Raw genomic sequence first — 112,973 nt, forward strand, 5'->3', positions numbered from 1 at the left:
AAAGTGAGTGATAATTAGCCGGTTTTGCCAAAACTAGAACTGTTCAAAGCAGGGACTACATGGACTACAAGTGGAGAGTTCGACAGGCGGCACTGGCAGTCATGGTGCTGTTCGGGGGGACCGAGGCCGGTTGCGCGCAGGCGCTGCCGCAAGACGCTGGGGTGACCACCCAGCCGGCGGTCCAGGCGGCGCCCGCTGCAACGGAGGCGTTGCCGGCAACGGCCGCTTCTGAACCGGCGGCCCAAAGCCAAACGATTGCGCTGACGCCGGAAGAGGCGCAGCAGAACGCGGCGGGCAATGTGGCCGAGCTGCAGCAGATGATCCGCGGGTCGGATCTGAACGAGCTGCGCACGACCTACAACGGCACGTACGGCGCGAGTCTGCTGTTTTACGGCAAGGAGATGATCTACTACGTCGCGCTGTTCCAGAACAAGACGTTCTGGCGCGTCATCAAGACCAGTGACGAGACGCGCGCCGAGGCCATTTACCGCGACTTCGCGCAAAAGTCCCAGCAGCTCGCCGAAGTGGAGATCCGCCGGATCCGGCTCTCGGCGCAAAAGGCCTTCACCGACCGCATGATCGCGCTGACTCAGGATCACGCGAACCGTCTCCAGGCGGATCTCGCGATTGCGCGTCAGCAACAGGCGGTCGTGTCCGACCAGCAGAAGCAGACGCGCGACCAGGCGAATGCGCTGCAGGTCGAGAAGGCGGCGGCTCAGGACCAGTTGCGGGCCGCGCAGCGTCAGGTTCGCGAGCTGCAGCGTCAGGTTGAGGGCGGCTTGCCGGTCCAGTGAGCAGAATGCCGCCCTCGCAAGCGGCATGATGTTGGAGCGGGGCGGAAAATCCGGGCTGGCATGCTGGCCCGGTATGCCGCTTATCCCGGCTTTCCGCACTTTCGCTCGCGCAGTGTCTTCAATGCGGCGCCCCACCACGGGGCGCCGTTTTCATTCGTGCCGGTGTTCCGGCTTTGCGCAGGCCGCGGTCTAAGGCACGCTCAGCCGGTGTTCCTCTGCGCCGCTGCGGCGCGACACGCTTTCCCAGATCGCCACGACGATCATCACGCCGGTCGTCAGCGCGCCGGCCATCAGCAGGTCGGTGTGCAGCGCGAGCGGTGCCGCCAACGCAAAGAGTGCGAGTCCGATCCAGTGCGAGAGCGGGAACCAGCCGTAGACCACGCGCTTGTAGAACCCGTTGCCGATTACATAGAGCGCGGGACCGCCGATCAGTAGCGCCGCCTCGGTCATGCCGACGCGCGTTGCCGGATGCAGTATGACGAGATCGTCGCCGGCGGCGGCTGCGATCATGCCGGCAATCAGCACGGCGTGGACATAATGGAACGCCGCAGCCATCAGGCCCGGCTCTTCCGCTTCCTCGATCGCCCGGCTGCCCGCGCGGCTGCTCGTGTCGAAGTACACCCACCACATGGCGATGCTGCCCGCGAAGCAGACCGCGAACGCGATCGCGACAGGAACGCTCCATTGCGCGATGTCGGAGAAGGTGGCGCCCGTGACCACCACCGATTCGCCCAGCGCGAGGATCACGAAGCCCTGGCAGCGCTCGGCGATATGGCCGCCCGCGGCGGTGCGCCAGTCGGCGCCGGTCGAGCGGCCGAGCAGGGGGAGCGGGAAGCCGAACATCGGCGAGACGTATTCGCACAGCACGGCCGCGCTCCACCAGACGAGGCGCGCATAGCCGTCGGCGAAACCGCCCGCGATCCAGAGGCAGCCCGAGATGGCGAGCCAGCTCGCGATGCGGCGGAAGTTCGCGGTGAGCGCATGGCGCGGGCCGAGGAACACCAGCACGACGAGACTGCGCCCCAGTTGCAGCACGACATAGCTTGCGGCGAACATCAGGCCGCGCGAGCCGAACGCGAGCGGCAGGCTCGCGGCCAGCACCATGCCGACGAGCATCGCCGCGAAGAGCAGCAGCCGCACCGGGATGCGATCGGGGTCGAACCAGTTCGTGACCCAGCACGTGTACTGCCAGCCCAGCCAGACGGCGAACCAGAGCACGAGCGTTTGCACGGCGCCGACGACCGAAAGATCGTGGACGAGCCGGTGCGAGAGCTGTGTGACGGCGAAGGCGTAAATGAGGTCGAAGAACAGCTCGACGTAGGTCACGGCGGCATGGGCGCCGTCGCGCTCGCGCAGGAAATGGGCGTTACGGGTCGCGCTCATGCGGGCAGGGGAGAAAGGGTCACCAAAATACGCACAAGGGATGCACGAAAGGGCGCACAGACGCCTCACGCCCGCGCGATGCTTGCGCTTCGTCCGGGCTCAGTGCTTGCCGCCGTGGTGGCCGCCGCTGTGGTGCTTTTTCTTGCCGTCCCCGTCGTCCTTGCCGGACTCGCGGTTGCCGCGCTCGGGCTCCACGGCGATAGGATCGCTGGCCGGAAAAGTTTCTTCGAGCGCTTCGTCGAGCGGATCTTCCGGCGCGGGTGCAGGGGTTTTCGGCTTCGATGCGCTCATGACGTTCTCCGTGGAGGGATCATGCGCACCAGCATATCGCAACCGATAAAACCATGAACGCGAGCGGGTTGCGGCCAGCCACGGCAATGCCTGCCTGATGGGGGCCGCGGGGCAGGCGTACGCCTGCCCCGCGCGAGCAGAAGGGATCAGGTGTTGCCCGAGCCGTCGCCGCCGTTGTTGTTGCCGCCGTTATTGACGGTGCCGTAGAGGCGGCGGCGGCGCGTAACGACGACCGGGCCGTCCTGCGGTGCACGCTCGCCGCCCGCGGGGGTGGGTGCGGACCACGATTCGCGCGGTTCGCGCGGCTCTCTGGGTTCGCGCGGCTCGCGTGATTCACGCGGGCCGTGGCCCCCATGGCTGCCGTGCGGGCCGCGGCTCGTATGTTCGCCGCCGTGTGCGGGGCGCGCCGGACGCGGACCGGGGCGCGTGCCCGTATCGAGCTGGATCGTGGAGATGGCTCGCTTGTAAATGCCTTGCAGGCCGACGGGCGTGCGCAGCATCACCAGATACTGATCGAACGACTCGATGCAGCCGGTCAGGCGAATGCCGTTGACCAGATAGATTTCGACGCGCTTTCGTTCCTTGCGCGCGGCGTTCATGAAGTCGTTTTGCGGATGCGATTCTGCGGAAGCCATGGACGAATTTTGACCTGGCGGCTCGATGCCGCATTCAGTTGGAAACGTTTGCTCGCCGGGATTCTACCCTGTGTCGACGAGACGCGCGAAAGTGAACATACATTACTGCAGCACTATACCGGCTTGGAACCGGCTTCGCAGATCGGTTTCGGGTGGGCATTGTTGTGTCCCCTGTGGTCGAGCGGGCGGCCGCCGCGCGCCGTAACCTCGCCTCACGATGCACGACACTCACGCCTACACTGTAGCAGTACGCTGTGACAGTACGCCGCATTTACCGCGCGCGTCCTCACAGGGTAGGGCAAAGCGGCCGTGCACGCGCGACTTGTATCGGACTCGATTGTCGCGTTGCGTACCTCATTTCTTCCGTGCGCCGGCTCACACGTGGCGAGCTCTCGCCGCACAGGGGCATGGCAAGGTATCCCAGGCAAACCGGCCGGGCGTGTTTCGTGAAGGAGGCGACGATGAGACGGTGGTGCACATTGCTTGCGTGGCTGATGCTGGCCACGATTTCCGCCACAGGGCTTGCCGCATGCAGTGGCATGGGATCGAGCAGCGGTTCGTCGGGAAGCTCGGGCAGCAGTTCGAGCAGCAGCTACTGACGGGCCGGCGTCGGCAGCCGGGATTTCAGGCGGTGGACGAGCCCGCCGCCTGTTTCCTGATTTCTTCGTCGCGCAATTCGCGCCGCAGGATCTTGCCGATGTTCGACTGCGGGAGCGTTTCGCGGAACTCGACGAGGCGCGGCACCTTGTAGCCCGTGAGTTGCTGGCGGCAGAACTGGATCAGCGCCTCTTCGGTGAGCGCTGGGTCGCGCTTCACGACGAACACCTTGATGCGTTCGCCCTGCACGGGGTCGGGCACGCCGATCGCCGCGACCTCGCGCACGCCCGGATGGGCGGCCAGCACGTCTTCGATCTCGTTCGGATACACGTTGAAGCCGGAGACGAGGATCATGTCCTTCTTGCGGTCGATGAGACGCACGTAGCCTTGCACGTCCATCACACCGATGTCGCCCGTGGCGAGCCAACCCTCCTCGTCGAGCACTTTGGCCGTTTCGTCGGGACGGTTCCAGTAGCCCCGCATCACCTGCGGACCCTTTACGCACAGCTCGCCGGCTTCGCCGACGTTCGCCCAGTTGCCGTCGTCGCGGCGAAAGCGCACGAGCGTCGAGGGCGCCGGCAGGCCCACCAGTCCTTCGAAGTCCTGCATATGTTCGATATCGACGGGAGTCATCGTCACGATCGGCGAGCATTCGGTCAGGCCGTAGCCCTCGACGATCGGCTTGCCCGTCACGGTCTTGAAGCGCTCGGCCACGGCCTTCTGCGTGGCCATGCCGCCCGCCATCGCGAGCTTGAGGCCCGAGAAGTCGCGCTGGCGGAACGCCTCGTTGTCGAGCAGCGCGTTGTAAAGCGTGTTGACCGCCGACATGCAACTGAAGGTCTCGTGGCGGATCGTCTTCACGACGCGCTGGATATCGCGCGGATTCGCAATAAGGATGTTGCGGCCGCCGAGCGCCATGAAGATCATCGCGTTCACGGTGAGCGAATAGATGTGATAAAGCGGCAGTGGTGTAAGGACGGTTTCCTGGTGGTTCGCGCTGGCGTCGAACTGGCCGCCGGTCCACGCTTTGGCCTGCAGCAGGTTGGCGATCATGTTGCCGTGCGTGAGCATCGCGCCTTTGGCGACGCCCGTGGTGCCCCCCGTGTATTGCAGGAAGGCAAGATCGTCGAACTCGACGTTCACGGGCGCCACAGGGCGGCGTGCGCCCTGTGCGAGCACTTCGAGAAGCGGCATGGCCTGCGGCAGACGATACGACGGGACCATCTTCTTCACGTGCCGCAGCATGAAGTTGATGAAGCGGCCCTTGAGGTTGAAGCCTTCGCCGAGCAGGTCGCCGAGTCCCGTCACGACAATGCGCTTCACGCGCGTGCCGGGCAGCGCCTCTTCGAGAACCCTGGCGAAGTTTTCGAACACGACGATGGTTTCGGCACCGCTGTCCTTGAGCTGATGGGCGAGTTCGCGTGCCGTGTAGAGCGGGTTCACGTTGACCACGACGGCGCCGGCCTTGAGCGTGCCGAAGAGCGCCACCGGGTACTGCAGCGTGTTGGGCAGCATGATGGCGACGCGCTCGCCGGGCTTTACCCCCTGGCCTTGCAGCCACGAGGCGAATGCGGTGGCGCGGCGCGCGAGCGCGGCATAGGTCATCGGCGAGCCGGCGCTCACGTAGGCCACGCGATCGCCGAAGCGCGCCGTGCAGTGGTCGAAGAACTGCGCGAGCGAGCGGTATTGATGCACGTCCACGTCGCGCGGCACATCGGCCGGATATGACGCGTACCAGGTGCCGTCCGTGTCGGGTGCGTTGGGTGCCCCTGTCTGCCCCTTGGTCTGCGGCGCGGCGATTGGGGCCGAGGTGGCGTCGGTGGCCGTGGGCGTGCGGGGCGTGTCGGTCATGAGGTCTCTCCGGGCGGCGTGTCATAGTGGAAGCACGCCGCGTAGACGGCGGCGGCGATCTTGCGCGGCTCATCGTGCGGCGGCGGGTCTGGCGGCTTGTTCTCGATGTTTGTTCGCGAGCGTCGGGCCAGTCGTCAGCTCGAATCGTGCCACGGCATGGCGCGGCGCGAAAGCGCGCGGCGTGCCCTCGGTGTGCCTGCAGCGTGCCGATACGCAAAAACAAAAGCCGCGCGGGGCAAACCCGGCGCGGCTTCGGATTGCCGGGCAGCAGGGGAAACGCTGCGCCCGCGCACGAAGGTCAGGCGCTCGACACCTCTTTGGCCGACTGCGTCATGTCGATGCCTCGGCGCTCGCGCCCGAACAGGATCATCACGGCGATCAGCACGGCCACGGTGCCGGCCACGGCGGCCATCGCCATGCCGTAGTTGTTGTCGTGGGTCGAGGCGAACGATGCCTGCATCGTAGCGTTGACCGAGGCGAGCAGGTTGCCGAGCTGGTAGACGAGACCCGGGAACGTCGCGCGGATTTCGTCGGGCGAGATCTCGTTCAGGTGCACGGGAATCACGCCCCATGCGCCCTGCACGGAAATCTGCATGAGGAACGCGCCGAGCGCGAGCAGCAGCGGCCCGCTCGAAAAGGCCCACAGCGGCAGCACCGGCAGCGCGATCAGCGCGGCGATGCAGATTGCCTTGCGGCGGCCGATCCGCTCGGAGATCGACCCGAAGAACAGGCCGCCCACGATCGCGCCGATGTTCAGCACGATCGTGATGAGCGAGACCGTGTGCGGATCGAAGTGATGCTGTTCGCGCAGGAAGGTCGGATAGAGATCCTGGGTGCCGTGCGAGAAGAAGTTGAAGCAGGTCATCAGCACGATCGCATAGATCGACAGCGCGAAGTTGTGCTTGAGGGTGGCGAGCAGGCTCGGGCGAGTGCGCTTTTCCATGACCTGGAACGCAGGCGACTCGGGCACGTGGGCGCGCACGTAGAGCACGAGCAGCGCCGGCAGCACGCCAACGAAGAACATGCCGCGCCAGCCGATGAATTGATAGAGGACGCCGAACACGACCGAGGCGAGCAGATAGCCGCTCGGATAACCGGCCTGCAGGAGGCCCGAGACCCAGCCGCGCGCCTTGGGCGGAATGGTTTCCATCGTCAGCGCCGAGCCCACGCCCCATTCGCCGCCCATCGCGATGCCGAAGAGCGCGCGCAGCACGAGGAAGGTGGTGAGATTCGGCGAGAAGCCGGTGAGCAGTTCGAGCAGGGAGTAGCACGCGATATTGATCATCAGCGTGGGGCGACGGCCGAACTTGTCGGCAAGCCGGCCGAAGATCAGCGCGCCGAGCGGGCGCATGGCCAGCGTGAGCGTGAGCGCGAATGCGACTGCGGGGATCTTGGTGTTGAATTCGGTGGCAATGTCTTTCAGAACGAAAACCGTCAGAAAGAAATCGAACGCGTCGAGTGTCCAGCCCAGGTAGGCGGCAATCGTCACGTTTCTCTGTTCCCGCGTCCAGCTCATTGATTGTTCTCCTGATATGCCTTTACGGCGCCGTCTGCAGCGGCGGTGTCTCCTGCGGTCCGCGACACCCCCCGGCGGCGGACTTGCCGCGAGTGTACGCCCGGCATTAAACATTTGCATGGTTGCGGGCGCCAACCTCGGGCTAATCCCTGGAGTCATTCGTTATGAATCGTTGCCCAATGGTTTTGTCGATGGCTTGCGTGTAATAAAAATGAAAGATTGAGGGTGCGGCTGTACGAGAGCGCGTGCGCTCTTGCGGTCCGCGCAATAGATTCTTTAATGAACGACCGTGCTTTTCCTGATTTACCGCGCCGGATTGCCTCGCTAGAATCGTCCGTCAGTTCATGAGGGCCGCGTGGCGGAGTGCTTGCGGCCCGGAAACATCAAGGAGACGAAGACATGCAGGTCAGGGACATGTTCGAGCTGGGCGGGCAGGTCGCCCTCGTCACCGGCGGCTCGCGCGGCCTCGGGTTGCAGATGGCGCAGGCGCTGGGCGAGATGGGCTGCCGCGTGGTCATCACCGCGCGCAAGGCCGACGAGCTGGCCGAGGCGCAGCGGCACCTGCAGGGGCTTGGGATCGAAGTGACGACGGTGGTGAGCGATCTGCAGCACGCGGCGAGCGTCGCGCCGCTCGTGGACGAGGCGCTGGCTGCCTGCGGCAGGATCGACATTCTCGTGAACAACGCGGGCGCCACCTGGGGCGCGCCGGCCGAGGATTATCCCGACGAGGCCTGGCACAAGGTCATGAACCTGAACGTCAACGCGCCATTCTTTCTCGCGCGCGAAGTGGGCAAGCGCTGCATGATTCCCCGCAAGAGCGGGAAGATCATCAACATCGCGTCGATCGCGGGGCTCAAGGGCGCGCTCGGCTCCATGCAGGCCATCGCGTACAACACGTCCAAGGCGGCGGCCATCAACTTCACGCGCGCACTGGCCGCCGAGTGGGGCAAGTACGGCATCAACGTGAATGCGATCTGCCCAGGTTTCTTCCCCTCGAAGATGTCGGCAGGACTGCTCGACAAACTTGGCCAGACCGTTATCGATCACACGCCGCTGCATCGCCTGGGCGACGACGACGACCTCAAGGGCGCCGTCGTGTTCCTCGCGAGCGCCGCGGCGCGTCACATCACGGGACAGTATCTGGCCGTCGACGGCGGCGCCAGCGTTGTCTGATGTTCCTCCCCCGTTCGCGCGCGAGGGTCCGCGCGCGAACCGCTTGCACGATCGGCGCGCCGCGCTCGTGGCGCGCCTTCAACGAGACGGAATGGTCCATGTCCTCATCAGCCTCGCCGCAGTCCGCATCCCGGTCGTCGACTTCCGTCGAACGGGCACAAGCCGAGCCGCAACAAGCAGGATCGCACCTGCCGTCGCCGTTCTGGCCGCCGCATCTTTCGCCGCATCTGACGATTCCGGCTACGAACCTGTTCTATAACGCCGAGGTTTCGGCGGCACGCTATCCCGACAAGCCTTTTATCGTCTTCTACGACACGCCCGTAACCTTCGCGCAGTTCAGGGACGAGGCCGAGCGCGTGGCCGGCTGGTTGCAGCAGCGCTGCGGCGTGAAGGCGGGCGACCGTGTGCTGCTCTACATGCAGAACAGCCCGCAGTGGGTGCTCGCGTACTACGGCATCCTGCGCGCGAACGCGGTAGTCGTGCCGGTCAATCCGATGAATCTGACCGACGAACTCACGCATTACGTGGAGGACAGCGGTGCGACCACGGCTTTCGTCTCGCAGGAACTCCATGCGCGCATCGCGCCGCACGTGAGCGAGGGCGACGGGCCGGGGCTGCGTCACCTGATCGTCGCGACCTATTCCGACTACGTGAAGGGCGAGCCTTCGTCGCCGCCGCCCGAGTTCGTGAGCGCGCCGCGCCACGTCGAGGGGCCCGGCGTGACGCATTGGGCCGATGTGCTGGAGGCGCGCTGCGCGCCGGGCCCGCTGACGGCCGGCGCGGACGATCTCTGCGTGATGCCCTATACGTCGGGCACGACCGGCAAGCCCAAGGGGTGCATGCACACGCATCGTAGCGTGATGAGCACGGCCGTGGGCGGCTGCAACTGGTTCGGCAGCAATCAGGATGCCGTACAACTTTCGGTGCTGCCGTTCTTTCACGTCACCGGCATGCAGGGCGGCATGAACAGCCCGATCTACAACGGTTCGACGATCGTGATTCTGCCGCGCTGGGATCGCGACGCCGCGGCGCGCGCGATCGAGCACTACCGCATCAACGGCTGGCAGGCGATCTCGACGATGGTGGTCGATTTCATTTCGAACCCGCGCATCGGCGAATACGATCTGTCGAGTCTCTCCTGGATGCGCGGCGGCGGCGCGACGATGCCCGATGCCGTTGTCAAGAAGCTGCGCGACCTCACGGGGCTCGAGTTCGTCGAAGGCTATGGCATGTCCGAAACCATGGCGGGCACGCACATCAATCCGCCGCAGCGCCCGAAGCGGCAATGCCTCGGCATTCCGGTCTTCGACGTGGAGTCGCGCGTGATCGACCCGATCACGCTGGAGGAAGTGCCGGACGGCGAGTCGGGCGAGCTGATCATGCACGCGCCGCAGGTGATGCAGGGCTACTGGCGCAATCCGGAGGCGACGCGCGAGGCCTTCATCGAGCGCGACGGCAAACGCTTTCTGCGCACAGGCGATCTGGTGCGCCGCGACGAGGAGGGCTATTACTTCATTACCGACCGCCTGAAACGCATGATCAATGCCTCGGGTTTCAAGGTATGGCCGGCCGAAGTCGAGGCGCTGATGTACCGCCATCCCGCGATCAAGGAGGTATGCATCATCGGCACGCAGGACGAGCGGCGCGGCGAGACGGTCAAGGCTTATGTCGTGCTCGACCCGAAGCAGGTGGGCGCCGTGAGCGCGGACGACATCATTGCCTGGGCGCACGACAACATGGCGGCCTACAAGGCGCCGCGCGTCGTCCAGTTCGTCGAGACGCTGCCCAAGTCGGGCAGCGGCAAGATCCTGTGGCGCAAGCTGCAGGAGGACGAGGCGAACGCGGCGCGTTAGCCTGGCGGCATCCTTCGCGCGCCGCTCAGGTGCCACTCAGTCAGGTGCCGGCCAGCGCAGGCAAGCCTGCGCCCGCCTCGCCCCAGCCATACTCCGCGCCGGCCTCTTTGGCCGGCGTTTCTTTTGTCACGCCCTGTAGCACCACGCGCCCCGCGAGCCATTCGCCGGGCGCCCGCGCGTGCTTGGGCGCGAGGATGGCGTCGCTCAGGAAATCGATGCTGTAAGCACGCAGAAGATGGGGATGATGCGCGCCAATATAGGCGGCAAGGCGTGCGCGCTCGCCCTCGATTGCCGCAAGCGCGCGGAGCGTTTGCGCATCCCAGCGAAAGCGCAGGCCCAGTTCGGCAAACGCGGAATTGAACGCGCTCAGGTGCGCGTGCAATTGGGTGTCGTGTTCGGCGGCGGGCCGGTTGAGGAATGGTTGGCTCATGACAGTCTCCTTCCTGAATGTTCATTGGCATGAACGGAAGGGTAGGAGCGCCGATGAATAGACGACAGTTAAAGATTTTTCTGATTTGTATTCGCTCTTGCTTATCGACTGGTGAGCCTGCCGGGCCGGGCAGGCCGCGATTTCTGCCCGATATCGCATGAAACGCGTGCGTCGATAAGTTTCCGGTCTGAATCGCAACGCGCCGAAGCGGAGGAATCGATATGGACTCCGTAACGTATGCGGCGTCGCGCCACCCGTGTAATGGGCTGGCAGGGCCGTGGTGCAAGGGTCCGGCGTTCTTCGCAGCGCGCCCCCCTTTGAACGGGCAAAAAGCCGCTTGACTAATGTGGTGTGTGAAATATTGTATATCACAGCTCACCCCACGCCCCGCCCAAGAGGAGACGTCATGGCAGAAGCAGGCATCAACGAGGCGCAGACGGCCGCTGTGCCACCCGCGCAGGAAATGACCGATGGCTTTCATCTCGTCATCGAAGCGCTGAAACTCAACGATATCGACACGATCTTCGGGCTCGTCGGCATTCCCATCACCGATCTCGCCCGTCTCGCCCAGGCCGAGGGCATGCGTTTCATCGGCTTTCGTCACGAGCAGAACGCGGGCAACGCCGCCGCTGTCGCGGGCTATATAACGAAAAAGCCCGGCGTTTGCCTCACCGTCTCCGCGCCCGGCTTCCTCAATGGCCTTACGGCGCTAGCCAATGCCACGACCAATTGCTTTCCGATGATCCTCATCAGTGGTTCGAGCGAGCGCGAGATCGTCGATCTGCAGCAGGGCGACTACGAGGAGATGGATCAGTTGAATGCCGCGAAGCCCTATGCGAAGGCGGCTTATCGCGTGCTACATGCCGAGGACATTGGGATTGGCATCGCGCGCGCAATCCGCGCGGCGGTGTCGGGCCGCCCCGGCGGCGTCTACCTCGATCTGCCTGCCAAACTACTGGCGCAGACCATCGGGGCCACGAAGGGCAGGCAGTCGCTCGTGAAGGTCGTAGATGCCGCGCCTCGCCAGATTCCCGCCCCGGACACGGTGAAGCGGGCGCTCGATGTATTGAGAACTGCGAAACGTCCGTTGATCCTGCTCGGCAAGGGGGCAGCCTACGCGCAGGTCGACGCGCCGATCCGCGCGCTGATCGAAAAGACCGGCATTCCGTACCTGCCGATGTCGATGGCCAAGGGGCTGTTGCCCGACACGCATGAACAGTCGGCTTCGGCGGCGCGCTCGTTCGTGCTTGCCGAGTCCGACGCCGTGCTGCTGATTGGCGCGCGCCTGAACTGGCTGCTTTCGCACGGCAAGGGCAAGACCTGGGGCGCGCCCATGCGCAAGCGTTTCGTCCAGATCGACATCGCGCCCACCGAGATCGACAGCAACGTCGCGATCGAAGCGCCTGTGATCGGCGATATCGGCTCATGCGTCGAGGCGCTGCTCGAAGGTCTCGGTCACGATTTCCCGAAGCCGCCGGCCGAATGGCTCGACGCCGTCGCCCAGCGCAAGACGCAGAACCTCGCGAAGATGGCCGCGACGCTGGCGAAGAATCCGACGCCGATGAACTTTCACAGCGCGCTGCGCGCCATTCGCGACGTGCTGAAGACGCGGCCCGAAATCAACGTCGTCAACGAAGGCGCGAACACGCTCGACTACGCGCGCAGCATCATCGACATGGTTCAGCCGCGCAAGCGCTTCGACTCGGGCACGTGGGGAATCATGGGTATCGGCATGGGCTTCGCCATCGGCGCGGCCGTGACGAGCGGCACTCAAGTGGTCGCTATCGAGGGCGACAGCGCATTCGGCTTCAGCGGCATGGAACTGGAAACCATCTGCCGCTACGACTTGCCGGTCTGCACGATCGTCTTCAACAACAACGGCGTCTATCGCGGCACCGACGTCAATCCCACGGGCGGGCCCGACGTGGCGCCCACCGTCTTCGTCAAGAACGCGCGCTACGACCGGATGATGGAAGCGTTCGGCGGTGTGGGCCACCACGCCACCACGCCCGGGCAGCTTGCGGCAGCGCTTGTCGAGGCGATTGCCTCGGGTAAGCCGACGCTCATCAATGCCGTCATCGACGAGTCGGCCGGCACGGAAAGCGGGCGCCTCACGAATCTGAATCCGCAGAGCGCGGCTGCGAAGCAATGAGTTCAACCGAACAAAACGCATCGGTCCAGGAACCAGGAGATAAGGCAATGAGCAAACCCCTCGACGGCATCAAGATCATCGACTTCACGCACGTGCAGGCGGGTCCCGCCTGCACGCAGATGCTTGCGTGGTTCGGTGCGGACGTGATCAAGGTGGAGCGTCCGGGTGCGGGCGACGTCACGCGCAGCCAGTTGCGCGACATTCCGGACGTCGATGCGCTGTACTTCACGATGCTCAACAGCAACAAGCGTTCGCTGACGCTCGACACCAAGAAGCCCGAAGGCAAGGAGGTGCTGGAGAAGCTGATTCGCGAATCGGACGTGATGGTGGAGAACTTCGGTCCCGGTGCGCTCGATCGCATGGGATTCACCTGGGAGCGCATCAAGGAACTCAATCCGAAGATGATCGTCGCCTCGGTGAAGGGTTTCAGCGAGGGGCATCACTACGATGACCTAAAGGTCTACGAGAACGTGGCGCAATGCGCGGGCGGCGCCGCTTCGACAACGGGCTTCTGGGACGGCCCCCCGACGGTGAGCGCCGCCGCGCTGGGCGACAGCAACACGGGTATGCATCTCGCCATCGGCATCCTTACGGCGCTGATTGGCCGCGACAAGACGGGCCGGGGGCAGAAGGTGGCCGTTTCGATGCAGGACAGCGTGATCAACCTCTGCCGCGTGAAATTGCGCGACCAGCAGCGCCTCGATCGCGTGGGCTACCTCGAAGAGTATCCGCAGTATCCGCACGGCAGCTTCAGCGATGTCGTGCCGCGCGGCGGCAATGCGGGCGGCGGCGGCCAGCCGGGTTGGGTGCTCAAGTGCAAGGGCTGGGAAACCGACCCGAACGCGTACATCTACTTCACGATCCAGGGGCATGCGTGGGAACCGATCTGTCACGCACTCGGCAAGCCGGAGTGGATCGACGACCCCGGCTACAGCACGCCGAAAGCACGTCAACCGCACATCTTCGAGATCTTCAATACGATCGAGGCGTGGCTGGCCGACAAGACGAAGTTCGAGGCCATCGACATCCTGCGCAAATACGACATCCCTTGTGCGCCGGTTTTGAGCATGAAGGAAATCGCGAACGATCCCTCGTTGCGCGAGAGCGGCACCATCGTCGAAGTGCCGCACAAGGAGCGCGGCACCTACCTGACGGTTGGGAGTCCGATCAAATTCTCGGGGCTCAAACCGGAGATCAAGGGGTCGCCGCTGCTTGGCGAGCATACCGACGAGGTGCTGGCGGATCTGGGCTACACGCCCCAGCAGATCGCCGCGCTGCACGAGGTTCGCGCGGTATGAGGGCAGCCGGCACGGCAGCAAGCGCCGCCGTGCCGGCGGATAGCGCTACCGCAGGCAGGGCGGCGTGCCGCGGCTGCTCAGAGGCGGCGTCCCCACGATACACGGCGATATGCCGTTCACCGATCGAACTTTTGCCATGCAATCTGCCATCGATTTCGCGCAGCTCGCCGACGCTATCGGCGACGCCATCGTCATTTCCGACGCAACTGGCGACATCACGTACTGGAACCGCGCTGCGACCCGCATGTTCGGCTACACCGAGGCCGAGGCGATGGGCCGCACGCTCGACCTGATCATCCCGGAACGTTTGCGCGGGCGGCACTGGGAGGGCTATCACAAGACGATGAAAAGCGGACAGACGCGCTACGGCAACGATGTGCTCCGGGTACCCGCCGTGGACAAGGCCGGCCGCGCGCTATCGATTGCCTTTACGGTCGCGCTGCTGCGTGCACCCAGCGGCGCGGTGACGGGCGTTGTCGCCGTGATTCGCGACGAGACGGCGCGCTTCCAGGAGGAGCGCGGCCTGCGCAAACGGCTCGCGGAACTGGAGGCGCAAGTGCAGCAGGGCTGATTGGGCGAGGCAGAGACAGAAACGGAGAGAGACAACGTGGCACATACTGATCGCATGGCAGCCGGTTATACCGCGCGGCGGCACAACCGCTGGGTGCAGCTCGTTGCGGGTATCGTCTGCATGGGGCTCGTCGCAAACCTGCAGTACGCGTGGACACTCTTCGTTGTCCCGATGGATGCCCGCCACCATTGGGGCCAGGCGGCGATTCAACTGGCGTTTTCGATATTCATCGTTACCGAAACGTGGCTCGTGCCCGTGGAGGGCTGGCTCGTCGACCGGTTCGGCCCGCGTCCCGTCGTGATGGGCGGCGCTTGCTGCGTCGCGCTGGGCTGGGTGCTCGACGCCTGGGCGCCGGTGCTGCCCGTGCTTTACGTTGCCGCGGTGATATCGGGCATCGGAGCGGGCTGCGTCTACGGCACATGCGTGGGGACGGCGCTCAAATGGTTCCCGGACCGGCGCGGTCTCGCGGCGGGCATGACGGCTGCGGGTTTCGGCGCGGGCGCCGCGCTCACCGTGATCCCGATCTCGAACATGATTCAGCATGCGGGCTACGAGCGCGCGTTCGTATTCTTCGGAGTCCTTCAGGGGGTGTGCATCCTGGCGCTCGCAACCCTGATGGTCAGGCCGAAGCCGCCGGCCCACGCGGCAGGGAAGAAGCGTGTCGTGGCCACCAAAACCGACTATACGACGCGAGAGATGGTGCGCGCGCCGCTGTTCTGGGTGATGTATGCGATGTTCGTGTGCGTGGCGTCGGGCGGTATCATCGCGACCGCGCAGATCGGGCCGATCGCGAAGGCCTACGGTTTCGCGGCGATGCCGGTCACGTTCGCGAGCGTCACGCTGCCGCTGCTCACGATGACGCTGTCGATCAACAATCTCTGCAACGGCTTCACGCGGCCGCTGTGCGGTTTCATTTCGGACCGTATCGGCCGGGAAAATACCATGTTCATGACGTTCATTGGCGAAGGACTGGCCTTGTTCGGCTTGCGCTGCTTCGGTCACGATCCGTGGCTCTTCATGCTGTTCTCGGGGCTCGTTTTCCTGTTCTACGGTGACATCTTCTCGAACTTCCCCGCAACCTGTGCCGACACGTTCGGCGCGCGATACGCGGCCGCCAATGCCGGCACGCTTTATACGGCGAAGGGCACGGCAGCGCTGCTGGTGCCCGTGGCGACCTTGCTCGCGCTGCACGGCGGCTGGAACGCCGTGTTCGAGTTCGGAGCCTGCGTGGCGATGGCGGCGGGCGTGTGCGCGAAGCTCGTCCTGCAGCCGATGCGGCGGCGCTGGATCTTCCGTTCGGCAGCGCCGGCCACCGTATCCGAAGGCGTATTCGCGGCGCCGGCGCTGGGGTCCCAGGAGTAGCGGTTCGCTTGACGTCCACTTCATTCACGCGGTGGCCTGCCGCATTCGGGCGATAGCGTCGATTGCGTAGACGATCGCACCGGGGTCGTCGCGCTGGACGAAGTGTTCGCTCGACGGCAGACGCACCAGCGTCGCGCGAGACGACAGGCGCAGAAAAGTTTGCTGCAACCGCTCCCACTCGGACTGCAGCGCGTTGCGCCGTTCAGGCGGGAAGAGCCGGGAATTCCGATACGACCCGGCCACGAGGACCACCAGCGGCAGGTCTCCGAGCGATCCCGTCGCCCGGACTTCCCGAAAGCTCGCCGGAAAATCGATTCGTTCTACCGTCGATTGCGGATCGCGCCATGCGCCGCGCCAGAGCGTCTTCATTTGCGTCAATGCGGGCGGATCCGCTTCCGTGGGTTTGGAAAAGGCGTCGGAGAAGACGTCGAACTGATCCTCGTGCATGGCCTCGACCAGTACGAGACCCTGCACCTCCGTCCGATAACGATGCGCGAAAATCCGCATCAGCAATCCGCCGAACGAGTGGCCGACAAGCAGCCAGGGAGGCGGCAGGCCGCTCGCGCGGAGCAGGCGGGCGAGTCGATCGGCCATGACGGATGCATCCTGGGGCCCGGTCGCCGGACCACTCGCGCCTCGCCCGACGCGATCGTAGCGGAACACGCGAAAGCGGTCTTCGATTTGCGACTGCACGCCTTGCCACTCGGCGCTTTCGGCGCCCAGACCCGTCTCCAGCACCACCGTGGGCGTACCTGTCCCGGACGACCACCATGCGAGACGATGGCCGTCGATGTCGGCAAATTGCGCGCGCGGCAGTGAGATCATGCAGCCTCCTGTGTCGATGCGGCGGGTCTCCCGTTGACCCGGCAAAGAAGGTTATTTTCCTCCCGAACGGGATCGACCGGCCGTTGGTCCGCTACTGCGGGCTGTCGCGGTGCGACTGGCGTGCTGTTTGCCATTTCGCTCGTCATTTTTTTGTAATGATCGGGTAACGGCCCTGTTCGGCCGCTCTTTTTAGACTGCCATCACGTCCTGCCCAGGCGCCGTGTCACGATGCCGATCGAGGCGCATCATTAACGCAGGGCTCGATCGGATCCGCAGGAAGGCGCGGCTCCAGGCGTGAAATAGCGAAGGGGCGGCGCAGCAGGACGGCCGCCGTCATGCAGAGGGAAGTTCGGAGATTGGATAACATGAGAATTCTGGTCATCGAAGACGAAGCCAAAACGGGCGAATACCTGCAGAGCGGATTGACGGAGGCCGGCTACGTGGTGGATGTGGCCACGAACGGCATCGACGGACTGCACCTTGCGCAGGAGATGCGCTACGACCTGATCTTGCTCGACGTGATGATGCCGGAAATGGATGGCTGGACCGTCATGAAGAAGCTCGGTGACCGCACGCATACGCCGGTGCTGTTTCTGAGCGCGCGCGGCACGCTCGAGGACAGGCTGAAGGGACTTGACCTTGGCGCCGACGATTACCTCGTCAAGCCTTTTTCATTCGCCGAACTGCTGGCGCGCGTGCGCATCATCTTGCGTCGCGGCCAGCCCCAGAAGCAGGAGGAAGAGGTTTTCGAAGTGGGGGATCTGCGTGTCGATGTTCCGAGGCGGCGGGTCGAGCGGGGCGGTATTCGCGTCACGCTGACCAACAAGGAATTCAACCTGCTGCAGTTCTTCGTGCAGCATCAGGGACAGGTGCTGTCCCGTACCGTGATCGCCTCGCGCGTGTGGGACATGAATTTCGACAGCGACAGCAACGTCGTCGATGTCGCGGTGCGCCGCCTGCGGCAGAAGATCGACGATCCTTTCCCCGTTCGCCTGATCCACACGGTACACGGCGTGGGGTACCGGTTCGAGCACGAAGCATGAAGCGCCTCTCGCTCACGACGCGGCTTGCAGTGCTGTACGCCCTGATCGCGTTTGCCGCGATGGAACTGTTCGGTGCGTTCCTGTATCGAGCGTTGGAGCAGCAATTGATGGTACGCGACGACGGCGCACTGGTGACGAGAGTCGACCAGATCCGCACGCTGATGAACGACGTCGACGTGCGCGAGCTGATTCGCGACAAGCCGCACCTGTTCGCCAACATGCTCGGCAACACGGAATCGCTGCTGGTCGTGCGTTCGCCGGGCGAGACACCGCTCATCACGGTGAATCCGGGCCACAGGGCGGTGCCCGATACGACGCCGGTGCCGGCGGATGCCCCGCTCACGCTCGGCGCCGTCCAGCATACGCGCGCGGCGGACGGAACGCCGTTCATCTACGTGGCCGCCGCCGTGCACGATATCGCCGAGCCCCACGACCTGCAGATCATCTCAGGACGGATGCTGACCGAACGCACGCGGCTGTTGCAGGAGTACCGGAACCAGATTCTGCTATGGGCCTCGACGGTGGCGTTCATGGTTGCCTTGCTCGCCTTCGTTGTCGCACGTCGCAACCTGCACCCATTGCGCCTTCTCGCGGCGCAAACGGGAGCAATCGGCATCGACACGCTCTCGACCCGTATCGGGCAGCACTCGGCACCGCCCGAGCTCGACGCGCTGATTGCGGCATTCAACGGTATGCTCGATCGCCTCGAACGCGGGTTCACGCAGTTGAAGCAGGTGTCCGCGGATATGGCGCACGACCTGCGCACGCCTATCGGCAACCTGCTGGGGCAGACCGAAGTCGGCTTGAGCCAGACGCGTGACATTGCGTATTACCAGCGGCTGCTCGGCTCGAACTTCGAGGAACTGCAGCGGCTTTCGAAGATGCTGGACAACATGCTGTTTCTCGCGCGGACCGAGCATGCGGACAATGCCATCGAGCGCAGCGACCTGCTGCTCGCCGACGAGTTCGAACGCATGCAGGAGTATTTCGAAGGCCTCGCGGACGAGCGCAACGTCGGCCTGGAGTGGCGCGGCGACGGGTACGTGTCGGCGGATCCGCTGATGCTGCGTCGCGCGCTGGGAAATCTGCTGGCGAATGCCTTGCGGTATGCGGAACCGGGCACGGCGATCACGACCGTGGCGGAGCAGGGCGTCGATCGAACGACGATCCACGTCGAAAATCATGGCCCGACGATCGAGCCGCATCACCTCGAACGGATCTTCGATCGCTTCTATCGAGCAGATCCCTCGCGGCAGCGGTCGTCGGAATCGAGCGGGCTTGGACTCTCGATCGTGCGCGGCATCATGTCGTTGCACGGCGGGACGTGCCATGCAACGAGCGGCAACGGCGTGACGCGCTTTACGCTTGTGTTCCCACGGTCCTGAGACACGGTTGATTGCTTCATGACAGGTGCCACTCGTGCTTTGCAGGTTTCCACATGTTTAGTTATACGAATCAATAGAGATGATTTACCCCGCACGTGGCGGATTACCCCGGGTGCTCTCGTGTTTGCCGGAATGCAACCGAACCTTTTATGTCCTTCCAGGAGATTCAAATGAACTTTCGACTGTCTTGCGCTGCGCTGGCCGCTCTTTCCTTCACGTTGGCAAGTCATGCGGCGTGGGCCCAAACCGACGCGGCGGCGACGCCCACTCCGGTACACAATGTCGTGCTCGTCCATGGCCTGTACGCCGACGGTTCGAGCTGGGGGAAAGTGATCCCGCTGTTGCAGGCCAAAGGCCTGCATGTGACGGCGGTCCAGAATCCGACGACGTCGTTCGACGCGGACGTCGATGCCGTCAAACGGGCGCTCGCCCAGCAGGATGGCCCCACGCTGCTGGTAGCGCACTCGTATGGCGGCATGGTGATCAGCCAGGCCGGCGACGATCCCAAGGTTACCGGCCTTGTGTACATTGCGGCGCGGGCGCCCGACGCCGGCGAGGACTATCCCGCGCTGGCCCGCAAGTTCCCGGCCGCCCCGGCATCGGCCGGCGTGCACTGGTCTTCGGACGGCTACGGCGCACTCTCCGAGAGCGCGTTCGTGAAGGACTTCGCGGGCGATCTGCCGGTTTCGGAAGCCGAAGCCTACTATGCGGTGCAGCAGCCGATGGGCAAGGCGATCACGTCGGCGAAGACGACGGTCGCCGCCTGGCACGACAAGCCCACGTGGTACGCGGTGTCGACCGAAGACCGCACCATCAACCCCGATTTCGAGCGCTTCATGGCTAACCGGATGAAAGCCCATACGATCGAGATCGACTCCAGTCACGTTTCATTGATCTCTCATCCGCAGGAGGTTGCTAACCTGATTCTGGAGGCAGCGGGGCAGCCGGCGAAGTGAGATCGCCAGCGTGTTGCGGCGGGGGGACGTTACGCCGCAACACTCGCATGCCGGCCTGTACGCGCCGCGGGTGCGGCAAACCGCGCTATGATGACGTGCCTGGCAGTGAGATACCAGTATTTGTTCCAGTCACGAAAGCGATGAAACAACGTACATGGCCCAGAATCACCGCCGCCTGTTCCCCCCTGGCGCTCACGCTGCTTGGGGGGTGTGCCGCCCGCGGCGCACCGTCCTATGTGCTGTTCGGCGCGTACTTTCCTTTCTGGCTTCTGAGCTCCGTGACCGGCATCGCGGGCGCCCTCGTCGCCCATCGCGCATTCGTCGCGACCGGCTGGGTCCGCACAGTGCCTTACCAGCTTTCTGTCTGCACCGCGATTGGCGTTGTCGTCGGGGTGCTCGTCTGGCTATCGGGAACGGGGCAACTCTGATATGAAAATGGCCGGCGCGAATTCAAACTCCGCATGGAAGGGCCGCGCGATCGCTGCGGCAATCGTCCTGCTCGGGGCCGCGGCGCTCTGGTACGCCTACGATCGGTCGTCGCGCTTTCCCTCGACCGATGACGCTTCCATCGACGCAGATGTGGTGCACGTCGCATCGCCCGTCGGCGGCCGGATCGTGCGGGTTGCCGTCGAGGAGAACGAGCGGGTCGCGAAGGGCGACGTGCTGTTCGAAATCGATCCTGTGTCGTACCGGCTGGCCGTCGCGCAGGCGCGGGCCGAAGTCGAGCTGGCACGCGCGGCACTGGCCACGCGCCGCCGCTCGCTGATCGGCGAGACGTCGAACGCATCGATCGCCGCCGACCAGACCCGCCGCGCGACGCATAACTACGATCTCGCCACACGCAGCGTCGAACGGCTGCGGCCGCTCGCGGCACAGGGCTACGTGTCGGCCCAGCAGTTCGACCAGGCGGTGGTTGCGCAGCGGGACGCGAGCGTGTCGCTCACGCAGGCCAGCGAGCAGCAGCGTTCGTCCGCGCAGACGATCGGCGACGACTCCGACGCCATCGCCACGCTGCACGCGCGCGAGGCGGCGCTGGCGATCGCGCAGCACGCGCTCGACGATACGGTTGTGCGCGCACCGTTCGACGGCTACGTGACGGGGCTTTCGATTCTCGCGGGCGAGACGGTCGCGCCGAACCAGTCCATCTTCACGCTGATCCATGCGAACGAATGGTTCGCCGTGGCGAATTTCCGGGAGACGGCCCTCGGGGCAATCGACGTGGGCGATTGCGCGACGGTGTATTCGATGATCGACCGCACGCATCCGATGCGCGGCAAGGTCGTCGGTATCGGCGCGGGGATCCTGGACACCGATCGCGTGGACGTGCCGCACAGCTTGCCTTATGTGCAGCAGTCGGTGAACTGGGTACGAGTTTCGCAGCGCTTCCCGGTGCGGGTGCGGATCGACGCGCCGGCCGCGAAGCTGGTACGGATCGGTGCGAGTGCGATCGTCGAGGTCCGGCATGGCCAAGCTTGCCGGTGACGTCGGCACGCCCGGCCTGCGGGAGATCGCAGGACTGCTCGCGCCGTTTCCGGGGCGCGCTTCGTTCGTCACGCGCATGGCCCTGATGTGCGCCCTGACGACGCTGATCGCGAGTGCGTACGGCACCCCCGAGGCCGCGCTTTCGGCCTATCTCGTGTTCTTCTTCAACAAGCCCGACCGCGTGACGAGCATCGTGACGTCGGTCGCGTTGTTCCTGCTCGTGACCGTGATCATCGGGATCGTGATGGGCTTCGCGATCTTTTCTATCGACGTGCCGGCGCTGCGTGTCGGCTGCATGACGGTGCTTTCGTTCGGACTGCTGTTCGTCACGTCGGCGAGCAAGCTGCGGCCGGTCGGTGCGACTGTCGCCATGATCGTCGGCTATGGTCTGGACGAACTCGGCCTCGCGCCGATCGGCGAGGCCGCCACGCGCGGCCTGCTGTACGCGTGGCTCTTCGTCTCGATTCCGATTGGCGTTTCCATCGTCGTGAACCTGCTGTTTGCACCGTCGCCGCGCCGCCTCGCCAGCGCGCAGCTCGCGAAGCGCCTGAGGCTCGCGGCGCGCCGCCTGACGGGCGCGGCGACCGAGGCCGAGCGTGCCGGATTCGAGGCGTGCCTGCGCGAAGGCGAGCACCAGATCCTGGCGTGGCTCAAGTTCTCGAAGCTCGAAGGTACCTCCACCGCAGCCGACTTTGCGGCGTTGCGCGCCGCGGCCGCGGCGACGACCGCCATTCTGCTCGCGACGGATCTTGCCGCAAGCGAACCCGGCGCGCGGTTGCCTGCGGCCTGCGCGGCGCGGCTGGCACAGACGATGGAGCAGATGGCCGCGATGCTCGATGCCGGCGGTTATCCAGTGGACGTCGTGGTCGATCTGCAAGACCTGCCCGAGGCGACCACGTTGCCGCCGCTCGCCGCGCTCGTGCTCGCCGACCTGCGTGCGGCGCTGGAGGGCTTCGCGGTGCCGGCTTCGAAGGAGGCTCCCGCCCCGGCGCCGGAACCTGCGCGCGGCAGCTTCTTCGACGCGGACGCATTCACGAATCCCGATCACGTCCGCTACGCGTTGAAGACCACGGTGGCGGCGATGTTCTGCTACCTGCTGTACCAGCAGCTCGACTGGCAGGGCATCCATACCTGCTTCCTCACCTGTTACATCGTCTCGCTCGGCACGACGGCCGAATCCGTCGAAAAGCTGACTCTGCGGATTGCCGGCTGCCTCATCGGCGCGGTGGCCGGCACGGCGGCGATCGTGTTCGTGACGCCGGCACTGACTTCGATCGGCGAGCTGATGGCGCTGGTGTTCGTGGGCGCGTGGCTGTCCGCGTGGGTTGCGGTGGGGTCGCCGCGAATCGCGTATATCGGTTTTCAGGTCTCCTTTGCGTTTTTCCTCTGCGTGATCCAGGGCGCGGCCCCCGCGTTCGACCTGACCATCGCACGCGATCGCGCGATCGGCATTCTGATCGGTAATGCCGTGGCTTATCTCGTGTTCACGCGCGTATGGCCGCTTGGCATTGCTAAGCGAATCGACAAGGCGCTGGATGAACTGGTTGCCCAGTGGGGCCGGGTTGCGCGCACAGTCGACGCGGGCGCGCGCCGCACGCTTGCCGCGGGGGCGCTCGCGCAATACGGCGCACTCTACGGGGATCTGGGCTTGATCCACTACGAGCCTTCGTGGGTGCGTCCCGCGCCCGAATGGATCGCGAGCCGGCGGCGTGCGCTTGCCGAGCTCGGCGCGCTGGAGGGGCCGCTCTTTCTGTCGGCCGGCCGCGTGGGCGCTGCGGCCGATGCCCGGTTGAGCGAGGTCGCCGAACGAATGGAGCAGGGCGGAGATGTGAACCGGGAGGTCGGCCGTCGCGACCGCGGCGACCGCGACGTCAACGCGCTTCTGAACGTGATCGACGCGCGCTTCGGCGAGATCGCCGAAGCCGTGCGCAGCCCAACCGAAGGAGACGACGATCGATGCGCGCCCTTGAACCGACGCCCTGGCTGACCGCGCTGGCCAGCGCATTGACCGCCGCCCTGGTAGTCTCGGGGCTCGCGGGATGCGCGACGTCCTCGCTGGATCTTGCGCCTCCCGCGCCTGACCGTCCGTGGCAGCCGCAGACCGACACGGCTGGCAATATCGTGCCGGGGCCGCCGCATAGTGCCGCCGGTTCGATCGACGCAGCGCGCGAGGGCTACACGTTACCGCGCAGCGCCGGGCTGGCGTCGATCGAACCGGCGGCGCTCGACGCCAGCCATCCGTACACGCTGCCCGAGCTGATCGATCTCGCGGAATCGACGAATCCGCTCACGCGGATCGCCTGGAACGACGCGCGCAATGCGGCGCTCGCGGCGGGCATCGCGAAGACCGCTTATCTGCCGCAGCTCACCGCGACGGCGATGGGCGGCTACCAGGCATCGGGCGGTTCATCGTCGACGTTGCTTGGCAACGTGTCGACCAATGCGGACATCCACGGCACGGTGTCGGTGCTTGCGCTGCAATGGCTGCTGTTCGATTTTGGCGGCCGCCGCGCGCGCGTCGATGCGGCCACGCAACTCTCGGTCGCCGCGAACGTCACGTTCACCGCCGTGCATCAGCACGTGATCCACGACGTGAGCGTTGCGTACTACATGTACGAAGCCGCGGGTGAACGCGCGAGCACCGCGCAGCAGTCGCTCGACAACGCGGACGGCATCCTCGCCGCCGCTCGTGCGCGATACGGGCGGGGCGTGGGCACGGTCGTCGAAGTGGCGCAGGCCACGCAGAACCAGGCCCAGGCGAATCTTGTCAAGGTGCAGGCGGACGGCGCCCTGAGCGACAGTTATTTGAGCCTCGTCTCCGCGCTCGGCGTCTCGCCGTTGTCGAAACCGACGATTGCCCCGTTGCCGCCGCGCGCGCTTTCGCCGGCGCTGCACCAGTCGGTGGACCAGATCGTTGCCGACGCGATAGCACGGCGGCCCGACGTGCAGGGGGCGTACGCGCTCGAACAGGCGAACCAGGCGAAGATCCGCGCAGCCGAGGCTTCCTTCATGCCGAAGGTGTTCTTGTCCGCGGCGGCTGCGTACGGCACTGGTTCGACGGCGATCACGGCGATCCCGCCAGTCGGCGATCAGGCGGCAACCGTCAACCTGACCGGCAGCCGCCGCAGCGGCAGTGTGTTCCTCGGCGTGACGATCCCGCTGTACGACGGCGGGTTGCGTTCCGCCGTGCTGATGCAGGCGCGCAATGACGCGGATAGCGCCTCAGAGCAGTTGACCCGGACGAAGGACGAGGCCGTCCGCCAAGTCGTTGCCGCGCAGAACGCGCTTTCCACGAGCCTTGCGTCGAACGCCGCCGCGAAAGCGCTGGTCGCCGCCGCGCAGACGACTTACGACGCGGCGTTCTCCGCGTACCGGCACGGGGTAGGCTCGATCACCGATGCGCTGCTCGCACAGAATCAGTTGCTCGCGGCGCAGAACGCCTATGCGGACAGCTACAGCGCCGCGCTTTCCGCCGCCGCGTCGCTCGCGCTCGCCACGGGGGAGATCGGCACGACTACGCCTGACGGCGAGCCCGCCTGGTAGAGAGGGGTGTGAGTTTCCGGAGAAGCCCGTTTGGAGTGCTTACAGTCCGGTGCTTCTTTTGACGGCTTCTTTTTGCTGCTTCTTGAACCAGAAATGAAAAAAGGCCGGCTATGCCGACCTTTTCCGCAAATTCCTGGTGCCCAGGAGAGGACTCGAACCTCCACAGTGTTGCCACCGCCAGGACCTGAACCTGGTGCGTCTACCAATTCCGCCACCTGGGCACATCTTCAAGCTAGTTCGCAATTATAGCGGCCCGAAGCAAGCTGTCAACGGATGTTTGAAAAAATTTCACCGGAAGGGCCGACGGTCGTGAAATCCTGTTGCGCAATCCGCCCGCCTTGGGGATAGAGATGCGCAAAAGCGCGTCATTCACGCGCTATTTTATTTTCCGGCCAGGAAATGAAAAAGGCCAGCTGGAAGCTGGCCTTTTTTGAATCTGGTGCCCAAGAGAGGACTCGAACCTCCACAGTGTTGCCACCGCCAGGACCTGAACCTGGTGCGTCTACCAATTCCGCCACCTGGGCAAGGTGTCGTTTGCCGTTCGATGTGTCGTGCAGCAAAGACCGCCATTCTAGCGTGCCCGCCGCGCTTGTCAAGTGTTTCCTGAAAAAAGCGCGGTGCGGCGTTTCCGGCTCGCCGCCACGGCGTTTGTCTCCTGTGTTGCCCTCGCGCGCCCGGTCCGCGCGGCGTCTGCCGCGTACGATGCGGGTGTTAGAATGCCTCGCAGCAGTGGCGCCGGTGGGCGCGTGGCCCACGGAAGCTCGCCGGCCGGCACGCTGAATGAAGCACTCGAAGACCGGGGCGCCGCCCGAGTTTCGTCGTTGAATGAAATTTGGGCGACGCGACAGATCCGACATCGACGCAACGAGAACAACCATCGACAAGCCCTTGAGCAAATATCCGTATCCGATTCCCAGCCGCGAAGAGATTCTCGGCGTGCTGCGGACCAGCGAAACGCCCTGCACCGCGAACGATATCGCCGAGGCGCTCGCCATCAAGCGCCAGGAGCGCGAAGGGTTCTTCAGACGGCTCGCCGCGATGGAGCGCGACGGGCAGATCCGGCTCGATTCGCGCGGCCACTATCAACTGGCGCATCCTTCCAGCTTCGTTGCGGGCCGCGTGCAGGGCCATCGCGACGGCTACGGCTTTCTCGTGCGCGACGACGGCCAGGACGACCTGTTCCTGCCGCAGGGCGAAATGCAGAAGGTCATGCACAACGACCGCGTGCTCGCGCGCATCGTCGGCTATGACCGGCGCGGCCGCCCCGAGGGGCATATCGTCGAGGTCACCGACCGCGCGAACACGCGCGTGATCGGGCGGCTGCTGAACGAGAACGGCGCGCTGATCGTCGCACCCGAAGACAAGCGCATCGGCCACGACATTCTGGTGACGCAGAATCCGAAGAAGGCGAAGGTCGGGCAGGTGGTGGTGGTCGAGCTCACCGATTTTCCGAGCCGCCATTCGCAGCCGCTCGGCCGCGTGGTCGAGGTGCTCGGCGACATCGACGATCCCGGCATGGAGATCGAGATCGCCGTGCGCAAGTACGGCGTGCCGCACGAATTCAGCAAGCCCGCGCTCGACGAGGCGGCGAAGCTGCCCGACGCCGTGCGTCCCACGGACATCCGCTATCGCGTGGATCTGCGCGACGTGCCGCTCGTGACGATTGACGGCGAGGACGCGCGCGACTTCGACGACGCCGTCTATTGCGAACCGGTGCAGGTCGGCCGCGGCGAGGGCTTCCGCCTGATCGTCGCGATCGCCGACGTCTCGCACTATGTGCTGCCGGGCAGCGGCCTCGACGTCGACGCGATCGAGCGCAGCACGTCGGTGTACTTCCCGCGCCGCGTGATTCCGATGCTGCCGGAGAAGCTCTCGAACGGGCTCTGCTCGCTCAATCCGCACGTGGATCGCTGCGTGCTGGTGTGCGACCTGGTCATTACCGCGCGCGGCGAGATCAAGGCTTACCAGTTCTATCCGGGCGTGATGCACTCGGCCGCGCGGCTCACCTATACCGAAGTCGCCGCGGTGCTCAAGAACACCAAGGGACCGGAGGCGATGCGGCGCGCGGCCTTGCTGCCGCAACTGCAGAATCTCTACGGCGTGTACAAGGCGCTCTTCGCCGCGCGCCAGAAACGCGGCGCCATCGACTTCGACACGACCGAAACGTATATCGTCTGCAACGCGCAGGGCAAGATCGAGCAGATCGTGCCGCGTCAGCGCAACGACGCGCACAAGCTGATCGAAGAGTGCATGCTCGCGGCCAACGTCTGCGCCGCGGACTTCATGAAGCGCAACAAGCACCCGGGCCTCTACCGCGTGCACGCGGGCCCGAGCGCCGAGAAGCTCGAGAACCTGCGCACCTTCCTGCGCGGCATGGGCCTTTCGCTCGGCGGCGGCGACACGCCCCACGCGAGCGACTACGCGGCGCTGATGGCGCACATCCGCGACCGGCCCGACGCGCAGATGCTGCAGACGATGCTGCTGCGCTCGATGCAGCAGGCCGTCTACAGCCCGGACAACATCGGTCACTTCGGTCTTGCGTACGAGGCCTATGCGCACTTCACGAGCCCGATTCGCCGCTATCCGGATCTGCTCACGCACCGCGCGATCTACGCGATCCTGCAGGGCAAGAAGTATCAGCCTGCCGCGCCCCACGGCGTCGAGCTCAATACGGCGCTGTCGCCGCGCGCCCGCGCGCTCCAGGCCGAGGACGAGGAAAAGCGCGGCAAGCGCGGACGCGGCGGCAATACGGCGATCTGGGAAGAGCTCGGCCTGCACTGCTCGGCCAACGAGCGCCGCGCCGACGAAGCGTCGCGCGACGTCGAGGCCTGGCTCAAGTGCTACTTCATGCGCGACAAGCTCGGCGAGGAGTACGGCGGCATGGTGAGCGGCGTGACGTCGTTCGGCATATTCGTGCAGCTCGACTCGCTCTTCATCGAAGGTCTCGTTCACGTGACGGAACTGGGTTCGGACTACTTCCAGTACGACGAGATCAAGAACGAGCTGCGCGGCGAACGCACGGGTATCCGCTACCGGCTTTCGGACCGCGTGCGCGTGCAGGTGAGCCGCGTCGATCTCGACGCGCGCAAGATCGATTTCCGTCTCGTGCGCGACACGCCCGTCAAACCCGCGGCCGGCCGTACGGCACCGGCGGACAAGGGTATGGGCATGGGCGATGGCGGCCCGCGCGTGCGCGCGCTGCAGGACGGCGACGCACCGCGCCGCAAGAAGGCCGCGAGCGCGCCGAGCGCTTCGGTGAAGGAAGCGCGCGCCGCCCGCGGCGCGGCGAAGACCGCAAAGAAGCGCGCCGCCGCCAAGGCCGCGACGAAGAAGCCGGCACCGCGCAAGAAGCGCTGAGTGCCGCAGGCGCGGCGCTTGCCTCCGGCTCGTATGAGGGGGCGGGCGCCGCGATACCCGGCGCGTGCCGGCGGCCGGAAGAGTTACAGTCGTTCGTCAGGCGCGCGGTGCAGTCCCTGCACGCGCCGCGTGGCGGACCGTTCATCAGGGGTTGTCTCAAGTCATGTCACGTCTCAAGGTTCTTTACGGGTTTCATGCGGTGACCGCGCGTTTGCGGCACGACGCGTCGACGGTCGAGGATGTCTATTACGATCCGACGCGGCGCGACCGCCGCATGCAGGACTTCCTGCATGCCGCAAAGGACGCCGGCGTGCGCGTGATCGCATCCGACGAAACGCGGCTCTGGGGGCTCGCGCATACGGAGCGCCATCAGGGTGTCGTCGCGCGCGTGCACGATCTGCCGCTTGCGCAGAATCTGGCCGAGCTGCTCGACGGCATTGTGGGCGCGCCGCTCCTGCTCGTACTGGACGGCGTGACCGATCCGCACAATCTCGGCGCCTGCCTGCGGGTGGCCGATGCGGCCGGGGCGCATGCCGTCATTGCGCCGCGCGACCGCGCGGTGGGCCTGAACGCCACGGCCGCGAAAGTGGCGAGCGGCGCGGCCGACACGGTGCCCTATATCACCGTGACGAATCTGGCCCGCGCGCTGCGCGAGCTCAAGGAGGCGGGCGTGTGGGTGGTGGGCACGGCCGGCGACGCGAGCGCGAGCCTTTATCAGACGAAGCTCGAAGGCCCGGTTGCGCTCGTGATGGGCGCGGAAGGCGAGGGCATGCGCCGGCTCACGCGCGAGACCTGCGACGAGGTCATGCACATTCCGATGGCGGGCACGGTGGAAAGCCTGAACGTCTCGGTGGCGAGCGGCGTGTGCCTCTTCGAGGCCGTCCGGCAGCGCGGCGTCGCGAGCTGAGCCTTGCATGGGACCGGAGTAAGCGCTAAAGCGCCAACTCTGGTCGACAGCCTTGCATGGGACCGGAATCGGCCGGCTGGTCCTGCCAACTCCGGTAAACTAGGCGCCTCCCGCTTTTTTCCTCTCTCGCGCCGTATTCCCATGACTCAAGACGAACTGAAACAACTGGTCGGCAAGGCCGCCGCCGACTACGTGAACGCGAACGTGCCCGAGGGCGCCGTGATCGGCGTCGGCACCGGCTCGACCGCGAACTGCTTCATCGACGCGCTGGCCGCCAGCAAGGACCGCTACCGCGGCGCGGTGTCGAGCTCCGTGGCAACCACGGCGCGCCTGCAATCGCATGGCTTTCGCGTCTTCGACCTTAACGACATCGAAGGGCTGCCCGTGTATGTCGACGGCGCCGACGAGATCGACGCGCAGGGCGCGATGATCAAGGGCGGCGGCGGCGCGCTCACGCGCGAGAAGATCGTGGCGTCCGTGGCCGAGGTGTTCGTTTGCATCGCCGACGCGAGCAAGCGCGTCGACGTGCTTGGCCAGTTCCCGCTGCCCATCGAGGTGGTGCCGATGGCACGCACGGCCATCGGCCGCCGCGTGAATGTGCTGGGCGGCGTGCCCGTGCTGCGCGTGCAGAAGGACGGCTCGCCTTATCTCACCGACAACGGCAACGAGATCCTCGACGTGAAGGGTCTGAGCATCAGCGACCCGTGCGCATTCGAGGCGCTCGTCAACGCATGGCCCGGTGTCGTGACCGTGGGTCTCTTCGCGGCGCGCGGCGCCGACCTCTGCCTGCTGGGTGCCGCAACGGGCGTCGAGCGCATCGACTACCCGAAGCGCTGAGGCAAAGGCAGCGGGCCGCGCCGGGCGGCCCGCCACAAAGTCCGCGCGGAGCCTGTCCCGCGCGGCGTCCCTCCACTCACGCTCACTCCACCGTTTCCGCCTGGCGCAGACGCGGCAGCAGGCGGTCGAACTCGCGCCGCACGAGCCCGTAGCATTCGCAGGCGCGGGCTTCCAGACCCTCGCGATCCAGCACGCGAATGCGGCCGCGGCTGTGATGGATCAGGCCTTCGTCGTGCAGCTTGCCGGCTGCCTCCGTGATGCCTTCGCGGCGCACGCCGAGCATGTCGGCGATCAACTGCTGCGTGACTGTGAGGTCGTTCGAGGCCACGCGGTCCACTTCGATCAGCAGCCAGCGGCACAACTGCTTGCTGAGAGAATGGTGGCGATTGCACGCGGCCGTCTGGGCCACCTGCGTGAGCAGGGCGTGCATGTAGAGCAGCATCAGGCGGCGCAGGAAGTCCGAGCGGGCGAACTGCTGCTTGAGACTTTGTGCGCTCATGCGATACGCGAAGCCCGCGCATTGCACCTGCACGCGGTTCGGCATCGTTTCGCCGCCCGTCAGGACCGGCACGCCGGTCATGCCTTCGCGGCCGACTGCCGCGATTTCGACCGAGCTGCCGTCTTCCATGGTCGAGAGCATGGAGATGATGGCCGTGGTCGGAAAGTACACGTGATGGATGCGCTGGCCGGAATCGCACAGCAATTGTTCGGTACGCAGATGAACGAGTTCGAGATGGGGGGCGAGCGCCTGCCACTCATGCGACGGCAGGGCGCCAAGCAGGTGGTTGCCGTGCAGGTCGGATTGAAGGGTCAACATGATTGGTCCTCATGCGAGGCTGCTTGCGAGCAAGCGCTGCCTCGTTGTTATTCGTTCCGGCTCGCGAATCCGTAGTTGTGTGCCGTTTCCCGTTCGGCTATCCGTTCGTCGTGCCAGCCCCATAGTCCCGTATGCGTACGCCGGTCTGATCCCGGCGCTTATCGCTAGTGTGGCGACATGTCTTTAGCAGGGTGTGTGCCAGAACGGCATGCATCGCGACCCCACGCGTCTTCGCGGGCATTGCGCCTCGAGCCGTGCCGGAGAAGTCGGCCTTTTTGTTTCACTTCTGCACGATGAATTCCGCCGCCGCACTTCTTGCCGGATGAATTTTGGTTTATCTAACGCCTTGATTTAGTGTGATTATTCGTGGTTCTCCGGGTGTTTCCAAAAATGACTCCAGACTGAAACACGCGCCGTGCGCGGCGAGCGCCACCACCCGGCTACACAGAAAGAGGCCGCCGAAAACGATACAGGGCTGACACATTGGCGCGGCATACGCGAAAGTGTTCGGACCTGAAACATCGTTGCGTAACGTCGTGTCACGTTACGCGGATAAACGGCGTCTTCCCGAAACGGCGAGCGATCAGTGTGTGTATGCGCACAGAGCGGCGCCGCGAGGTTTGTTCCAATCATGATCAGGGCGGGCGCGGCGAGGCTTGGGAGCGCGGCCGGCCATGATCATCCAGGGGGACGGCGCATGAACCAGGTGGTGCCGCACGCCAGCCTGACGGCGATGGCGAACGAAATCGAACCGGTGCTCGTCGTTCAGCCCGTCGTGCTGGCGGGCGGCTCGGGTACGCGCCTGTGGCCGCTCTCGCGCGAGCATTGTCCCAAGCAACTGATCGAACTGCTCGACGGCGAATCGCTGCTCGAGGCAACCGTGCGGCGCTTCGACGGCGTATTCGCACCGGCCGACGGTGCCGGCCCGGCTGCGGTCTGCAAAGCCGCGCCGCTCGTCGTGAGCAGCGAGGAATTGCAGTTCCTGACGGTCGACCGCCTTGCCCGCAGCGGCATGGCCGCGCGCGTGGTGCTCGAACCGGTGGCGCGCAATACGGCGCCTGCGCTGACGGTGGCGGCGCTTGCCGCAAAAGCCGCTCAGCCGCCGACCGTGCCCGCTGCCGCCGATCCCGTGCTGGTCGCCATGCCGGCCGATCATCTGATCGCCGACCGCGTCGCGTTCGCCCGCGCGCTCGAGCGCGCTGTCGAGCATGCGGCGCGCGGCGCGATCGTGACGCTCGGCGTGCCGCCGCAGCGCGCGGAGACCGGCTACGGCTATATCGGCGCGGGCCGGGTGCTCGATGCTCAGGGTGCGCGCATCATCGAACGTTTTGTCGAGAAGCCGGATGCCGAGCTCGCGGCGCGTTATATCGCGTCCGGCGACTTCTGGTGGAACAGCGGCATCTTTGTCGTCCGGGCCTCCGTGTGGCTTGCCGCTATCGCGCTGGCGCGCCCCGCGATCGCCTTGCGCTGCGCCGAGGCCTTCGAGCGCGCGAAACGCGACGCGGATGGCAGCGTGCATCTCGATGCGGCCGCGCTGGCCGCGTGTCCTTCCGATTCGATCGATTACGCGGTCATGGAATCGATCGGCACCGAAGCAGGTCTTGCGGGTGTCGTCGTGCCGCTGGTTGCGGGCTGGTCCGACGTCGGCGCCTGGGACGCGGTCTGGCAGGTCTCGCACAAGGACGCGAGCGGCAATGTCGCGCGCGGGCGCGTGCTGTTCGAAGACGTGAGCGATACCTTCGCGCATTCGGACGGGCGTCTCGTGGCCTGTGTCGGCGTGCGCGGCGTCGTGGTGGTCGAGACCGCGGATGCGGTGCTGGTCGCCGCGAAGGATCGCGTTCAGGACGTGAAAGCAATCGTCGGGAAACTGAAAGCGCAAAGCGGCGACGAAGCCCGGCACCATCGGCGCGTGGAGCGGCCGTGGGGCTGCTACGACTCGCTCGATCGGGGCGAACGCTTTCAGGTCAAGCGGATCGTCGTGAAGCCAGGCGGGCGGCTTTCGCTGCAGATGCATCACCATCGCGCGGAACATTGGGTCGTTGTGCGCGGGACGGCCCGCGTCACGCGCGGCGACGACGTATTTTTGCTGTCCGAGAACGAATCCACCTATATTCCATTGGGCGTGAAGCATCGTCTGGAGAACCCAGGAATCACACCGCTCGAAATCATCGAGGTGCAATCGGGCGGCTATCTGGGCGAAGACGACATCGTGCGTTTCGACGATCAATACGGTCGCGCACCGCTGCAAAACAAGGAGAAGGCGTGATGCCGCACGGCGCGGGATAGGCGCAATGGCGCCGCAGCACTGCATATGCACAGCCGGTGGAAACCGGCCAGGGGTAAATAGGCATTCCATACAGTTGACCGGCCCGCAGGACAACCAGGAAAAATGGCCGGCCCAGGTACCAGGATGAGGCTCGCAGGATGACGTCTCGTGCGGACTGCACATCGGCTTGACCGCAACACGTCAGGAGATATCCTGGGTGGCGGGATATGTGATCCGCATGCAACGTACAACATGGCGTTCTACGACGCATGAGGAGCCCGCAGTGTCTGGCAATGAGGGGTGATAACGCCGAATCGGGGGGGAGTGTCATGGAACTCGGGAACAAGGAACGCTCGCTGGTGAGCAAGGTCATGGATGGCCTGATCGCCGGCATTGTGGAAGAGCGCTACGGTGCGGTGCTGCCGCCGCAGGATGTGCTGTCGAAGGAATTCGACGTGAGCCGCACGGTGATGCGCGAAGCGCTTTCCATGCTGCTTGCGCGACATATGCTGGACGTGCGGCCGAAGATCGGCACACGTATACGGCCCATGCGCGACTGGCGCATGATCGATGAAGACGTCGTGAGCTGGCGTTTTCGCGCGAAGCCGGACAAGACTTTTTTGCGAGACGTGATCGAATTTCGCGCGCTGATCGAGCCCGCCGCGTGCGGTCTTGCGGCGACGCGCGCCACGGCAGCCGACATCGCGGGCATTCGCGACGCGTACGAGGTACTGCGCGAGACGAGTCCGGGCGACAATGGTTGCCAGGCCGCCGACGCGCTTTTGCATACGCGCATACTCGCGGCGAGCGGCAATCAGTTCTACCAGCAGATGGCGGCGATTATCCGCGGTGCGCTTTCGCTCGTGAATCCGATTCTCAACGGGCGCGCGGACGGCTGGGCGAATATCGTGCGCGCGCACGGCAGCATCGTCGAGGCGATCGAGCGGCGTCAGCCGCAAGAGGCCCAGGCTGCCGCGGCGGCGATGATCGAATCGACCGCCGGGGAGCTGCAGCGCGCGCTGGCGTCGGAGGCGTCCGAGGCGCTTGCGCAGCGCTAGACTCGCGCGGTTTTCGTCGACGCCTGGTGTGCGTGTCCGTGCGAAGCGCGGCGGCGCCGTTGCGGCGCGCTGCGCGTTTCGGGTATCGTGCGTGTCTTTGGTCTGCCGCGCCATCGGCGCGGCGCATAGCCGGAGCATGCAGCACATGAGCGGGACGGAAACGATTCGTTGGGGCATTGTCGGCGCGGGCCGCATCGCGCGGCGCTTTGCACAGGGCGTGGCGCACGTGGAGGGCGCGCGCATCGGCGCGGTCTGGTCGAGGCGCGCGGAGCCGTCGGCAGCGCTGGTGCAACAGCATGGTGCGAGCGCATGCGCGAGCTTTGAAGCGCTCCTTGGGAGCGGCGTCGACGCCGTTTATATCGCCACGCTGCAGGACAGCCACGCCGACTACGCTATTGCCGCGTTGGAGGCCGGCTTGCCGGTGCTCTGCGAGAAACCCGCCACCGTGAACGCCGCGCAGCTCGCGCGCGTGATCGAGGCCGCGCGCGGCGCGCAGCGTCTCTTCATGGAGGCGATGAAGCCGCCTTTCTATCCGCTCTACTGCGCGTTGCGCGCTCACCTCGCCGCCGATCCCATCGGCCCGGTGGAGCTCGTGCGCGCGGGGTGCTCGGTGGCGAACGTGAGTGCCGACCATCCTTCGTTCTCCTACGAACATGCGGGCGGCGCGTTGCTCGATATCGGCGTGTACGAGATGTTTCTCGCGGTGGACTGGCTCGGCGCGCCGCTCGACGTACAGACTTTCGGCCGGCTTGGCCCCACCGGCGTGGACACCTTCGCGAGTCTCAACTGCCAGCACGAGCACGGCATCGCGCAGCTCTTCTGCGGTCTCGATCTGCATGGGAAGGGTGATGCGCTGCTCGCGGGGCCGCTTGGCCATGTGACGATCCACGAGAACTGGTGGAACCCTGTACGCGCGACGATCCGCTATGTCGACGGCCGCACGGTGGACCTCGACGAACCGTTCGAAGGCGGCGGCCTCAACTACGAGACCGCGCACTTCTGCGAGCTGCTGCGTACGGGCGCGCTGGAGAGCCCGGTGATGACGCATGCGCACTCGCGCGGCATGATTGCGATGGCCGATGCGGCGCGCGCCGCGCTCGGCCTGCGCTTCGCCTGCGAGTGAGCGGGGCGGCCGGCGGGGCCCGGTGACGCCGGGTGGTGCTTAATGCCGCTCAATGCCGCTTAATGTCGCGAGGGCAGCGCGAGACGCTTTTCGAACCAGTGCTGGACCCACTCCAGCACCTGGCAGAGCACCCAGTAGACCGCCGCGGCGGCGAGATAGAGCGGCAGCGGCTGAAAGGTCGAGGCGATGATTTCCTGCGCGCTGCGCAGCAGCTCCGTCACGGTGATGACCGAGACGAGCGAGGTGTCCTTGATGAGGCTGATGAGGCTGTTCGAGAGGCTCGGCACGGCGATGCGCAGCGCCTGCGGCGCGATCACGTAACGCAGCGTCTGACGCCGCGAGAGCCCAAGACTGTAGGCCGCGAGCCACTGGCCGCGATCGATGCCGAGTATCGCGCCGCGCATGCTTTCGGACAGATAGGCGGCGACGTTGGCGGACAACGCGATCACGCCGGCCGGCGTCGGGTCGAGCGAAATGCCGACGCTCGGGAGTCCGTAGTAGATGACGAAGATCTGCACGAGCAGCGGCGTGCCGCGCATGAGACTCACATAAACCCGCGCGATCTTCGGCAGGACACGATTCGTGCTGATGCCCATCAACGCGAGCACGGCGCCGCCGATGAGGCCGAAGATCATCGAGAACACGGCGAACTTGACCGTCAGCACAGCGCCCTGCGCGAGCACCGGCAGCGACTGGATGAGGAGCGTAGTGATGGGCATGGGCGAAGCGCGGGTTGAGTTCGGGGCGAACTTACTGCGCGATCGGCTTGCTCACGTCGATGCCGAACCACTTCTCCGAGATCTTCGTGAACGTGCCATCGGCTTCGAGTTGCGCCATGGCGTCGTCGATCGCCTTCGCGAACTTCGGATTGCCCTTCTTGAACGGGATGGCCGACGGGTTGCCGTTGCCGACGATCGCACCCGTGCGCAGCGGCAACTGCGAGTTCTTCATCAGGTACGCGAGCATCAGGCGGTCGTTGAGCGCGGCGTCGAGGCGGCCGGCGGCGAGATCGCGCAGATACTCGGGCGCGCCCGGGTAGGTCACCACGTCGATGCCGGGCACCGACTTCGCCATGTCCATGTAGTTGGTGCCGAGACCGACGCCGAGCTTCTTGCCCTTGAGGTCGTCGAGCGACTTGAACTCGCGCGTGTCGTCCTTGCGCTGGATGAGCTGCGCGGCCGAGTAGGTGTACGCCGGCGAGAAGTCGAGCACGGCCTTGCGCTGGTCGGTCACGCCCACCTGGTTGACGATCACGTCGAACTTGCCGGCCTGCAGGCCCGCAATGATGCCGCTCCACTCGGTCGTGACGAACTCGGGCTTCAGGCCGAGCTTCGCGGCGACGGCCTTCGCGATGTCCACGTCGTAGCCGACGAGCTGGCCGTCGGGCGCCTTCGAATCGAACGGCGGGAAGGTGCCTTCGAGGCCGATGCGCAGCGTGCCGCGCGCCTTCACCTGGTCGAGCAGGTCGTCGGCGTGGGCGCTGGCCGAAACGAACGCGGCGCCGATCAGCGTGGCCGCAAGGAGTTTTTTCAGCAGGGCGAGTTTCATCGTTTTCCTCTTGTAATCTTGTAATGGCGCGGGTGACCCATGACTAGCGTGAAACTATAGCGTCAGGCGCGGCGCGCGGCCAGTGCGCGCGCACATTCGGCGACGAGCGCGGGGCCCTGGTAGATGAAGCCGGTGTAGAGCTGCACGAGCGAGGCGCCTGCCTCGATCTTCGCGCGCGCGTCGTCTCCCGAGAAGATGCCGCCCACGCCGATGATCGGCACGTCGGCGCCGAGCTCGGCACGCAGCTTGCGGATCACGGCGTTCGACGCCTCGAATACCGGGCGCCCGGAAAGGCCGCCGGTTTCGTCCGCGTTCGGCTGGCCCTGCACGGCGGCGCGCGAGAGCGTGGTGTTGGTCGCGATCACGCCTTCGAACCGGTGGCGCAGGACGGTGTCGGCGATCTCCTTGATCTGCTCGTCGTCGAGGTCCGGCGCGATCTTCAGCGCGAGCGGCACGAGCTTGCCGTGCAGGTCGGCGAGGCGCTGCTGCTTGTCCTTGAGCGCCGCGAGCAGCGCATCGAGCTCGCCCGCGCCCTGCAACTGGCGCAGGTTCTTCGTGTTCGGCGACGAGATGTTGATCGTCACGTAGCTCGCGAACGGGTAGACGCGCTCGAGACAGAACAGATAGTCGTCGGCGGCGCGCTCGATGGGCGTATCGGCGTTCTTGCCGATGTTCAGGCCGAGGATGCCGCGATAGTGCGCGGCCCGCACGTTCTTCACGAACTGCTCGACGCCTTGATTGTTGAAGCCCATGCGGTTGATGATGCCGCCCGCCTGCGGCAGCCGGAAGATGCGCGGACGCGGATTGCCGGGCTGCGAGCGCGGCGTTACGGTGCCCACTTCGATGAAGCCGAAGCCGAGCGCCGCGAAGCCGTCGATGGCGGCGCCTTCCTTGTCGAGTCCCGCCGCGAGGCCTACCGGATTGCGAAACGTGAGGCCCATCACGGTGCGCGGCGAGTCGGGCGTATGCGAGCCCAGCAGGCCCGCCATGCCGGTGCGGCCGGCGGCGCCGATGGCGCGCAGCGTCAGATGGTGGACGTCTTCGGCGTCGAAGCGAAAGAGCTGGTCGCGCAGAAACGGATAGAAGGAGCTGAACACGGGAGGAGGGCGCGGATGCCGGAAGAATGGGAACCCGCTATTTTACCGGCTTTGCGGGCCCCGGCGAGGGCGCCCCCGGCCTGCGCGGCCTGTCACGCCGCGCTCCGGCCGCCACCTTGGGTAGACGGCGCGCCCTTTATGCGCGGGCGGCGAGTGCCTCGTCGAGCGGCGCCCACACGCCGTCGAAAAGGCCCTCCAGCGGCCGGAAGTGCGCCTTGTAAGCCATCTTCGGGCTTTCGCGGATCCAGTAGCCGAGATATACGTAAGGCAGTTGCAGGCTGCGCGCCTGCTCGATCTGCCACAGGATGTTGTAGGTGCCGTAGCTCGTGTGCGGGGCGTCGGGCTCGAAGAAGGTATAGACCGACGAGAGCCCGTCGCCGAGGATGTCGATCATGCTCACCATGCGCAGCGTGCCGCTGCCTTCGGGGTCCTGCGCATCGCGCTCGCGGAATTCGACGAGGCGCGAATTGATGCGGCTTTGCAGGAGGAACTGCTCGTACTGGTCCCGGCTGTCGCGGTCCATGCCGCCGCCCGCGTGACGGGCCGACTGGTAGCGCATGTAGAGCGCGTAGTGCGCTTCGTCGTAGTGCAGGGGCGCGACCGTCGCGACGAGCTCGCCGTGCTGCTTCCAGGTGCGGCGCTGCGTGCGGCTGGGCGCGAAGCGCGTGACCGGCACGCGCACCGGCACGCACGCGCGGCAGCCGTCGCAGTAAGGGCGGTAGGTGAAGACGCCCGAGCGCCGGAAACCCGCCTTGACCAGTTCGGTGTAGACGTCGGAGTTGATCAGGTGGCTGGGTGTCGCCACCTGCGAGCGCGCAATACGCCCCTCCAGATAGCTGCAGGGGTAGGGCGCCGTTGCATAGAATTGCAGCGCGGAAAGCGGTGAAAGCGGCAGCTCGTTGGGATGCGTCACGTTGGCGGCTCTCGTAGCAGTTCGGATCGTCGCGCGCACGGCGCGCTGGTGGCGCGGCGGCCGCGCGCGACATGTTCTATCTTCAGTCTAACATCGAGCCCGAAGCGGAATCCATCGAATTGCGCGGCACGACGGAAGGCTTGCCGCGCCCGCCGGGCGGCCCGCCCGGGTCTTGCTCAAGCCGCCGGGGCAGTGTCCGGGCGCGTTACGTGGTCGGCGAGAATCGCCTTGTCGAAGCGCCATGGAATGCGTGGCGCATCGACCGTTGCGCGCACGTGTGCGATGAAAACCTTGCGCGCAATCTCGTGCCCGCCGAGCGACGCGAGGTGCGAGGTGTTCTGCTGGCAGTCGATCAAGGCCACGCCGTGGCGCCGCAGATGCGCGACGAGGGCGGCGAGCGCGATCTTTGAGGCGTCGGTGACCGAGGCGAACATCGACTCGCCGAAGAACATCGTGCCGAGCGACACGCCATAGAGGCCGCCCACGCGCTCGCCGTCGTGCCAGGCCTCGATGCTGTGCGCGTCGCCGATGCGGTGCAGGGCCGAGTAGGCGTCGATCACGTCGCCCGTGATCCAGGTGCCGCGCTGGCCGTGGCGCGGCGCGTTCGCGCAGGCGCGCATCACGGCGGCGAAGTCGTCGTCGACGCGAATCTCCCACGCGTCGTCGCGCAGCACGCGCTTGAGCGTTTTCTTCAGCGACGGCGAGACCTTGAACGCGTCGGGCCGCAGGATCATGCGCGGGTCGGGGCTCCACCAGAGCACGGGCTGGCCGTCCGAATACCACGGGAAGATGCCGTGCCGATAGGCGTCGATGAGGCGCGAGGGCAGCAGGTCGGCGCTCGCGGCCAGCAGCCCCGGCGCGCCGCTGCCGGCGCCGAGCGCGCGTTCGACGCTGGGAAACGGGTCTTCGGGCCCGAGCCAGGGAACCATCGGGAGTGGGGGTCAGCCGTCGCGCAGCGAGCGCAACACGTCGCCGGTGTGCAGGCCGTAGCTGCCCGACTGGCGGTCGGCGAAGAAAAAGCGCAGCGTCTGCCCGACCGTGGGAAACGCAATGTCGTCCCAGGGAATTTCGCGCTCTTCGAAAAGGCGCACTTCGAGGCTCTCCTCGCCGGCCGCGACATCGATGTCGAGCAGGCGCGCGAGATAGAACAGGTGGACCTGATGCACGCGCGGCACGTTCAGCAGCGAGAAGAGGTTTTGCACCTCGACGCGCGCGCCGGCTTCCTCGAGCGTTTCGCGCGCCGCGGCCTCGGCGGTGGTTTCTCCCATCTCCATGAAACCGGCGGGCAAGGTCCAGTAACCGTAGCGCGGCTCGATGGCCCGCCGGCACAGCAACACCTTGTCCTCCCAAACGGGGACAGTGCCGACCACGTTACGCGGATTCTGATAGTGCACGGTGCCGCAGGCCGAGCAGACGTAGCGTTCGCGGTTGTCTCCGGGCGGCACGAGCAGGCTGACCGCCTGACCGCAAGTCGAGCAGAATTTCATGGGTGCGATTGGGGGAAGAGTGATGCGAGTGTATCACCGCGGGGCGGGTGGCCGTGAGGGTGGCCGCGGCGGTGGCAGGCTGGTGCCGCGCTGGCCAGACAGGCGCGGAAAACAAAAAAGGGTTACACGCGAATGCGTTGTAACCCTTGCTTGCTGTTCGACGGAGAGTGCTTGGTTGCGGGGGTAGGATTTGAACCTACGACCTTCGGGTTATGAGCCCGACGAGCTGCCAGACTGCTCCACCCCGCGTCCGTCGAAGAAAAGATTATAGCGCGGCTACTTCTGCATTGCAACAGAGATTAACGAATTCCCTTCGAGTCGTTTGCGGGACGCTTGCCGGCGGCCCCAGGCTAGAATCGGGGACCTGTCGAAAGACCCATTCCCGTTCGTATCCATGGATATCGCACACGATCTGCAGTCGATTGCCGCGCAGGAAGCGGCGCTGGTCTTTCCCCGTTTCGACGCGGCCCGCGCGTGGGAGCTCGGCTCCTGCCTGCATGAACTCGCGCGCTCGCGCACGCACGCTCTCGTCATCGACGTGCGCACGTTCGGCCAGCCGCTTTTCTTCAGCGCGCTCGACGGCACGACGCCCGACAACGTCGACTGGGTGCGCCGCAAGTCACGCGTAGTCGAGCATTTCCGCCGCAGTTCCTACGCGATCGGCCTGCGCATGCAGCAGGCGGGCACGACGCTCGCCGAGAAGCACGGCCTGCCCGTTGCCGACTACGCCACGCACGGCGGCGCGTTTCCGCTCGCCGTGGCCGGCGCGGGCGTGATCGGCTCGGTGACGGTGTCGGGGCTGCCGCAGCGCGCCGATCACGAGCTCGTCGTCGAGGCCCTGTGCGCGCTGCTCGGCGCCGATTACGGCCAGCTTGCGCTGGCGAAGGCCTGACGCCATGCGTTTCGGCCCCTGGACCTGGCTCGTCATCGCCATCATTGCGGAAGTGATTGCGACCTCGGCGTTGCGCGCCTCGAACGGCTTTACGCGGCTCGTGCCCTCGGTCATCGTCGTCGCGGGCTATGGGCTCGCGTTTTACGGGCTCTCGCTTACGCTGCGCAACATTCCCGTCGGCATTGTCTATGCCGTGTGGTCGGGCGTGGGCATCGTCCTCATCACGCTCGTCGCCATGGCGCTCTACCGCCAGGTGCCCGATCTGCCCGCCATGCTGGGCCTCGGCCTGATCGTGGCCGGGGTGGTCGTGCTCAACCTGTTCTCGAAGATGCAGGCGCACTGACGCCGCGCCGAGGCACGCGCCGGGCAGCGTGCCCGGCAACGCGCGCGCGAGGGCGGTCTCAGCGCGCCGCGGGCGGCTCGATACGGATGCCTGCGGCCTGAATCGTGGCGCGGCTCTTCTCGCCGTCGAGCGAGGCCGCGTCCTCCCACAGGCTGATCGCCCGCGCGATGTCGATGTCGTGCTTCCGTGCGTAGTCGAACCAGCGATTCGCCGCTTGCGGTTCGGGAATTTCCTGTTCGTTGACGAAGTAGCGGCCGGTGAGTTTCGAGTCCATCGCGTGCGCCGAAGTGAATAGCGAGAATCAGTGCGCAGCGTAACATGTATGGATCAACGCGCCGTCTGCCGGCGCCCGCTCGATCCGGCTACTCCGATTGTTCCGACGAATTGCCCAGCGAGGCTGGAGATGAATATTCGCTTTCTTCCCGATGCGCCGGTCTACCGCGATTCGAATCTGACGGTCGTGTTCGCGGCGCTCGTCGATGGCGCCAGGGTGCCGTGTGCGATTTCCGTGGAGGCGCTCGAGGATCATTTCGGTGCGCCTCCGCTCAGCCGCGACGCTTCCATGCAGGCCTTCGATGCGGGCCGCCCGCGCATTTCGATGTATTTTGAAAACCGTGGCGCGTTTGCATCGCGCCTACCTCTCAATCTCCGGTCACTTCGATTGCCATGTCACAGGATCCCACCGCCTCGTCCGCGAGCGGCGCCGGCCAACAGGTCGTCACCCGCGTGGCGAACCGCATCGGTTTCATCGAACTCGAACGTCCCGAGGCGCTGAACGCGCTCTCGACCGGCATGGTTCGCGCCATGCAGGCCGCGCTCGACCGCTGGCGCGGCGACGTCGGCGTACTAGCCGTCGTGGTGCGCTCCCGCCACGCGCGCGCGTTCTGCGCGGGCGGCGATATCCGCTTTCTCTACGAGTCGTATCGGGCCGGCGACCGGGCCGCGTTGGACACTTTTTTCACCGAAGAGTACCGGCTCAATCACGCGATTTTCACTTACCCCAAGCCCTATATCGCGTTCATGAACGGCGTGGTGATGGGCGGTGGAATGGGGATCTCGCAGGGTGCGCATCGCACGGGCGGCCTGCGCGTGGTGGGGCCGTCCACGCGCCTTGCCATGCCCGAGACGCGCATCGGCCTCTTTCCGGATGTGGGCATGGGCTGGTTTCTGGCGCGTACGCCGGGCGCACTCGGCCGTTACCTGGCGGTGAGCGGTGAAACGATCGACGCGCCGGCGGCGCTTTATGCGGGCCTCGCCGACGCGTACCTGGACGAGGCGGCATGGCCCGCGTTGATCGATGCGCTCGAAACGGAACCGTTCGCGACGGGCGAGGAGATCGTCGCGCGGATCCGGCGCGAAGCGGCCGTGGGCGAGGACGTTCGGCGCGAGGCCGGCGCCAGCGCGCTTGCCGGGGCACGTGCGTGGATCGACCGGCATTTCGGGTTGCCCGACGTGCCGGCCATCGCGGCGTCGCTCGACGCGGTGCAGCGCGAAACGCAGGGGCCCGAGTCCGGTTGGGCCGAGCAGGCGGCGGGCGTGCTGCGCGAGCGCTCGCCGCTATCGATGGCGGTTTCGCTGGAAGTGGTGTCGCGCGCGGAAGGGGCAATGGCGGACGTGCTGCGGCGCGATCTCGATCTCACGCGGTCGACTTTTGCTCAGGGCGACGTGATGGAAGGCATTCGAGCCCGCATCATCGACAAGGACAACCGTCCGGACTGGCGTTTCGAGCGCATCGAGGACGTGCCGCGCGCGCAGGTCGAGCGCATGTTCGAAAGCTCGTGGTCCGAGGCGGACCATCCGTTGCGCGACCTGAAGGGCTGAACCCGCCGCGCGGGGCGACGTCAGTCCTCGACGGTTTCGCTCATGAACGCGCGCATGAACACGAGCGCGCCCCATCCCCATACCGCATTCGAAGCGAAGCCCTGTGCGAGACGCGGCAGCATGTTGCCGCTCGGCCAGATGCCGCGGAGCGGGTCGACCACGAACACCATCGCGGCCGTGAGCACGAGGCCGCCGAACACGAATGCCTGCACCCAGGGCGCGGGCCGCGAAGGCGAGACGCGCAGCAGCCACGCCATGGGCACCGCCCACGCCGCACTCCAGATCGCGTTCACGAGAAACTCGGGCAGGCCGAACGGCACGAACGGCGCGGTCGAAAAGCCGGCTGCGTCGATGACCTGGGCCGCGTGCAACAGCGCGAGCGTGGCCTCGCGAAAGAAGAGCGAGGCGAGAAAGCCGGACAGGAACGGCAGAATCAGTTTTTGCATGTGAACGGCGAGAGTGCGAAGCACCGGCGGCGGGGCGCGCATGGCGGCGCCGGGTGCGGCCTGCCGGGCTTTTTGTTGGCGTGAGCCATTATATCGGCGCGGCGCGCCAAAGCACGAAAGCGGAAAACCTAAGCTTTAAAAAATCGTTCAAAAGCCACACCCCTCTCCCTAGACTGATTCCCCATGACTACGACGGCCTGGCCGTCGGCGGTTCGCCTTGCGCGGGCAGGGCGCACGCCGTGCCCGCCGGTTTTCGTCTCGCGTTTTGGTTTCGCATTTTCGTCCAGTATCCAGCAGGAGCAATGCATGAATGTGTTCTGGTTCATCCCGACCCATGGCGACAGCCGTTATCTGGGCACGACCGAGGGCGCGCGCGCCGCTGACCTCGCGTACTTCCAGCAAGTGGCCACCGCCGCCGATACGCTCGGCTACGAAGGCGTGCTGTTGCCGACGGGCCGGTCGTGCGAAGACGCCTGGGTTGTCGCATCGAGCCTGATCGCAGTCACGCGGCGCCTGAAATTCCTGGTGGCGATCCGCCCGGGGTTGTCTTCGCCGGGGCTCTCGGCGCGCATGGCGGCGACCTTCGACCGGCTCTCGAACGGGCGTCTGCTTATCAACGTGGTGACGGGCGGCGACCAGGCCGAACTCGAAGGCGACGGTTTCTTCGCCGATCACGACACGCGCTACGAAATCACCGACGAATTCCTGCACATCTGGCGCCAACTGCTCGCCGCGTCGCACACCAGCGAAGCGGTCGATTTCATCGGCAAGCATCTGGTCTCGAAGGGCGGCAAGGCGCTTTATCCGCCGGTGCAGCATCCGCATCCGCCGCTCTGGTTCGGGGGCTCGTCGCCGGCCGCGCACACCATTGCGGGCGAGCATATCGACACTTACCTCACGTGGGGCGAACCGCCCGAGGCGGTCGCGAAGAAGATTGCCGACATCCGCAAGCGCGCGGCCGAACGTGGCCGCACGATCCGCTTCGGCATTCGTTTGCACGTGATCGTCCGCGAGACCGAGGAGGAGGCCTGGGCCGACGCCGAACGCCTCATCAGCCGACTCGACGACGACACCGTTGCCCGCGCACAGGCCGCGTTCGGCAAGATGGACTCGGAAGGCCAGCGCCGCATGGCCGCGCTGCACGGCGGCAAGCGCGGCACGCGCAAGGAACTCGAGGTCTATCCGAATCTCTGGGCCGGCGTGGGCCTCGTGCGCGGCGGCGCCGGCACGGCGCTGGTCGGCAATCCGGAGCAGGTGGCGGCGCGCATGAAGGAGTATGCGGATCTCGGCATCGAGACGTTCATTCTTTCCGGCTATCCCCACCTTGAGGAATCCTACCGGTTCGCCGAACTCGTGTTTCCGCTGCTGCCGGGCCGTCAGGCGAAGCGCGCGGACGGTCCGCTTTCGGGGCCGTTCGGCGAAGTGGTGGGCAATCAGTATTTGCCGCGCGCCAGCCAGAGCTGAACGTCAGCGGGATGTCAGCCAGGCATCGTTAACCGGTTCGGAGAGGTTTTCATGAGTCAAACGGCTGTTGCTCCGGTGGTCGCACCCCGTGACCGGCGTTCGCTAAGACCCCTGCTGCGCGCCGCGTTCGCCAGCGCGGCGCCTTGGATCGTGCCGCTCGCGATTCTTGCCGCGTGGGAGCTGGCTGCGCGCAGCGGCGTGCTGTCCTCGCGTGTGCTGCCCGAGCCGCTCGCAGTGCTCAGGGCCGCCTGGGCACTGATCGAGTCCGGGGAGATGTGGCAGGACGTGCGCGTGAGCACCTGGCGCGCGCTGGCAGGCTTTGCGATCGGCGGGGGCTTCGGGCTCGTGCTCGGCCTCGCGACGGGGCTCTTCAAACCCGTCGAAACCGCGCTCGACTCGACCATCCAGATGATCCGCAATATCCCGGCGCTCGCGATGATTCCGCTCGTGATCCTGTGGTTCGGCATCGAGGAAGAGGCCAAGCTCTTTCTCGTCGCGCTGGGCGTGTTCTTTCCCATGTACGTGAACACCTTTCACGGCATCCGCTGCGTCGACGCCAACCTCGTGGAGATGGCGCGCAGCTATGGCCTCAAGGGATTCGCGCTCTATCGGCATGTGATCCTGCCGGGGGCGTTGCCATCGATACTCGTCGGCGTGCGCTTCGCGCTGGGGCTGATGTGGGTGACGCTGATCGTCGCCGAAACGATCTCCGCGCAGTCGGGCATCGGCTACATGACGATGAACGCGCGCGAATTCCTGCAAACCGATGTGGTGGTGGTCGGCATATTGCTCTACGCATTGCTCGGCAAGCTGGCGGACGTGCTGGCCAGGTCGCTCGAGCGTGCCGTGCTGCGCTGGCACCCCGCGTATCAAACCGGGAGCGGTACATGAGCGCGACGATTTTGGCGCCGGGCTATGCCGGCATTGCGGGCCGCGATCTGCAGGCCGAAATCGAGGCGCAGCGGCAGCGCGAGCACGGCGCGGTCGAGCCACCCCCTCGGGCGAAAGGCGACGCGTCGAGGTCGAGGCGGCAGGACGCAGAAGGCGCACCGGGGCTGTTGCGCGGTGGCGCGCCGGCCGCGGATCCGGCGGTGGAATTGCGCGCCGTGGGCAAGCGCTATGGGCAACGCGTGGTGCTCGACGGATTCGATCTGTCGATCGAGCGCGGCAGCTTTGTTTCGATCGTCGGCCGTAGCGGCTGCGGCAAGTCCACGCTGCTGCGCCTCATTGCGGGGCTCGAGACGCCGGATGCGGGGGAACTGCTCCGGCACGGCGAGGCGGGCGCACCGCCCGAGACGCGCATCATGTTCCAGGACGCGCGCCTTCTGCCCTGGAAGACGGTGCTGCAGAACGTGATGCTGGGTCTTGGCCGCGGCGCGCGCGAGGATGCGCGTGCCGTGCTCGACGAAGTGAGGCTCCTGGGGCGGGCGGACGACTGGCCCGCGCGCCTTTCCGGCGGCCAGCGCCAGCGCGTGGCACTCGCGCGCGCGCTCGTGCACCGGCCGAATCTTCTCCTGCTCGACGAACCGCTGGGTGCGCTCGACGCGCTGACGCGTATCGAAATGCACGCGCTGATCGAACGCCTGTGGCGCGAACACCGTTTCACGGCGCTGCTCGTCACGCACGACGTGCAGGAGGCGGTGGCGCTGGGCGAACGCGTCCTGCTCGTGGAGGCGGGGCATATTGCGCTCGACGAACCGGTGCCGCTGGGGCGTCCGCGCCAGCGCGCCAACGCGCGCTTTGCGGCGCTCGAAGCGCGCGTGCTCGATCGCGTGCTGAGCCGTACGCCCGAGAGCCTGTCTTCACGACGTGAAGGCTGCGCGGCATGCCAGGCGTCGTGAATTGCTGCTGACCTTTTGACCATTTCATTCGAATTTTCGAGGCTGATTTTATGGGTATTTCCGCTATCAACGTGCGCAACCAGTTTCGCGGCAAGGTCAAGGAGATCATCCGCGGGCCGGTGGTTTCCGAGGTCGACGTGGATACGCCGTTCGGCGTGGTGACGTCGGTGATCACGACGCGTTCGATCGACGAGCTCGACCTCAAGGTGGGATCGGAAGTGGTGGCGCTCGTGAAGTCGACGGAGGTATCGATCGCGAGGCTTTGACGCGCGCTGAAGTGCTACGATGGTCCGGTCTGCCACGACGGAGAAGCGATCATGGAGCCGAAGGGCCTCGACATGGGCGACTATCAGGAGCGCTACAAGGACTTCGACATCGAAGTGGCGGTCGAGCAGGTGCTAACGGGCGTAAAGGCCCATTTTCGCGTGCTGCGCGGTAATGCGGTGGTGAAGGACTGGCAACTGGTCCATATCGACCGGCTGTGGTCGACCGAGCATGCCGCTGCCGAGGCGGGCTTCGAGGCGGCGCGAGCGTGGGTGGATGGGCAGGGGTAGGGAAGCGGTGGTTGGCGCGCATTCCGGTGCTGCGTCATGCGCCACTGGCACGCGCGCGATCGCGCCAAAACAGCAATAACCAGGCTAGCAATAATCCGATCGCCACGCCCGAGAACTCGCACATTACGCGCAGCCCGATACTGTCCGGATCGTGTACGTCGGCTAGTGCCGCGCTCAGGAACACCGGCGACTGCAGGTCGGCGTAGTTGAAATAGAACAGATTCCACAAATCGCCGCTGGAACTGGGCAGCAGGGACAGCAGATAAGCCACTCCGAGCTCGCGGCCCTGGCTCCAGCGTTGTTTGCGGGTCAGCCAGCGCACCAGCAGCAGCATGAAGAATCCGATTGCAGCCGCAATCGCACCCGCCTGCAGACCCCCGACCATGCCGTAACCCATCCACGATTGGCTATAGAACATGCCAGTGCCTCCCGGTTATCAATAAAGGTAGATTAACTGCGGGTTCCGCTGGCGTATTTCTTTTTTTCATCCTTCGCTGGCCCGGTTATCTATCGCGACTCCCAACGGCATTGTGGGAAACGCGATGGGGTAGGTAATCCGACGAGAAAATTCCTCGTGCGGGCCGCAGAAGCGCTGCGGCGAGAGATGACGTTGCGCAGGCAACGGTCCGGATTTGCCTGCACAGCGCCTACGCGGACCCGCAAAGCAAAAAGCCCAACCGGTTAGGGCTGGGCTTTTTGATTGAATTCTTTGGGGTGGCTGATGGGACTCGAACCCACGACGACAGGAATCACAATCCTGGACTCTACCAACTGAGCTACAGCCACCACTGCACAACTTTGCTCGACCCATGCTGCAACAGACGCAGCCATCAATCGAGAAGCAAGATTATATACACACTCTATTGCGATTGCCTAGCCCTTCATTGAAATATTTCCGCAGACGTTTCCGCTCCGTCCTCGGAGAATGCGGCCGCCCGCAGAGGCTCGCGCGCCTCTTCGAAGATGGCGAGATCGGCTTTCGCAAGCTTGCGGTTGTCCGACAGCACGCGACGCCAGCCGCGCGCGCCGGCCACGCCGCGATAGAGTCCCAGCGCGTGGCGCGTGATCGCGCTCAGATGCGTGCCGCGCGCGATTTCCTGCGCACAGTACTCGATGAGCTTTGCCTCCACTGCCTCGCGCGTGGGCGCGCGCTCCTGCGAACCGTAGAAGCGCGCATCAACCTCGGCCAGCACGTAGGGGTTGTGGTAGGCCTCGCGGCCGAGCATCACGCCGTCCACGTGCTCGAGATGCGTCTCCACCTCGTCGAGCGTCTTGATGCCGCCGTTGATGATGATTTCGAGGTGCGGGAAGTCGCGCTTCAACTGATGCGCGTACTCGTACTTCAGCGGCGGAATCTCGCGGTTTTCCTTCGGGCTGAGCCCCTTGAGAATCGCGTTGCGCGCGTGGACGATAAACACCTCGCAGCCCGCGTCAGCGACGGTGCCAACGAAGTCGCGCACGAATGCATATTCCTCGACCGCATCCACGCCGATACGGTGCTTGACCGTCACCGGCACCGAAACGACGTCGCGCATGGCTTTCACGCAGTCGGCCACGAGTTGCGGTTCGTTCATGAGGCAGGCGCCGAACGCCCCGCGCTGCACGCGCTCGGACGGGCAGCCGCAGTTCAGGTTGATCTCGTCGTAGCCCCATTGTTCGCCGAGCTTCGCCGAACGCGCGAGGTCGTCGGGTTCGCTGCCGCCCAGTTGCAGCGCCACCGGTGCCTCGTGCGGCGTGAACGCCAGATGGCGCGGCACGTCGCCGTGGAGCAGGGCGCCCGTCGTCACCATCTCCGTATAGAGCCACGTGTGCCGGGAGATGAAGCGGTGCAGCGAGCGGCAGTGACGGTCAGTCCAGTCCATCATCGGCGCCACGGAGACGCGGCGGGGGCTGGAGACGGGATTGGCGGACATGAGAGAAGGCGCGAAAACGCAGCGTGCAAGGATCAACCTTGTATTTTAACCCAGATGCCATGTCGCGTTGCGCGCTGCGCAAACCCGATGTGAAGGTCTGCCAGCGTCTGTCAGCAAAAATCTGTCGGCAAAATCGCTTGACCCTATTTTCGACCGGACAAGCCCGCACCTGGCGTCTACGCACGCGCAGGCGCCGCCTCGTCTGGGCGATCCTCTGAAAAATCCGCGCGGGCGTGGTAGTTTCAGCGTCTGACCAACTCACGATGGAATACGCTTCGATGGACTACCGCACACTCGGCGACACGGACGTGAAGGTGAGCCTGATCGGTCTCGGCACGATGACCTGGGGCGAACAGAACACCGAGCGCGACGCGCACGAACAGATCGACTACGCACTCGATCAGGGCGTCACGCTGATCGATGCCGCGGAGATGTATCCCGTGCCGCCGCGGCCCGAGACCCAGGGCCTGACCGAGCGCTATATCGGTACGTGGCTCGCCCAGCATCGCAGCGCGCGCGATCGCATCGTGCTCGCCAGCAAGATTGCCGGGCCGGCGCGCCAGCCGCACAATCCGCGCCATATCCGCGGCGAGGGCAACCAGTTCGACCGCAAGAATCTCACCGAGGCGCTGGAAGGCAGCCTCAAGCGCCTGCAGACCGATTACGTCGATCTCTATCAACTGCACTGGCCCGACCGCAGCACGATGACGTTCGGCCGCAACGTGTATCCGTGGGTCGACGACGCCTATACGGTGCCCATCGAGGAGACCTTGTCCGTGCTGGCCGAGTTCGTGAAGGCAGGCAAGGTGCGTCACATCGGCGTGTCGAACGAGACGCCGTGGGGCGTCGCGCAATTCCTGCGCGCGTCCGAAAAGCTGGGCCTGCCGCGCATCGTCAGCATCCAGAATCCCTATAGCCTCGTGAACCGCACCTTCGAAAGCGGGCTTTCCGAGTTCACGCATCGCGCGGGCATCGGTCTGCTCGCGTATTCGCCGATGGCGTTCGGCTGGCTCTCCGGCAAGTACGAGGGCGGCGCGCGCCCCGAAGGCGCGCGCATCACGAAGTTCGAGCGCTTCCAGCGCTACAGCAAGCCGCAAGCCGTCGCGGCCACGTCCCGTTACGTCGCGCTCGCGAAGGAGCACGGCTTCACGCCCGCACAGTTCGCGCTCGCCTTCGTCAACAGCCGGCCGTTCGTCACGAGCAATCTGATCGGCGCGACGTCAATGACGCAGTTGAAGGAGAACATCGCCAGCGTCGACGTGAAGCTCTCGCCCGAGGTGCTCGCGCAGATCGACGCGCTCCACGAACAGCAGCCCAACCCCGCACCCTGACCGCCGCCCGGAAGCCGTGAAGCGTCGCGCGCCCGGCAGGTCCGGGTAGTTGCGCGACCCGCGCCACGCGCCGCCGCCCGCGAGGTGCGTGTATCCTTGCGCTCGCCGCGCCGGCGGCGGCGTAGTGCCGACAGCGTTCGACATGCCGCGAAAGCCGTTTGGCGATTCGCGCGCCATACACTACGATCCAGCTTGCGCTGTCGGGGCCGTATCGCACGATACGGCCCCGACTGCTTCCCCCTTTTCCCGGAGAACGTTCACGATGACGAGCGCCCGCGACGCGCAACCGACGCCCTCGTATGGCTGGCCCATTTTTTTTCTGCTGGCGGTGGCCGGTCTTTTCTACGTGAAGTGGTTCCCGTATTACCACCGTGCCTTTACGGCCGAGGCAACGCATTCGATCGGCAAATCCATTCTGATGGGGGCCGACGCCAGCGCGCCGGCGCCGTCGGTGTCCGCCGCGCTCGATTATGCGTGGGCTTATGGCAAGGCGATCTGGCAGGCGATGGTTCTCGGCCTGCTGCTGGGGTCGGCGGTTCAGGCGCTGCTGCCGGTCCAGTGGGTCGCGCGCGTGCTCGGGCGCCACGGCTTCGGCAGCGTCGCGGCGGGTGGTCTTCTCGCCGTGCCGGGCATGATGTGCACCTGTTGCGCGGCGCCCGTGGTGGCCGGGCTGCGCGCGCGCAATGCCTCGGCGGGCGGGGCGATTGCGTTCTGGCTCGGCAATTCCGTGCTCAATCCCGCTACGCTCGTCTTCATGGGCTTCGTGCTCGGCTGGCAGTGGAGCGCGCTGCGTCTGGTCCTGGGCGTGCTGATGGTCTTCGGCCTCGGCTGGCTCGCGAACCGGCTCGTCACACCGCAGGAGGCGCACGCCGCCGACGACCGCCTCGCCCAGCTCGCGCAGCAGCAGGCGGACGGCGGCAGCATGTTCGTGCGCTGGCTGACACTCTTCGTGCGCATGGCCGTGCGCCTCATTCCCGAGTACGTCGTGCTCGTGCTGCTGCTCGGCGCGGCGCGCGCGTGGCTGTTTCCGCATATCGGGCCCGAAGTGACGAGCAGTCTCGGCTGGATCGTCGCGTTCGCGGTGGCGGGCATGCTGTTCGTGATCCCGACGGCCGGCGAGGTGCCGATCATCCAGGCGATGCTCGCGCTCGGCATGGGCGTTGGCCCGGCCGGCGCGCTTCTCATGACGCTGCCGCCCGTGAGCGTGCCGTCGTTCGCGATGCTGACGGGCTCGTTCCGTGCGCGCACGCTGGCCTTGGTGGCTGCGGTGGTCGTGTTGTTCGGTGTGGTTTCGGGTCTTGCCGTAGTGGCATTCGGCTTCTAGCGGCGTGTGGCGGGGCGGGGGTGGCGCGTCCGCACGGCGCTTTGGTGCGGCCCTCGTTCGCGATGCTACGATGGAGTGCGAAGGGAATCAGGCATTGATGTCATGCATAAGCGGGGCGGGCGGCAAGCCATGGGCAAGCCGTTCGACGGTTTTGCGTGGGACAGGAGAAAGGGGCTTCAGCCCGGGAATGAGCATGGCACAGCAGAAAACGAATCCGAAACTCGAACAGGCGCTCACACGCGGCGACCTCGCCATTCGCCAGGCCAATTCGGCACGCGCGACGGCCGTGCTGCGCGCGCTCGGAAAAATGGTCGTGGAGGCCTCGGCGACGATAGGCGTCGAGGCGCACGTCGCGATTCCCGACGGCGACCGTATCTACGATCCCGCCGACGGTGTATGGCCGCAGCAGTTGCTGGTCTCGCTCGACGGTCCGGTGGAGGACTCCGACCCCGAGGAGATCCGCATCGTGCGGCTACTCGCGCAAACGCCGGCAACCACCTTCCGCATTGAATGGCATCGCGCCGACGGCAAGCTCGGCCGCGAGGAAGGCGGCCCGTTCGCGACGGTGGCCTTTATTTCGGACGTCGATATTCCCTGGGGCGACGACGAGGATTGATCCGTCGTCACGCCTTGTCGGCGCGAGGCGGCGCATATCGCGGCCGCGCGCGCTTTCAGCGCATCATCCGCCTGCGGAACAGCACGGTCGCGATTGCGAACGGCACCAGCACGTACACGGCCAGCACGAACACATGCGTTGCCGCGTTCTCAACGGGGCGCCCCAGCATGGCTGGACGGATCAGTTCGACGGCATGCGCGAGCGGCAGCATCAGCGTGATGTGTTGCGCGGCCGACGGCAGCTGCGTGATCGGAAAGAACACGCCCGAAAGCAGCAGCATGGGCGTGAGCACGAGCGTCTGGTAGAACATGAAGAAGTCGTACGACGGCGCAAGCGCTGTCACGATCATCGCGCAGCTCGCGAATGCGAGCCCGGCGAGTGCGATCACGGGTAGCGCAAGCAGCATCGACGGAAAGCTCGCGTAGCCGAGCACGCCCGCCACGAGCATGATGGCGGCGCCCGACAGCATCGACTTGCTCGCGGCCCAGACGATCTCGCCCAGCACGATGTCGCCGAGCGAGAGCGGCGTGTGCATGATGGCTTCCCACGTACGCTGCACGTGCATGCGCGAGAAGCCCGAGTACATCGACTCGAAGCTTGCCGACATCATCACCGACGACGACACCGTGCCCGCCGCGAGGAAGGCGATATAGGAGACGCCGTCCACGTGGCCGACCATCAGGCCTAGCCCGAAGCCGAGACCGAACAGATAGATCATCGGGTCGGCGAGATTGCCGAACATCGAGGCGAGCGCGAGCTTGCGCCACACGAGATAGTTGCGGCGCCAGACGGCGACCCAGTGCGTCGTGCTGGAGGGCAGCGCGGCGCGCGGCTCGCGTTGCGGGTGGCTGGCGGGGTGCGCTGGCGCGCGGTCTTCGGTGCGTGCTTGCATAGGGGGGAGGGATGAGGCCTCGCGGGTGTCGTCGTGCCGGTTCATGCGCGTTCTGTCCTGCCAGTCTTGATCCTGCCGGGTTTAATCCTGCTGGGTTTAATCCTGCATCTCGCGGCCCGTGAGCCGCAGGAACACGTCTTCCAGATTCGCGGGCCGGTGCAGATAGCGCAGGTCGGCGCGCTGGCGCAGATGCTGGTGCACGGGCTGCGGATCGTCGACATAGCAGAAGAGCGTTTCGCCGCTGATTTCCGTGCGTATCGCGAAGGGCGCCAGTTCATCGCGCAGCGCGACTGGGTCGGGGCCGTACACTTCGATCACGTCGTAACCAATCTCGGATTCGATCAGCGCGTTCGGCGCACCCTCCGCGATCTTGCGGCCTTCCTCGATCACGCATACGCGTTTGCAAAGTCGTTCGGCCTCCTCCATGAAATGCGTGGTGAGCAGGATGGTCTTGCCGCGCGCAAGCAGCGAGCGCAGCCGCTCCCAGATGAGGTGGCGCGCCTGCGGATCGAGCCCGGTGGTCGGTTCGTCGAGCACCAGCACATCGGGGTCGTTGACGAGCGCGCGCGCAAGCGTGAGGCGCCGGCGCATGCCGCCCGAGAGCTCGCTCACGCGTGCATCGGCCTTGCTCTCGAGCCGCGCGAATTCGAGCAAAGGCGCGACGAGCGCACGCGCCTCGCTGGCGGACAGGCCGAAATAGCGGCCGAATACGAGCAGGTTCTCGCGGACCGTGAAGTCCGGATCGAGATTGTCGAACTGCGGCACGACGCCTACGCGCGCGCGGGCATGGCGCGCCCGCGCGGGCACCGGCTCGCCGCAAAGGCTGATGCGGCCCGCATCGGGTGCGACGATGCCAAGCAGCATGCGCAGCGTCGTGGTCTTGCCCGCGCCGTTGGGTCCGAGAAGCCCGAAGCATTCGCCGGGCCGGACCTCGAAGGACAGGCCATTGACGACCGCCCTGTCTCCATAGTGTTTGATGACCTGCTCGAATTCGATGGCGGGTGCGGACATAGGCCGTAATGAACGATGAGTTCGACGGAAGCGGTGCACGCGCGATGCACCATGAGGGGGCCTATTCTAGAGCAATCCTGTGCCTCCGGCCGACGGCAAAACCTGCCACGACAAGCTTTGACGCAGCAACGACGTAAGTCCGCCCCGCAGGATTCCGGATCGGGCGCAACACGGCCGGACCTGGCGTTTTCCAGCCCTTGCATGTGGAATTGCGGCGCACCATCATGAAATTGCACAGCCTGCGATTCGCGTGGGCGGGGGAGAAACATCATGGCGAGCTACAAAAAGATTCTGCTTTGTTACGACGGCTCGCGCGAAGGCCGCAAGGCACTGCGCTGCGGCGCGGATCTTGCGCTGGACCTGCGGGCGGAAACGCATCTGCTTTCGGTGGTCGACATGCGTTCGACGATCGCGCAGAGCGCCGGCCTCCTGACCGACGTGGCCTGCGGCCGCTTCGAAGAGACGGCGCGCGAGATTCTTCAGGAGGGTGTGGAGTGGCTGACCGAGCGCGGCGTGCATGCGCAGGGTCACTTCGCCTTCGGCCATCCTATCGACGAGATCGCGAATCTGGCCAACGAACTGCACGTCGATCTGGTGGTGGTGGGGCACCGCTGCCGCACCGGTCTCTCGCGCTGGTGGATGGGGGCGGGCAATACGCTGCTGCTCGACCGCGTGTCGTGCAGCATCCTCGTAGCGTGTTCTTCGGCTGCGGAGCAAAAGCAGCAGGCGCAGGAGGCGGCTTGAGTGCCGCCTGAGTGCCGCCAATAGCGGTGCGATTCGCCGCTATTGGTCGCTGTTCGTATCGGCCGGGTCGTTCAATTCGACCGCCGCGAGCTTCCACGAAAACAGGCCATGGCGTTGCAGGACGGCGGCGTAACGCTCGCCGCTCGCGCTGCGCTGCCAGGTCACGACGAATTCATCGAGGCTGCGGTAGCCGGCCGTGGTCTGAGGCCGTGGCGCCGGCTGCGCGTTTTCAGCCGGGGCGGCCGGAGGCGTCGGGGCGGGCGGATTGGCGGGCGCAGGAGCCGGTGCCGCAGCGGGATTGCCTGCCTGGGGCGGCTGCTCGCCCGGCTTTCCGGTGGGCGGCATGCCATTGAGCAGCGCGGCGACGCCGTCCGGTGTCGCATACGCGTCCACGAGCGGGCCGATGAGGGCCGCGCCAATCACGGCGCCGAACAGCAGCAACGGGTTACTGCTGTGCTGCGCCGCGATGCGCCGCTGAAGCAGTTTGCCAACCTGCTGCTTCAAACTCGCGCGCAAAGCCGGGTAGTCGACATATTCGCTGAGCGTGGCCGCATCGCGCGCATCGGCGGCGGCCTTCAGCCGATCCAGCGCGACATAGGGCGACGCATAGCCGTAGCCCAGCGCGGCGACGAGCGCCAGCGCGACGAGCACGACGGCGACGGGTTTGATCCAGCGTTTGTTCGAAGCGGATTCGGTCATCATTCAGGTCGGGAGTGATGGGACACGTCCTGTTGACCGCGCCGGCGCCGAAACGATCCCGAAGCTTCTTGCCGGACCTTCCCCCACCGCCTTCACGCGCCCTGTGTTACCGGGCGAGCGCCGCCGGGTCGGCCTGTTCGGCGATGCAGCGGTCGATCATGCGGCACACCGCATCCATGGTTCCCACCATGATCAGCCGCGAGGGGCCGTGATAGACGCGCACCGGCGCGCGGCGATCCGGCTCGGCGTGATTCAGGCCGCTGTTGAGCGAAACGCGCGCGAATGCGGGCTGTGCGGATGGCAACGATGGAAGGTCGACCGGAGTCGCGGCCGCACCGGCGGCGGACTCATAATCCGCTGCCTCGAAGAGCGAACCGGACAAGGCGGCGGCCGTTGCGCGCGCATTGCGCGCGGCGCAGTCGGCGAGGCCGCGCAGATGGCGCAGGCGGCCAAATTGACGAAAGGGCAGCAGACGGGCAAGACGTTCCATAACTCCCTCCAGACAGTGTTCGGATTATCAGAATTCGGTGGGGCGGATCAGCCCGACTGCGATGCCTTCCAGCGCAAATTCGGCGCTGCTGGCCTCGACGAAGATGTTCTCGTAGTCGGGGTTTTCGGCAATCAGTTCGAGGCCGTTCGGCCGGCGCTTCAGGCGTTTGACGGTGACGTCGTCGCCAAGGCGCGCCACGATGATCTGGCCGTCTTTCGCTTCGCTTTTCTTTTGCACCGCGAGCAGGTCGCCGTCGAGGATGCCGGCGTCGCGCATCGACAGGCCGCGCACCTTCAGGAGGTAGTCGGGCTTGCTCGAGAAGAGCGCGGGGTCGCACGCGTAGTGCTGCGAGATGTGCTCCTGCGCGAGGATCGGGCTGCCGGCTGCCACGCGGCCGACGAGCGGCAGCGAAAGCTGCATGATGCTGGCGTGCGGCAGCGTGAACTGGTGCGGGAGGTCGTCCGGACCCGGCATGAGACGGATACCGCGCGACGCGCCGGCGGCCAGTTCGATCACGCCCTTGCGCGCCAGCGCGCGCAGATGCTCCTCGGCGGAGTTCGCGGAGCTGAAGCCGAGTTCGGCCGCGATTTCGGCGCGGGTGGGCGGGAAGCCCGTGCGCTCGATCGCGCGCCGGATCAGATCGAAAACCTGCTGCTGTCGTGCGGTGAGTTTGGTCATGGCGCCACTGTATGGATAGACAGGTGACTGTATTTTTATACAGTATTCGACGCTTTTCAAGTGTTACTTGAAGTTCTTCGTTCGGCCGGCGCCGGAACGTGCAAATCCCGCATCTGCCAGGACGACAGCAGCGTTATGAGGTCCGGTCAGCTTTCCTTAGCACAATTGGATATGAAAGAATAAGAAAACATCATTTTTACTCATTTAAGCAAATTGTTAGACTCCGCTGCATCGTTAGCTGCAATCACGCACGACAACACGGAGAAAGCGGATGCGTAGTGGGAATACGGGGAACGCGGGAAAAAATGGCTGGTTCAGGACGCTGGCTGCAAGACTCCTGATCGGTGCGGTGCCGCTGGTCGGCATGGCTATGCTGATGCCGGTTGCCCACGCGGAGACTTCGCTCCTGAACGTTTCCTACGACCCGACACGCGAGCTCTACCAGGACATCAATAGCGCCTTCATCAAGGAATGGAAGGCGAAGACCGGCGAGACGGTCACGATCAGGCAGTCGCACGGCGGCTCCGGCGCGCAGGCGCGCTCGGTGCTCGACGGGCTGCAGGCCGACGTCGTCACGCTCGCGCTCGCTTACGACATCGACGCCCTTGCGAAGAAGGGCCTCGTCGCCGCCGACTGGCAAAAGCGCCTGCCCGACAACGCCTCGCCGTATACCTCCACCATCGTGTTCCTCGTGCGCAAGGGCAATCCCAGGCACATCAAGGACTGGGGCGACCTCGTGAAGCCGGGTGTTTCGATTGTTACGCCGAATCCGAAGACTTCGGGCGGCGCGCGATGGAACTATCTCGCCGCCTGGGCGTATGCGCTGCACCAGCCGGGCGGCAATGAGGCGACGGCGAAGGCGTTCGTCACGAAGCTCTACAAGAATGCGGGCGTGCTCGACTCGGGCGCGCGCGGCGCGACGACGAGCTTCGTGCAGCGCGGCATTGGCGATGTGCTGATTGCATGGGAGAACGAAGCGTTTCTTTCGCTCAAGGAGTTCGGGCCCGACAAGTTCGAGATCGTGGTGCCGTCGGCAAGCATTCTGGCCGAGCCGCCCGTTGCCGTGGTCGACAAGGTGGTGGACAAGCACGGCACGCGCAAGGTGGCCGAGGCCTATCTGCAGTTCCTCTATTCGGAGGAGGGCCAGGAAATTGCGGCGAAGAACTTCTACCGCCCGCGTTCGGACAAGGTGCCGGCGAATCTCACGGCGAAGTTTCCGAAGCTGAAGCTGTACACGGTCGAAGACACCTTCGGCGGCTGGGCGAATGCGCAGAAGACCCATTTCGCGGACGGCGGCGTGTTCGATTCGATCTACGCGCCGCAGTGATGTGGCCGTGATGCAAACGCCGCGGCCGCATTTTGCGGTCATCGACGAGCACGCCTCGAAGGCGCGCTTTTTGGCGCATGGCGCCGCAGCAATCTGAAAGAGCCACGAGCATGACGACGTTTCGATTACGCAAGCCGAGTGCGCTGCCGGGATTCGGCCTTACGCTCGGCATTACGGTGGCTTACCTGAGTCTCGTGGTGCTGATCCCGCTTGCGTCCACTTTCCTCAAGACCGCGACGCTCGACTGGGGGCAGTTCGTGCGCGCCGTGGCGTCGCCGCGCGTGATCGCGTCGTACCGGCTCACGTTCCTCTCGGCGCTGGGTGGGGCGCTCATCAACGCGGTGTTCGGTTTTTTGCTCGCGTGGGTGCTCGTGCGCTATCCATTTCCGTTCAAGCGCATCGTCGATGCGCTCGTCGATCTGCCGTTTGCACTGCCCACCTCCGTGGCGGGCATTTCGCTCGCGGCCGTCTATGCGGGCAATGGCTGGATCGGGCAATTTCTCGAGCCGCTCGGCCTCAAGGTCGCGTTCACGCCGCTCGGCGTGCTCGTGGCGTTGACGTTCATCGGCCTGCCGTTCGTCGTGCGCACCGTGCAGCCCGTGCTGGAGGATTTCGAGCGCGAACAGGAAGAGGCCGCCGCCTGCCTCGGTGCCTCGCGTTGGCTCACGTTTCGCCGCGTCGTGCTGCCCGCCGCGCTTCCCGCGCTGCTGACGGGATTCGCGCTGGCGTTCGCGCGTGCGCTGGGCGAGTACGGCTCGGTCATCTTCATCGCCGGCAACGTGCCGATGAAGTCCGAAATCACATCGCTTCTGATCATCACGAAGCTCGAACAGTACGACTATGCAGGCGCTACTGCGCTCGCCGTCGTGATGCTGTGCGTCTCGTTCGTCATGCTGCTTTTCGTCAATACGCTGCAGTGGTATCTGCAGCGGTGCACGAGCCGCGGTGTGTCGGCGGGCCCAGGGACTGGTGAGCTCGCGCGCGTCGTCGTCACAGGAGGTGCGCAATGAGCACGCCCGTACCCTCAACGCGTGCGCAGCGCCGGCCCGATCCGGTGACGGAGGCGCCCTGGGTGCGCTGGCTCCTCACCGGTATCGCGCTCGCCTTTCTCACGCTCTTTCTCGTGGTGCCGCTCGTTGCGGTGTTCAGTCAGGCCTTGTCGAAGGGCATTGGTTTCTACTTCGAATCGCTTGCCGATCCAGACGCGGTCTCGGCGATCAAGCTTACGCTCCTTACCGCCGCGATTGCCGTGCCGCTGAATCTCGCGTTCGGCCTCGCGGCCTCGTGGGCGATCGCAAAGTTCGAATTTCGCGGCAAGGCGCTCCTCACGACGCTGATCGATCTGCCGTTCTCGGTTTCGCCTGTGATCTCGGGCCTCATTTACGTACTGCTGTTCGGCGCGCAGGGCTGGCTCGGCCCCTGGCTCGAAGACCATGACGTGCAGATCATCTTCGCTGTGCCAGGCATCGTGCTCGCGACGATCTTCGTGACGTTCCCGTTCGTTGCGCGCGAACTGATCCCGCTGATGCAGGCGCAGGGCAACGACGAGGAGGAGGCCGCGCGCGTGCTCGGCGCTTCGGGCTGGCAGATGTTCCGGCGCGTGACGCTGCCCAACATCCGCTGGGGCCTGCTGTACGGCGTGATCCTCTGCAATGCGCGCGCGATGGGCGAGTTCGGCGCGGTGTCGGTGGTCTCGGGGCACATCCGCGGGCAGACCGACACGATGCCGCTGCACGTCGAGATCCTCTACAACGAATACAACTTCGCCGCGGCGTTCGCGGTGGCGTCGCTGCTTGCGCTGCTCGCGCTGGTGACGCTGGGCCTGAAGTTGCTCGCGGAGCGTCATCTTTCTGCCGAACTCAGGGACGAGAGCGCGGTGCCGGCGCAGGCGGCCGTCCTGGCCGGCGGCGTCCCTCTACAACCCGGCACGCAGGACGCCGTACGCGCCGGCGTTGCCCGGCACGCGTTTGAACACGGAGATCTGTAAAACATGGGTATCACCGTTCGTAATCTGCAAAAGCACTTCGGCGATTTCGCCGCGCTCGACGACGTCTCGCTCGACTTTCCTCCGGGCGAGCTCGTTGCGCTGCTCGGGCCGTCCGGCTGCGGCAAGACCACGTTGTTGCGCGTGATCGCCGGCCTCGAATATGCCGATGCGGGGCAGGTCGTGCTGCAAGGGCAGGACGTGGGCGCGGTGGGCGCGCGCGAGCGCCAGGTGGGCTTCGTGTTCCAGCACTACGCGCTGTTCAGGCACATGACGGTATTCGAGAACGTGGCGTTCGGGCTGCGTGTGAAGCCGCGCGGCGAGCGTCCTGCCGAAGCCGCGATTCGCCAGAAGGTGCATGAGTTGCTGAGCCTCGTGCAACTCGACTGGCTCGCGCAGCGCTATCCCTCCGAGCTTTCGGGTGGCCAGCGTCAACGCATCGCGCTTGCGCGGGCGCTTGCCGTCGAGCCGAAAGTGCTGCTGCTCGACGAGCCGTTTGGCGCACTCGACGCCAAGGTCCGCAAGGAGCTGCGCGGCTGGCTGCGGCGCCTGCACGACGACCTGCACATCTCCACGATCTTCGTCACGCACGACCAGGAAGAGGCGCTCGAAGTGGCCGACCGCATCGTCGTGCTCAATCGCGGCCGCGTCGAACAGGTGGGCAGCCCGCAGGACGTCTACGATCGCCCGCAGACGGCGTTCGTCTACGAGTTCCTCGGCGCGGCGAACCGGCTTTCGGGTTATGTCGACGCGCGGGGGTTCGTGGCCGACGGCGCGGCGCAGCCGATCGCCGTGCAGGCCAGTTTCGAGGGCCGCGCGCTTGCCTACGTGCGGCCGCACGATCTCGCGCTGTATCCGCGGCAGGCGGATCATCACGAGGGCATCGTCGTCGATGTGCGCCGCGTGGTGCCGGTGGGCGGCTCGGTGCGCGTGGAACTCGAAAGCGGCGCGGGCAGTGCGCTCGAAGCCGAGCTCGACCGCGAGGCATGGCGCATGCTTTCCCTTTCGGTGGGCGACAACGTTACCGCGGTGCCGCGCGGGCTGCGCGTGTTCGCGGCGCAGGCGGCGTGATACTTACATCAAATCAACCTGATTACTTCGGTGTTTCCGGAGACGAGAGATGAATTTTCAGCAGTTGCGATTCGTGCGCGAAGCGGTGCGCCAGAACATGAACCTGACCGAAGTGGCGAACGTGCTGTACACGTCGCAGTCGGGTGTGTCGAAGCAGATCAAGGACCTCGAGGACGAACTCGGCGTCGATATTTTCATCCGCCGCGGCAAGCGCTTGACGGGCCTGACCGAGCCGGGCAAGGCCGTGCATCAGCTCATCGAGCGCATGCTGCTCGATGCCGAGAACCTGCGCCGCGTCGCGCGCCAGTTCGCCGACCAGGACAGCGGTCACCTCGTCGTCGCGACGACCCACACGCAGGCGCGCTACGCACTGCCAAAGGTCGTGCATCAGTTCCGCGAGGTGTTTCCGAAAGTGCATCTCGCGCTGCGCCAGGGCAATCCGCAGCAGATCGCGCAGTCGATCATCAACGGCGAGGCCGACATCGGCATCTCGACCGAAGCGCTCGACCGCTACCCGGATATCGTGACGTTCCCGTGCTATTCGTGGCATCACGTGGTCGTCGTGCCGAAGGACCATCCGCTCGTGGGGCGCGAGAACCTGACGCTGGAAGAGATCGCCGAGTATCCGATCATCACCTACGACCAGGACTTCACGGGCCGCTCGCATATCGACCAGGCGTTCGCGAAAGTGGGCGCCGTGCCCGACGTTGTGCTCACCGCCATCGACGCGGACGTCATCAAGACCTATGTCGAGCTGGGTATGGGGGTGGGCGTGGTGGCGGCGATGGCCTACGACCCGAAGCGCGATACGGAACTCGTCGCGCTCGATACGCAAAACCTCTTCGAGGCCAGCACGACGCGCGTGGGTCTGCGCAAAGGCGCGTTCCTGCGTCAATACGCGTACCGGCTGATCGAGATGTTCGCGCCGCATCTCAACGAGCAGCAGATCGCGGCCCAGTTGCGCGAGGTGGGTTGACGCCGGTTGCACGGCCGGTGGGCGTTGGCCTTCCGGCCAGGTGGCGCGCGGCGGCGGATCGCTTAAAATCGCCGCCATGAATACTCCACTGACCCCATCCTCTTCCCCGGCGGCGGCCTCGAAGCCGCTGCCGCGCATTGCCGTCCTTGCCACCGGCGGCACCATCGCGGGCGCCGCGCCCGATGCGGCCAACACCTCCGGCTATCAGGCCGGCGTGATCGGCGTCGCGCAACTGCTGGCCGCCGTGCCGGGTCTCGATGCCGTCGCGCAGATCGCGGCTGAGCAGGTCGCGAGCATCGACAGCAAGGACATGCCGCTCGCGCTCTGGACCACGCTCGCCCAGCGCGTGAACAGGCTGCTCGCGGCCAACGACGTCGATGGCGTCGTCATCACGCACGGCACCGATACGCTCGAAGAAACGGCTTACCTGCTGCATCTCGCCGTGAAGAGCACGAAGCCCGTCGTGCTGACGGCGGCCATGCGTCCAGCTTCGGCGCTTTCGGCCGACGGCCCGCTCAACCTGCTCAACGCGGTCACGCTCGCGGCAAGCGGCGCAGCGGCGGGGCAGGGCGTGCTCGTCGCGTTCAACAACCGCATTCATTGCGCGCGCGACGTCGTCAAGATCAGCACCTATGCAGTTGATGCGTTCCAGTCGCCCGAGATCGGCGCGCTGGGCTGGGTGCAGGACGGGCGCGTGGAGTTCCAGCGCGGCGCGCTGCGTCCGCACACCGTCGCTACGCCATTTTCGGCCGTCGAGGCGTGGCCGCACGTCGAGGTCGTGACGAGCTATGCGGGCGTTTCGCGCATTGCGGTCGATGCGCTCGTGGCGGCGGGTGTGCGCGGCATCGTCGTGGCCGGCACGGGTAATGGCTCGATTCACGTTACGCTGCAACAGGCACTGTCGGAGGCCGCCGCGAAAGGCGTGGCCGTCGCGCGCGCCTCGCGCGTGGGCTCGGGCCACGTGATGCATAACGGCGCCGCGAGCGACGACGCGCTCGGCTTCGTTTCGGCGGGCTCGCTCAATCCCTACAAGGCGCGCGTGCTGCTCGCGCTTGCGCTCGCCCAAGGCGCGGTCGACCGGGGAGCATTGCAGCGGGTCTTCGATACCTACTAAGACCAGCGAAGACGGGCATTGACCGCGAACGCGGTGCGCGGAAATGCAAAGCGCCACGCAGAGAGCGTGGCGCTTCAGCTTCGACGCGCGGTTATCCCACGCTTTATCGGGCGGCTTATTGCTGTGCCGGAATCACCAGCACCTGGCCCGGATAGATCTTGTCCGGGCTCTTGAGCATCGGCGTGTTCGCCTGGAAGATCACGTCGTTCTTCGCGCCATTGCCGTAATACTTCTCGGCGATCTTCCACAGGTTGTCGCCAGCGACAACCGTGTGATGTTCCGCGGCCGGCGCCGGGTTCGTCACCGTCATCTGGTCGTCCACCTTGTCCACGTTCTGCACGTTGCCCGCGGCCACGAGAATCTTTTCCTTCGTCGCCTGGTCGGCGGCGTTGCCCGTTACCGTGACGGCGTGCGTCGCGCCGTCGTAGGTCACGCCGAGGTTGTCGGCGGCGAGGCCCTGCGAGCGGATATAGGCGGCGACGGCGTCGCCCGCCTTCTGGTTCAGCTCGGCGAGATTAGCCGCGGGTGCGGCTTCGGGTTGCGCAGCGGCGGCTTCCGGCGTGGCGGCCCCAAAGAGCTTTTCGCCGGCTTCCTTGATGAAGTTGATGATGCCCATCGATCACACTCCTTACGTGCTGGGTTGACTGGTCGATCGCGCGTCGCGATCACCTTGCGCCGGCCGAATGACAGGCCGATGAAAGGCGCGATCATAGGGCGAGGGGGCGGACGCGGTCTATCAGGGGAGCGTCAAGGAGTGTGAAGCGCCACAGAGCTGTGGCGGCACGGAATCGTGCCGGATGAAACGCGATGGCTATTGCGGTTGAGGACAATCCGACAGGCGGACACCCGATGACGACGTCTGACCGACCAAGGCTTCCCCGCCGTCACCGGGCGCCGCTGCGGACCCCACTGGCCGCCCTCAGCCCAGAGCGGCCCCGATTTGCCCCGCGACGGTTGCCGCCGCCGCGGAGCGCCCCACGATCGGCCGTCGCGACTCGCGCGCCGGCCCCAATCAAACTGCCTGCTTCAGGCAGCCTTCCCGACGAGTCCTCTCAGGCAGCCTTCGCCTTGGAGCCTTCGCCTTCGGCGATCTCGAAGTTCGCCATGATTTCCAGCGCGCGAATCATCGCCGAGTGGTCCCACGCCTTGCCGCCGTTCGCCGCGCACACGCTGAAGAGTTGCTGCGCGCTCGCCGTGTGCGGCAGCGCGATGCCCAGCTTGCGCGCGCCGTCGAGGGCGAGGTTCAGATCCTTCTGGTGCAGCTCGATGCGAAAGCCCGGATTGAACGTGCGCTTCGTCATGCGCTCGCCATGCACTTCGAGAATGCGCGACGAAGCGAAGCCGCCCATCAGCGCACGGCGCACGCGCTCCGGATCGGCGCCCGAGCGTGCCGCGAAGAGCAGGGCTTCTGCCACAGCCTCGATGTTCAGCGCGACAATGATCTGGTTCGCGACCTTGGTGGTCTGACCCGCACCGTTGTCGCCGACGAGCGAGATGTTCTTGCCCATCAACTGGAACAGCGGCAGCGCGAGGTCGAACGACTTTTGCGGGCCGCCGACCATGATCGAGAGCGTCGCTTCGCGTGCGCCGACTTCGCCGCCAGAGACCGGCGCGTCGAGGTAGTCGCAGCCGAGCGCGTTGATCTGCTTCGCGAACTGTTGCGTTTCCAGCGGCGAGATCGAGCTCATGTCGATCACGAGCTTGCCGGCGGTGAGGCCCTTGGCCACGCCGTCGTCGGCGAAGAGGACGTTCGCGACGTCAGGCGTGTCGGGCACCATCAGGATGACGATGTCGGCGGCCTGGGCCACGGCGGTCGAGTCGGCGACGACGGTGGTCTGCGTGCGCAGGTCGTCCGGCACCGGATATTTGCCGTTCACGGCGAGCGTGTGACCAGCCTTCAAAAGGTTGCGCGCCATGTGCGCGCCCATGATGCCGAGGCCGATAAAACCAATCTTTGCCATCTTGGGTTTCTCCGTTAAATCTATTCAGTTCGTTACCGCTTCGTGGTGCGCCGCGGGTGCGTTTGCGCTGTGCTCAAGCGTGCGCGGCCGAGCGCTGCCGGGCGCTGCGCAGCCAGCCGAGGCCTTCCACGGTCGTCGTGCGCGGCTTGTACTCGCAGCCGATGTAGCCTGCGTAGCCGAGGGTATCGAGCAGGTCGAACAGGAACGGGTAGTGAATTTCGCCCGTGCCCGGCTCGTTGCGGCCCGGGTTGTCGGCAAGCTGGATGTGGGCGATCTTCGCGAAATGCTTCCTGATCGTCGCCGCGAGTTCGCCTTCCATGCGCTGCATGTGATAGATGTCGTACTGCAGGAAGACGTTGTCCGAGCCGGTCTTCCCGATTACGTCGAGCGCCTCGGCCGAACGGTTCAGCGCGAAGCCCGGAATGTCGTATGAGTTGCACGGCTCGACGAGCAGGCGAATGCCTTCGCGCTTGAGCGCGGCGGCAGCGAACGCGAGGTTCTCCACGATCGTCGCGAGCGCCGTATCGCGCGAAACGCCCGCCGTCGGAATGCCGACGAGGCAGTTCAGTTGCGGCACCTTCAGCGCCTTCGCGTATTCGATCGCGCGGCCCACGCCTTCCTGGAACTCGCCCTTACGGTCGGGCAGGCAGGCAATGCCGCGCTCGCCCGCTTCCCAGTTGCCGGCCGGCAGGTTGTGCAGCACGAGCTTGAGCTTGTTCGCTTCGAGGCGCTCGGCCAGTTCGTTGGCCTGGTACGGATACGGGAACAAGAATTCCACGGCGTCGAAGCCCGCGCTCGCGGCCGCGGCGAAGCGGTCGAAGAACGGAACTTCGTTGAACAGCATGGTCAGGTTGGCTGCGAATTTCGGCATGATGCTTGGGTCTCGCTGGTCGGTCAGTAAAGAAGTCGGGGCAGGCCGCGCGCCAGTTCGGCACGCGCGGCCTGCGCGGGTGAAGCTCAGTCGAGTGCGTTCAGGGCGCTGATGGCCGTCGGCGCGTGCTCCGGCTTGTCGGCCAGATCTTCGAACTCGTTGACCGCGTCGATTTCGGCGCCCATCGAAATGTTGGTCACGCGCTCGAGGATCACCTCGACCACCACCGGCACGCTGTGCTCGGCGGCCAGGGCTTGTGCCTGCTTCAGCGCCGGCTCGATCTCTTCCGGCTTGAACACGCGCAGCGCCTTGCAGCCGAGGCCTTCGGCCACCGTCACGTGATCCACGCCGTAGCCGTTCACTTCCGGCGCGTTGATGTTCTCGAACGCGAGCTGCACGCAGAAGTCCATGTCGAACGCGCGCTGCGCCTGGCGGATCAGACCCAGATACGAGTTGTTCACGACCACGTGGACATACGGCAGCTTGAACTGCGCGCCCACGGCCAGTTCTTCGACCATGAACTGGAAATCGTAGTCGCCCGAGAGCGCAACGATCGGACGGGCCGGATCGGCGGCACGCACGCCGAGCGCAGCCGGAATCGTCCAGCCGAGCGGGCCTGCCTGGCCGCAGTTGATCCAGTTGCGCGCCTTGTAGACGTGCAGGAACTGGGCGCCCGCGATCTGCGAGAGGCCGATCGTGCTCACGTAGCAGGTATCGCGGCCGAATACCTTGTTCATCTCTTCGTAGACGCGCTGCGGCTTGATCGGCGCGTTGTCGAAGTGCGTCTTGCGCAGCATCGTGCGCTTGCGCTCCTGGCACTCGGCCACCCACGCCTTGCGGTCCTTCAGCTTGCCCGCGGCCTTCCATTCCTGCGCGACTTCGTTGAAGAGCTCCAGCGCGGCCTTGGCGTCGGACACGATGCCGAGGTCCGGGCCGAACACGCGGCCGATCTGCGTGGGCTCGATGTCGACGTGCACGAACTTGCGGCCCTTCGTGTAGACCTCGACGCTGCCCGTGTGGCGATTCGCCCAGCGGTTGCCGATGCCGAGCACGAAGTCCGAGGCGAGCATCGTCGCGTTGCCGTAGCGGTGCGACGTTTGCAGGCCGACCATGCCGGCCATCAGCGGATGATCGTCGGGAATGGCGCCCCACGACATGAGCGTCGGGATCACCGGCACGCCCACCGTTTCGGCGAACTTGACGAGCAGATCTTCGGCTGCCGCGTTCAGCACGCCGCCGCCCGAGACGATCAGCGGCTTCTCGCTGGCGTTGAGCAGCGTGAGCGCCGCTTCGATCTGCTTGCGCGTTGCCTTCGGCTTGTAGACCGGCAGCGGCTCGTAAGTGTCGATGTCGAATTCGATTTCGGCGAGCTGCACGTCGATCGGCAGGTCGACCAGCACCGGACCCGGACGGCCCGAGCGCATCAGGTGGAACGCCTGCTGGAACACGCGCGGCACGAGCGCCGGCTCGCGCACGGTCACGGCCCACTTGGTGACGGGCTTGGCGATCGACTCGATATCGACGGCCTGGAAGTCTTCCTTGTAGAGACGGGCGCGCGGCGCCTGACCCGTGATCGCGAGGATCGGAATCGAGTCGGCGGAAGCCGAGTAGAGGCCCGTGATCATGTCGGTGCCCGCGGGGCCCGATGTGCCGATGCACACGCCGATGTTGCCCGGCTCGGCCCGCGTGTAGCCTTCTGCCATGTGCGAGGCGCCCTCGACGTGGCGCGCCAGCACGTGCGTGATGCCGCCGGCCTTCTTCATCGCCGAATAGAACGGGTTGATGGCGGCGCCTGGCACGCCGAAAGCGGTGTCGATCCCTTCTTTTTCGAGCACCAGCACGGCTGCGTCGACGGCTCTCATCTTGGCCATGAATGTCTCCTGAATGTCGCAAATTGCACAAGTAACCAGGTGGTTGAGGCGACTGTAGAGCCGCCGGAAAGGTTTGATAAGATCCGTCTGGGTCGCTTATTTCGAAACTAAAAGTATTGAATGCTGTCGCGACGGCCCTTGGCGGCCCCCAGGCGGTATTGCGCGGCATTCAGGAGACACAAAATGGACCGCTTCAAGCAGATCGAAACCTTCGTGCGCGTTGCCGAGGCGGGCAGCCTTGCGGCGGCGGCCCTGGAGGAGGGCGTTTCGCCCGTGGTCCTCGGGCGGCGCATCGACGCGCTGGAAAAGCGCCTGGGCGTAAAGCTGATGTACCGTTCCACGCGGCGGCTCGTGGTGAGCGAGGAAGGCGGCGCCTTTCTCGAGCGTTGCCGGGGCCTGCTTGCCGAGTGGGAGCAGGCGGAGAACGAGCTTTCCGCCGGACGGCGTGTCGTGAACGGCCATTTGATCGTTTCGGCGCCGGCGGCTTTCGGGCGCAAGCACGTTGCGCCGCTCGCGCCGCCGTTTCTCGCCGACAAACCCGAACTCCAGGTCTCCTTCAACCTGACCGACCGCGTGGTCGATCTCGTGCGCGAGGGTTACGATCTGTCGATCCGCATCGGCGGCGCGGTCGACCCGAACTTCGTCGCGGTGAAGCTTGCTTCGAACCGGCGCGTGGTGTGCGGTACGCCCGAGTACTTCCGCAAGCACGGCAGGCCGAAGACGCTGGAAGATCTGCCGAATCACAACTGCCTCGCGTTCAACCTGCAGGGCGGCCAGAACCGCGGCTGGTACTTCCGGCGCAATGGAAAGCTCGTGACGGTGCGCGTGGGCGGCACGCTCGACTGCAACGACGGCGAACTGCTGCATCGCTGGGCGACCGAGAGCCTGGGGCTCGGCTGGCGGTCCACCTGGGAGATCGACGCCCAGTTGGCGCGCGGCGAACTCGAAACGGTGCTCGACGAGTATGCGTTGCCCGACTACGACATCCTCGCCGTGTATCCGCAACAGCGTTACGTGCCGGCCAGGGTGCGCTATTTCATCGACTACCTGAAAGAAGTCTATGCGCGGCCGGGGTACTGGAGCGGCGAGGCGGGCTGACTGGCATGGACCGATGCGGGGCCGGATGCGTTCCAGGGCCTGCGGGCCGCGCAAGTCATTGAAAATACGCCCGAATCAGCGTGCTGGATCACGATTTCAGTTGCGCGTGCGTGTCACTCGCGCTACAATCTTCGGCTTCTCACTTGCCGCACCGGTTCCGACGCCCGGGTGGCTTATATCCACAAGTAAGCATAAGGAGTGATACATGCGTCATTACGAAATCGTCTTCATCGTGCATCCCGATCAAAGCGAGCAAGTGCCCGCCATGATCGAGCGCTACAAGAGCACGATCACGTCGCACGGTGGCCAGATCCACCGTATCGAAGACTGGGGCCGTCGCCAACTGGCCTACATGATCGAGAAACTCGCGAAGGCTCACTACGTCTGCATGAACATCGAATGCGACCAGACCACGCTCGACGAACTCGAACACGCGTTCAAGTTCAACGACGCCGTTCTGCGCCACCTCATCGTCAAGATGAAGAAGGCCGAAACCGGCCCGTCGCCGATGATGAAGGAAGTGCAGCGCGAAGAAGCCAAGAAGGCGGCTGCCCAGCCGGCCGACGCGCAGGCTTAAAGATACAAGCCATCAGGATTCAGCTCAGTTGCTAACAGTTGCGTAAATCAGCCACGTGAACAGGCTGCAACTCACGGCCAGCGTCGTCGAACGCGAACCGGTGCGGTACACCCCCGCCGGCGTTCCGATCGCAAGCTGCACGTTGCACCACCGCACCGAAGTCGTCGAGGCTGGCATTGCCCGCCTCGTGGAACTGACGATGGACGCGGTGGCCGCCGGCGAGGCATGCGGCAAGCTGGAAGGTTGCGAGATGGGCGTCGAGGCGCTCTTCACCGGCTTCCTGGCTAAAAAGCACCGCAACGCGCGAACCCTGGTGTTTCACATCACCGAAATGCAAGGTACAGGAAAGGACTAATCATGCCCCGCCCGACTGGTAAGAAATTCGACAAGCGTCGTCAACAGCAAAACCCGCTCTTCAAGCGCAAGAAGTTCTGCCGCTTCACGGCAGCCAACGTCGAACAGATCGACTACAAGGATCTCGACACGCTGAAGGACTTCATCGGCGAAAACGGCAAGATCACGCCGGCACGCCTGACGGGTACGAAGGCCCACTATCAGCGTCAGCTGGACACGGCTATCAAGCGCGCGCGTTTCCTCGCGCTGATGCCGTACACCGACCAGCACAAGGCCTAACAAGACGACGCGATAAGGAGCAATAGAATGCAGATCATTCTTCTGGAAAAAGTCGTCAACCTGGGCAACCTCGGCGACATCGTCAAGGTGAAGGACGGTTACGCACGTAACTTCCTGATCCCGAACAAGAAGGCGCGCCGCGCCACGAAGGACGCAATCGCCGAATTCGAAGTTCGCCGCGCCGAACTCGAAAAGGCCGCCGCCGAGAAGCTGGCCGCCGCTCAGGCAGAAGGCGAGAAGCTGAACGGCCTGACCGTCCAGATCGGCCAGAAGGCTGGCGTGGACGGCCGTCTGTTCGGTTCGGTCACGAACGCCGACATCGCCGAAACGCTCACGAAGCAAGGCTTCGCAGTGGAAAAGGCGCAAGTGCGTCTGCCGGAAGGCCCGCTGAAGATGGTGGGCGACCACCCGGTGCAAGTCTCGCTGCACACCGACGTCCTCGTCGACGTCACGGTGTCGGTGCTGGGCGAGCACGCCTAAGGCATACGAGCGACCCGTCAGGGCCGCTCGACCTTCGTTGTTCGAAAGAGGCAGGAGCCCCACGGCTTCTGCCTTTTTTTGTTGCCCGAACGCCTCGTGGCGTTTCTCGCTTTCCAGCTTGTTCCAGGTAGCCGGCTTGTCCGATAATTGCCCTCCATGAACGCGCCCAAAGATCCCCAGCTCGAGTCGCTGAAAGTCCCTCCGCATTCGATCGAGGCCGAACAATCGGTGCTCGGCGGCCTGTTGCTGGACAACAGCGCTTGGGACCGGATTGCCGACTTCCTCTCGCAAAGCGACTTCTACCGTTACGATCATCGGATCATCTTCGAGCATATCGGCCGGCTGATCTCGTCCACGCGGCCCGCGGACGTGGTGACGGTGTACGAGGCGCTCGGCACCTCCGGCAAGGCCGAAGAGGTGGGCGGCCTCGCGTACCTGAACGCACTCGCGCAGAACACGCCGAGCGCGGCGAACATCCGCCGCTATGCCGAGATCGTGCGCGACCGCGCCGTGCTGCGGCGCCTCGTCTCGGTCGCCGACGAAATTTCGGCGGATGCGTTCAATCCGCAGGGCAAGGAAGTGCGGCAGCTTCTCGACGAGGCCGAGGCGAAGGTGTTCTCGATTGCCGAGGACGGCGCGCGCGGCACCCAGGGCTTCCTCGAAATCGGACCGCTGCTCACGCAGGTCGTGGAGCGCATCGACACGCTGTACCACACCGCCAATCCGAGCGACGTGACCGGCACGCCGACAGGCTTCGTGGACCTCGACCGCATGACCTCCGGCATGCACGGCGGCGAACTGATCATCGTGGCGGGGCGTCCTTCGATGGGCAAGACGGCGCTCTCGATGAATATCGGCGAATACGTGGCCGTGGAATACGGCCTGCCGGTCGCGGTGTTTTCGATGGAAATGCCGGGCACGCAGCTCATCATGCGCATGCTCGGTTCAGTCGGGCGCCTCGATCAGCACCGCATGCGCACGGGCCGGCTCACCGACGAGGACTGGCCGAAGCTCACGCACGCCGTGCAGAAAATGAGCGAGGCGCAGATCTTCATCGACGAGACGGGCGGCCTGAACCCGATGGAACTGCGCTCGCGTGCGCGGCGTCTTTCGCGGCAGTGCGGCAAGCTGGGCCTCATCATCATCGATTACCTGCAACTGATGAGCGGTTCTTCGACGGGTGAGAACCGCGCCACCGAAATTTCCGAAATCTCGCGTTCGCTCAAGAGCCTCGCCAAGGAACTGGACGTGCCGGTGATCGCGCTTTCGCAGCTCAATCGCGGGCTGGAGCAGCGGCCGAACAAGCGTCCCGTGATGTCGGACCTGCGCGAATCGGGCGCCATCGAACAGGACGCGGACGTGATCCTGTTCATCTACCGCGACGAAGTCTACAACCCCGACAGCCCGGACAAGGGCACGGCCGAAGTCATCATCGGCAAGCAGCGTAACGGTCCGATCGGACCCGTTCGCCTCACGTTTCATGGTCAATACACGAAGTTCGACAACTTCGCCGGAGCGCAGAGCTTCTACGGCGGCGACTGACGCCGTTACCCTCCCTGTCAAGACGCCGCGGGCGGCATCGGGCGCCGGCGTGGTGCAAATGCCGCTTCCGTGTCCGGCGACAAGTGCGTCTCAGTGCACCTGACGCTACAATGTTGCCGCCTTATGACGGATATTTGACGGCTATTTTGCCGTTTTATGACGGCAAACCGAGACCCATTTCCAGGATTCCAATGTTCGGTCGATTCATGCCCACCGAGGGCAAGTTCTTCGAAATTTTCAACGCTCATGCAAAGTGCATGGTTTCCGCGAGCCAGGAGCTGGAGCTCCTGATCGACAACCTGGCCGACGCCGAAGTGCACAAGCAGAACGTCCAGACGGCCGAGAAGGCCGCCGACAAGCTCACGCACGAAGCGATCGACCTGCTGCACAAGACCTTCATTACGCCGCTGGACCGCGACGAGATCCACAAGCTGATTTCGACGATGGACGACGCGCTCGACCTGATGGAAGACGTCGCCACGGCCATTTCGTTGTACGACGTACAGGCGGTGACGGCTGAAGCGAGTCAACTCGCGCATATCTGCACGATGACGGCCCAGCGCGTCCAGACCGCCGTGGGGCTGCTCTCGGACATGAAGCAGGCGCGCGAGATCCTGAAGGCCTGCGAAGACATCGACCGGCTGGAATCGGACGCGGACCGCCTGCTGCGCTCCGCGATCTCCAAGCTCTTCCGCGAGGAAGATAACGTCAAGACGCTGATCAAGCTGAAAGCAATCTACGAATTGCTCGAGACGATCACCGACAAGTGCGAGGATGTCGCGAACATCATCGAAGGCATCGTGCTGGAAAACGCCTGAGCCCGCCGCGATGCAATCGATACAACTCGCCATCTGGGTGGTCGCGTCGCTCGTCGCCATCTCGCTGATTTTCGACTTCATGAACGGCTTTCACGACGCGGCGAACTCGATCGCCACGGTCGTGTCGACGGGCGTCCTCAAGCCGCAGCAGGCGGTGGCGTTCGCGGCCATGTTCAACGTCATCGCCTATTTCGTGTTCCACCTGAAGGTGGCGCAAACGGTGGGCAAGGGCACCATCGATCCCGATATCGTCGACCACTACGTCGTGTTCGGCGCGCTCGTGGGGGCGATCGGCTGGAACGTGCTGACTTGGTATTACGGCATTCCGTCGAGTTCGTCGCACGCGCTGATCGGCGGACTCGTGGGCGCGGCGCTCGCCAAATCGGGCTGGCACTCGCTCAACTTCGACGGCCTCATGAAGACCGTCGCGTTCATCTTCATCTCGCCGCTGCTGGGCTTCATCCTCGGCTCGTTCTTCATGCTGCTCGTGTCGTGGCTGTATTTCCGCACGCCGCCGAGCAAGGTGGACCGGCGCTTTCGCCGGCTGCAACTGATCTCCGCGAGCTTCTACAGCCTCGGCCACGGCGGCAACGACGCGCAGAAGACCATCGGCATCATCTGGATGCTGCTGATCGCCACGGGCTACGCTTCGGCCACGGCCGCCGCGCCGCCGATCTGGGTGGTGGGCGGCTGTTATCTGTCGATGGGGATCGGCACGTTGTTCGGCGGCTGGCGGATCGTGCGGACGATGGGGCAGAAGATCACCAAGCTCAAGCCGGTCGGTGGTTTCTGCGCCGAGACGGGCGGGGCGATCACGCTCTTCACCGCGTCCTGGCTCGGTATCCCGGTTTCGACCACGCATACCATCACCGGCGCGATTGTCGGCGTGGGAGCGACGCAAAAGCTCTCCGCCGTGCGCTGGGGCGTGGCCGGCAATATCGTCTGGGCCTGGGTGCTTACGATTCCGGCCTCCGCCGCGCTCGCGGCAGCGGGCTGGTGGCTGGGTCACCGCCTGATGTGACGCAATGCCCGGCGCGGCGGCAGGCCGCGCCGGGCAGCTTTTCGCGGATACCTCAGAGAATTGGTGCCGAGGCGCCGTCCATCGGGATGAGCGCTCCTGTCACATAGCTCGCCCGGCGGCTTGCCAGGAAGAGCGCCACATCCGCAATTTCCTCGGGTTTCGCATATCGCCCGAGCGGCACCTTGGCCTCGCCGCGCGCGAGCGCCGCATCTTTGTCGATTCCTTCCCGTCCTGCTTCCAGGATCAACGCTTCCTGCAGGCGCTCCGTGAGCGTCGCGCCGGGATTGATTGCGTTGATGCGAATGCCGTAGCGCGCATGATAGTGAGCGAGCCCCACGGTGGCGAGCATCAGCGCCGCATTGGCGGCGCCCCCCGCGATATGGATGTCGCTCGCGTACTTGCCGCCCATGCCGATGATGTTGACGATCGTGCCGGGCTCGGCGGCCGCGCCGGTTTTCACACGCTCCACCATGCGGCGCAGCACCTCTTGCTGCGGGTAGATGTACGGGAAGTACTTGGCTTCCATGGTCGCCTTGAAAGCTTCGGCGTCGAGCGTCTCGGGATCGTAGCGGCGGGCGGCGCCCGCGCTGTTGACGAGCACGTCGATCGGGCCGACGCTCGTCGAGACGTCTTCGACCACATCCGCGGCGCTGTGCGGTTCGTGCAGGTCAGCGCGCGTGAGGTGCACATGCAGTCCCTCGCTGGCCAGTTGTTCGCGCGCGCGGGCCAGATTGGCGGGATCGCGCGAGACGATGGCAACCCGCGCACCTTCTCTCGCAAACGCCCGGGCGCAGGCGAGGCCGATACCTTTGCTGCCGCCGGTGATCAGAACCACCTTGTTGTTGAGTCCGAGATCCATCGCTGCCTCGCTTGCCTCGCTACGAAAGGGGTATCAAGACGATAGCAGACACAGCGGGGAGCGCAAACCGCGTTGGCCGTCCGGCCAGGGGTCGTGGCGCTGCGCGAGGCACAGGGTGTCAGTCGCCGCCGTTGGCGAAGCGGGCGATGGGGTCGTCGCTCGATTGCGTGGGTGCGCGCTGTGGCGTGCCCGCCGTCGAGGCGCGCAGGATCTGCACCGGTTCTCCGGCCGGTGCGACGGCAACCGAACCGGCCCGCGCGGCCTGGCGCTCGGCTGTGGCGGCGGCCGGTGGCGGCGGCTCGAAGGCGTCCGCGGCGGCGTCGATCGGGTCGGGCTGCGCGCCAGCGGAAGGCAGTGCCGCGGGAGTTGCGGCGGCCGAAGTCGCCAGTGCGATGCCGTCATTGGCAGCCGCGCCAGCAACCGGTGCCGCCACGTTCGGCGTAAGCGCCCCGGCTTGACGCGCCTGTGTTTGGGCCGCGCCCAGTGTTGCGGGCGGCGGCTCGAACGCGTCAGCTTGAGCGGAGGTCGCCGGAGCTGGCGCCGCAACCGGGGCATACGCCGGCGCAGCCGCAACCGGCGCTGCGGCAGCCGTCAGGCGATTCTGATCGGAAGGCATTGTTCGCGCAGCGGGAGGCGCCGCGACAGCCGCCGCCACCACCGGTGCGGGCGCAGGCGTGACAGCGGTGACGGCGTCCGGACGCTGCGCCGGCGCGGACGCCTCCCACGTCGGCGTCTCGAACGGCGCCGGTGTCTGCCTCGGCGGCGCCATCCGGCGGATGCCGTCGAAGCGCTTCGCCCAGTAAGGGTTGGTCAGATAGTCGAGCCGCACGGTTCCACCGGTCGAAGGCGCGTTCACGAAACGCAGCTTGCCGACATAGATGCCCACGTGCGAATGCGCCCGCCCGGTCGTGTTGAAGAATACGAGGTCGCCGGCCGCGATTTCGTCGGGGTTGATGCTCTGGCCGCGCTCGCTCATTTCGGCGGTGGTGCGCGGCAGGTCCACGGAAGCCGCCCGCGCGAGCACGTATTTGACGAGGCCGCTGCAATCGAAGCCGCTGTCGGGCGTATTTCCGCCCCAGCGGTAGGGTATGCCCACCAGCCCCATGGCCTCGATCGAGATTTCCTCGCGGCCGATGCTGTGGTCGACGAAATCGGGGAAGCCCGGCGGCCGGGTGCGCCAGGCGTCGGCGGTCGTGGACGAACCGCTGCTGCGCGAGACCCTTTCCGGCGCGCTGGAGCAGGCAGCAAGAAAAACCACGATCAGTAACGGAAGCCAGAGTCGGCGCATGGAACAACGCTCGGGCGACGATATCCACCCGGGGGTAGCCGGTAATGCGCCGATGGTAGCCCGTCCAGCGGGGCGTTCGCAAGAATTCTTGATAATTTACTTGAAGTTCGTACGAAAGATGTTGCTTCCCGGGCACGTCGCGCCATGAAAAAAGGACCGTATCCGGCGATCCGGAACGGTCCTTCGGGTGAGGCTCAGAGGGCGTGAAACGCGCTTACAGGATGTCTGACGCGTAGTCCGCCAGACGCGAACGCTCGCCACGCGCGAGCGTGACGTGGCCGCTGTGCGCCCAGCCCTTGAAGCGATCGACGACGTACGTGAGGCCCGAGCTGCCTTCGGTCAGATAGGGCGTATCGATCTGCGCGATATTGCCGAGACACACGATCTTCGTGCCCGGACCCGCGCGCGTGACGAGCGTCTTCATCTGCTTCGGCGTGAGGTTCTGCGCCTCGTCGATGATCAGGTACTTGTCGACGAACGTGCGTCCGCGCATGAAGTTCATGCTCTTGACCTTCAGGCGCGAGCGGATCAGCTCCTGCGTCGCGGCGCGGCCCCATTCGCCGGCGGCGTCGTCGGTTTTCTGGAGCACTTCGAGGTTGTCGTCGAAGGCGCCCATCCACGGCTGCATCTTTTCCTCTTCCGTGCCGGGCAGGAAGCCGATGTCCTCGCCGACGGGCACCGTCGCGCGTGTCACGATGATCTCGTTGTAGCGCTTGTCGTCGAGCACCTGCGCGAGGCCGGCCGCGAGCGCCACGAGCGTCTTGCCCGTGCCGGCCTGGCCGAGCAGCGTCACGAAGTCGATGTCGGGATTCATCAGCAGGTTCAGCGCGAAGTTCTGCTCGCGGTTGCGCGCCGTGATGCCCCACACGTTGTTCTTGTGGTGGCCGTAGTCGCGCAGCGTCTGCAGGAGCGCCGTCTTGCCGTTGAGTTCGCGCACGATCGCGTGGAAGGCGGGCTCGCCGTTTTGCGGCTCCAGGTAGACGAACTCGTTCACGAGCATCGACGCGCATTCCGGACCTGTCACGCGGTAGTAGGTCGTGCCGGACTTCGTGTCCTGCCACGATTCCATGCCCTTCGCGTGCTTCGTCCAGAAGTCCTGCGGCAGCGCGCGGATGCCCGAGTAGAGCAGGTCCTTGTCTTCGAGAACCTGGTCGTTGAAATAGTCTTCCGCGGGCAGGCCGAGCGCATGCGCCTTGATGCGCATGTTGATGTCTTTCGACACCAGCACGACGAGCCGGTCCGGCCGGTCGCGCTGCAGCGCGCGCACGACGCCGAGGATCTGGTTGTCCGCCTTGCCTTCGGGCAGGCCGTCCACCGGATCGATGTGCGTGAGCGTGGTCTGGAAATACAGGCGTCCGAGCGCTTCGCGGCTGCCGAGGCGCGCCAGCGAAATGCCTTCGGAGATCGGGCCCGCATTCGCGACGAGCTGGTCGAGCGTGCGGCTCACCTGGCGCGCGTTGCGCGCCACTTCCGACATGCCCTTCTTGTGGTTGTCGAGCTCCTCCAACGTCATCATCGGCAGATAGACGTCGTGTTCCTCGAAGCGGAAAAGGCAGGTCGGGTCGTGCATCAGCACGTTCGTGTCGAGCACGAAGAGCTTGCGGACTTCGACACCTTCTTCGGGATGCAGGCGTTTCCTGGCGGTGCCGCGCGTGCCCGGTGCGGGCGTCGCGCCGGAGGTTTTGCCTGCGCCGGGTTTGTCGCTGCGGGCAACCGGAGCCTCGGTATCGGCATCCACTTCCATCGGCTGCAGGAGCGCCGCGGTCTGTTTGCGTTTGCGGGCGGTCGCGGGCGCCACGGGTTCGAGCGCGGCCAGCTCGGCGCTGCCGACGGGCAGCGGCACCGTGCGCAACGTCGTGGCGGCGTTGGCGGCCGGCGTCATTGGCTCGGCGACGCTCGCAGCGCCGTATTCGGCAACGTCGAGCGCGTCGTTTTCGCTCGCCGCCTTGCGCGTGCTGCGCGTGTTACGCGCGCGCGCCTTGTATTCCTCGGGCGGCAGCAGATTGCCGAGCTTGCTGGGGGGGGTAGGCAAAGGCATGGTGTCCCTCGAAAAAATCGGGTCGAGTGGGCGCGGTGTTAACCGTGCGGTGCGCTTTCGGGCGGCGCGCTCGGGTGCCGGGTGGGCGCCCGCCGCTGCCGCGCTGGGTGCGCGCTCAGGTCTGGAAATGCCGGTTCGCCTGGTTTTCGATCGGCTCCTTGGCGTTGACGCGCACCGGGTCGCTAAGCCGGTGCGACGTAGAGGGAGTGAGAGCAAACAAAAAAGCCGCCGCCCCGACTGACGAGGCAAGCGGCTTGACTGCTTCGCGGCGCGGCAGGGCTTGAGCGGTCATCCTGTGACCGTTGGCGAAACCGCGGCAATGCGAAAAAAAATGGGGTGGACAGGCACTCATTGCAGCCCAATATAACGCGCCTCAAAGCGCTTGTACAGCCTCCAGGACCTCGTCGACATGGCCCGGAACCTTGATGCCGCGCCACTCGCGGCGCAACACGCCATCGGCGTCGATAAGGAAGGTGGAGCGTTCGATGCCACGTACTTCTTTGCCATACATTTTCTTCATTTTGATGACGTTGAAGAGCGTGCAGAGCGCTTCATCGCCGTCCGATACCAAGGTAAACGGCAATTCGAGCTTGGCCTTGAAGTTATCGTGCGAGCGCACGCTGTCGCGCGACACGCCGACGATCTGCGCTCCCGCCTTCTTGAACTTCGGATTGAGGTCGCGGAACTGCAGGCCCTCGGTCGTACAGCCCGGGGTGTTGTCCTTCGGGTAGAAATACAGCACGACCTTGCTGCCTTTGAGGCGGGAGAGCGTGAAGTCGCCGCCGGTAGCGGGTGCGGTGAAGTCGGGAACGGGCTGGTCGACTGCGATGGGCACGAGGTCCTCCGGTTGTTATTGTCGGGCGTAGCGCGGGCGCGGCGCGGCGCATCGCCAGACCGGCGCCGTCCAGGACGCGAGAGAGACGGGAAAAGCGCGTGCGGACGGCGAATTCAGTCGGGCTGGACGATCAACTGGCCGGAGCGGCCGGTGATCTCGCCCCAGGTAACAGGGTACGATGGCAGCGAGTCGCGGTCCAGCGTCGCATGGTAGTCGCCCATCGTGGCAAACGTGTGGCCTTGCGCGCGCCAGCCCGCGAGCAACTGCTCGAACACCGGCGCGAGTTTCTGGCCTTCCAGTTCCGCATGCAGCGTGAACACCTGGTCGTGCGGGTTGTTTGCCGTGAGCTTGAGCATCCAGGCGGCAACGCTACCGGTGTCGACACCGTCCACGCCGAGCACTTCGTCGAGCGTGGGCAGCGTGGTCGGCATCTGCACGTGGCTCAGCGCTCGGCCTTCCACGACCGGCAGATACGGCGAGTGCCCGCGCCCGTCCGACGCGTAGCGCATGCCCCAGGCGTCGATCTGTTCGAAGGCGGCCTCGTTCATCTGCCAGCCGGCCGCGCCGTGCGTGACGGGCGGCGCGCCGAAGATCTGCGTGAAGCGCTCATGGCTCTTCTGCATCTCGCGCGCGGTCCAGTCGCGCTCGCGGCTGCGCACATTGTCCTGCCAGTACACATGGTCCCACGTGTGGATGCCGCATTCGAAACCGGCTTCGTGGATCGCACGCATCTCGGCCGCGGCGCGCACGCCGATGTCGGGGCCGGGCAGCAGCACGCCGTACATCAACTGTTTCACGCCGTAGTGCTCGACCACGGACGTACGCGACACCTTCTTCAGAAAGCCTGGGCGAAACACGCGGCGCAGCGCCCAGCCCGTGTGGTCCGGGCCGAGGCTGAAGAGGAACGTTGCGCGCGCCTTGTAGCGGTCGAAGATGCGGGCGAGATTCGGCACGCCTTCGCGCGTGCCGCGCAGCGTGTCGACGTCGATCTTGAGGACGATGCGGGCCAAGTGGCAGGGTCCTTCGCGTGAGGCGTTATTGCTGCTCGACGAGGGCGCGCGCCTCGGCCACATGGCCGCGATACGCCTCGAAGATCTTGCGCAGCGCTTCGTCGAAGGTCGACTTCGGCGCCCAGGCGAGCTCCTGCATCGTGTTGTCGATCTTCGGCACGCGGTTCTGCACGTCCTGGTAGCCCGCGCCGTAGTACGCGCCCGACGAGGTTTCGACGAGCTGCACCTTCTTCGCCGTTTCCGCGTACTCGGGAAACTCGGCGGCGAGCGCGAGCATCTTGTGCGCGAGTTCGCGCACCGAGAAGTTGTTGGTCGGGTTGCCGATGTTGTAGATCTTGCCCGAGGCCACGCCGTTCTTGTTCTCGATGATCTTCATGAGCGCTTCGATGCCGTCGTCGATGTCGGTGAACGCGCGCTTTTGCGCGCCGCCGTCGACGAGGCTGATGTTCTCGCCGCGCACGATGTGGCCGAGGAACTGCGTGACGACGCGCGACGAACCTTCTTTCGGCGTGTAGATCGAGTCGAGGCCCGGGCCGATCCAGTTGAACGGACGGAACAGCGTGAAGTTCAGGCCTTCCATGCCGTAGCCCCAGATCACGCGATCCATGAGCTGTTTCGAGCACGCGTAGATCCAGCGCGGCTTGTTGATCGGGCCATAGGTCAGCGCCGAGGCGTCCGGGTCGAACTGCTCGTCGGAGCACATGCCGTAGACCTCGGAGGTCGAGGGGAACACGAGGTGCTTGCGGTACTTCACGGCCGAACGCACGATGGGCAGGTTCGCCTCGAAGTCGAGTTCGAACACGCGCAGCGGCTGCTGCACGTAGGTGGCGGGCGTGGCGATCGCGACGAGCGGCAGGATCACGTCGCACTTCTTGACGTGGTATTCGACCCACTCCTTGTTGATCGTGATGTCGCCTTCGAAGAAGTGCATCCGCTCATGCTTGACGAGATCGCCGAGGCGGTCCGTTTGCATGTCCATGCCGAACACTTCCCAGTTCGTGGTTTCGAGGATGCGCTTGGAGAGGTGGTGGCCGATGAAGCCGTTCACACCCAGGATCAGGACTTTTTTCATTGACGGGAAGCGGATGAAGTGAGTTCGGCGAACGCGGCGGGCGTGATGACGGTTTCTTCACCGCTTTCATTTCGCTGGTGCCGCAGTTCGTGGATCGCGATGGCGCGGCCATCGCCGCAGAGGGCGAAAAGCGCATTATCGCTTACGTGGATACCGGGGGGCAATCTGCCCGACTGTGCGCCCGGTTGCGACAGCGCCGCCGGCGTCGCGCCCGGCCGGGCCAGGCGCGCGCGGGCAATCACGAAGCGCTCGCCGCCGATATCCGTGAACGCGCCCGGATAGGGCGGCGCAACGGCGCGGATCAGGTTGTAGACCTGCTGGGCGCTCTGGCCGAAGTCGATGCGGCCGTCTTCCGGCTTGCGGCCGCCGAAGTAGCTGCCCTGCGAGAGATCGTTCGGCAGGTGCGGCGCTTCGCCGGCGACCAGCGCGGGCAGCACGCGCCAGAGCGTTTGCTCGGCGGCCACCGTCACCTTGTCGAAGACCTGCGCGGCCGTGTCGTCGGGCAGGATCGGCACCGGCGTTTGCGCAACAATCGCACCCGCGTCGGGCTTCGCCGCCATTTCGTGCAGCGTCGCGCCGGTTTCCGTTTCGCCGTTGAGCACCGCCCAGTTGGTCGGCACGCGGCCGCGGTACTTCGGCAGCAGCGAGCCGTGCATGTTGTACGCGCCGCGCGCGGCAAGCGCGAGCAGGTCGGTCGGCAGCATGTGCCGGTAGTAGAACGAGAAGATGAAGTCCGGGCGCGCCGCGGAAACGGCTGCGCGCAACTCGGCGCTTTTCGGGTCGGCGGGCGTGACGACGTCGATGCCATGCGCTTCGGCCATCGATTTCACGCTGCCGAACCAGATGTTTTCGGTCGGGCTGTCTTCGTGAGTGACCACGAGCGCGACGTCCACGCCGCCTGCGAGCAGCACCTGCAGGCAGCGTACGCCGACGTTGTGATAAGCGAAAACGACGGCGCGCGGTTTCATTTCTGCATCCCCATGCCTTGCGCGGCGGACTGCACGGGCTGGACCAGGTCCTGGCGCGGTGCGGCGGCGATGGCCTCGCCGTTGCGCTCTTCGAGGATGGTCTGCACGAGATAGCGCGGACGCGCCCGCACCTGCTGGTAGATGCGGCCGATGTACTCGCCGAGCAGGCCGAGCGCGAAGATGATCACGCCGAGCAGGAAGAACGTGATGGCGAACAGCGTGAACACGCCTTGCACTTCCGCGCCGATGATGAAGCGCCGGATCAGCAGGAGGACGAAGAGGCCGGCCGAGCCGAGCGAGAGGATCACGCCGATGAACGACAGCCACTGCAGCGGCACGACGGAGAAGCCGGTGACGAGGTCGAAGTTCAGGCGGATGAGGCTGTAGAGCGAGTACTTCGATTCGCCCGCGAAGCGCTCTTCGTGCGCGACCTCGACCTCGACCGGGTTCTGCGCGAACGTGTAGGCAAGCGCCGGGATGAACGTGTTGATCTCGCCGCAGCGGTTGATGGTGTCGATGATGTGGCGGCTGTAGGCGCGCAGCATGCAGCCCTGGTCGGTCATCTTGATGCGCGTGATGCGCTCGCGCAGACGGTTCATCATCTGCGAGGCCTTGCGGCGCCACAGGCTGTCCTGGCGCTGCATGCGGATGGTGCCGACGTAGTCGTAGCCTTCGCGCATCTTCTCGACGAGCTTGCCGATTTCTTCGGGCGGATTCTGCAGGTCCGCGTCGAGCGTGATGACGATCTGGCCGCGGGCCTGCTCGAAGCCCGCGAGGATCGCCATGTGCTGGCCGTAGTTGCCATTGAGCAGGATCACGCGCGTGGTGTCGGGACGCGCTCGGAACTGCTCCGCGAGCATCGCGGCCGAGCGGTCGCGGCTGCCGTCGTTGATGAAGATGATTTCATACGCGGCGCCGAGCTTGTCGAGCGCCGGGTACAGGCGCGCGAACAGCGCCGCGAGCCCGGCTTCCTCGTTGTAGACCGGAATGATGACCGAGACTTCCGGCTCTAGCCTCGTCAAGGTGCGTTGTTCCGTTTGACTCATGAGTGCGTCTTTTCCGTATGTATTCGTAGCGCTTGCGCGTGGTGTATCGGTCACGTGTACGGATGCCTTTCCCTGTCAAGGCTTCGGCCCGCGTCCGTACGCGCGTGCTGCTGTGGCCGGCAAGCCAGGTTTTCAGCCCTGGCTGTACTGCTCGCAAATTTCGTTCACGGCGCGGCACACGCGCGCCACGTCGTCTTCCGTCATCTGCGTGAAGAGCGGCAGCGTGACCGTGGTCGTGCCGAACCGCTCGGCGTGCGGGAACATGCCCGCCTTGAAGCCGCGCTCGCGATAGAGCGTGAAGAGGTGGATCGCCGGGTAGTGCACGCCCGAGCCGATGCCACGTTCCTTCAACTGTTCCATGAATCCCGCGCGGCTCAAGGTGAGGCGTTCGAGCGGCAGCGTGATCTGGAACATGTGCCAGTTGCTGTTCGCGAAGTCCGCCACCGGCAGGCCGACGCCGAGCTTCACGGCCGCGCCGCCTTCGAAGCGCGCGAAGTACGCGCGCGCCAGCTTGCGCCGCTGCTCGATGAAACGCCCGAGGTGGCGAAGCTGGCCGAGGCCGACGCGGGCCGCGACATCCGTGAGATTGTACTTGCCGCCGAGCACGTCGCAGTCCATGCCGTCGAAGCCGGTGCGCGTGACGCCCTGCAGACGGTACTTCTGGGCGAGCACGGCCTCGGCCTCGTCATTGAGGACGAGTGCGCCGCCCTCGATGGACGTGAGGTTCTTGTTCGCGTGGAAGCTGAACGAGACGATATCGCCGAGCGCGCCGATGCGCTTGCCGTTCCACGTTGAGCCGAACGCCTGGGCCGCGTCCTCGACCACGCGCAGCTTGTGCTGGCGGGCGATGGCGTAGAGGCGGTCCATGTCGACGGGCAGGCCCGCGAGGAACACCGGGATGATGGCCCTGGTGCGCGGCGTGATGACAGCTTCGAGCTTGTCGAGGTCGATGTTGCGCGTGACGGGGTCGATGTCGGCGAAGACGGGCGTGGCGCCCACTTCATAGATCACGTTGCTCGTCGCGACCCAGGAGGCCGGCGTGGTGATGACCTCGTCGCCGGGGCCCACGCCCGCGATGCGCAGGCCGATTTCGAGCGTGGCCGTGCCCGAGTTGAAGGTGCGCACCGGACGGCCGCCGCAGAATTCCGAGAGGGCGGCCTCGAACGCCTGGTTCTGCGGACCGGTCGTGATCCAGCCCGAACGCAGCACGTCGACGACGCCCTGAATGGTTTCTTCGTCGATCTCGGGCCTGACGAACGGCAGGAACGCAACGCTGGACTGGGTCATGGGTGCAGGGCTCGTGAAAAAATGGGACGAAGCGCAAGGCGGACGGCAAGCCTTGCTGAATTGTAATGTTGAGGCGCAATGCGCCGGCTGCAAGTTCCTGGCGCGCGGGAGCGCACACTAGCTGCGCGCGAGCACCACCACGCCAATCAGAATGATGCCGATGCCGACAAGCCGCTGGACGGTGAGCGGCTCGCCGAACAGGTACCACGCCGCGAACGCGTTGACCACGTAGCCGAGCGAGAGCATCGGGTAGGCGATCGAGACGTCCACACGCGACAGACCGACGATCCAGACAACTACGCTCACCACATAACAGCCCAGCCCGCCGATGATCGGCAGTTGGGTGGCAAGCTTCAGGCCGATGGGCAGGATGTTCGCACGGCTGAATTCGAAGTGTCCAACGGCATTGACACCGGCCTTGAGCAACAGTTGCGCGCACGCATTCAGGGCGACGCCGGCAAGGATGCAGAAGAGGGATATCGGATTCATCGGGCGGGTCCGGCTATATATAGGGTCAAATTTTTAGGGGTCAAACTCTTAGGGGTCAAACTCTTAGGGGGCAAATTCTGAGGCTGGTGCGGCATCGGCTTCCGGTTTGCCGGCTGCGCCCGGGCGCGATTATCGCTCAGGCGCCGCACCCGGCCGCCGCCGTGTCAGGGCGAGTCAGGCTTTTCGACGATGACGCGGCGGGTGTCGCGGGCGACCACCTGCATCGGCAGACCCTGCGCGGCCAGTTCGCTGTAGCGCTGGGCCGGAATCAGCGCCAGCGCATAGCGGTCGGCCTTCCAGCGCTGCTCCCAGTCGGCGATGGTCGGGATCCATTTATTGGGTTCCTCGGAAATGCCGAAGGCGAGTTCGTCGGTGACCTCGACCATCGTCATGGTGTGGCGCACGTAGAACGGCAGTGTGTGATCGAGCACGCCCACCGAGTAGAACGGCGTATCGGGCGGCAGCTTCGCAATGGCGGCGCGCACGGCCGGCGCGAGCGGCGCGCCCGAACTGAGCGTGCCGAAGACATCGTGGCCCGTGCCGGCAATCGTGGCGAGCAGGAGCCAGGCGGCGCCCTGGGCAAGCGCCGGCGCGGCGGCGCCGGTGCCCGGCGTGCGCTTCGCGCGGTTCAGCCACAAGCCGACGGCCGTCGCCACGAACGCGACCGCGGCCGCCGCGAACACCCAGACCTGGAACTCGCGGTAGAGCGCATTCGGGTTGCGCGCATCGCCGAGGCGCGTCAGGTAGAACGAGCCAAAGGCCAGCGCCAGGCAGAGGAACAGGTAGCCGGCCAGGTGGCGGCGCCACTGTTCCCGCTTCATCAGCGGCAGGTAGAGGCCGATCACGAGCGCGAGCGGCGGGGCGATCGGCAGCGTGTATGAGATCAGCTTCGAGTGCGAGGCGCTGAAGAAGAGGAAGATGAAGGCGCTCCAGACCAGCATCAGCGTGACGGGGGCGAAGCCGTTGGGCTGGCGCGGCGTGGCGAGCGCGTGGCGCAGGCTCTGCACGCTCACGGAAAGCCACGGCAGAAAGCCCACCAGCATGACTGGCACGAAGTACCAGAATGCGCCGGGGCGGTTCTGCTCGGGCGTCAGGTAGCGGCGGAACTGCTGGACGATGAAGAAGAAGTTGAAGAATTCGGGGTTGCGCTCCTGCACGAGGACGAACCACGGCGAGACGACCGCGAAGAACATGATCAACCCGCTCACGAGGTAGAGCCGCTTCCAGAGCGCCCAGTCGCGCGAAACGAAGGTGTAGAGCACGAGCACCGCGCCGGGCAGGATCAGGCCGATCAGGCCCTTCGAGAGCACGGCGAGGGCCATCGCGGCCCAGCAGACCCACATCCACAGCCGCACCTGGCTCTTTGGCAGGCCGGGGCGCTGGGCGAGCAGCAGGGCGCAGAGCGTGAGCTCCATCCAGAACGACAGGCCCATGTCGAGCGTGTTGAAGTGGCCCATCAGGTACCAGTACGGCCCCGTGGCCAGCACGAGCGCCGCGAAGAAGCCCGTCGCCGCGTTGAACACGCGCGCGCCCGTAAAGCCGATCAGCAGGACGCCCGCGAAGCCCGCGAGCGCCGTGTAGAGGCGCGCCTGCCATTCGCCGAGGCCGAACCACGCGAACGTGAGCGCGTTCGCCCAGGTCTGCAGCGGCGGCTTCTCGAAGTACTTGTAGCCGTTGTAGCGCGGCGTGATCCAGTCGCCGGTGGCGAGCATTTCGCGGGCCATTTCGGCGTAGCGGCCTTCGTCGCTGGGCAGCAGGTGGCGCCAGCCGAGCGGCACGAACCAGATCACGGCGAGCGCCACGATGAGGAGCAGGATCGCAGCGCGGTTGAGCGGGGGCCTCGAAAGCGTTTCGTTCATGGTTCCAGACTATTATGGCGTTCGGGGTTCGTGAAGCATGGCGGACCGTTGTCGACTCGCGGCGCCGGCCGCGCGTCGGCGCGGCGCGCAAGTGTACGTCATCGCGCGGCTCGTGGGCTTAATGCGGGCTTAAGGCACGATCAACACGATCGAGGCTCGAACAGGATCAGGGTTCGATCAAGAGCGCGGCGGCGACCCGGCGGCCCTCGGCCATCAGGATGTTGTAGGTGCGGCAGGCCGCCTGGATGTCCATTGCCTCCACGCCGATGCGCTTCGCCGCAAGCGCGGCCGTCAGGCGCGGATGCGGAAAGCGCAGGCGGGAGCCGCTGCCGAACAGCACCACTTCCGGCGCGTTCGGCAGCAGCATTTCGAAGAGTTCGGGAGTCAAGGCATCGAACGCATTCACCGGCCAGGGGACGACTGGCACGTCGGGCAGGACGATGATGCTGCTTTCGTGGCGTTCGAGATTGATTTCGACGTAGTCGGTGCCGTAGCCGGTGACGGTGTTGAGGGCGCCGCTCGAGTCCTGGTGTAGTTTCAAAACGGGTTTCCGGATTGTCGCGGTTCGGGTAACGCCGTGGCGTCTTGCGCATTGCGGAAGTTGACCAATATCCGCTAAATTATAACTTTTTAGCCGCTGCTGCGGCGTTCCACGCTTCGCGCGCCGTCGCCACGAGCTGTTCGGCCGCTGCTCGGCCTGCCGTCAACAAGAGGCAATACACCACGAGGCAACCCCGGGGGACACCACCCAGGACGGGACAAGACGTGCGCCCGGCGTCAGCCGTGGCCACCGTCCTTCGCTGCGGCCCGCGTTTTGACCCCATCGATCAACCTTGTCGATGTCCCGGCCTGGCCGGTGGCGCGCGGGTGCCCACGGGTGTCTGGCCCGATCTAGCCCACTTTATTAACCGGATTGCCCGCTTTGAAACCGATCCTGAAATCCAACAAACTCCAGAATGTCTGCTACGACATTCGCGGACCGGTGCTCGAACATGCGAAGCGCCTCGAAGAAGAAGGCCACCGCATCATCAAGCTGAATATCGGTAATCTCGCCCCGTTCGGCTTCGACGCGCCGGACGAGGTCATTCAGGACATGATCCTGAACCTGCCAAGTTCGTCGGGCTATTCGGATTCGAAGGGGGTGTTCGCCGCGCGCAAGGCGATCATGCATTACGCCCAGCAAAAGGACATCAAGGGGGTCGAGCTCGACGACATCTACATCGGCAACGGCGCCTCCGAACTGATCGTGATGGCCATGCAGGCGCTCCTGAACGACGGCGACGAAGTGCTGCTGCCGGCGCCCGACTATCCGCTGTGGACGGCCGCGGTGAGTCTGTCGGGCGGCACGCCGGTCCATTACATCTGCGACGAATCGAACGCGTGGATGCCCGACCTGGACGACATTCGGGCGAAGATCACGCCGAACACGCGGGCGCTCGTCGTCATCAACCCGAACAACCCGACCGGCGCGCTCTATTCGGACGACCTGCTGCGCGGCCTCGTCGCCATCGCACGCGAGCACGGCCTGATCCTGTTCGCCGACGAGGTCTACGACAAGATCGTCTACGACGGCAAGACGCACACGGCGCTCGGCTCGCTTTCCGAAGACGTGATCACGGTCACGTTCAACAGCCTGTCAAAAAGCTATCGCGCGTGCGGCTACCGCGCGGGCTGGATGTTCCTTTCCGGCATGACGGGCGAGAACCGCCGCCACGCGAAGGACTACACGGAAGGCCTCGGCATTCTGGCGTCGATGCGCCTGTGCGCGAATGTGCCGGGCCAGTACGCGATCCAGACGGCGCTGGGCGGCTACCAGAGCATCAACGAGCTGATCCAGCCCGGCGGGCGCCTCTATCGCCAGCGCGAACTCGCCTATGAGATGCTGACGGCGATTCCCGGCGTGAGCTGCGTGAAGCCCGAGGCGGCGCTTTACATGTTCCCGCGCCTCGACCCGAAGCTTTATCCGATCCAGAACGACCAGCAGTTCATTCTCGACCTGCTGCTGCAGGAGCGCGTGTTGCTCGTGCAGGGCACGGGTTTCAACTGGAAGCAGCCGGACCACTTCCGGGTGGTGTTCCTGCCGAACGTGGACGACCTGACCGATTCGATCAACCGCATCGCGCGTTTCCTCGACGGCTATCGCAAGCAGCACGGCAACTGAATCCCGATTCCCTTTCAAACTCTTAGACGAACACACGCTGCATGGAACCGATCAAAGTAGGTCTCTTGGGCTTCGGCACGGTGGGCAGCGGCACCTTCACGGTACTGCGCCGCAACCAGGAAGAAATCAAACGCCGCGCGGGCCGCGGCATCGAGATCGCGCGCATTGCCGTGCGCAATCCGGCCAAGGCGACGGCGGCGCTCGGCAGCGAGGCCGGCACGGTCGAATTGACGACCGACTTCAACGCGGTGGCTGACGATCCGTCGATTTCGATCATTGCCGAAATGATCGGCGGCACGACGCTCGCGAAGGACCTTGTGCTGCGCGCCATCGCGAACGGCAAGCACGTCGTCACCGCGAACAAGGCGCTGCTGGCGGTCCATGGCACCGAGATTTTCCAGGCGGCGCGCGCGAAGGGCGTGATGGTGGCGTTCGAAGCGGCGGTGGCGGGCGGCATTCCCATCATCAAGGCGCTGCGCGAAGGCCTGACGGCGAACCGCATCCAGTACATCGCGGGCATCATCAACGGCACGACGAACTACATTCTTTCGGAGATGCGCGAGCGCGGCCTCGACTTCGCGACGGCATTGAAGGCCGCGCAGGAACTCGGCTATGCCGAGGCCGATCCGACCTTCGACATCGAGGGCGTGGACGCCGCGCACAAGGCCACGATCATGAGCGCGATCGCGTTCGGCGTGCCGGTGCAGTTCGACAAGGCCTACGTGGAAGGCATCAGCAAGCTCGACGCCATCGACATCAAGTACGCCGAAGAACTAGGCTATCGCATCAAGCTTCTCGGCATCGCGCGCCGCACGGAAAAGGGCATCGAGCTGCGCACGCATCCCACGCTGATTCCCGCCAAGCGCCTGCTCGCGAACGTGGAAGGCGCGATGAACGCGGTGGTCGTGCACGGCGACGCCGTGGGCACGACGCTTTACTACGGCAAGGGCGCGGGCGCGGAGCCGACGGCCTCCGCCGTGGTCGCCGATCTCGTGGACGTCACGCGCCTGCACACGGCCGACCCCGAGCATCGCGTGCCGCACCTCGCGTTCCAGCCGGACAGCCTCTCGAACACGCCGATCCTGCCGATCGACGAAGTGACGAGCGGCTACTACCTGCGCCTGCGCGTGGCCGACCAGACGGGCGTGATGGCCGACATCACCCGCATCCTGGCCGACAGCGGCATTTCGATCGACGCGCTGCTGCAGAAGGAATCGGAGCAGATCGACGCGCAGGGCAAGGCGGAAACCGACATCATCCTGATCACGCACATCACGGTCGAAAAGAACGTGAACGCGGCGATCGCGCAGATCGAGAAGCTGGCGACGGTGAAGTCGTCGGTGACGAAGCTGCGCATGGAAGGACTGAACTAAGGCGTATTTAAGGCGATGGCAATGAATTACGTATCCACGCGCGGCGCGGGCGCCGGCGAACATCACTCGTTCTCGGACATCCTGCTGGGCGGCCTCGCGCGCGACGGCGGCCTGTATCTGCCGGCGCAGTACCCGCAGGTCACGGCCGATGAGCTCGCGCGCTGGCGCGGTCTCTCGTACGCGGATCTCGCGTTCGAGATCCTCTCGAAGTTCTGCGACGACATTCCCGCCGAAGATCTGCGCGACATCACGCGCCGTACCTACACGGCCGCGACCTATTGCAACGTGCGCCACGGCGAGGACGCCAGCCGGATCACGCCGCTCACTACGCTAGGCGAGGAGAACGGCGCGCGGCTTTCGTTGCTCGAACTCTCGAACGGCCCGACGCTCGCGTTCAAGGACATGGCGATGCAACTGCTCGGCAACCTGTTCGAGTACACGCTCGCAAAGGCCGGCCAGCAACTGAATATTCTGGGCGCGACTTCGGGCGACACGGGCAGCGCCGCCGAGTACGCGATGCGCGGGAAGAAGGGCGTGCGCGTGTTCATGCTCTCGCCGCACAAGAAAATGAGCGCGTTCCAGACGGCGCAGATGTTCAGCCTGCAGGATCCGAATATCTTCAACCTCGCGGTCGAAGGCGTGTTCGACGACTGCCAGGACATCGTCAAGGCCGTCTCGAACGATCACGCATTCAAAGCGAAGCAAAAGATCGGCACGGTCAACTCGATCAACTGGGCGCGCGTCGTCGCGCAGGTCGTCTACTACTTCGCGGGCTATTTCGCGGCCACGAAGAGCAACGACGAGCGCGTCGCTTTTACGGTGCCCTCGGGCAACTTCGGCAACGTCTGCGCGGGCCATATCGCGCGCATGATGGGCCTGCCCATCGAAAAGCTCGTCGTGGCGACCAACGAAAACGACGTGCTCGACGAATTCTTTCGCACCGGCATCTACCGCGTACGCGGCTCGGCGGAAACATGGCACACGAGCAGCCCGAGCATGGATATCTCGAAGGCTTCGAACTTCGAGCGCTTCGTCTATGACCTGCTCGGCCGCGATCCGGCGCGCGTCACGCAACTCTTTCGCGACGTGGAGGAGAAGGGCGGCTTCGATCTCGCGGCGAGCGGCGACTTCGTGCGCGTGCAGCAGTTCGGCTTCGTTTCGGGCCGCAGCAGCCACGCTGACCGCATCGCGACGATCCGCGACGTTTTTTCGCGCTACAACACGATGATCGACACGCATACGGCTGACGGCGTGAAGGTCGCGCGCGAGCATCTGCAGCCCGGCGTGCCGATGGTCGTGCTGGAAACGGCGCAGCCGATCAAGTTCGGCGAGACGATTCGCGAGGCGCTCGACCGCGAGGCCGAGCGTCCGGCCGCGTTCGCCGGGCTCGAATCGCTGCCGCAGCGTTTCGAAGTCGTGCCGGCCGACGTCCAGCGCGTGAAGGACTACATCGCCGCCCACACGGCGGACTGATCCGGGCCGTTCCCGGACGATCGCGGCCCGAATCCGCGGCATACGAAGGACGCGGCGCAACGCCGCGTCCGCGCCGCTACAATAACGGCAGACCAACCGTTGAAGGCGGCCCCGCGGCCGCCTGCCAGCCGCTCCGATGTCCACTTCCCCCACTTCCGCACCGGCGCCGCGCGCGCCGATGCTTTCCACCGCCGACGCCCTTGCAACGCTGCTCGGCGCGGCCCGGCCAATCGCCGGCACCGCCGATGCGACCGAAACGCTGCCGACGCTCGACGCGCTGAACCGCGTGCTGGCGGTCGACGTCGTTTCGCCGCTCGACGTGCCGCCGATGCACACGAGCGCGATGGACGGCTACGCGGTGCGCGTGGCCGATCTCGTGCAGGGCAACCGGCATATGCCGGTGTCGCAGCGCATTCCCGCGGGCTACGCCCCGCAGCCGCTGGCGGCGGGCACGGCCGCGCGCATTTTCACGGGGGCGACCGTGCCGCCCGGCGCGGACGCGGTGGTCATGCAGGAGCAGACGGAAGCCGCGGAAGGCGAGGTGACCTTTCTGCACACGCCCAAGGCCGGCGAATGGATCACGGTGCAGGGCGCGGATATCCGCAAGGGCTCGGTCATCCTGCCCGCCGGCACGCGGCTCACGCCGCAGGCGCTCGGCCTCGCGGCATCGGTGGGCTGCGCGACGCTCGCGGTCGTGCGCCGCGTCAAGGTCGCAGTGTTCTTCACGGGCGACGAACTGACGATGCCCGGCGAGCCGCTGCGCCCCGGCGCGATCTACAACTCGAACCGCTACACGCTCAACGGGCTGCTGCGCAATCTCGGCTGCGAGGTAACGGACTACGGCATCGTGCCGGACCGGCTGGATGCGACGCGCGCGACCCTGCGCGAGGCGGCCGCCGGTCACGATCTGATTCTGACCTGCGGCGGCGTATCGGTGGGCGAGGAAGATCACGTCAAGCCGGCCGTGGAAGCCGAAGGGCGGCTCTCGATGTGGCAGATCGCCATGAAGCCGGGCAAGCCGCTGGCGTTCGGCGCGGTGCGGCGCGGCGAGACGGCGGGCGCGTCGGGCGACGAGGCGTTCTTCATCGGCCTGCCGGGCAATCCGGTATCGAGCTTCGTGACCTTCCTGCTGTTCGTGCGGCCGTTTCTGCTGCGCCTCGCCGGCGCGACCCAGGTGAATCCGCGCGCGCTTTCGCTGCGCGCCGATTTCACGCAGGCGAAGGCCGACCGGCGCAACGAATTCCTGCGCGCGCGCGTGAACGGGGCGGGCGGGCTCGATCTGTTCCCGAACCAGAGCTCGGCGGTGTTGACGTCCACGGTCTGGGGCGACGGCCTGATCGACAATCCGCCCAATCACGCGATCAGCGCGGGCGAGACGGTGCGCTTCATCCCTTTTACTGAATTGCTGTATTGAGCCGGACTTCATGAAGATCCAGTTGAGATTTTTTGCGAGCGTGCGCGAAGCATTGGGCGTGGCGCAGGAATCGGTGACGGTGCCCGACGGCATCGCGACGGTTGGCGACGTGCGCGGCTGGCTGCGCGCGCGAGGGGGCGCCTGGGCCGAGACGCTGGCGGAAGGCCGCACGTTGCGCATGGCCTGCAATCACGTCATGACGGAGCCGGGCACGCGCATCACCGAAGGCTGCGAGGTGGCGTTCTTTCCGCCCGTGACGGGCGGCTGAGGCGCGAGGAGGAGAGCGGCCATGCCCGTGCGCGTGCAAACCGAAGATTTCGACCTGACGACGGAGGTCGCGCAACTGCGCGCGCGCAATCCGGCGATTGGCGCTGTGGCGTGCTTCGTCGGCACCGTGCGCGATCTGAATGAGGGCAGCACCGTCGCGGCGATGGAGCTGGAGCACTATCCGGGCATGACCGAGAAGGCGCTCGAGCGCATCGTGGCCGAGGCGCAGCGGCGTTGGCCCGATATCGAGGTGCTGATCGTGCATCGGGTGGGCAAGCTCGCGCCGCTCGACCAGATCGTGCTGGTGGCGACGACCTCGATGCACCGTGGCGACGCGTTCGCGTCGTGCGAGTTCGTGATGGACTACCTCAAGACCGAGGCGCCGTTCTGGAAGAAGGAGGAGACGGAGCAGGGCGCCCGGTGGGTGGACGCCCGCGTGAGCGATGATGCGGCCCTCGCACGCTGGGGCGTGGATTCGGGGAATGGAGTGCAGGCGAAAGAGTAGGGCGCGGTCTTGATGCCCGAGGCGCGGAAATGCAAGATTCACATCGAGCATCTAAAACGCAACTAACAGCCATTCCGCGCTAACCACGCCACACGCGCGGCGAACCCCGCGCGCGGCGCTTCGAATCAATCCATCGCCTGGCCGACGATTTTCGCCGGAAACGGTTCGCCAGCCGGACGGACCGGCAAGTCGTGATCGTCGTCGACACCCGGCGGCCGGCGGCGCGGAGCGACGCGCTCGAGCAGCGCCTGCTGCTCGGCGGGAATGGTGTAATCCCAGCCGAAGCGGCTCAATTGCAGGCTCTGCGCGATTCTCAGGGCCGGTTCCATGAACTGCACGGCGGCAGCAGGCTGATAGCGCGACTCGACCGTATCGAGGAACAGATAGAGCCAGCGGCTGAAATGCCGGGGCTCGATGCCCGGCAGCGGTTGATGCACCTGCTGCACGTTGCCGCGGTAGCTTTTGGTGCCGAGGACGAGGCTGGTCCAGAAGCGGCACATTTTCGGCAGATGGTCGTCCCAGCGCCCCGAGAGCACGCTGTCGAAGACCGGACCGAGCAGGGCATCGTCGCGCACGCGGTCATAGAACGCGTAAACGAGTTCGCGAATGTTGTCTTCCGCGGGTTCGGCGTGCCGCGGGTCGGCGGCGCTGGTGCGGGTGGAGGCGGTGGAGGTCATCATGCTGCGGGCGAATCGGATGAGTTGGGTTCGGCTTGAACCCAACGTGCATCATACCCAGGCACGCTAAAATGTGCACCGTGCCTGCATGTTATTGTGCAGGCTTCGACGTTCTATCGTGCGCCGCCAGAATCATGAAGCTGACCGACTACACCGACTACTCGCTGCGAGTGATGCTCTACCTCGCGCTGCGCCGCGACGGTCTTACTACGATCCAGGAAATTTCGGACGCGTACGGCATTTCGAAAAACCATCTGATGAAGGTCGTCCAGCGCCTTGGCGAACTGGGCTGGGTGGACACGATCCGCGGGCGGAACGGCGGCCTGCGGCTGGCGGCGGATTCGCTCGCGCTTTCGGTCGGCGAGGTGGTGAGGCAGACCGAGAGCGACTTCGCACTGGTCGGCTGTTTTCCTGACGAAAACGGCGAGCGCCGCCACTGCGCGATCGAACCCCATTGCCGCCTCAAGTACGCGCTGGCGGCTGCGCGCGACGCATTTCTCGCCGAACTCGATCGCCATACGATAGGCGAACTCGCGCGACCGAAGACGGAACTGGCGGGCCTGCTCGGACTCGCGCCGATCGTCCTGGTGCGGCCTGAGAAAAGGGCGGTAACAGGGGCAACCGCGGGGACAACCGCGGGGACAACTGCGGGAGCAGCACCGCGTTCGCCGTCGCGCAAACACTGATTCGAGTTCTCGACCCGCCAGGATGACAATCGGCCGCATGGTTGCCTGCCACAGGCTCCAAGGCACGCCCGAGCCATGGAATCGGAAAATTTGACATAAACAAGGTTGAAACTGGCGCAATCCCCCTCAAATTTGGTGACAGTTAAAAATCTGGAGGTCTCGTTTTAAATGAGAATCGACAAACTCACCACCAAGTTCCAGGAAGCAATTTCCGACGCCCAGAGCCTCGCGGTCGGGCACGATAACCAGTACATCGAACCGGTTCACCTGCTTGCCGCGCTGGTTGCGCAGCAGGACGGCTCCGCGCGTTCGCTGATGTCGCGGGCCGGCGTGCAGGTGCAGGCGCTGCAGAACGCGCTCAACGACGTGATCAACCGTCTGCCGCAGGTGCAGGGCACCGACGGCAACGTGCAGATCGGCCGCGAACTGGCGGGGTTGCTCAATCAGGCCGACAAGGAAGCGCAGAAGCTGGGGGATAGCTACATCGCGAGCGAAATGTTCCTGCTCGCCGTCTCCGAGGACAAGGGCGATGCGGGTCAGATCGCGCGCCGACATGGCCTCACGCGTAAAGCACTCGAAGCGGCGATCGTCTCCGTGCGCGGCGGCGCGCAGGTCAACAGCCAGGATGCCGAAAGCCAGCGCGAAGCGCTCAAGAAATACACCGTCGACCTGACGGAGCGTGCCCGCGCCGGCAAGCTGGATCCCGTGATCGGCCGCGACGACGAAATCCGCCGCTCGATCCAGATCCTGCAGCGCCGCACCAAGAACAATCCGGTGCTGATCGGCGAGCCGGGCGTGGGCAAGACGGCGATCGTCGAAGGGCTCGCGCAGCGCATCGTCAACGGCGAAGTGCCGGAAACGCTCAAGGGCAAGCGCGTGCTGTCGCTCGACATGGCGGCGCTGCTCGCCGGTGCGAAGTATCGCGGCGAGTTCGAGGAGCGTCTGAAGTCCGTGCTGAACGACATTGCCAAGGACGAAGGGCAGACCATCGTATTCATCGACGAAATTCACACGATGGTGGGCGCAGGCAAGGCCGAAGGCGCCATGGATGCGGGCAACATGCTCAAGCCGGCGCTCTCGCGCGGCGAACTGCACTGTATCGGCGCGACCACGCTCGACGAATATCGCAAGTACATCGAAAAGGATGCCGCGCTGGAGCGCCGCTTCCAGAAGGTGCTCGTTGACGAGCCGTCGGTCGAGGCGACCATTGCGATCTTGCGCGGGCTGCAGGAGAAGTACGAACTGCACCACGGCGTGGAAATCACCGACCCGGCGATCGTTGCGGCGGCGGAACTCTCGCACCGCTACATCACGGATCGTTTCCTGCCCGACAAGGCCATCGATCTGATCGACGAAGCCGCTTCGAAGATCAAGATGGAAATCGATTCGAAGCCCGAAGAGATGGACAAGCTCGACCGCCGTCTGATCCAGTTGAAGATCGAGCGCGAAGCTGTCAAGAAGGAAAAGGACGAAGCCTCGCAGAAGCGTCTGCAACTGATCGAAGAAGAGATCGACCGCCTGAGCCTCGAATATAAGGATCTCGAAGAAATCTGGACCGCCGAGAAGGCGGCCGTGCAGGGCAGCGCGCAGATCAAGGAAGAGATTGACCGCGTGCGAGCCGAGATTACGAAATTTCAGCGCGAAGGCAAGCTCGAAAAGGTCGCCGAACTGCAGTACGGCAAACTGCCGCAACTCGATGCGCAATTGAAGCAGGTCACCCAGGCCGAGGCCGACGAGCAGAACAACCCGACGCGCCATCGTCTGCTGCGTACGCAGGTGGGTGCGGAGGAAATCGCGGAAGTCGTCTCGCGCTCGACCGGTATTCCCGTGTCGCGCATGATGCAGGGCGAGCGCGAAAAGCTGCTGCTCATCGAAGACAAGCTGCATGAGCGCGTGGTGGGCCAGGACGAGGCGATCACCGCGGTGGCCGACGCGATCCGCCGTTCGCGTGCCGGTCTTGCGGACCCGAACCGGCCGTATGGCTCGTTCCTGTTCCTCGGGCCGACCGGCGTGGGCAAGACCGAGCTGTGCAAGGCGCTGGCAGGTTTCCTGTTCGATTCGGAGGAACATCTCATCCGCATCGACATGAGCGAGTTCATGGAGAAGCACAGTGTCGCGCGTTTGATCGGCGCGCCGCCGGGCTACGTGGGCTACGAAGAGGGCGGCTATCTGACCGAGGCCGTGCGCCGCAAGCCGTATAGCGTGATCTTGCTCGACGAGGTCGAGAAAGCGCACCCGGACGTGTTCAACGTGCTGCTGCAGGTGCTCGACGACGGCCGCATGACCGATGGCCAGGGCCGCACTGTCGACTTCAAGAACACGGTGATCGTGATGACGTCGAACCTGGGTTCGCATCTGATCCAGGCGATGGCGGGCGAGCCGCAGGAAGCGGTGAAGGACGCGGTCTGGAACGAAGTGAAGCAGCAGTTCCGCCCCGAGTTCCTGAACCGGATCGACGAGGTGGTCGTGTTCCACGCGCTCGGCAAGGAAAACATCGAGTCGATCGCGAAGATCCAGTTGCAGCGTCTGCGCGAACGTCTGGAGAAGCTCGAAATGGAACTCGTGGTGTCGGACGAGGCGCTCGCGAAGATCGCCGAGGTTGGCTACGATCCGCTGTTCGGTGCTCGGCCGCTCAAGCGCGCGATCCAGCAGGAGATCGAGAATCCGGTCGCGAAGCTGATTCTCGCGGGCAAGTTCGGTCCGAAAGACGTGATTCCGGTCGATGTGTACGACGGCAAGCTGGTGTTCGAACGCGTCGTGCACTGAACGGCGTGTTATGAATAAAAAGGGCAGCGGAGCGATCCGTTGCCCTTTTTTACAGGCGCGGGAAACACCCCGCGCCACCCCACCGGCGCTTAAGCCTGCTTGTTTCCGCCGAGCAGCGACGCGAGGCCGCCCAGCGTGCCGAGCACGCTCTCGCCGTTGATCTGGCCGCCGCTAGGGACTTCGCCGTTGGGCGTGCCGGCGTTCACGACGTGCGGCAGTACCTGAGCGAGCAGGCCGCTCACCTGGTCGGGCTGCAAACCGACCTTCTGCGCGAGGCCCGCGACGGCATCCGAGCCCAGTACGTTCTGCAACTGGTCTCCGGAAACCGCCTGATTTTCGCCGTTGCCGACCCAGGACTGCACCACGTCGCCCAGGCCGCCTTGCTGGAACTTCTCGATCAGCCCGTTCAGGCCGCCGGGCTGGTTGTTGACGAATTCCATCGCCGTAGCGATGAGTTGCTGTTGGCCGCCGCCTTCTTGCGACGATCCGCCGAGCAGGGAACCGAGGGTGTCTAGCAGGCTCATGTCGATCTCTCTGGTAGTTGGCCGCCACGGAACGTGTGCGGCCGGAAAATGGGCGGCGCGTTATCCGGATGCCGGTTTGCGCGCCGTATTGCACGGTCTGTTGTCTTGATGCGCAGCGCTGTGCCGCGCACGGCGGGCATCAGGCGCCGGAAGCTGCCGCGGCCGAAGCGGCCTTGGCTTTCTTCGACTTCTTGCTCTTCTTCGCCGTAGTCTCCGAGGCGCCCGCCGGCGCGGAAGCCGCCGGGCCGGCCTCTGCGGCGCTTGCGGCCTCGGCTGCCTTCTCCTTCTTGCTCTTGTGCTTCGACTTGGTGGCCGTCGTTCCCGAGGCCGCATTGGCGGCCGGCGCAGCCGCCGTTGCAGGGCTGGACGCGGTCGCAGCGGCCGGGGTCGCGGCTGCCGTCTTGCTGCTCTTCGATGCGGCGGTCTTGCCGTTGCCAGCCGGCGGCGCCGACGAGCCGTTGATCGTCAGCCCCGCTGCTTCGAGGTTCTGCACCGACTTCGGGCCGATGCCCTTGACGCGGCTCACGAGATCGTCGGCGTCCTTGAACGGGCCGTTTTTCGTCCGCTCGTCGATGATCGCTTTTGCGTGGGCCGGGCCAATGCCCTTGACGGTTTCCAGCGCGGTTTCGTCGGCGGTGTTCACTTCGACAGCAGCGGCCGTCAGTGCGGACAGGGACAATCCGAGCGCAACGAACAGCATTAGCAGCTTTTTCAGCATGGCAATCACTCCATTGAGGGCAAGTCCAGTTAGCCGGGAACGGACGACGCATCCAGTAGTCGTTAGTGCTGCGCTACAAGAATAGGCCAGTTGGCGTATCCGTGAACGGGAAGCGCTCGATTTATACCGATCGAATTGTGGCAAGTAAATCGCGTCGCACAATTTTTAATACTTCTATGCAATGGCAACGCGGTCAGTGGGGGCGGGCGCAACGAAGAAGCCCGGCCCTCGGTTTCGCCATGCAGGCTCAGGCGCGATGCGGAGCGACGATCCCGAGCTTCGCGATGCGCCGGTACAGCGTTGCGCGCGAGATGCCGAGCGCCAGTGCGGCGGCATTGGGCCGCCAGTGGTGGGTACGCAGCGCGGCGACGATGCGCTCGCGCTCGTCGGCAAGGGCAGCGGCGCCCGTCTCGTCCGGTCCATGGACGGCGCCCGGCAACTGTGCGGCCAGATCGCCGGGCAGATGGCGCGCCTCGACACGCACGGTGTCGCAGACGGCGCAGGCGTAGCGCAGGGCGTTGCGCAGTTGCCGCAGATTGCCGGGCCAGGCGCAGGACGCCAGCCGCACGGCGAGCGCGCCGTCGAGCACGAGCGGGCGGCCGGCGGCCTGGGCTTCCTCTGCGAAGACCGTTTCGATCAGCGTGCCGATATCGCGTCGCTCCCGCAACGGCGGCAGCGTGAGCACGGCGCCGCAGAGCCGGTAGTAGAGATCCTCGCGAAAGTCGCCCTGGGCCGCCATATGCGCGAGATCGCGATGGGTCGCGCATATCACTTCGAGATCGACGCGTACCGGCGCCTCGCTGCCGAGCGGCACGACCTCGCCTTCGGCCAGCACGCGCAGCAGGCGCGTCTGCAGGGCGAGCGGCATGTCGCCGATTTCGTCCAGAAAGAGCGTGCCGCCGTCGGCCATGGCGATCTTGCCGCGCGCGCCGTGACGCCGCGCACCCGTGAAAGCGCCCGGTGCATAGCCGAAGAGTTCGCTCTCGATCAGCGATTCCGGCAGCGCGCCGCAATTCACGGCGACGAAGGGACGGTTGCGGCGCGGGCCCGCGTCGTGGATCGCGCGTGCGAATACTTCCTTGCCCGCGCCGGTCTCGCCGAGCAGCAGGATCGGCAGGCGCTTGCCCGCAATACGCTGGGCGATGCGGGCGTTCCCGGCGACGCACGCGTCCGGGCTGCGCAGAAAAGGCCCGAGCGCGCTGCAGTCGAGGCGTGCGTCGGCGCGCTCCTCGCGCAGTGGCACGGCGCCATGCAGGACGGCGGCGGCCGGTGCCGCAGTTCGTCCCAGCGGCGCGCGTATGCGCGCGTGGAGCGTCATGCCCGTCGCGCGCAGCCGCAGTGTGGCGATGGCCTCGATGCGGCCGAGATCGCGCAACTGGACGTGCGACGAATCGAAGATTTCGTCGATGTGGCGCGGCCCGTCAAGCCCCGCGATGCATTCGCGCGCGCGCCGGTTCGCGGCGACGACGTTGCCGTTCTCGTCGAAGGCGATCAGCACCTCGGGCTGGGCCTCGACGTAGTTGCGGCTCTGATGCCCGAAGAGGATCCAGCACGAGGACGTGCGGTGGAGAAAGTAGCCGTCTTCAATGAGCGTCGCGCTCTGGCGCACCAGTTGATTGACGATGCGCTGGCTGTCGCGGTTGTCGGGCGACTGGACGGCGGATGCATCGAGCACGCCGATCAGCTCGCCGCCCGGTGCGAAGATCGGCGCGGCGCTGCAGGTGAGCGTGGTGAAGGCGGCGCGGAAGTGATCGGTCTTGTGGACCGTGATGGGCGCGAGATCGGTCAGCACGCTCGCGATCCCGCAGGTGCCTTCCTCGCTTTCGGACCAGCACGAGCCGATATAGAGCCCCGCGTGCTTGAAGTCGTTGCGCCGCTCGCGGTCGATGCGGTAGTCGATGGTGACGCCGTGGGCATCGGTCAGCATGACGCAGTAATCGGCGTCGCGGATGGTCTCGTGCAGGCGCGAAAGACACTGGCCCGAGGCGCGCAGGAAAGCCTCCTCGCGCTCGCGGATCTCGCGCAGCTCGCCGGCGCTCAGGACGCGCGGACCGATCACGGAACCTGGGTCGAGCTGGTAGCGCTCGAACGAGCGTTGCCACGACGAGACGAGCCGCGTCGAATCGGCTGGCGCGGGGAGGCGGCCTTCGACGGCGCCGCGCACGCGCTCGGCGTGCCGGCTGGACGCAACGGGGTAGGGCATGGGCGGATCCTGGCTCTGGCGTCGGGCATGGCGAAGCATGCCCGGGGATTTTTTTGTAGCACATCTGCGCCGCGCAATCACACCGCACTGCAGCATGCGAGACGTCTGAGACGGTCGTCTCAGGTCGTCGCCCGTCATGCCGGTTGCGCGGGAGACAGGCCTGAGGCCTTGCCGGGCGGGGCCGCGGGCAGAACGCGGTCGCGCGTGCGTGCCGGGCCGTCTCGCACGTTTGCCGCTCGGCGTCGTGAGTGAGACGGCCGATCTGCGGTTTCGCCCGCGCCGATGAACCGGGCGAAGCGCGGCGCGGGCCGTCGCAAGCCGGTTTGCGGACGATGGCCGTCGCCTCCGGCTCTCTGGCACAACGCTTGCAGAGTTGGCGGACAGACCCGGCAGCCGAATGTGCCGGCATCTCAGCAACAAGATCGACAACAAGTTCGCGCCGCGCCCGGCGCGAACCGGAGACACAGCCCGTGCCGACGCCCGCAACTGTTGGCGTGATCGTCAACCCCGCATCGGGGCGCGATATCCGCCGTCTTACCTCGCATGCCTCGGTCTTTCCCACGGCCGAAAAGGCCAACATGGCCGTGCGCCTTCTTGCTGGTCTGGGCGCGCTGGGCGTCGCTCGCGTGCTGACCCTGCGCGATCAGACCGGCGTCGCCGCGCTGCTGCTGCGCGCCATCGAAACGCATGCCGCGGTCGCCGCGCACGAGCCCTGGCCCGAAGTCGAGTTCATCCCTCTGCCGATTACCGAGAGCGTTGCCGACACCCACGCAGGCGTCGCGCACATGGTGCGCGAAGAGGTGTCGCTGATCGCGGTGCTGGGCGGCGACGGCACCCATCGCGCGGTCGCCGCGCACTGCGGCGATACGCCGTTGCTCGCGCTCTCCACCGGCACCAATAACGCCTTTCCCGAGTTGCGCGAGGCGACAGTCGCGGGACTCGCGGGCGCGCTGGTCGCGACCGGCGCCGTGCCGGCGGACGTCGCGTTCACGCGAAACAAGCGGCTCGTCGCACGCTGTATCGAAGGGCCGAGCCGCGGGCGCGAGGAGATTGCCCTCGTCGATATCTGCGTGGCGCGGCAACCGTTCATCGGTGCGCGCGCCATTTCGGAAAGTTCGGATATCGAATCGATCTTCCTTGCTTTCGCCATGCCGGACGGCATCGGACTTTCCGCCATCGGCGGCGCTTTTGCACCGGTCGGACGCGATGCCGCGCACGGCCTGCACATGACCTTCGCGCCCGCAGGCGGGCAGGACGGCGTGCCGCTCATCGCCCCCATTGCGCCCGGCCGCATCGAACGGCTCACGCTGCGCACCTGCCAGCGGCTCGAAGCGGGCGTGGCGCTGCCGCTCGACGCGGGGCACGGCACGCTCGCCTTCGACGGCGAACGGGAAATCGAACCGGCGCGCGGCGATCGCTACGAGGTGTCGCTCGACTGGGGCGGTCCGCTTACGGTCGACGTTGCACGTACGTTGCGTTATGCCGCCGCGCATCAATTGCTGCGCGAGGCGGCGGCGAGGACCTTTTAACCTGCTTCACAACCCGACAGACAACCCAGGAGACAACCATGTCTGTTACATCCCAGTTGAACCGAGAGCAGTTGCTGAGCGCCTATCGCTCGATGCGCACGATTCGCGAATTCGAAGAGCGGCTGCACGTGGAGTTCGCCACCGGCGAGATCCCGGGCTTCGTTCACCTGTATGCCGGCGAGGAGGCGTCGGCGGTCGGCACGATGAGCCATCTGAACGATACCGACTACGTGGCGACCACGCACCGCGGCCACGGGCACTGCATCGCCAAGGGCGTCGACGTGCGCGAGATGATGGCCGAGATCTACGGCCGAGCCACGGGTTCGTGCCGAGGCAAGGGCGGCTCGATGCATATTGCCGATCTCTCGAAGGGCATGCTCGGCGCGAACGGCATCGTCGGGGCGGGCGGGCCGCTAACCTGCGGTGCGGCGCTCGCGGCCAAACAGAAGAAGACCGGCGGTGTGGGCGTGTGCTTCTTCGGCGACGGCGCCTCGAATCAGGGCGTGATATTCGAGTCGATGAACCTTGCTTCGGTATGGCGCCTGCCGGTGATCTTCGTTGCGGAGAACAACGGCTACGCGGAAGCGACGTCGTCGACGTGGTCGGTCGCGGCCGACAACATCGCCGATCGCGCGAACGGCTTCGGCATGCCCGGGGTGATCGTGGACGGCTTCGACTTCTTCGCCGTGCACGAGGCCATGGGCGAGGCGATTGCGCGGGCACGCAATGGCGGTGGCCCGACGCTCGTGGAGATGAAGCTGTCGCGCTATTTCGGCCACTTCGAAGGCGACGCGCAGACCTATCGCGCGCCCGGCGAGGTCCAGAAGCTGCGCGAGGAGAAGGATTGTCTGAAGCGCTTCGAGGAGCGCGCGGTACGTGCCGAGCTGGTGCGCGCGGACGACCTGCGCAAGGTGGACGAGGAAGTGAAGCAGTTGATCGACGACGCCGTGACGAAGGCCAAGGCCGCACCGTTGCCCGCCGACGAGGAATTGCTTACCGACGTATACGTGTCGTATCCCTGAACCCCCGACGCGTCACATCATCAGGATTCCAGATCAAGGAGACGAAAATGGCACGGAAAATCACTTATTCGCAAGCGATCAACGAGGCTCTGGCGCAGGAAATGGCGCGCGACGAGACCGTGATCGTGATGGGCGAAGACAACGCGGGCGGCGCGGGTTCGCCCGGCGAGCAGGACGCGTGGGGCGGCGTGCTCGGCGTGACGAAGGGACTGTACGGCAAGTTTCCGGGGCGCGTGCTCGATACGCCGCTCTCGGAGGGCGGGTTCATCGGCACGGCAGTGGGCGCCGCGGCCTGCGGGCTGCGCCCGGTGGCGGAGCTGATGTTCATCGACTTCATGGGCGTGTGTTTCGACCAGATCTTCAACCAGGCGGCGAAGTTCCGCTACATGTTCGGCGGCAAGGCCGTGACGCCGGTCGTGATCCGGACGATGTGCGGCGCGGGCCTGCGCGCGGCGGCGCAGCACTCGCAGATGCTCACCTCGCTCTTTACGCACGTTCCCGGCCTCAAGGTCGTGTGCCCGGCCACGCCCTACGACGCGAAGGGCCTGCTGATCGAAGCGATACGCGACAACGACCCGGTCATCTTCTGCGAGCACAAGCTGCTCTACGGCATGGAAGGCGACGTGCCCGAGGAGTCGTATTCGATTCCTTTCGGCGAGGCGAACATCGCCCGAGACGGCGACGATGTCACGATCGTCACGTATGGCCGCATGGTCCATTACGCACTCGACGCTGCGCAGAAGCTCGCGAAAGAGGGCATCGAAGCCGACGTGATCGACCTGCGCACGACTTCGCCGCTCGACGAGGAGACGATCCTCGAAAGCGCCCGGCGCACGGGCCGCGTCGTGGTCGTGGACGAGGCGAATCCGCGCTGCTCGATCGCCACCGATATCGCGGCGCTCGTCGCGCAGCGCGCGTTCCACGACCTCAAGGCGCCCGTCGGCATGGTCACCGCGCCGCATACGCCCGTACCGTTCGCGGGCGTGCTCGAAGACCTGTACATTCCCTCGGCGGAGAAGATCGCCGAAGCCGCACGCCAAGCCAGGAGCTGAAGTCATGCCGATTCACATGATCACGATGCCCAAATGGGGGCTTTCGATGGAGCAGGGCCAGGTGAATGGCTGGCTGAAGTCGCTCGGCGAGAAGGTGGCGAAGGGGGAGGAACTGCTCGACGTCGAGACCGACAAGATCGCCTCGGGGGTCGAATGCGCGTTCGAGGGCGTGCTGCGGCGGCAGATCGCGCAGGAGGGCGAAACCTTGCCGGTCGGCGCGCTGCTCGGCGTGGTGGCGGACGCCGAGGCGGCCGACGCCGATATCGATATGGCCGTGGCCGAATTCCAGCGCGATTTCGTGCCGGCCGCGGCCGCCGACGGCGATGCGGGGCCGCAGCCGGAAAAGGCCCAGATCGGCGGGCGCACGGTCCGTTATCTGAAGCTCGGCGAGGGCGGCGGGGTGCCGGTCGTGCTGATTCACGGCTTCGGCGGCGATCTGAACAACTGGCTCTTCAATCACGCCGATCTCGCTACCGGGCGTACGGTCTGGGCGCTCGATCTGCCGGGGCACGGCGAATCGGGCAAGGCCGTCGAGTCCGGCAGTCTCGACGAACTTGCGCAGAGCGTGACCGACTTTCTCGACGCGCAAAAGCTCGAACGCGTGCATCTGGTCGGGCACTCGCTCGGCGGCGCCGTGGCAATGACGGTTGCGCAGCGGGCGCCATCGCGCGTCGCATCGCTTGCGCTGATCGCGAGCGCGGGGCTGGGCGAGGAAATCGACGGCGCCTATATCGAGGGCTTCGTCGCGGCCACGAACCGCAACACCTTGAAGGCGCCGGTCACGAAGCTCTTTGCCGATCCCGCGCTCGTCACGCGGCAGCTCGTGGAGGATCTGGTGAAGTACAAACGGCTCGAAGGCGTCCAGGAAGCGCTCAGGAAGATCGCCTCGCAGGCGTTCGAGGGCGGGGTGCAGCGGCATGTCCTGCGCGAGCGGCTGGGCGCCCTTGCGCCTCGCGTGCTCGTGATCTGGGGCACGGCCGATCAGATCATCCCCGCGCGCCACGCGGAAGGTTTGCCGCAGGGCGTGCAGGTGCAGGTGATCGCGGGCCAGGGCCACATGGTGCAGATGGAGGGCGCCGCCGAAGTCAATCGCCTGCTCAAGGCCTTTTTCGACGAAGAGGCCTGAGCATGGACTCCGCCACGTTCGAAACGGCGCGCGAGGCTACGACCGCGCTCGGCCAGCACGGTTTGCGCAGCCGCGAAAAGCTCGCACGTATTCCCGTGAAGATCGTTCAGGCCGAGGCGGCGTTGCCGAAGCCGCCCTGGTTGCGCGCGAGGCCGCTGATGAGCGCAACGATCGCGGAGGTGGCGGCGGTGCTGCGCGAGCATCGGCTTCATTCGGTGTGCGAAGAGGCGATGTGCCCGAATATCGGCGAGTGCTTCGCGCAGCGCACGGCGACTTTCATGATCATGGGAGGGCTCTGCACGCGCCGGTGCCCGTTTTGCGACGTCGCGCACGGCCGCCCGGACCCGCTCGATGCCGACGAGCCGACCCATCTCGCGTCGGCGGCCGCGGCGCTCGGCCTGCGGCACGTCGTGATCACCTCGGTCGACCGCGACGACCTGCGCGATGGCGGCGCCGCGCATTTCGCGCGTTGCGTGGAGGCGGTGCGCGAGCGGGTGCCGGGCATCGGCGTCGAATTGCTGACCCCGGACTTTCGCGGTCGCGTCACGCGTGCGCTCGACGCGCTTTCGGTCGCGTGGCCCGACGTCTTCAATCACAACGTCGAGACCGTGCCGTCGCTCTATCGTGCGGCGCGCCCGGGTGCGGACTATCGCGGCTCGCTCGATCTGCTGGCGCGGGCGAAGGCGGCTTGCGCTTCGCTCGTCACGAAGTCGGGTTTGATGGTGGGGCTCGGCGAGACCGATGCCGAGCTGCTCGCGACAATGCACGATCTGCGCGCGCACGGCGTAGAAGTCCTGACGATCGGGCAATATCTCGCGCCGTCGCGGTTCCATTTGCCGGTGCGACGCTACGTGAGTCCGGAAGCCTTCGTCGCGCTACGCGGCGCGGGGCTCGCCATGGGCTTCAGGGAGGTGGTGGCCGGGCCGCTCGTGCGTTCGTCCTATCATGCGGCGCAGGCGGCGGGTTAGCGCCAGCCGAAGTGCGCCCGCGAAGGTGGCGCGGATTACGCCGGCTCGCGCAGATACCGCGTGCTAACGCGCGAAAGATAGAGCATGAGGCCGGCGCCCGCAATCGCGAGGCTTGCCATGTTGGCGAGCCAGAAGCCGCGCGCGCCGGTGGCCCATAGCGGCAGCGTGCCCGTCACGTCGAAGCCGAGCGCGTAGCCGCCGCCGAGTCCCACACCCCAGAGCGCGACGGCATAGATCACGGTCGGCACGACGGCGACCTTGTAGGCCCGCAACGCAAACGCCGTGGTGACCTGCAGCGAGTCGAAAACGTGATACAGCGCGACGATTGCGACGAGCGGCATCGCCCTCGCCAGCACAGCCGGGTCGGGCGTGTAGCCGCCAATGATCAGCGGCCGCAGCGCGAACACCGCGAGCGCGAAGCAGCAGGCAAGGCTGACCGCCGTCGCGATGCCGTGCCGCGCGAGCGTGCGCGCCTCGGCGGGACGATTGCCGCCCAGTGCCTGGGCCACGAGCGTCGAGGTCGCCACGCCGATGGAGAGCGGCGTCATGTACAGCACGGCGCCGATGTTGCCCGCGATCTGATGGCCGGCAAGTGTCGTCGTACCGAGGCGCGCGATGAAGATCGCCATGAACGTGTACGAGGTCACCTCGATCAGATACGAGAGCCCCATCGGAATGCCGAGCTTGAGCAGTTCCGCCTGGCGCTTCCAGTGCGGCCAGCAGAAGTGCCGGAAGATGCTGAACGGCGCGAATACGTCGAGGCGGGTGAGGGCGAGCGCCGCGAAGGCGGCGAGGGCCCAGTTGATCGCGGTGCTCGCGAGCGCGCAGCCGGGGCCGCCGAGCCCCGGCACGCCGAATCCGCCGAAGATGAGCCAGCGATTGAGCAGCACCTTCAGCACAAGCGCGCCCAACTGGAGAAACATCACGAGGCGCGGCCGGCCCACGGCGTTCGCGAGCGAACTGTAGATCCGGAAGGCGAGTCCGGCGGGCAGGCCGAACGCTAGCAGCCGCAGGTAGTCGACGGTACGCTCGCGCAGGGCTTCGGGGGCGCGGGCAAGGTCGAGCAGCGGACCCGGAAAATAGAGGATCGCCCCGCCGATCACCATCAGCACGAGCGCGAGCCAGAGCGCCTGGCGCACTTCTTCGCCGATTTCGGCGTCGCGCTGGGCGCCATAAAGCTGGGCAGCGAGCGGCTGCAGCGCGCTCAGCACGCCGGTGAGGCTGATATAGACGGAGATGTAGATCGAGGAACCGAGCCCGAGCGCTGCGAGGTCGAGGGCGGAGTAGCGCCCGACCATCGCCGTGTCGATCACGCCGAACGCAATGATCGCGAGCTGGCCGATCAGCACCGGCCATGCGAGGCCGGCGATGCGGCGGACGTCGCCGAGGACGGTGCCGCTCACCGCGGCCTCAGTTCGGACGCTGGCGCCAGATGCGGCGCTTCACGGGCGGCTGCGGACGGTCGATGCGCACGTACAGGCGGAAGCGCTCGTCGCGGTCGGCGGCGCGGCGGCCTTCCCAGACCAGCTTCCAGGCGAAGTTCGACATCGAACTCGGCTCGCCATAGTCCTGGGTGTCCTGGCGCAGGATCACGTCGCAGTCTTCGTCGAACGAGAAGTGCATCTTGCCGAAGTAGGCGAAGGTCGCGATCTGCGCGTCGCCAAGACGCACCGGCGAGATGCACGAGTAGTCGGCGGGCAGGTGCACCGCGATCTGCTGGGCAACGTCCTTGTAGGTCCGGCTGTAGTTGACGACGGGCAGCCACAGCGTCATGAGCAGCACCCACATCAGCGTGGTGCCCCCGCTCGAGAGCACGACGCTGCGCCAGAGCACCTTCGGATGCCGCGCTATGCGCCACTGCGCGAGCATGATCCAGCAAACCGTCACGGCCACGGCGCAGGCGAACGACAGAATCTTGAACTGCGGCGTGAATCCCGGGGCGAGGCGCGCGAGATTGCGCGCGAGCGGCGCGGGAAAGCCGGTCATGCCGGCGAGCCACACGAGCCAGACGAAGGTGCCGAGTATGGTGAAGCTCAGGACCGCGAACCAGTCGATGGCGTTGATCGCACCGCGCTTGAGCGTGGGCAGCGCGAACGCGGCGAGCACCGAGAGCGCCGGCAGCACGAGCATGAAGAGGCGGTTGGTCTCGTGGCTTTGCACGACCACGAGGATCAGCAGCGGCACGATGACCGAAAGCGGAATAGCGATATGCGGCGCGCGGCGCAGGCCGGCCCAACTGAACCAGGCCCACATCGCGAGCGGCCACGCGGGCCACGTGAAGAGCGGCAGGTTCTTCGCCGCGTAGCGCAGCACCGATCCCGGCGGCCCGGCGTAGGCATTGACGCTAGAACGGGCCCACTGGTTGAGGAACCACACGGCGTCGTCGGGATAGAGATGGAGCGCGAGGAACGGCCAGGACGCCGAAATCACGAGCGCCACCGGCAGCCCCGCGACGAGCAGCCAGCGCGAGCGCGTCTCCGGCGCGATGGCGAGCATCGCGAGCGTACCCACGAGCAGGGCGCCCACCTGCACCGGTCCGCTGGAGAGCATCACGACGCCGAGCGCGAAGCCCCACCAGAGCGCACCCTGGATCGGCTTGTCGATGGCGCGCACGATGCCGTACAGCAGCATCGCGATGCCCACGAACTGCATGAGCTGCGGCGTGGTTTCGTGGCCGCGTTCCGCCAGGCCGAAGCAGGCGAGCAGGACCAGCAGTGCGCCGTCGGCGAGGGTGCGGCCGTAGTCGCGCGGCTCGGGTTCGCCGCCGAACGCGTACTTGAAGGGCTGAACCTCGGGGCGCCGGCCAAGCAGATAGGCGCTGTACCAGACGAAGGCACAGGCGAGGCAGAACAGCACGCCGGTGGCGACGCGCGAGGCGTTGCTCGCGTCGACCCACGGCGCGAAGACGCGGATGCACAATGCGCCGAGCCAGTAGCCGAGCGGGCCGTTTTCGGTGATGTACTTGCCGACGAGGTTGGGCAGCAGCCAGTCGTGCGCCGTGCCGCCTGCCATCGTCCACATCACGCCGAAGCCCGCTGCGTCCTCGTTCTTCCACGGATCGCGGCCGAACAGGCCAAACGACGCGAAGACGATACACATGGTCAGCAGCAGCCAGCGCGGCAGCGCGCTGGTGGCAGAGGCGGTCAGTCGGATGGCTGGCTTCATTCAGTACGAGGTAGGCGGGTAACCGGACCGGCACGTGCTCGGCCGTCCCGAATCCGGCATTCTAGCCGGGCCGGTGAGTGTGCGTCACGGCGGACAGCCGGCCGAAAACGAAAGATAACGGCTCAAACAGGATGGTGCCGGCGGGCCTGGTGGAACGGGCAACGCGCGGGCAACAAAAAAGGGCAGCGATCGCTGCCCTTTTTGCGGGTTCGGGACCGGCGCGAGGGCCGGCGCAGACATTACTTCGCTGCCTTGCCCGAGGCGCGTGCGCCGAACTTCTTGTTGAACTTCTCGACACGGCCGGCCGTGTCCATGATCTTTTGCGTGCCCGTGTAGAACGGATGCGATTCCGACGACACTTCGATCTTGGCGAGCGGGTAGGTCTTGCCGTTGAACTCGGCGGTTTCGCGCGTCTGGATGGTCGAGCGGGTCACGAACTTGAAGTCGTTCGAAACGTCGATGAACAGGACTTCGCGGTAATCGGGGTGAATGCCTTCTTTCATGGTTTTTCCTTAAATCTGACGGTAGCCAACTCGCGTGCCCAGCCGCGCCATGCAGCAGGGCGCTTTTGCCCGTGCTTTCGCAATTCGCTTTTGCACTTTGTTCGGGCGCGAGCCACTTGCCTAAGGTCGAAAAACGGCGATTATGCCAGAAAATCAGCCGGTTGGCGAATTTTTGGGACTCACTCGCCATGGCTGGCGAGGATGCCGGTTTTCGCCGGATCCTGCCGATAGTAGCGTGCGAGCAGCCGGTAGAGTTCGGGATACCCGGCTTCGAACTCGTGCGGCTTCACGAACAGCGCCTCGCTGCATACCGCGAAAAATTCGGACGGATGGTCGGACGCGTAGGGATCGATCAGCGATTCGCGCTCGAAGCGCGCCCAGCGGCGCTCCGGTACGGCATCGACCTTGGCGCAGAACTGGTCGTAGGCGTTGTCGAACACGTCCGCCCAGGCGGGCGCGTCGAGCGGCGCGTGCCAGCGGCGATAAAGGGGCGGATGACCGTCCGTCTCGCCGTTCATCATGTCGATTTTGTGCGCGAACTCGTGAATCACGACGTTGTAGGCGTCGCTGCCGTCGGTCATCTGCGCGTCTTCCCACGAGAGAATGACGGGGCCGCCTTCCCAGGCCTCGCCGCTCGCGTCGTGCTCGACTTCGTGCACCACGCCGTCCTCGTCCTCCACGGTTTTGCGGATCACGAATTCGCCCGGATAGACGATCACGCCCACCCAGCCGCGATACAGGTCGAGCGAGAGGTTCAGCACCGGCAGCGATGCCTGGACGGCGATCGCGACCACCATCCGGTCGGTCAGTTCGAGGTCGTGGGCTGTCGAGAATTCTTTCTGCGCGATGAAGAGGCTCGTGAGTTCGCGCAGACGTGCGAGGCCGGCGGCGTCGAGATGGGCGAGGAAGGGCAGGCCGTCGAGCGTTGCCTGCCAGAGCGCGTCGTCGATCGCGTGGGTGCGCAGCGCTTTCTCGCGGCGGCGCGTGCCGAACCACTGGGATAGTTTCGATAGCATCGCCGGATCGTTTCGTGAAAGGAATTTCGTCGTCAGTTGATCTGCTTCTGCCAGGCCGCAAAGATACCACCGCAGAGCGCCACGCCGATGAGGAAATAGAAACCGTCGAGCGAACTCAGAA

At 65.6% G+C, this 112,973-nt stretch carries 110 protein-coding genes and 4 tRNA genes (2 of these 114 cut by a window edge); 61 read left to right on the plus strand and 53 right to left on the minus strand.

The genetic code is table 11. The annotated features are described in order from the left end of the window. Positions 1–11, plus strand: the end of a protein-coding gene (locus tag V8683_RS02260) for a sigma 54-interacting transcriptional regulator (protein WP_411189215.1). The gene continues 1,378 nt to the left of window position 1, outside the view; only the last 11 of its 1,389 coding nucleotides appear in the window; its start codon lies off the left edge, out of view; its stop codon occupies positions 9–11. Between the two features lie 48 nt (positions 12–59). After that, the gene (locus V8683_RS02265; RefSeq protein WP_411189216.1) at positions 60–794 is read left to right on the plus strand and encodes a DUF2968 domain-containing protein; all 735 of its coding nucleotides are present in this window, start codon (positions 60–62) and stop codon (positions 792–794) included. Between the two features lie 189 nt (positions 795–983). Here V8683_RS02265 and V8683_RS02270 read toward each other — a convergent pair whose 3' ends face one another. The 5 genes from V8683_RS02270 to V8683_RS02290 all read right to left on the minus strand — a co-directional run bounded on the left by V8683_RS02270 (position 984) and on the right by V8683_RS02290 (position 7,067). Beyond that, positions 984–2,177 carry a low temperature requirement protein A gene (locus V8683_RS02270; RefSeq protein WP_411189217.1) on the minus strand — a complete coding sequence of 398 codons (1,194 nt, stop codon included), beginning with the start codon at positions 2,175–2,177 and terminating at the stop codon, positions 984–986. 99 nt (positions 2,178–2,276) lie between these two features. Continuing rightward, positions 2,277–2,468 carry a hypothetical protein gene (locus V8683_RS02275; protein ID WP_411189218.1) on the minus strand — a complete coding sequence of 64 codons (192 nt, stop codon included), beginning with the start codon at positions 2,466–2,468 and terminating at the stop codon, positions 2,277–2,279. A gap of 146 nt (positions 2,469–2,614) precedes the next feature. Beyond that, a complete protein-coding gene (gene hfq / locus V8683_RS02280) occupies positions 2,615–3,103 on the minus strand; it encodes an RNA chaperone Hfq (protein ID WP_411189219.1) in 489 nt (162 codons plus the stop codon). A gap of 624 nt (positions 3,104–3,727) precedes the next feature. Continuing rightward, the gene (locus V8683_RS02285; RefSeq protein ID WP_411189221.1) at positions 3,728–5,551 is read right to left on the minus strand and encodes an AMP-binding protein; all 1,824 of its coding nucleotides are present in this window, start codon (positions 5,549–5,551) and stop codon (positions 3,728–3,730) included. 298 nt (positions 5,552–5,849) lie between these two features. After that, positions 5,850–7,067: an MFS transporter gene (locus V8683_RS02290; protein ID WP_411189222.1), complete on the minus strand. Its 1,218-nt coding sequence runs from the start codon at positions 7,065–7,067 to the stop codon at positions 5,850–5,852. Positions 7,068–7,466: 399 nt separating this feature from the next. On the opposite strand from V8683_RS02290, the gene V8683_RS02295 reads away from it, so the two are divergent. Then, entirely contained in the window at positions 7,467–8,240 is a 774-nt protein-coding gene (locus V8683_RS02295; RefSeq protein WP_411189223.1) for an SDR family oxidoreductase, read from the plus strand. Positions 8,241–8,338: 98 nt separating this feature from the next. Beyond that, positions 8,339–10,093 (plus strand): long-chain fatty acid--CoA ligase, encoded by a 1,755-nt coding sequence (locus V8683_RS02300; RefSeq protein WP_411189224.1) that lies wholly within the window; start codon positions 8,339–8,341, stop codon positions 10,091–10,093. Positions 10,094–10,133: 40 nt separating this feature from the next. On the opposite strand, the gene V8683_RS02305 is transcribed toward V8683_RS02300, so the two are convergent. Continuing rightward, positions 10,134–10,523, minus strand: coding sequence for a hypothetical protein (locus V8683_RS02305; protein ID WP_411189225.1), 390 nt, complete (start codon positions 10,521–10,523; stop codon positions 10,134–10,136). 406 nt (positions 10,524–10,929) lie between these two features. Between V8683_RS02305 and oxc the strand changes: the two genes are divergently transcribed. From oxc to oxlT, 4 genes are all read left to right on the plus strand, one after another. Continuing rightward, positions 10,930–12,675: an oxalyl-CoA decarboxylase gene (gene oxc, locus V8683_RS02310; RefSeq protein ID WP_411189226.1), complete on the plus strand. Its 1,746-nt coding sequence runs from the start codon at positions 10,930–10,932 to the stop codon at positions 12,673–12,675. A 47-nt stretch (positions 12,676–12,722) separates the two neighbouring features. After that, complete coding sequence (gene frc / locus V8683_RS02315; protein ID WP_411189227.1) at positions 12,723–13,973, plus strand: formyl-CoA transferase; 1,251 nt, start codon at positions 12,723–12,725, stop codon at positions 13,971–13,973. Positions 13,974–14,109: 136 nt separating this feature from the next. After that, positions 14,110–14,544 (plus strand): PAS domain-containing protein, encoded by a 435-nt coding sequence (locus tag V8683_RS02320; protein ID WP_411190522.1) that lies wholly within the window; start codon positions 14,110–14,112, stop codon positions 14,542–14,544. 54 nt (positions 14,545–14,598) lie between these two features. Then, positions 14,599–15,906 (plus strand): oxalate/formate MFS antiporter, encoded by a 1,308-nt coding sequence (gene oxlT / locus V8683_RS02325; RefSeq protein WP_411190523.1) that lies wholly within the window; start codon positions 14,599–14,601, stop codon positions 15,904–15,906. Positions 15,907–15,930: 24 nt separating this feature from the next. Here oxlT and V8683_RS02330 read toward each other — a convergent pair whose 3' ends face one another. Beyond that, complete coding sequence (locus V8683_RS02330; RefSeq protein WP_411189228.1) at positions 15,931–16,647, minus strand: alpha/beta fold hydrolase; 717 nt, start codon at positions 16,645–16,647, stop codon at positions 15,931–15,933. Between the two features lie 449 nt (positions 16,648–17,096). On the opposite strand from V8683_RS02330, the gene V8683_RS02335 reads away from it, so the two are divergent. The 7 genes from V8683_RS02335 to V8683_RS02365 all read left to right on the plus strand — a co-directional run bounded on the left by V8683_RS02335 (position 17,097) and on the right by V8683_RS02365 (position 25,140). Then, entirely contained in the window at positions 17,097–17,774 is a 678-nt protein-coding gene (locus V8683_RS02335; RefSeq protein ID WP_411189229.1) for a heavy metal response regulator transcription factor, read from the plus strand. Continuing rightward, positions 17,771–19,159, plus strand: a complete 1,389-nt coding sequence (locus V8683_RS02340; RefSeq protein ID WP_411189230.1) for a heavy metal sensor histidine kinase — start codon at positions 17,771–17,773, stop codon at positions 19,157–19,159. The genes V8683_RS02335 and V8683_RS02340 overlap by 4 nt, the downstream gene beginning before the upstream one ends. A gap of 149 nt (positions 19,160–19,308) precedes the next feature. After that, a complete protein-coding gene (locus tag V8683_RS02345) occupies positions 19,309–20,115 on the plus strand; it encodes an alpha/beta hydrolase (protein WP_411189231.1) in 807 nt (268 codons plus the stop codon). A 140-nt stretch (positions 20,116–20,255) separates the two neighbouring features. After that, positions 20,256–20,543, plus strand: a complete 288-nt coding sequence (locus V8683_RS02350; protein WP_411189232.1) for a hypothetical protein — start codon at positions 20,256–20,258, stop codon at positions 20,541–20,543. A gap of 1 nt (position 20,544) precedes the next feature. After that, positions 20,545–21,597 carry a multidrug transporter subunit MdtN gene (gene mdtN, locus V8683_RS02355; RefSeq protein WP_411189233.1) on the plus strand — a complete coding sequence of 351 codons (1,053 nt, stop codon included), beginning with the start codon at positions 20,545–20,547 and terminating at the stop codon, positions 21,595–21,597. Next, a complete protein-coding gene (locus tag V8683_RS02360; RefSeq protein WP_411189234.1) occupies positions 21,578–23,584 on the plus strand; it encodes an FUSC family protein in 2,007 nt (668 codons plus the stop codon). The genes mdtN and V8683_RS02360 overlap by 20 nt, the downstream gene beginning before the upstream one ends. Further along, positions 23,554–25,140 carry a TolC family protein gene (locus V8683_RS02365; RefSeq protein WP_411189235.1) on the plus strand — a complete coding sequence of 529 codons (1,587 nt, stop codon included), beginning with the start codon at positions 23,554–23,556 and terminating at the stop codon, positions 25,138–25,140. The genes V8683_RS02360 and V8683_RS02365 overlap by 31 nt, the downstream gene beginning before the upstream one ends. Positions 25,141–25,274: 134 nt before the next feature. Here V8683_RS02365 and V8683_RS02370 read toward each other — a convergent pair. Continuing rightward, positions 25,275–25,361, minus strand: a tRNA-Leu gene (locus V8683_RS02370). Between the two features lie 216 nt (positions 25,362–25,577). Beyond that, a tRNA-Leu gene (locus V8683_RS02375) sits at positions 25,578–25,664 on the minus strand. A 364-nt stretch (positions 25,665–26,028) separates the two neighbouring features. Here V8683_RS02375 and rnr point away from each other — a divergent pair. The 3 genes from rnr (at position 26,029) to rpiA (ending at position 30,241) form a co-directional block, all read left to right on the plus strand. Next, complete coding sequence (gene rnr, locus V8683_RS02380; protein WP_411189236.1) at positions 26,029–28,497, plus strand: ribonuclease R; 2,469 nt, start codon at positions 26,029–26,031, stop codon at positions 28,495–28,497. Positions 28,498–28,660: 163 nt separating this feature from the next. After that, positions 28,661–29,404 carry a 23S rRNA (guanosine(2251)-2'-O)-methyltransferase RlmB gene (gene rlmB, locus V8683_RS02385; protein WP_411189237.1) on the plus strand — a complete coding sequence of 248 codons (744 nt, stop codon included), beginning with the start codon at positions 28,661–28,663 and terminating at the stop codon, positions 29,402–29,404. Positions 29,405–29,545: 141 nt separating this feature from the next. Then, positions 29,546–30,241, plus strand: a complete 696-nt coding sequence (rpiA, locus tag V8683_RS02390; RefSeq protein ID WP_411189238.1) for a ribose-5-phosphate isomerase RpiA — start codon at positions 29,546–29,548, stop codon at positions 30,239–30,241. A gap of 82 nt (positions 30,242–30,323) precedes the next feature. On the opposite strand, the gene V8683_RS02395 is transcribed toward rpiA, so the two are convergent. Continuing rightward, the gene (locus tag V8683_RS02395; protein WP_103705863.1) at positions 30,324–31,058 is read right to left on the minus strand and encodes a Crp/Fnr family transcriptional regulator; all 735 of its coding nucleotides are present in this window, start codon (positions 31,056–31,058) and stop codon (positions 30,324–30,326) included. Positions 31,059–31,755: 697 nt separating this feature from the next. On the opposite strand from V8683_RS02395, the gene V8683_RS02400 reads away from it, so the two are divergent. From V8683_RS02400 to V8683_RS02410, 3 genes are all read left to right on the plus strand, one after another. Beyond that, positions 31,756–33,324, plus strand: coding sequence for a mannose-1-phosphate guanylyltransferase/mannose-6-phosphate isomerase (locus V8683_RS02400; RefSeq protein WP_411189239.1), 1,569 nt, complete (start codon positions 31,756–31,758; stop codon positions 33,322–33,324). A gap of 329 nt (positions 33,325–33,653) precedes the next feature. Beyond that, positions 33,654–34,382 carry a FadR/GntR family transcriptional regulator gene (locus V8683_RS02405; protein ID WP_411189240.1) on the plus strand — a complete coding sequence of 243 codons (729 nt, stop codon included), beginning with the start codon at positions 33,654–33,656 and terminating at the stop codon, positions 34,380–34,382. Positions 34,383–34,527: 145 nt separating this feature from the next. After that, a complete protein-coding gene (locus V8683_RS02410) occupies positions 34,528–35,505 on the plus strand; it encodes a Gfo/Idh/MocA family protein (protein ID WP_411189241.1) in 978 nt (325 codons plus the stop codon). Between the two features lie 59 nt (positions 35,506–35,564). Here V8683_RS02410 and V8683_RS02415 read toward each other — a convergent pair whose 3' ends face one another. The 7 genes from V8683_RS02415 to V8683_RS02445 form a co-directional block, all read right to left on the minus strand. Continuing rightward, positions 35,565–36,224 (minus strand): amino acid ABC transporter permease, encoded by a 660-nt coding sequence (locus V8683_RS02415; RefSeq protein WP_411189242.1) that lies wholly within the window; start codon positions 36,222–36,224, stop codon positions 35,565–35,567. Positions 36,225–36,255: 31 nt separating this feature from the next. Next, positions 36,256–37,053: a transporter substrate-binding domain-containing protein gene (locus tag V8683_RS02420; protein WP_411189243.1), complete on the minus strand. Its 798-nt coding sequence runs from the start codon at positions 37,051–37,053 to the stop codon at positions 36,256–36,258. A 62-nt stretch (positions 37,054–37,115) separates the two neighbouring features. Beyond that, on the minus strand, positions 37,116–38,150 hold the full coding sequence (locus V8683_RS02425; protein WP_411189244.1) for a quinone-dependent dihydroorotate dehydrogenase: 1,035 nt from the start codon (positions 38,148–38,150) through the stop codon (positions 37,116–37,118). A gap of 136 nt (positions 38,151–38,286) precedes the next feature. Continuing rightward, positions 38,287–39,063 (minus strand): arginyltransferase, encoded by a 777-nt coding sequence (locus tag V8683_RS02430; RefSeq protein ID WP_411189245.1) that lies wholly within the window; start codon positions 39,061–39,063, stop codon positions 38,287–38,289. Positions 39,064–39,239: 176 nt separating this feature from the next. After that, complete coding sequence (aat, locus tag V8683_RS02435) at positions 39,240–39,992, minus strand: leucyl/phenylalanyl-tRNA--protein transferase (protein WP_411189246.1); 753 nt, start codon at positions 39,990–39,992, stop codon at positions 39,240–39,242. 12 nt (positions 39,993–40,004) lie between these two features. Then, on the minus strand, positions 40,005–40,550 hold the full coding sequence (locus tag V8683_RS02440) for an NUDIX hydrolase (protein ID WP_411189247.1): 546 nt from the start codon (positions 40,548–40,550) through the stop codon (positions 40,005–40,007). A gap of 172 nt (positions 40,551–40,722) precedes the next feature. Beyond that, positions 40,723–40,799 (minus strand) — tRNA-Met (locus V8683_RS02445). A gap of 145 nt (positions 40,800–40,944) precedes the next feature. On the opposite strand from V8683_RS02445, the gene V8683_RS02450 reads away from it, so the two are divergent. Next, positions 40,945–41,442: a heme-degrading domain-containing protein gene (locus V8683_RS02450; protein WP_411189248.1), complete on the plus strand. Its 498-nt coding sequence runs from the start codon at positions 40,945–40,947 to the stop codon at positions 41,440–41,442. Positions 41,443–41,446: 4 nt separating this feature from the next. Beyond that, a complete protein-coding gene (locus V8683_RS02455) occupies positions 41,447–41,785 on the plus strand; it encodes a DMT family transporter (RefSeq protein WP_027797196.1) in 339 nt (112 codons plus the stop codon). 58 nt (positions 41,786–41,843) lie between these two features. On the opposite strand, the gene V8683_RS02460 is transcribed toward V8683_RS02455, so the two are convergent. Then, positions 41,844–42,059, minus strand: a complete 216-nt coding sequence (locus tag V8683_RS02460; protein WP_411189249.1) for a hypothetical protein — start codon at positions 42,057–42,059, stop codon at positions 41,844–41,846. Between the two features lie 129 nt (positions 42,060–42,188). Between V8683_RS02460 and V8683_RS02465 the strand changes: the two genes are divergently transcribed. Both V8683_RS02465 and V8683_RS02470 read left to right on the plus strand, forming a co-directional pair. Beyond that, the gene (locus V8683_RS02465) at positions 42,189–42,560 is read left to right on the plus strand and encodes a DUF1488 family protein (RefSeq protein ID WP_411189250.1); all 372 of its coding nucleotides are present in this window, start codon (positions 42,189–42,191) and stop codon (positions 42,558–42,560) included. Further along, positions 42,452–43,606, plus strand: coding sequence for an enoyl-CoA hydratase/isomerase family protein (locus tag V8683_RS02470; RefSeq protein ID WP_411189251.1), 1,155 nt, complete (start codon positions 42,452–42,454; stop codon positions 43,604–43,606). The genes V8683_RS02465 and V8683_RS02470 overlap by 109 nt, the downstream gene beginning before the upstream one ends. A 20-nt stretch (positions 43,607–43,626) precedes the next feature. Here the strand turns inward: V8683_RS02470 and V8683_RS02475 are convergent, their stop codons facing one another. Next, the gene (locus tag V8683_RS02475; RefSeq protein WP_411189252.1) at positions 43,627–44,052 is read right to left on the minus strand and encodes a hypothetical protein; all 426 of its coding nucleotides are present in this window, start codon (positions 44,050–44,052) and stop codon (positions 43,627–43,629) included. Between the two features lie 306 nt (positions 44,053–44,358). On the opposite strand from V8683_RS02475, the gene ssuD reads away from it, so the two are divergent. The 5 genes from ssuD to V8683_RS02500 are packed head-to-tail and all read left to right on the plus strand — an operon-like array spanning position 44,359 to position 47,911. Then, positions 44,359–45,516: an FMNH2-dependent alkanesulfonate monooxygenase gene (gene ssuD, locus V8683_RS02480; RefSeq protein WP_411189253.1), complete on the plus strand. Its 1,158-nt coding sequence runs from the start codon at positions 44,359–44,361 to the stop codon at positions 45,514–45,516. Positions 45,517–45,567: 51 nt separating this feature from the next. After that, entirely contained in the window at positions 45,568–46,407 is an 840-nt protein-coding gene (gene ssuC / locus V8683_RS02485) for an aliphatic sulfonate ABC transporter permease SsuC (RefSeq protein WP_411189254.1), read from the plus strand. Further along, the gene (locus tag V8683_RS02490) at positions 46,404–47,357 is read left to right on the plus strand and encodes an ATP-binding cassette domain-containing protein (protein ID WP_411189255.1); all 954 of its coding nucleotides are present in this window, start codon (positions 46,404–46,406) and stop codon (positions 47,355–47,357) included. The genes ssuC and V8683_RS02490 overlap by 4 nt, the downstream gene beginning before the upstream one ends. A gap of 50 nt (positions 47,358–47,407) precedes the next feature. After that, entirely contained in the window at positions 47,408–47,623 is a 216-nt protein-coding gene (locus V8683_RS02495; RefSeq protein ID WP_027797203.1) for a TOBE domain-containing protein, read from the plus strand. Positions 47,624–47,674: 51 nt separating this feature from the next. Further along, positions 47,675–47,911: a hypothetical protein gene (locus tag V8683_RS02500; protein ID WP_411189256.1), complete on the plus strand. Its 237-nt coding sequence runs from the start codon at positions 47,675–47,677 to the stop codon at positions 47,909–47,911. A 34-nt stretch (positions 47,912–47,945) separates the two neighbouring features. On the opposite strand, the gene V8683_RS02505 is transcribed toward V8683_RS02500, so the two are convergent. The 3 genes from V8683_RS02505 to dusA form a co-directional block, all read right to left on the minus strand. Then, positions 47,946–48,329 (minus strand): hypothetical protein, encoded by a 384-nt coding sequence (locus V8683_RS02505; protein WP_411189257.1) that lies wholly within the window; start codon positions 48,327–48,329, stop codon positions 47,946–47,948. Positions 48,330–48,621: 292 nt separating this feature from the next. Then, positions 48,622–48,697 (minus strand) — tRNA-His (locus tag V8683_RS02510). Between the two features lie 95 nt (positions 48,698–48,792). Continuing rightward, a complete protein-coding gene (gene dusA / locus V8683_RS02515) occupies positions 48,793–49,824 on the minus strand; it encodes a tRNA dihydrouridine(20/20a) synthase DusA (protein WP_411189258.1) in 1,032 nt (343 codons plus the stop codon). A 278-nt stretch (positions 49,825–50,102) separates the two neighbouring features. On the opposite strand from dusA, the gene V8683_RS02520 reads away from it, so the two are divergent. The 3 genes from V8683_RS02520 (at position 50,103) to V8683_RS02530 (ending at position 53,095) form a co-directional block, all read left to right on the plus strand. Continuing rightward, a complete protein-coding gene (locus V8683_RS02520; RefSeq protein WP_411189259.1) occupies positions 50,103–51,155 on the plus strand; it encodes an NADP(H)-dependent aldo-keto reductase in 1,053 nt (350 codons plus the stop codon). 262 nt (positions 51,156–51,417) lie between these two features. Beyond that, on the plus strand, positions 51,418–52,479 hold the full coding sequence (locus tag V8683_RS02525; protein ID WP_411189260.1) for a permease: 1,062 nt from the start codon (positions 51,418–51,420) through the stop codon (positions 52,477–52,479). A gap of 193 nt (positions 52,480–52,672) precedes the next feature. Beyond that, positions 52,673–53,095 carry a hypothetical protein gene (locus V8683_RS02530; protein ID WP_411189261.1) on the plus strand — a complete coding sequence of 141 codons (423 nt, stop codon included), beginning with the start codon at positions 52,673–52,675 and terminating at the stop codon, positions 53,093–53,095. Between the two features lie 55 nt (positions 53,096–53,150). Here V8683_RS02530 and V8683_RS02535 read toward each other — a convergent pair whose 3' ends face one another. Then, a complete protein-coding gene (locus V8683_RS02535) occupies positions 53,151–53,987 on the minus strand; it encodes an ABC transporter permease (protein WP_411190524.1) in 837 nt (278 codons plus the stop codon). Positions 53,988–54,083: 96 nt separating this feature from the next. After that, positions 54,084–54,998: a nodulation factor ABC transporter ATP-binding protein NodI gene (nodI, locus tag V8683_RS02540; protein ID WP_411189262.1), complete on the minus strand. Its 915-nt coding sequence runs from the start codon at positions 54,996–54,998 to the stop codon at positions 54,084–54,086. Between the two features lie 270 nt (positions 54,999–55,268). Here nodI and V8683_RS02545 point away from each other — a divergent pair, with 270 nt between their 5' ends. Then, complete coding sequence (locus tag V8683_RS02545) at positions 55,269–55,742, plus strand: universal stress protein (RefSeq protein ID WP_411189263.1); 474 nt, start codon at positions 55,269–55,271, stop codon at positions 55,740–55,742. A gap of 39 nt (positions 55,743–55,781) precedes the next feature. On the opposite strand, the gene V8683_RS02550 is transcribed toward V8683_RS02545, so the two are convergent. The 3 genes from V8683_RS02550 to lexA all read right to left on the minus strand — a co-directional run bounded on the left by V8683_RS02550 (position 55,782) and on the right by lexA (position 57,609). Next, positions 55,782–56,441, minus strand: a complete 660-nt coding sequence (locus V8683_RS02550) for a DUF2939 domain-containing protein (protein ID WP_411190525.1) — start codon at positions 56,439–56,441, stop codon at positions 55,782–55,784. A gap of 106 nt (positions 56,442–56,547) precedes the next feature. Further along, on the minus strand, positions 56,548–56,931 hold the full coding sequence (locus V8683_RS02555; protein WP_411189264.1) for a hypothetical protein: 384 nt from the start codon (positions 56,929–56,931) through the stop codon (positions 56,548–56,550). A 27-nt stretch (positions 56,932–56,958) separates the two neighbouring features. Next, positions 56,959–57,609, minus strand: a complete 651-nt coding sequence (gene lexA / locus V8683_RS02560; RefSeq protein WP_411189265.1) for a transcriptional repressor LexA — start codon at positions 57,607–57,609, stop codon at positions 56,959–56,961. Between the two features lie 271 nt (positions 57,610–57,880). On the opposite strand from lexA, the gene V8683_RS02565 reads away from it, so the two are divergent. The 6 genes from V8683_RS02565 (at position 57,881) to V8683_RS02590 (ending at position 64,081) form a co-directional block, all read left to right on the plus strand. Next, positions 57,881–58,936, plus strand: coding sequence for a sulfate ABC transporter substrate-binding protein (locus V8683_RS02565; protein ID WP_411189266.1), 1,056 nt, complete (start codon positions 57,881–57,883; stop codon positions 58,934–58,936). A 110-nt stretch (positions 58,937–59,046) separates the two neighbouring features. Next, positions 59,047–59,946 (plus strand): sulfate ABC transporter permease subunit CysT, encoded by a 900-nt coding sequence (gene cysT, locus V8683_RS02570; protein WP_411189267.1) that lies wholly within the window; start codon positions 59,047–59,049, stop codon positions 59,944–59,946. Further along, a complete protein-coding gene (gene cysW / locus V8683_RS02575; RefSeq protein ID WP_411189268.1) occupies positions 59,943–60,923 on the plus strand; it encodes a sulfate ABC transporter permease subunit CysW in 981 nt (326 codons plus the stop codon). Before cysT ends, cysW begins: the two co-directional genes overlap by 4 nt. Positions 60,924–60,926: 3 nt before the next feature. Next, positions 60,927–61,991, plus strand: coding sequence for a sulfate/molybdate ABC transporter ATP-binding protein (locus tag V8683_RS02580; protein WP_411189269.1), 1,065 nt, complete (start codon positions 60,927–60,929; stop codon positions 61,989–61,991). A gap of 49 nt (positions 61,992–62,040) precedes the next feature. Next, entirely contained in the window at positions 62,041–62,967 is a 927-nt protein-coding gene (locus V8683_RS02585) for a CysB family HTH-type transcriptional regulator (RefSeq protein WP_411189270.1), read from the plus strand. A 76-nt stretch (positions 62,968–63,043) separates the two neighbouring features. Further along, complete coding sequence (locus tag V8683_RS02590) at positions 63,044–64,081, plus strand: asparaginase (RefSeq protein WP_411189271.1); 1,038 nt, start codon at positions 63,044–63,046, stop codon at positions 64,079–64,081. A 115-nt stretch (positions 64,082–64,196) separates the two neighbouring features. On the opposite strand, the gene lysM is transcribed toward V8683_RS02590, so the two are convergent. From lysM to gcl, 4 genes are all read right to left on the minus strand, one after another. Further along, positions 64,197–64,697: a peptidoglycan-binding protein LysM gene (gene lysM, locus V8683_RS02595; RefSeq protein WP_411189272.1), complete on the minus strand. Its 501-nt coding sequence runs from the start codon at positions 64,695–64,697 to the stop codon at positions 64,197–64,199. A gap of 436 nt (positions 64,698–65,133) precedes the next feature. After that, complete coding sequence (locus V8683_RS02600) at positions 65,134–66,042, minus strand: 2-hydroxy-3-oxopropionate reductase (protein WP_411189273.1); 909 nt, start codon at positions 66,040–66,042, stop codon at positions 65,134–65,136. A 73-nt stretch (positions 66,043–66,115) separates the two neighbouring features. Continuing rightward, complete coding sequence (hyi, locus tag V8683_RS02605) at positions 66,116–66,913, minus strand: hydroxypyruvate isomerase (RefSeq protein ID WP_411189274.1); 798 nt, start codon at positions 66,911–66,913, stop codon at positions 66,116–66,118. An 86-nt stretch (positions 66,914–66,999) separates the two neighbouring features. Next, positions 67,000–68,784, minus strand: a complete 1,785-nt coding sequence (gene gcl, locus V8683_RS02610) for a glyoxylate carboligase (RefSeq protein ID WP_411189275.1) — start codon at positions 68,782–68,784, stop codon at positions 67,000–67,002. 183 nt (positions 68,785–68,967) lie between these two features. Here gcl and V8683_RS02615 point away from each other — a divergent pair, with 183 nt between their 5' ends. The 8 genes from V8683_RS02615 (at position 68,968) to V8683_RS02650 (ending at position 74,953) form a co-directional block, all read left to right on the plus strand. Continuing rightward, a complete protein-coding gene (locus V8683_RS02615) occupies positions 68,968–69,882 on the plus strand; it encodes a substrate binding domain-containing protein (RefSeq protein WP_411189276.1) in 915 nt (304 codons plus the stop codon). Between the two features lie 205 nt (positions 69,883–70,087). Beyond that, a complete protein-coding gene (gene rpsF, locus V8683_RS02620; protein WP_411189277.1) occupies positions 70,088–70,459 on the plus strand; it encodes a 30S ribosomal protein S6 in 372 nt (123 codons plus the stop codon). Positions 70,460–70,514: 55 nt separating this feature from the next. Continuing rightward, positions 70,515–70,814 (plus strand): primosomal replication protein N, encoded by a 300-nt coding sequence (gene priB, locus V8683_RS02625; RefSeq protein ID WP_411189278.1) that lies wholly within the window; start codon positions 70,515–70,517, stop codon positions 70,812–70,814. Positions 70,815–70,816: 2 nt separating this feature from the next. After that, positions 70,817–71,092 (plus strand): 30S ribosomal protein S18, encoded by a 276-nt coding sequence (rpsR, locus tag V8683_RS02630; protein ID WP_027797225.1) that lies wholly within the window; start codon positions 70,817–70,819, stop codon positions 71,090–71,092. Positions 71,093–71,119: 27 nt separating this feature from the next. Next, positions 71,120–71,572 carry a 50S ribosomal protein L9 gene (rplI, locus tag V8683_RS02635; protein ID WP_411189279.1) on the plus strand — a complete coding sequence of 151 codons (453 nt, stop codon included), beginning with the start codon at positions 71,120–71,122 and terminating at the stop codon, positions 71,570–71,572. Between the two features lie 156 nt (positions 71,573–71,728). After that, positions 71,729–73,114: a replicative DNA helicase gene (locus V8683_RS02640; protein ID WP_411189280.1), complete on the plus strand. Its 1,386-nt coding sequence runs from the start codon at positions 71,729–71,731 to the stop codon at positions 73,112–73,114. Positions 73,115–73,305: 191 nt separating this feature from the next. Further along, positions 73,306–73,932, plus strand: coding sequence for a DUF47 domain-containing protein (locus tag V8683_RS02645; protein ID WP_411189281.1), 627 nt, complete (start codon positions 73,306–73,308; stop codon positions 73,930–73,932). A gap of 10 nt (positions 73,933–73,942) precedes the next feature. Next, positions 73,943–74,953, plus strand: coding sequence for an inorganic phosphate transporter (locus tag V8683_RS02650; protein WP_027797229.1), 1,011 nt, complete (start codon positions 73,943–73,945; stop codon positions 74,951–74,953). Between the two features lie 52 nt (positions 74,954–75,005). Here V8683_RS02650 and V8683_RS02655 read toward each other — a convergent pair whose 3' ends face one another. From V8683_RS02655 to V8683_RS02715, 13 genes are all read right to left on the minus strand, one after another. Beyond that, the gene (locus V8683_RS02655; protein WP_411189282.1) at positions 75,006–75,812 is read right to left on the minus strand and encodes an SDR family oxidoreductase; all 807 of its coding nucleotides are present in this window, start codon (positions 75,810–75,812) and stop codon (positions 75,006–75,008) included. A 118-nt stretch (positions 75,813–75,930) separates the two neighbouring features. Beyond that, positions 75,931–77,100 carry a C40 family peptidase gene (locus V8683_RS02660; protein ID WP_411189283.1) on the minus strand — a complete coding sequence of 390 codons (1,170 nt, stop codon included), beginning with the start codon at positions 77,098–77,100 and terminating at the stop codon, positions 75,931–75,933. Positions 77,101–77,314: 214 nt separating this feature from the next. Beyond that, on the minus strand, positions 77,315–79,138 hold the full coding sequence (locus V8683_RS02665) for a PhoH family protein (RefSeq protein WP_411189284.1): 1,824 nt from the start codon (positions 79,136–79,138) through the stop codon (positions 77,315–77,317). A 115-nt stretch (positions 79,139–79,253) separates the two neighbouring features. Continuing rightward, positions 79,254–79,430, minus strand: coding sequence for a hypothetical protein (locus tag V8683_RS02670; protein WP_411189285.1), 177 nt, complete (start codon positions 79,428–79,430; stop codon positions 79,254–79,256). An 81-nt stretch (positions 79,431–79,511) separates the two neighbouring features. Continuing rightward, the gene (locus V8683_RS02675; protein ID WP_411189286.1) at positions 79,512–79,973 is read right to left on the minus strand and encodes a peroxiredoxin; all 462 of its coding nucleotides are present in this window, start codon (positions 79,971–79,973) and stop codon (positions 79,512–79,514) included. A 113-nt stretch (positions 79,974–80,086) separates the two neighbouring features. Beyond that, positions 80,087–80,983, minus strand: a complete 897-nt coding sequence (locus V8683_RS02680; protein WP_411189287.1) for a polysaccharide deacetylase family protein — start codon at positions 80,981–80,983, stop codon at positions 80,087–80,089. A gap of 25 nt (positions 80,984–81,008) precedes the next feature. Beyond that, positions 81,009–82,055 (minus strand): bifunctional UDP-4-keto-pentose/UDP-xylose synthase, encoded by a 1,047-nt coding sequence (locus tag V8683_RS02685; RefSeq protein ID WP_411189288.1) that lies wholly within the window; start codon positions 82,053–82,055, stop codon positions 81,009–81,011. Continuing rightward, positions 82,052–83,023, minus strand: a complete 972-nt coding sequence (locus V8683_RS02690; protein ID WP_411189289.1) for a formyltransferase — start codon at positions 83,021–83,023, stop codon at positions 82,052–82,054. The genes V8683_RS02685 and V8683_RS02690 overlap by 4 nt, the downstream gene beginning before the upstream one ends. Next, positions 83,020–84,069: a glycosyltransferase gene (locus tag V8683_RS02695; protein WP_411189290.1), complete on the minus strand. Its 1,050-nt coding sequence runs from the start codon at positions 84,067–84,069 to the stop codon at positions 83,020–83,022. The genes V8683_RS02690 and V8683_RS02695 overlap by 4 nt, the downstream gene beginning before the upstream one ends. A 132-nt stretch (positions 84,070–84,201) precedes the next feature. Then, positions 84,202–85,356, minus strand: a complete 1,155-nt coding sequence (locus V8683_RS02700) for a DegT/DnrJ/EryC1/StrS family aminotransferase (RefSeq protein ID WP_411189291.1) — start codon at positions 85,354–85,356, stop codon at positions 84,202–84,204. Between the two features lie 117 nt (positions 85,357–85,473). Further along, positions 85,474–85,845, minus strand: coding sequence for a DMT family transporter (locus V8683_RS02705; RefSeq protein WP_411189292.1), 372 nt, complete (start codon positions 85,843–85,845; stop codon positions 85,474–85,476). Between the two features lie 164 nt (positions 85,846–86,009). Beyond that, complete coding sequence (locus V8683_RS02710) at positions 86,010–87,704, minus strand: glycosyltransferase family 39 protein (protein ID WP_411189293.1); 1,695 nt, start codon at positions 87,702–87,704, stop codon at positions 86,010–86,012. A 166-nt stretch (positions 87,705–87,870) separates the two neighbouring features. Then, on the minus strand, positions 87,871–88,245 hold the full coding sequence (locus V8683_RS02715; RefSeq protein WP_411189294.1) for an Mth938-like domain-containing protein: 375 nt from the start codon (positions 88,243–88,245) through the stop codon (positions 87,871–87,873). A gap of 372 nt (positions 88,246–88,617) precedes the next feature. On the opposite strand from V8683_RS02715, the gene V8683_RS02720 reads away from it, so the two are divergent. The 6 genes from V8683_RS02720 to V8683_RS02745 all read left to right on the plus strand — a co-directional run bounded on the left by V8683_RS02720 (position 88,618) and on the right by V8683_RS02745 (position 94,897). Continuing rightward, positions 88,618–89,865 carry a pyridoxal phosphate-dependent aminotransferase gene (locus V8683_RS02720; RefSeq protein WP_411189295.1) on the plus strand — a complete coding sequence of 416 codons (1,248 nt, stop codon included), beginning with the start codon at positions 88,618–88,620 and terminating at the stop codon, positions 89,863–89,865. 41 nt (positions 89,866–89,906) lie between these two features. Then, positions 89,907–91,238 (plus strand): homoserine dehydrogenase, encoded by a 1,332-nt coding sequence (locus V8683_RS02725; protein ID WP_411189296.1) that lies wholly within the window; start codon positions 89,907–89,909, stop codon positions 91,236–91,238. A gap of 21 nt (positions 91,239–91,259) precedes the next feature. Then, on the plus strand, positions 91,260–92,711 hold the full coding sequence (gene thrC / locus V8683_RS02730) for a threonine synthase (protein ID WP_411189297.1): 1,452 nt from the start codon (positions 91,260–91,262) through the stop codon (positions 92,709–92,711). A gap of 178 nt (positions 92,712–92,889) precedes the next feature. After that, positions 92,890–94,125, plus strand: a complete 1,236-nt coding sequence (locus V8683_RS02735; RefSeq protein WP_411190526.1) for a molybdopterin molybdotransferase MoeA — start codon at positions 92,890–92,892, stop codon at positions 94,123–94,125. Between the two features lie 10 nt (positions 94,126–94,135). After that, positions 94,136–94,393, plus strand: a complete 258-nt coding sequence (gene moaD / locus V8683_RS02740) for a molybdopterin converting factor subunit 1 (protein WP_411189298.1) — start codon at positions 94,136–94,138, stop codon at positions 94,391–94,393. Positions 94,394–94,414: 21 nt separating this feature from the next. Then, the gene (locus V8683_RS02745; RefSeq protein ID WP_411189299.1) at positions 94,415–94,897 is read left to right on the plus strand and encodes a molybdenum cofactor biosynthesis protein MoaE; all 483 of its coding nucleotides are present in this window, start codon (positions 94,415–94,417) and stop codon (positions 94,895–94,897) included. 125 nt (positions 94,898–95,022) lie between these two features. Here V8683_RS02745 and V8683_RS02750 read toward each other — a convergent pair whose 3' ends face one another. After that, a complete protein-coding gene (locus V8683_RS02750) occupies positions 95,023–95,577 on the minus strand; it encodes a group III truncated hemoglobin (protein WP_411189300.1) in 555 nt (184 codons plus the stop codon). Between the two features lie 131 nt (positions 95,578–95,708). On the opposite strand from V8683_RS02750, the gene V8683_RS02755 reads away from it, so the two are divergent. Both V8683_RS02755 and clpB read left to right on the plus strand, forming a co-directional pair. Beyond that, entirely contained in the window at positions 95,709–96,260 is a 552-nt protein-coding gene (locus tag V8683_RS02755) for an Rrf2 family transcriptional regulator (protein WP_411189301.1), read from the plus strand. A gap of 168 nt (positions 96,261–96,428) precedes the next feature. Next, entirely contained in the window at positions 96,429–99,026 is a 2,598-nt protein-coding gene (clpB, locus tag V8683_RS02760; protein WP_411189302.1) for an ATP-dependent chaperone ClpB, read from the plus strand. An 89-nt stretch (positions 99,027–99,115) separates the two neighbouring features. On the opposite strand, the gene V8683_RS02765 is transcribed toward clpB, so the two are convergent. The 3 genes from V8683_RS02765 to V8683_RS02775 form a co-directional block, all read right to left on the minus strand. Next, complete coding sequence (locus tag V8683_RS02765; RefSeq protein ID WP_411189303.1) at positions 99,116–99,550, minus strand: YidB family protein; 435 nt, start codon at positions 99,548–99,550, stop codon at positions 99,116–99,118. 139 nt (positions 99,551–99,689) lie between these two features. Beyond that, entirely contained in the window at positions 99,690–100,268 is a 579-nt protein-coding gene (locus V8683_RS02770) for a ComEA family DNA-binding protein (protein WP_411189304.1), read from the minus strand. A gap of 247 nt (positions 100,269–100,515) precedes the next feature. Beyond that, positions 100,516–102,471 (minus strand): sigma-54-dependent Fis family transcriptional regulator, encoded by a 1,956-nt coding sequence (locus tag V8683_RS02775; protein ID WP_411189305.1) that lies wholly within the window; start codon positions 102,469–102,471, stop codon positions 100,516–100,518. Between the two features lie 470 nt (positions 102,472–102,941). Here V8683_RS02775 and V8683_RS02780 point away from each other — a divergent pair, with 470 nt between their 5' ends. Genes V8683_RS02780 through lipA form a run of 5 tightly spaced genes read left to right on the plus strand, consistent with a single transcriptional unit; the run spans position 102,942 to position 108,168 of the window. Continuing rightward, positions 102,942–104,000: an ATP-NAD kinase family protein gene (locus tag V8683_RS02780; protein ID WP_411189306.1), complete on the plus strand. Its 1,059-nt coding sequence runs from the start codon at positions 102,942–102,944 to the stop codon at positions 103,998–104,000. A 38-nt stretch (positions 104,001–104,038) separates the two neighbouring features. After that, the gene (locus V8683_RS02785) at positions 104,039–105,022 is read left to right on the plus strand and encodes a thiamine pyrophosphate-dependent dehydrogenase E1 component subunit alpha (RefSeq protein WP_411189307.1); all 984 of its coding nucleotides are present in this window, start codon (positions 104,039–104,041) and stop codon (positions 105,020–105,022) included. Positions 105,023–105,069: 47 nt separating this feature from the next. Further along, positions 105,070–106,074 (plus strand): alpha-ketoacid dehydrogenase subunit beta, encoded by a 1,005-nt coding sequence (locus tag V8683_RS02790; protein ID WP_411189308.1) that lies wholly within the window; start codon positions 105,070–105,072, stop codon positions 106,072–106,074. A gap of 4 nt (positions 106,075–106,078) precedes the next feature. Then, positions 106,079–107,200, plus strand: coding sequence for an acetoin dehydrogenase dihydrolipoyllysine-residue acetyltransferase subunit (locus V8683_RS02795; protein ID WP_411189309.1), 1,122 nt, complete (start codon positions 106,079–106,081; stop codon positions 107,198–107,200). Between the two features lie 2 nt (positions 107,201–107,202). Further along, entirely contained in the window at positions 107,203–108,168 is a 966-nt protein-coding gene (gene lipA, locus V8683_RS02800) for a lipoyl synthase (protein WP_411189310.1), read from the plus strand. A 35-nt stretch (positions 108,169–108,203) separates the two neighbouring features. Here the strand turns inward: lipA and V8683_RS02805 are convergent, their stop codons facing one another. The 5 genes from V8683_RS02805 to V8683_RS02825 all read right to left on the minus strand — a co-directional run. Continuing rightward, complete coding sequence (locus tag V8683_RS02805; protein WP_411189311.1) at positions 108,204–109,571, minus strand: MATE family efflux transporter; 1,368 nt, start codon at positions 109,569–109,571, stop codon at positions 108,204–108,206. 7 nt (positions 109,572–109,578) lie between these two features. After that, entirely contained in the window at positions 109,579–111,333 is a 1,755-nt protein-coding gene (locus V8683_RS02810; RefSeq protein WP_411189312.1) for an ArnT family glycosyltransferase, read from the minus strand. A 239-nt stretch (positions 111,334–111,572) separates the two neighbouring features. Next, complete coding sequence (locus V8683_RS02815) at positions 111,573–111,836, minus strand: type B 50S ribosomal protein L31 (protein ID WP_035526223.1); 264 nt, start codon at positions 111,834–111,836, stop codon at positions 111,573–111,575. 179 nt (positions 111,837–112,015) lie between these two features. Continuing rightward, on the minus strand, positions 112,016–112,852 hold the full coding sequence (locus V8683_RS02820; protein WP_411189313.1) for a M90 family metallopeptidase: 837 nt from the start codon (positions 112,850–112,852) through the stop codon (positions 112,016–112,018). Between the two features lie 32 nt (positions 112,853–112,884). Further along, positions 112,885–112,973 carry the 3' end of an MFS transporter gene (locus tag V8683_RS02825; protein WP_411189314.1) on the minus strand. Its footprint extends 1,468 nt past the window's final position, so 89 of the gene's 1,557 nt are visible here — the last part of the coding sequence; its start codon lies off the right edge, out of view; it ends in the stop codon at positions 112,885–112,887.

It is taken from the genome of Paraburkholderia sp. AV2 (assembly GCF_054968425.1).

Coding starts and splice junctions, on each gene's coding strand:
- V8683_RS02475 (WP_411189252.1), bottom strand. CDS start 44,052: ATGCAAAAACTGATTCTGCCGTTCCTGTCCGGCTTTCTCGCCTCGCTC.
- V8683_RS02470 (WP_411189251.1), top strand. CDS start 42,452: ATGTCACAGGATCCCACCGCCTCGTCCGCGAGCGGCGCCGGCCAACAG.
- V8683_RS02585 (WP_411189270.1), top strand. CDS start 62,041: ATGAATTTTCAGCAGTTGCGATTCGTGCGCGAAGCGGTGCGCCAGAAC.
- hfq (WP_411189219.1), bottom strand. CDS start 3,103: ATGGCTTCCGCAGAATCGCATCCGCAAAACGACTTCATGAACGCCGCG.
- V8683_RS02615 (WP_411189276.1), top strand. CDS start 68,968: ATGGACCGCTTCAAGCAGATCGAAACCTTCGTGCGCGTTGCCGAGGCG.
- V8683_RS02565 (WP_411189266.1), top strand. CDS start 57,881: ATGCGTAGTGGGAATACGGGGAACGCGGGAAAAAATGGCTGGTTCAGG.
- V8683_RS02545 (WP_411189263.1), top strand. CDS start 55,269: ATGGCGAGCTACAAAAAGATTCTGCTTTGTTACGACGGCTCGCGCGAA.
- cysW (WP_411189268.1), top strand. CDS start 59,943: ATGAGCACGCCCGTACCCTCAACGCGTGCGCAGCGCCGGCCCGATCCG.
- V8683_RS02725 (WP_411189296.1), top strand. CDS start 89,907: ATGGAACCGATCAAAGTAGGTCTCTTGGGCTTCGGCACGGTGGGCAGC.
- rpsR (WP_027797225.1), top strand. CDS start 70,817: ATGCCCCGCCCGACTGGTAAGAAATTCGACAAGCGTCGTCAACAGCAA.
- V8683_RS02670 (WP_411189285.1), bottom strand. CDS start 79,430: ATGACCGCTCAAGCCCTGCCGCGCCGCGAAGCAGTCAAGCCGCTTGCC.
- rpsF (WP_411189277.1), top strand. CDS start 70,088: ATGCGTCATTACGAAATCGTCTTCATCGTGCATCCCGATCAAAGCGAG.
- V8683_RS02685 (WP_411189288.1), bottom strand. CDS start 82,055: ATGAAAAAAGTCCTGATCCTGGGTGTGAACGGCTTCATCGGCCACCAC.
- V8683_RS02745 (WP_411189299.1), top strand. CDS start 94,415: ATGCCCGTGCGCGTGCAAACCGAAGATTTCGACCTGACGACGGAGGTC.
- V8683_RS02820 (WP_411189313.1), bottom strand. CDS start 112,852: ATGCTATCGAAACTATCCCAGTGGTTCGGCACGCGCCGCCGCGAGAAA.
- V8683_RS02305 (WP_411189225.1), bottom strand. CDS start 10,523: ATGAGCCAACCATTCCTCAACCGGCCCGCCGCCGAACACGACACCCAA.
- rlmB (WP_411189237.1), top strand. CDS start 28,661: ATGTCACGTCTCAAGGTTCTTTACGGGTTTCATGCGGTGACCGCGCGT.
- lexA (WP_411189265.1), bottom strand. CDS start 57,609: ATGACCAAACTCACCGCACGACAGCAGCAGGTTTTCGATCTGATCCGG.
- mdtN (WP_411189233.1), top strand. CDS start 20,545: ATGAAAATGGCCGGCGCGAATTCAAACTCCGCATGGAAGGGCCGCGCG.
- V8683_RS02465 (WP_411189250.1), top strand. CDS start 42,189: ATGAATATTCGCTTTCTTCCCGATGCGCCGGTCTACCGCGATTCGAAT.
- V8683_RS02535 (WP_411190524.1), bottom strand. CDS start 53,987: ATGCAAGCACGCACCGAAGACCGCGCGCCAGCGCACCCCGCCAGCCAC.
- V8683_RS02750 (WP_411189300.1), bottom strand. CDS start 95,577: ATGATGACCTCCACCGCCTCCACCCGCACCAGCGCCGCCGACCCGCGG.
- V8683_RS02790 (WP_411189308.1), top strand. CDS start 105,070: ATGGCACGGAAAATCACTTATTCGCAAGCGATCAACGAGGCTCTGGCG.
- V8683_RS02500 (WP_411189256.1), top strand. CDS start 47,675: ATGGAGCCGAAGGGCCTCGACATGGGCGACTATCAGGAGCGCTACAAG.
- oxlT (WP_411190523.1), top strand. CDS start 14,599: ATGGCAGCCGGTTATACCGCGCGGCGGCACAACCGCTGGGTGCAGCTC.
- V8683_RS02440 (WP_411189247.1), bottom strand. CDS start 40,550: ATGAAATTCTGCTCGACTTGCGGTCAGGCGGTCAGCCTGCTCGTGCCG.
- V8683_RS02285 (WP_411189221.1), bottom strand. CDS start 5,551: ATGACCGACACGCCCCGCACGCCCACGGCCACCGACGCCACCTCGGCC.
- rplI (WP_411189279.1), top strand. CDS start 71,120: ATGCAGATCATTCTTCTGGAAAAAGTCGTCAACCTGGGCAACCTCGGC.
- V8683_RS02400 (WP_411189239.1), top strand. CDS start 31,756: ATGAACCAGGTGGTGCCGCACGCCAGCCTGACGGCGATGGCGAACGAA.
- V8683_RS02530 (WP_411189261.1), top strand. CDS start 52,673: ATGGCACAGCAGAAAACGAATCCGAAACTCGAACAGGCGCTCACACGC.
- V8683_RS02700 (WP_411189291.1), bottom strand. CDS start 85,356: ATGACCCAGTCCAGCGTTGCGTTCCTGCCGTTCGTCAGGCCCGAGATC.
- V8683_RS02345 (WP_411189231.1), top strand. CDS start 19,309: ATGTCCTTCCAGGAGATTCAAATGAACTTTCGACTGTCTTGCGCTGCG.
- V8683_RS02460 (WP_411189249.1), bottom strand. CDS start 42,059: ATGGACTCGAAACTCACCGGCCGCTACTTCGTCAACGAACAGGAAATT.
- V8683_RS02705 (WP_411189292.1), bottom strand. CDS start 85,845: ATGAATCCGATATCCCTCTTCTGCATCCTTGCCGGCGTCGCCCTGAAT.
- V8683_RS02415 (WP_411189242.1), bottom strand. CDS start 36,224: ATGCCCATCACTACGCTCCTCATCCAGTCGCTGCCGGTGCTCGCGCAG.
- V8683_RS02735 (WP_411190526.1), top strand. CDS start 92,890: ATGCTTTCCACCGCCGACGCCCTTGCAACGCTGCTCGGCGCGGCCCGG.
- V8683_RS02655 (WP_411189282.1), bottom strand. CDS start 75,812: ATGGATCTCGGACTCAACAACAAGGTGGTTCTGATCACCGGCGGCAGC.
- lysM (WP_411189272.1), bottom strand. CDS start 64,697: ATGGGCATCATCAACTTCATCAAGGAAGCCGGCGAAAAGCTCTTTGGG.
- V8683_RS02265 (WP_411189216.1), top strand. CDS start 60: ATGGACTACAAGTGGAGAGTTCGACAGGCGGCACTGGCAGTCATGGTG.
- V8683_RS02275 (WP_411189218.1), bottom strand. CDS start 2,468: ATGAGCGCATCGAAGCCGAAAACCCCTGCACCCGCGCCGGAAGATCCG.
- thrC (WP_411189297.1), top strand. CDS start 91,260: ATGAATTACGTATCCACGCGCGGCGCGGGCGCCGGCGAACATCACTCG.
- V8683_RS02690 (WP_411189289.1), bottom strand. CDS start 83,023: ATGAAACCGCGCGCCGTCGTTTTCGCTTATCACAACGTCGGCGTACGC.
- V8683_RS02455 (WP_027797196.1), top strand. CDS start 41,447: ATGCGTTTCGGCCCCTGGACCTGGCTCGTCATCGCCATCATTGCGGAA.
- clpB (WP_411189302.1), top strand. CDS start 96,429: ATGAGAATCGACAAACTCACCACCAAGTTCCAGGAAGCAATTTCCGAC.
- V8683_RS02810 (WP_411189312.1), bottom strand. CDS start 111,333: ATGAAGCCAGCCATCCGACTGACCGCCTCTGCCACCAGCGCGCTGCCG.
- V8683_RS02770 (WP_411189304.1), bottom strand. CDS start 100,268: ATGCTGAAAAAGCTGCTAATGCTGTTCGTTGCGCTCGGATTGTCCCTG.
- V8683_RS02320 (WP_411190522.1), top strand. CDS start 14,110: ATGCAATCTGCCATCGATTTCGCGCAGCTCGCCGACGCTATCGGCGAC.
- V8683_RS02765 (WP_411189303.1), bottom strand. CDS start 99,550: ATGAGCCTGCTAGACACCCTCGGTTCCCTGCTCGGCGGATCGTCGCAA.
- V8683_RS02815 (WP_035526223.1), bottom strand. CDS start 111,836: ATGAAAGAAGGCATTCACCCCGATTACCGCGAAGTCCTGTTCATCGAC.
- V8683_RS02525 (WP_411189260.1), top strand. CDS start 51,418: ATGACGAGCGCCCGCGACGCGCAACCGACGCCCTCGTATGGCTGGCCC.
- V8683_RS02295 (WP_411189223.1), top strand. CDS start 7,467: ATGCAGGTCAGGGACATGTTCGAGCTGGGCGGGCAGGTCGCCCTCGTC.
- ssuC (WP_411189254.1), top strand. CDS start 45,568: ATGAGTCAAACGGCTGTTGCTCCGGTGGTCGCACCCCGTGACCGGCGT.
- V8683_RS02640 (WP_411189280.1), top strand. CDS start 71,729: ATGAACGCGCCCAAAGATCCCCAGCTCGAGTCGCTGAAAGTCCCTCCG.
- V8683_RS02495 (WP_027797203.1), top strand. CDS start 47,408: ATGGGTATTTCCGCTATCAACGTGCGCAACCAGTTTCGCGGCAAGGTC.
- V8683_RS02795 (WP_411189309.1), top strand. CDS start 106,079: ATGCCGATTCACATGATCACGATGCCCAAATGGGGGCTTTCGATGGAG.
- V8683_RS02490 (WP_411189255.1), top strand. CDS start 46,404: ATGAGCGCGACGATTTTGGCGCCGGGCTATGCCGGCATTGCGGGCCGC.
- nodI (WP_411189262.1), bottom strand. CDS start 54,998: ATGTCCGCACCCGCCATCGAATTCGAGCAGGTCATCAAACACTATGGA.
- V8683_RS02420 (WP_411189243.1), bottom strand. CDS start 37,053: ATGAAACTCGCCCTGCTGAAAAAACTCCTTGCGGCCACGCTGATCGGC.
- moaD (WP_411189298.1), top strand. CDS start 94,136: ATGAAGATCCAGTTGAGATTTTTTGCGAGCGTGCGCGAAGCATTGGGC.
- V8683_RS02710 (WP_411189293.1), bottom strand. CDS start 87,704: ATGAACGAAACGCTTTCGAGGCCCCCGCTCAACCGCGCTGCGATCCTG.
- V8683_RS02340 (WP_411189230.1), top strand. CDS start 17,771: ATGAAGCGCCTCTCGCTCACGACGCGGCTTGCAGTGCTGTACGCCCTG.
- aat (WP_411189246.1), bottom strand. CDS start 39,992: ATGGTTCCCTGGCTCGGGCCCGAAGACCCGTTTCCCAGCGTCGAACGC.
- ssuD (WP_411189253.1), top strand. CDS start 44,359: ATGAATGTGTTCTGGTTCATCCCGACCCATGGCGACAGCCGTTATCTG.
- frc (WP_411189227.1), top strand. CDS start 12,723: ATGAGCAAACCCCTCGACGGCATCAAGATCATCGACTTCACGCACGTG.
- V8683_RS02405 (WP_411189240.1), top strand. CDS start 33,654: ATGGAACTCGGGAACAAGGAACGCTCGCTGGTGAGCAAGGTCATGGAT.
- V8683_RS02290 (WP_411189222.1), bottom strand. CDS start 7,067: ATGAGCTGGACGCGGGAACAGAGAAACGTGACGATTGCCGCCTACCTG.
- V8683_RS02505 (WP_411189257.1), bottom strand. CDS start 48,329: ATGTTCTATAGCCAATCGTGGATGGGTTACGGCATGGTCGGGGGTCTG.
- V8683_RS02660 (WP_411189283.1), bottom strand. CDS start 77,100: ATGCGCCGACTCTGGCTTCCGTTACTGATCGTGGTTTTTCTTGCTGCC.
- V8683_RS02555 (WP_411189264.1), bottom strand. CDS start 56,931: ATGGAACGTCTTGCCCGTCTGCTGCCCTTTCGTCAATTTGGCCGCCTG.
- V8683_RS02600 (WP_411189273.1), bottom strand. CDS start 66,042: ATGGCAAAGATTGGTTTTATCGGCCTCGGCATCATGGGCGCGCACATG.
- V8683_RS02335 (WP_411189229.1), top strand. CDS start 17,097: ATGAGAATTCTGGTCATCGAAGACGAAGCCAAAACGGGCGAATACCTG.
- rpiA (WP_411189238.1), top strand. CDS start 29,546: ATGACTCAAGACGAACTGAAACAACTGGTCGGCAAGGCCGCCGCCGAC.
- V8683_RS02360 (WP_411189234.1), top strand. CDS start 21,578: ATGGCCAAGCTTGCCGGTGACGTCGGCACGCCCGGCCTGCGGGAGATC.
- V8683_RS02695 (WP_411189290.1), bottom strand. CDS start 84,069: ATGAGTCAAACGGAACAACGCACCTTGACGAGGCTAGAGCCGGAAGTC.
- V8683_RS02550 (WP_411190525.1), bottom strand. CDS start 56,441: ATGACCGAATCCGCTTCGAACAAACGCTGGATCAAACCCGTCGCCGTC.
- oxc (WP_411189226.1), top strand. CDS start 10,930: ATGGCAGAAGCAGGCATCAACGAGGCGCAGACGGCCGCTGTGCCACCC.
- hyi (WP_411189274.1), bottom strand. CDS start 66,913: ATGCCGAAATTCGCAGCCAACCTGACCATGCTGTTCAACGAAGTTCCG.
- V8683_RS02365 (WP_411189235.1), top strand. CDS start 23,554: ATGCGCGCCCTTGAACCGACGCCCTGGCTGACCGCGCTGGCCAGCGCA.
- V8683_RS02520 (WP_411189259.1), top strand. CDS start 50,103: ATGGACTACCGCACACTCGGCGACACGGACGTGAAGGTGAGCCTGATC.
- V8683_RS02665 (WP_411189284.1), bottom strand. CDS start 79,138: ATGCCTTTGCCTACCCCCCCCAGCAAGCTCGGCAATCTGCTGCCGCCC.
- V8683_RS02785 (WP_411189307.1), top strand. CDS start 104,039: ATGTCTGTTACATCCCAGTTGAACCGAGAGCAGTTGCTGAGCGCCTAT.
- V8683_RS02395 (WP_103705863.1), bottom strand. CDS start 31,058: ATGTTGACCCTTCAATCCGACCTGCACGGCAACCACCTGCTTGGCGCC.
- V8683_RS02645 (WP_411189281.1), top strand. CDS start 73,306: ATGTTCGGTCGATTCATGCCCACCGAGGGCAAGTTCTTCGAAATTTTC.
- V8683_RS02580 (WP_411189269.1), top strand. CDS start 60,927: ATGGGTATCACCGTTCGTAATCTGCAAAAGCACTTCGGCGATTTCGCC.
- V8683_RS02350 (WP_411189232.1), top strand. CDS start 20,256: ATGAAACAACGTACATGGCCCAGAATCACCGCCGCCTGTTCCCCCCTG.
- V8683_RS02270 (WP_411189217.1), bottom strand. CDS start 2,177: ATGAGCGCGACCCGTAACGCCCATTTCCTGCGCGAGCGCGACGGCGCC.
- gcl (WP_411189275.1), bottom strand. CDS start 68,784: ATGGCCAAGATGAGAGCCGTCGACGCAGCCGTGCTGGTGCTCGAAAAA.
- cysT (WP_411189267.1), top strand. CDS start 59,047: ATGACGACGTTTCGATTACGCAAGCCGAGTGCGCTGCCGGGATTCGGC.
- V8683_RS02775 (WP_411189305.1), bottom strand. CDS start 102,471: ATGCCCTACCCCGTTGCGTCCAGCCGGCACGCCGAGCGCGTGCGCGGC.
- dusA (WP_411189258.1), bottom strand. CDS start 49,824: ATGTCCGCCAATCCCGTCTCCAGCCCCCGCCGCGTCTCCGTGGCGCCG.
- V8683_RS02300 (WP_411189224.1), top strand. CDS start 8,339: ATGTCCTCATCAGCCTCGCCGCAGTCCGCATCCCGGTCGTCGACTTCC.
- V8683_RS02650 (WP_027797229.1), top strand. CDS start 73,943: ATGCAATCGATACAACTCGCCATCTGGGTGGTCGCGTCGCTCGTCGCC.
- V8683_RS02450 (WP_411189248.1), top strand. CDS start 40,945: ATGGATATCGCACACGATCTGCAGTCGATTGCCGCGCAGGAAGCGGCG.
- V8683_RS02755 (WP_411189301.1), top strand. CDS start 95,709: ATGAAGCTGACCGACTACACCGACTACTCGCTGCGAGTGATGCTCTAC.
- lipA (WP_411189310.1), top strand. CDS start 107,203: ATGGACTCCGCCACGTTCGAAACGGCGCGCGAGGCTACGACCGCGCTC.
- V8683_RS02410 (WP_411189241.1), top strand. CDS start 34,528: ATGAGCGGGACGGAAACGATTCGTTGGGGCATTGTCGGCGCGGGCCGC.
- V8683_RS02590 (WP_411189271.1), top strand. CDS start 63,044: ATGAATACTCCACTGACCCCATCCTCTTCCCCGGCGGCGGCCTCGAAG.